This is a genomic window from Vagococcus sp. WN89Y (assembly GCF_052220145.1).
Taxonomy (GTDB): domain Bacteria; phylum Pseudomonadota; class Gammaproteobacteria; order Enterobacterales; family Enterobacteriaceae; genus Kosakonia.
The window spans coordinates 57,672-173,014 of sequence record NZ_JBQPOM010000014.1; the positions used below are offsets into that span (position 1 = coordinate 57,672).

Sequence of the window (115,343 nt, forward strand, 5' to 3'; positions counted from 1 at the left end):
AGCCACCACACTTGCTGAACTGCCGCACGATCGCCTGGTTGGCGTCGTTGTCCGTGACGGGGCTGCGAACTCGCATGCCGCTATTATGGTGCGGGCGTTGGGTATCCCAACCGTGATGGGCGCGGATATTCAGCCTTCTTTACTGCAACGACACACGCTGGTAGTGGATGGTTATCGCGGTGAATTACTGATCGATCCTGAGCCGGTACTGCTGCATGAGTATCAGCGCCTTATTACCCAGGAAAATGAATTAAGCCGCCTGGCCGAAGATGATGTGAATCTTCCCGCGCTGCTTAAAAGCGGCGAGCGGATAAAAGTCATGCTCAATGCCGGGCTCAGCCCGCAGCATGAAGAGACGCTGGGTAGCCGGATTGATGGCATTGGGCTTTATCGCACCGAGATCCCTTTTATGCTGCAAAGCGGCTTCCCTTCAGAAGAGGAGCAGGTGGCGCAGTATCAGGGCATGCTGCAAATGTTTAACGATAAGCCGGTGACGCTGCGTACGCTGGATATCGGCGCTGACAAACAGCTGCCTTATATGCCTATCAGCGAAGAGAACCCTTGTCTTGGCTGGCGCGGAATCCGAATCACGCTCGACCAGCCGGAGATTTTCCTCGTGCAGGTGCGGGCGATGCTGCGCGCAAATGCGGCGACCGGGAATTTAAGCATTTTGCTGCCGATGGTGACGAGCATAGATGAGGTGGATGAAGCCCGGCGGTTGATTGAGCGTGCCGGGTGTGAAGTTGAAGAGATGATTGGTTACGCCATTCCAAAGCCGCGTATCGGCGTGATGCTGGAAGTGCCTTCCATGGTGTTTATGCTTTCGCATCTGGCGAGCCGGGTAGATTTTATCTCGATTGGCACCAATGACTTAACGCAGTATATCCTCGCGGTGGATCGCAACAATACCCGGGTGGCGACCATGTATGACAGCCTGCATCCGGCGGTTCTGCGTGCGCTTTCTATGGTGATTACCGAAGGGGAGCGCTTAGGGTTAGATGTTCGCCTGTGTGGCGAGATGGCGGGTGATCCGATGTGCGTTGCGGTGCTGGTGGGGCTGGGCTACGGCCATCTTTCAATGAACGGGCGTTCCGTGGCACGTATTAAGTACCTGCTGCGCCGTATCGATTTAGAAGAAGCGCGAGTGCTGGCTGCTCGCGTGCTGGAAGCCCAACTGGCGACGGAAGTACGCCATCAAATTGCGGCATTTATGGAGCGGCGTGGGCTGGGCGGTTTGATTCGCGGCGGGCTTTAATTCTGCCTGTCGTCGAGCGGCCTTTGTTGCAGCGCTAATACTGCGTGGGTGCCGGTGCTACCGGCGAGCGCGTTTTTACTGCGCGGCTAGCTGCAATAATTTCATGCTGTAAGGCGGGTACGCCAGAGCGTTATGCAGACGCTGGCGCAAAGTTAAGGTGATACATATCTTTTACAACTTCCCGACAGTCCACGGGTTTGCCTTGTGCTATCATTCGCAGCTTTGGAGCGACCGCTGGTTGGGGCTGCGTACATGCACCGCTGTCCACTTTCAGCGGAATAACAACACGTTATGGTGACAGATGAATAGTGGCTATCTGCATTTCCCGGAGTTCGATCCGGTAATCTTTTCCATTGGGCCGGTTTCCCTCCACTGGTATGGTTTGATGTACCTGGTGGGCTTTATTTTTGCGATGTGGCTCGCTACTCGCCGGGCAAATCGACCCAATAGCGGCTGGACGAAGAACGAAGTAGAGAATCTGCTTTATGCTGGTTTCCTCGGCGTGTTTCTCGGCGGGCGTCTCGGTTACGTTCTGTTTTATAACTTTCCGCTCTTTCTGGCCGACCCGCTCTATCTGTTCCGCGTATGGGACGGCGGCATGTCCTTCCACGGCGGTTTGATTGGCGTTATCGTGGTGATGATTATTTTCGCCAAACGTACCAGGCGCAGCTTTTTCCAGGTGTCTGATTTTATTGCGCCGCTTATCCCGTTTGGTCTGGGCGCTGGCCGTCTGGGCAACTTTATTAATGGTGAGTTATGGGGGCGCGTTGATCCCTCTTTCCCGTTTGCTATGTTGTTCCCCGGTTCGCGCGCAGAAGATGCCGCGCTGCTGCCTGCACACCCTGAGTGGCAGTCTGTTTTTGATACCTACGGCGTACTGCCGCGCCATATGTCTCAGCTTTATGAGATGGCGCAGGAAGGCGTCGTGCTGTTTATTATTCTCAATCTTTTTATCCGCAAACCCCGTCCGACCGGTTCGGTCTCTGGCTTGTTCCTGATTGGCTACGGCGCGTTTCGCATTATCGTCGAGTTTTTCCGCCAGCCTGACGCGCAGTTTACCGGCGAGTGGGTGCAATACATCAGCATGGGCCAGATTCTCTCCATCCCGATGATTGTCGCGGGCGTTATCATGATGATTTGGGCCTACCGTCATCGTTCGCAGCAACCCGTTTCCTGAGGAACCATGAAACAGTATTTAGAATTGATGCAAAAGGTGCTGACTGAAGGCACCCCGAAAAACGACCGCACCGGGACAGGCACGCTGTCTATTTTTGGCCATCAGATGCGCTTTAACCTGCAGGAAGGTTTCCCGCTGGTGACGACCAAGCGCTGCCATTTGCGTTCAATTATTCATGAGCTGCTTTGGTTCCTCCAGGGCGATACCAATATTGCTTATTTGCATGAAAACAACGTCACCATCTGGGACGAATGGGCCGATGAGCAGGGCAATCTCGGCCCGGTTTATGGCAAACAGTGGCGCGCATGGCCCACGCCGGATGGCCGCCATATCGACCAGATTGCCAACGTCATCCAGCAGCTAAAAAACGATCCGGACTCCCGCCGCATCATTGTTTCGGCGTGGAACGTTGGCGAGCTGGATAAAATGGCACTGGCCCCCTGCCATGCGTTCTTCCAGTTCTATGTTGCGGATGGCAAACTTTCCTGCCAGCTTTACCAGCGCTCCTGCGACGTATTCCTCGGCCTGCCGTTTAATATTGCCAGTTATGCTTTGTTGGTTCATATGGTGGCGCAGCAGTGCGACCTGGAGCCGGGCGATTTTGTCTGGACCGGTGGCGACACGCATCTTTACAGCAACCACCTGGAACAGACCCGGCTACAACTGAGCCGGGAGCCTCGCGCATTGCCGAAACTGGTTATCAAACGTAAGCCCGCGTCGCTGTTCGATTACCGTTTCGAAGATTTCGAAATTGAAGGCTACGACCCTCATCCGGGCATCAAAGCACCGGTTGCAATCTGACCGCAGGCAGCATCTCACAACCGGTGTGGTAACGCGCCGGTTTTTTTTGCCTTTTCCCCCGTTTTTCGGCACAGCTTCCACTCATTTTGCAAGCGACTGCAACAACCCTTATTTCTTCCGTAACGTCTCGTAAAAACTGTTTTCCATGCTCGCCTGGCGGGTTTCGCATCGGCAAACTACCGCCATGAAAAAAGAAGCGGGATTCACCTTGATTGAGACAGTTATCGCGCTGGTGCTGGTCTTAGCATTAAGCGGCGCGGGAGTCTCTGGATGGCAACGATGGCAGGCGCAGCAGCAGTTGTGGCAGACCGCGCTACAGGTACGCCAGTTTCTGGAGCGGTTGCGCGACGATGCAAACTGGCATAACCATTCGCAAATGGTTTATTCCGCCCAGGACGGCAAGCTGTGGTGCCTGCTTCACGTTCCGGCACATAACTGTGCGACGAAAGAGCCATTTATATTCAGACCGGAATGGCCTGATACAGAGCTTGTTGAGGTTACAGCATCGCTGGGTTTTTATGGTCTGCGAAACACCGCATGGCCCGGACATATCATCGTGCGTAATGTTGCCGGAGAGTGGAAAATCGTCGTGTCTGCGTGGGGAAGGATTCGGATGTGCCCAAATGGAGTCGGAAGGTCATGTTGAACAGGCAAGAGGGGTTCAGCTTGCTGGAGGTGCTGATAGCCATGGCTGTAGGCAGCGTGTTACTGCTTGCTTCTGCGCGCTTTCTGCCAGCTCTTCAGCAATCTGTAATGCGGCATACGCGTATGCAGGTAGTAGAAGATGAGCTATGGCTACGAGCATGGACCGTGGCAAAACATCTGCAACGCGCCGGGTTTTGTAACGGAAATTGCAGCGGTCAGCCGTTGGTTATCGGTCAGTCCGGGGAGTGTGTCATTGTGCAATGGGATGCAAACAGTAACGGGCGCTGGGAACCCTCTGATCATAGCGAATCAGAGCAAACCGGTTTTCGGCTGAATAACGGTGCGCTGGAAACGCAGCGCGGCGCTTCTGGCTGCGCCACGCGCGGGTGGGAAAAAATAACCGATCCTGCGCAAATACGTATTGAACAGTTTACTGTGGAGATGCAGCGGGTGCCGTCTTTCGCGCCAACGCTCACAGTTTCTCTTACTGCCCGCACTCCTGGTGATAAAAGAAAGGCGATTACCGCAGCACTGAGCGTGACAGGATATAACTTATGAGTCGCCAGCAGGGTATATCATCGCTGGCAATGGTTTTGCTCTTATTGGTTCTGGGAAGTTTGCTGCTAAGTGGCCTGAATCAGCAGCTCAATAGCCATATCTGGCGCGTAAATCAGGAAAGTCAGGCCATACAACGCATGGCGGAGATTCACTCGGCAATGGCGTGGGGGCTACATCGGTCATGGTTGCCCTCACCCGACAGGCAGTGTGCACAGCATGAAGTGCAGAAGTGGCGGGTTTGCCTGCGTATTTTTGCCAACGGCAGCGTGGTATTAATTGTTGGTATCAATAAGGCACAGCTTTGGCGGCTGGGGCGGACAGCAGGGGAGAAGATCCGTTTTTCGCCTCATGGCTGGAGCGATTTTTGCCCGTTGAAGGAGCCTGCGCTATGCCAGTTCCCATAAATAAACAGCGTGGTTTTAGTTTGACTGAGGTGCTGCTGGCAATGGTGCTGATGGTGATGGTGACCACTGCGCTTGGCGGTTATCATCGGGCGCTGGCCACAGGGTTTGCTACTGCCAGCCAGTGGCGTCAGCTATGGCGAGTTGCCTGGCAGCAGGCACAGAAAGAGGCGCCTGCCTTGCCGCCTGGCTGGCAGGTTCGCCGGGGGCAGACAATGGTCGAAGGATGTGTCAGCATCAGCGTTAGCGTTATCTCGCCAGTGGGCAGGCAGGGGCAAATGACGCGTTTATTTTGCCCGAACAGTCAGTAGTCAGGAGCATATATGTTAAGGGTTTATCACTCCAACCGTCTGGACGTGCTGGAGGCGTTAATGGAGTACATTGTTGAGCACAATCCGCTCAACGATCCCTTCGAGCCGGAAGTCATCATGGCGCAGAGCACGGGGATGGCGCAATGGCTGCAAATGACGCTGGCACAAAAATTTGGCATCGCTGCCAATATCACTTTTCCACTGCCTGCGAGCTTTATCTGGGAGATGTTCGTCACCGTACTGGATGATATTCCCAAAGAAAGCGCTTTTAACAAACAAAGCATGAGCTGGAAGCTGATGGCGCTGTTGCCAGAAATGCTGGCGCGCGAAGAGTTCACCATGCTGCGTCATTACCTGAACGATGACGATGATAAACGCAAGCTTTTCCAGCTCGCCTCCCGGGTCGCCGATCTTTACGATCAGTATCTGGTTTATCGCCCAGAATGGCTGACCCTCTGGGAAGCAGAACAAATGGTTGACGGGCTGGACGACGCGCAGCGCTGGCAAGCACCATTGTGGCGCGCGCTGGTGGCGCATACGCAAGCGCTGGGCCAGCCACACTGGCATCGTGCGAATCTGTATCAGCGATTTATTCATACTCTCGAATCAGCTCAGGAATGCCCGGAAGGTTTACCGTCGCGGGTCTTTATCTGTGGCATTTCCGCGCTGCCACCCATTTACTTGCAGGCGCTGCAGGCGCTGGGCAAACATATTGACGTTCACCTCCTGTTTACCAACCCCTGTCGCTACTATTGGGGTGACATAAAAGACCCTGCATTCCTGGCAAGGCTGGTCACTCGCCAGCGTCGGCATCATCGTGAAGCGCGTCTTTTGCCTTTGTTTCGTGATACGCAAACCGCGCAGGGGCTATTTAATGATGATGGCGAACAGGAGATAGGCAATCCGTTACTGGCTTCCTGGGGCAAACTGGGGCGCGACAATATTTTCCTGCTGGCGGGTATGGAACGTTATGAGGAGCTGGACGCCTTCGTAGATGTTACACCTGGTTTGCTTTTGCAAAATTTAAAGTATGACATCCTTGAATTGCAAAACGCGTCGGTTGCAGGCGTAACGGCAGAAGAATTTGCCCGCAGCGATAAAAAACGGCGGCTTGATCCTGACGATCGCAGCGTTACGATACATATTTGCCATAGCCCTCAGCGCGAGGTGGAGGTGTTACACGATCGCCTGTTGGCTATGCTGGAGGACGATCCTGAACTGACGCCGCGCGATATCGTTGTGATGGTGGCAGATATCGACAGTTACAGCCCCTATATTCAGGCGGTTTTTGGTAGCGCCAGCGGTAAGCGCTATCTGCCTTATGCTATTTCCGACAGGCGCGCGCGCCAGGCCCACCCTGCATTACAGGCATTTCTTAGCCTTTTGGCCCTGCCGGACAGCCGCTTTGTTTCAGAAGATGTCCTTGCCCTGCTGGATGTGCCGGTACTGGCCGCGCGTTTTAACATCACTGAAGAGGGGCTGCGCTACCTGCGACTGTGGGTTAATGAGTCGGGCATTCGTTGGGGCATGGACGACGACAACGTACGTGAACTGGAGCTACCGCCGACGGGTCAGCACACCTGGCAATTTGGCCTGACGCGTATGCTGCTTGGCTATGCAATGGAAAGTCGGCAGGGCGAGTGGCAATCTATTCTTCCTTATGATGAATCGAGTGGGTTAATCGCTGAACTGGTTGGGCATCTGGCTTCACTGCTGATGCAGCTAAATATCTGGCGTAAAGGGCTTTCCCAGGCTCGCCCGCTTGAAGAGTGGCTACCGGTTTGCCGCGACATGCTCAATGACTTCTTCCTGCCTGATCCTGATACCGAGGCTGCGCTGGCACTTATTGAGCAACAATGGCAGGCAATTATTGCCCAAGGGTTGGGCGCAGATTACGGCGAGGCAGTACCGCTTTCGCTGCTGCGTGACGAGCTGGCCGCGCGCCTTGATCAGGAACGCATCAGCCAGCGCTTCCTGGCAGGGCCGGTTAACATTTGCACCCTGATGCCGATGCGTTCTATTCCTTTCAAGGTTGTCTGTTTGCTGGGTATGAATGATGGTGTGTATCCACGAACCTTACCGCCGCTGGGTTTTGACTTGATGAGCCAGAAGCCTCAGCGCGGCGATCGCAGCCGTCGCGATGATGACCGCTATCTGTTTCTTGAAGCGTTAATCTCAGCCCAGCAGCAGCTCTACATCAGTTATATCGGCCGCTCAATTCAGGATAATAAAGAGCGCTTTCCGTCTGTATTAGTGCAGGAACTGGTTGATTATATTGGTCAAAGCCATTACTTGCCGGGAGACGAGGCGCTCAACTGCGACGAAAGCGAGCAGCGTGTGAAAGCGCACATCACGCATTTACATACCCGTATGCCGTTTGATCCGGCAAATTACACACCTGATGAATGGCAGAGTTACGCCCGCGACTGGCTGCCAGCGGCAAGCCAGCAGGGAGAAATGCACGCGGCGTTTATTCAGACGCTGGCACCTCTGCCTGTGAGCACGCTGGAATTCGATCAGCTTCTGCGTTTCTGGGCGCATCCGGTGCGCGCCTTTTTCCAGATGCGCCTGCAGGTTAATTTCCGCTTGGAAGAGAGCGAGATCCCGGATGCAGAGCCCTTTATTCTCGAAGGGTTAAGCCGCTATCAGTTGAATCAGGAACTGTTAAATACGCTGATTGAAGAGCAGGATGCAGACAAACTCTTTCGCCGCTACCGGGCGTCGGGAGCGCTGCCGTACGGCGCATTCGGTGACATCATCTGGGAGACGCAGTGCCAGGAAATGCAAGCGCTGGCCAGCCGTGTGGCCAGGTATCGTCAGTCTGCTGACAGCATGGAAATCGACCTGCACTGTGCTGATGTGCATTTGACAGGATGGCTCCCCCGCGTGCAGGAAAACGGTCTGTTGCGCTGGCGCCCGTCGCTATTAAGTGTTTCACAAGGCTTGCAACTTTGGCTGGAGCATCTTGTCTACTGTGCCAGCGGTGGAACCGGTGAAAGCCTTCTCATTGTACGCAATGATAAAGCATGGCGCTTTCCGGCACTGGCGCGTGAACAGGCGATGGAGTATCTCACCTTAATGATAGAGGGATACCGTGAAGGAATGGCTAAGCCGCTTTTACTGTTGCCCGAAAGCGGTGGTGCCTGGATAAAAGTCTGTTACGACGCCAAAAATGATGCCATGGTAAAGGACGAAGAGACGTTACAAAAAGCGCAGAGCAAATTTTTGCAGGCGTATGAAGGTAACATGGTTATGCGCGGCGAAGGCGATGATGTCTGGTATCAGCGCTTATGGCGTACCCTTGATCCGGACTATTACGCAGAAATTACTCAGCAGGCGCAACGTTTCTTATTGCCGCTATATCGACATCATCAGCCCGATTGATTGTATAAAAATTGCGCGCAACAAACGCTTTGATTAACATGCGCGACAATCACGGACTGATATAACAAACGCGTTGGCTACGCCAGCGTAGATTTTATCCTGCCCTATCTGGTATCACCGGAATGCGGCGGGAACTGTTAATGATGAGGTTCGTGAATGCCTTGCAGCACCTGGTTAAAAGCTTTCGTTCTGTTTTTTGCCCTTTGGGCGCCGCTAAGTCAGGCAGACAATGGCTGGCAGCCCGTTAAGGAAACAATCCGCAAGAGTGATAAAGATACGCGCCAGTATCAGGCTGTACGTCTGGATAACGGTATGGTCGTGCTGCTGGTTTCCGATCCGCAGGCGGTAAAATCCCTCTCGGCGCTGGTCGTTCCGGTGGGTTCGCTGGAAGATCCTGACTCTCACCCGGGTCTGGCTCACTATCTTGAGCATATGACTCTGATGGGATCGAAAAAATATCCGCAGCCGGATAGCCTTGCTGAGTTCCTCAAAATGCACGGCGGTAGCCACAATGCCAGTACCGCGCCTTATCGTACGGCCTACTATCTGGAGGTCGAAAACTCTGCGCTTGAGGGGGCCGTCGACCGTCTGGCGGACGCGATTGCTGCCCCCATGCTGGATAAAAAGTACGTTGATCGTGAACGTAACGCGGTTAATGCTGAGCTGACAATGGCGCGAACCCGTGACGGGATGCGTATGGCGCAGGTCAGCGCGGAAACCATCAACCCGGCGCACCCGGCCGCGCGTTTTTCAGGGGGGAACCTCGAAACGCTGAGCGACAAACCAGGCCATCCTGTTTATGACGCGCTGCTGGCGTTTCGGGAACAATACTACTCTGCCAATTTGATGAAAGCGGTGATTTACAGCAATCGCCCGCTGGCGGAGCTGGCCAAAGTCGCAGTGGAGACCTACGGTCGGGTACCGAATAAAGACAAAGAGAAGCCCGCCATCACCGAGCCTGTCGTTACCTATAAGCAAAAAGGCGTTATCATTCATTATGTCCCGGCGGTGCCGCGTAAAGTCCTGCGCGTTGAGTTTCGTATTGATAACAACACCGATGCCTTTCGCAGCAAAACGGATGAACTCATTACTTATCTGATTGGTAATCGTAGCCCCGGCACACTCTCCGACTGGCTGCAAAACCAGGGGCTGGTTGAAAGCATCCGTGGTGATTCCGATCCGGTAGTTAACGGTAACAGCGGCGTGCTGGCTATTTCAGCCACGCTTACCGATAAAGGCCTGGCCAACCGTGATCAGGTTGTTGCTGCTATTTTTAGCTACCTGCAACTGCTGCGCGAAAAAGGAATTGATAAGCGCTATTTTGATGAACTGGCGCATATCCTCGACCTTGATTTTCGCTATCCATCCATCACGCGTGACATGGATTATGTTGAGTGGCTGGCGGATACCATGATCCGCGTCCCGGTCGCGCATACGCTGGACTCGGTAAACATCGCCGATCGGTTCGATGCCGGGGCGGTGCAGGCGCGCCTTAACGAAATGACGCCGCAGAATGCCCGTATCTGGTATATCAGTCCCGATGAGCCGCATAACAAAACGGCTTATTTTGTGGATGCGCCGTACCAGGTCAATAAAATTACCCCGCAAACACTTACCGACTGGCAGAAACGTGCGGGCGCAATTGCGTTAAAATTACCGGAACTGAACCCCTATATTCCTGATGATTTCACGCTGATAAAACCCGAAAAGAAATACACTCATCCGGAGCTTATTCTTGATGAACCGGCCCTGCGCGTGGTGTATATGCCCAGCCGCTATTTTGCCAGTGAGCCAAAGGCGGATGTCAGCGTGGTGCTGCGTAACCCGCAGGCAATGAGCAGCGCAAAAAACCAGGTGATGTTTGCACTTAATGATTATCTGGCGGGGCTGGCGCTCGATCAGCTCAGCAATCAGGCGGCGGTGGGCGGCATCAGCTTCTCCACGAATGCCAACAACGGGTTGATGCTTAATGCTTACGGCTACACTCAGCGCTTAGCGCAACTCTTTACGGCGCTGCTGGATGGCTATTTCAGCTATTCGGCAACCGAAGAGCAGCTGGCGCAGGCGAAATCCTGGTATAGTCAAATGCTTGATTCAGCAGAGAAAGGCAAAGCTTTCGAGCAGGCTATTATGCCAGTTGAAATGCTCTCGAGCGTACCTTATTTCGAGCGCAAAGCGCGCCGTGCCCTGCTGGCATCCATTACCTTGCAGGATATACAAAACTACCGTGAGGCGTTAAAAAACAATTCCCGCCCGGAGTTCCTGGTTGTGGGTAACCTGAGCGAGCAGCAGGCAACTGCGCTGGCGCGAGACGTGCAAAAACAACTGGGTACCCACGGCGAGGCATGGAGTCGCAATAAAGAGGTGCAGGTTAATAAGCAGCAAAACGTCAGCTTTGAAAAAGCGGGCCACAGTACAGACTCTGCCCTGGCCGCCGTGTTCGTACCAACCGGCTTTGATGAGTACAGCAGTTCGGCTTACAGCGCGATGCTGGGGCAGATTATCCAGCCCTGGTTCTACAATCAGCTGCGTACCGAAGAGCAACTGGGTTACGCGGTCTTCGCCTTTCCGATAAATGTGGGTCGCCAGTGGGGACTGGGCTTTTTACTACAAAGCAACGAAAAGCAGCCTGCTTATCTGTGGGAGCGCTATCAAGCCTTCTTCCCGACAGCGGAGGCAAAGTTGCGGGCAATGAAACCGGAGGAGTTTGCTCAAATCCAGCAGGGTGTCATTGCGCAACTGGAACAGGCGCCGCAAACCATAGGCGAAGAGGCGGGCAAAATCATCAAAGATTTTGACAGAGGTAATATGCGCTTTGATTCGCGTGCTAAAGTAGTGGCCCGAATAAAACAGCTGACGCCGCAAAATCTTGCTGACTTCTTCCATCAGGCGGTGGTTAAGCCACAAGGTATGGCGGTTTTGTCGCAGATCTCCGGTAGCCAGAGCGGAAAGGCAGAATATGCCCAACCGCCAGGCTGGAAGGTCTGGGACAATGTCAGCGTTTTGCAGCAATCTTTACCTTTGATGAGCGAGAAAGATGAGTGAAACAACCGCTGAGCCCCTTGATCCTTTGCGCTTACCGCTTACCGGCGAGCGTCTGATTGAAGCTTCTGCGGGCACAGGAAAAACCTTCACCATCGCCGCATTATACCTGCGGCTGTTATTAGGACTGGGCGGCAATGCCGCCTTTCCACGACCTCTGAGCGTTGAAGAGCTGCTGGTGGTGACCTTCACTGAGGCCGCAACCGAAGAGCTGCGCGGTCGTATCCGCAGCAATATTCATGAACTGCGGATCGCTTGCCTGCGCGAAACCACGGATAACCCTCTCTACGCGCAACTGCTGACTGAAATCGACGACAAACAACAGGCGGCGCACTGGCTGCTGCTGGCAGAAAGGCAGATGGATGAAGCAGCAATATTCACCATTCACGGCTTTTGCCAGCGGATGCTAAGCCTTAATGCGTTTGAATCCGGCATGCTATTTGAGCTGCAACTGGTGGAAGACGAATCATTGCTGCGCTACCAGGCCTGCGCGGACTTCTGGCGTCGCCACTGTTATCCCTTATCGCGGGATATCGCTCAGGTCATCCACGAAGAGTGGAAAGGGCCGCAGGATTTACTGAAATCGATCGACAGGTATTTACAAGGCGAAGCACCGCAAATTAAATCCCCGCCGCCCGCCGGTGAAACGCTGGCCTCGCGGCACCAGCATATCGTTACCCAAATCGATGCCCTAAAACGCCAGTGGAACGAGTCGGTTGATGAACTGGAACCGCTGCTGGAAAGTTCCGGCATCGACAGGCGTAAATTCAACCGCTCCAATCAGGCCAAATATATCGAAAGAGTCAGCGCCTGGGCGCAGGAAGAAACCCGCAGCTATAAGCTACCGGAGGCGCTGGAAAAATTCGCCCAGACCTTCCTTGCAGAACGCACAAAAGCCGGTGGCGAGGTGCCTGCTCATCCGCTTTTTGCCGCAGTTGAGGCGCTGCTGGCACAATCGCTCTCGCTTAAAGACTTAATTCTGACCACGGCGATGCGGGAGATTCGTGAGGCTGTCGCAAAAGAGAAACGGCGTCGCGGTGAGCTGGGCTTTGACGATATGCTCAGCAGGCTGGACGATGCGCTAGCCAGCGCCAATGGTGAGGCGTTGGCTAGCGCCATTCGCACCCGTTTTCCGGTTGCGATGATCGATGAATTTCAGGATACCGATCCGCAGCAATACCGTATCTTTAGCCGAATCTGGCTGGGGCAACCTGCGTGCGGCTTGCTGCTTATTGGCGACCCGAAGCAGGCAATTTATGCTTTTCGCGGGGCGGATATTTTTACCTATATGAAAGCGCGCGGCGAAGTAAGCGCGCGCTATACGCTGGATACCAACTGGCGTTCAGCGCCGGGCATGGTTGCCAGCGTGAACCGGCTTTTCTCCCGCATGGACGATGCTTTTATCTTTCGGCAGATCCCTTTTCTGCCGGTGAAATCGGCACCCAAAAACAGCGGCTTATGCTTTGAGTTACGCGGTGCAATCCAGCCTGCCATGAAGCTGTGGTTGATGGAGGATGACGGCGTTGGCGTGGGCGACTATCAGAGCTTTATGGCCCAATTGTGCGCGACACAAATCCGCGACTGGCTCAGCGCCGGTCAGCGGGGCGATGCCATGTTGTATGAGGGAGAAAAGGCAAGGCCGGTCAAAGCCTCAGACATTACCGTGCTGGTGCGCAGTCGCCACGAAGCATCATTGATTCGGGACGCGCTGACATTACTCAATATTCCTTCTGTTTATCTTTCCAACCGCGACAGCGTTTTTGAAACGCCGGAAGCGCAGGAGTTGCTATGGCTGTTGCAAGCGGTGCTGGCGCCGGAGCGGGAAAGTACGCTGCGCAGTGCGCTGGCAACATCAATGTTAGGGCTGACCGCGCGGGACATTGAAGCGCTTAACCAGGATGAGCTGGCGTGGGATGCGGTAGTGGACGAGTTTTCCCACTACCATGAGCTCTGGCAAAAACGCGGCGTGATGACCATGTTGCGGGCGCTGATGAGCGCACGCCAGGTGGCTGAAAACCTGCTGGCGACGCCCGGCGGCGAGCGGCGCTTAACGGATATACTGCACCTCAGCGAGCTATTGCAATCCGCCGGAACGCAACTGGAGAGTGAGTACGCGCTCACTCGCTGGCTGGCGCAGCATATCGCCGAGCCTAATACCAACGCATCCAGCGAGCAATTGAGGCTGGAGAGCGATAAACACCTGGTGCAAATCGTTACTATCCATAAATCGAAAGGCCTTGAATATCCCCTGGTCTGGCTGCCGTTTATCGCCAACTTCCGTGCCCAGGATCAGGGGTTTTATCACGATCGCACTTCTTATGCCGCCGTGCTCGATTTAAGCCATGCCGATGAGAGTATCGCGCTGGCGGAGGCCGAGCGCCTGGCGGAAGACCTGCGCTTGCTCTATGTCGCTTTAACGCGCTCGGTGTGGCATTGCAGCCTGGGTATTGCTCCGCTGTTTCGTCGTCGTGGCGAAAAGACCGGACCGTCTGATTTTCATCACAGCGCGCTGGGGCGGCTTATTCAGCAGGGCGAAGCGCTGGACGCCGCCGGGCTGCAACACGCTTTACAGCAGTTATGTAATGACGATATCGTTTTTTGCCCGGCACCGGCTCCGACAGCCGAACCCTGGCAAATGCCACAGGAACCGATGCCAGCGCTCAGCGCGCGCGAAGTCATGCGGCGGGTTGCGGATGACTGGCGTGTCACCAGTTATTCCGGGCTTTCACAGCGGGCTTCCGGTCTGGCGCAGGATCTGCTGCCGCGACTGGATATCGATGCAGCCGGGGAGCGCGCCGTGCAATCTGAGCCGGTACTGACGCCGCATCAGTTCCCGCGCGGCGCGTCGCCAGGGACGTTTTTACATAGCCTGTTCGAAGGGCTGGATTTTACACGCCCCATCGACCCGCAGTGGGTCACGGAACAATTGCTCGCCAATGGCTTTGAAGAGTACTGGCAGCCGGTGCTGAGCGAGTGGCTGGATACCGTGCTGCACGCTCCGCTGGCGCACGCTGAGGTTTCACTGAGTCAGTTGACCGACAAGCAAAAACAGGTCGAGATGGAGTTCTATCTTCCCATCAGCGCCACGTTGAACGCAGGCGAGCTGGATGCGCTGGTTCGCCGCTATGACCCGCTCTCTGCGGGCTGCCCGCCGCTCGATTTTCGCGAGGTGCGCGGCATGCTAAAAGGTTTTATCGACCTGGTTTTTCGCCATAACGGGCGCTATTACCTGCTGGATTACAAATCGAACTGGCTGGGTGAAAACGCGCAGGATTACACGCAAGAAGCCATGGCGCTGGCGATGCAATCGCACCGTTACGATCTGCAATACCAGCTTTATACTCTCGCGCTGCACCGTTATTTGCGCCACCGCATCCCTGATTACGATTATGACAAGCATTTCGGCGGGGTGATTTATCTTTTCCTGCGCGGTGTTCAGGCGCAAAATCCGCAGCAAGGTATTTTTAGCACGCGGCCCGATGCCGCGCTGATTACGCAAATGGATGCATTATTTGCTGGCGTTGCCCGGGAGGTGACACCTTGACGATGCCAACGCTATTGCAGCAGGCGGCTGAACAGCGGTTGCTGCGCCCGCTCGACGTACAGTTTGCTCTGACCGTCGCTTCAGAGAGCGAACCGGCGGTAATGCTGGCTGCGGCGCTGTTAAGCCATGATGCCGGAGAAGGCCACGTCTGCCTGCCGCTGGCGCGCTTAACGCCTGAGGTATGGTCAGAGAATTCGCCACTTTTTACGCAGTTGTTTGAGTTAGCGGGTGACGCTGTGGACTGGGCGCAAACGCTGCTCGCCTCGCCTGCCGTCAGCGATGGCAGCTCGCCCGCGCCGATTATCCTGCAAGACTCGCGCCTCTATCTGAACCGGATGTGGTGGAACGAGCGGCAAATCGCTGAATTCTTTGTGCGCCAGGAACCGCCAGAGGTGGATGAAGAGAAACTGAGCCATGCGCTGGAGACGCTGTTTCCGGCAAGCGGCGAGGTGAACTGGCAAAAAGTGGCCGCTGCCGTGGCGCTCACCCGGCGGATTTCGGTCATTTCCGGCGGGCCGGGAACCGGTAAAACGACCACGGTGGCAAAATTGCTCGCGGCGCTGGTGAGCATGGCGCAGGGGAAACGATGTCGCATCAGGCTTGCGGCACCCACCGGGAAAGCCGCTGCGCGCCTGACGGAATCGTTGGGTAATGCGCTGCGCCAGCTGCCGTTAACCGATGAGCAAAAAGCGCAGCTTCCCGACGAAGCCAGTACCCTGCATCGTCTGCTTGGCGCGCAACCGGGTAGCCAGCGCCTGCGCCACCATGCGGGCAACCCGCTGCATCTCGACGTGCTGGTAGTCGATGAAGCGTCGATGATTGACTTGCCGATGATGTCGCGTCTTATCGATGCGTTGCCGCCCCATTGCAAAGTGATTTTCCTTGGCGATCGCGATCAGCTTGCGTCGGTTGAGGCAGGGGCTGTGCTTGGCGATATCTGCGCCTGGGTGAATGCCGGTTATTCCGTGGAGCGGGCGGCGCAGCTAAGCCGCCTGACCGGCTCAACTGTGCCTGTTGGTGATGCAAGCGCTGCCTGCGCGCTGCGCGATAGCTTGTGTCTGCTGCAAAAAAGCTATCGCTTCGGTAGCGATTCGGGCATCGGCCAGCTGGCGGCGGCGGTCAACCGGGGCGATAAGCGCGCGACGCATGCGGTATTTAGCCAGGGCTTTAGCGATATCGCACGCATAGCGGTACGCAGCGCTGAAGAGTACCAGTCAATGATTGACGATGCGCTTTCTGGCTACGGACATTATCTCAAGCTGGTGCAGCGTAACGCCGCGCCGGAAGAGATAATCGCCGCCTTTGGCGAATATCAGTTGCTGTGTGCGCTGCGTGAAGGGCCATTTGGCGTAAGTGGGTTAAATGAGCGGCTGGAGCAGGCGCTGCTGCGCGCCGGGCGAATTACTCGTTTGTCGCACTCACGCTGGTATCACGGTCGTCCGGTGATGATTTCCCGTAATGATTCCGCGCTGGGGTTATTCAACGGAGATATTGGTATCGCGCTCGACAGGGGCGAGGGGATGCGCGTCTGGTTTCCGCTGCCGGATGGGCAGATAAAATCCTTCCAGCCAAGCCGCCTGCCCGAACACGATACGGCATGGGCGATGACCGTACATAAATCTCAGGGCTCGGAGTTTGATCATGCCGCGCTGATCCTGCCGCGCCAGGTCGTACCGGTAGTGACGCGCGAGCTGGTTTATACCGCCATTACTCGCGCCCGTAAACGTCTCTCTCTTTATGCCGATGACCGGGTGCTGGAGCGGGCGATCGCGACCCGCACTGAGCGGCGCAGCGGGCTGGATGCGCTGTTCAGATCGCTAAGCTAAGCAGCCTGCCTGTGCGAGAGTCGTTACGCCGCAGCGAAACACTTTCTGCCTGCACAGGGGCGCGCTGTGCAGGCAGGGTAAGCAGGTCGGCGGGTGGCAATCGCCGCTAATGCGGGAGAATACCCCACATTTGCGGCGTAGTTCGCTATGGGAGAGGGTCAGTTCAGTTCTGCCATCAGCACCTTTGAGCGGCGCTGGTAGTTGTACATCTGTTTTTTGCTTTCCGGCAGCAGGTCGATATCGACCGGGGTAAAACCGCGCTCCTGGAACCAGTGGATGCTGCGGGTGGTGAGCACAAACAGTTTGCTTAGCCCCATCTGCTTTGCCTGGGCGGCGATACGCTCCAGTAGCACCTCGCCGCGCGAAGAGCTACGGTAATCGGGATGCACCGCCACGCAGGCCATCTCGCCTATCTTCTCTTCCGGGAACGGGTAGAGCGCGGCGCAGGCGATGGTCAGGTTATCGCGCTGGATAACGGTAAACTTATCAATCTCCATCTCCAGCTGTTCACGGGAGCGGCGCACCAGAATCCCTTGCTGCTCCAATGGGCTGATCAGCTCAAGAATGCCGCCAATATCATTAATGGTTGCCCGGCGGATCTGCTCATAGCTCTCCATTACAATCTGAGTACCGATGCCGTCGCGGGAGAAAAGCTCCTGCAACAGCGAGCCATCTTCCTGGTAGCTGATCAAATGGCTGCGGCGTACCCCGCTGCGGCAGGCTTTCACCGCACCGCGCAGAAAACGCACCGTGCCTGAGTGGTAATCGCCACGGCTTTCCAGCTCTTCAACGCGGGCCTGCGCTTCGTTCGGGAAAAGCTCTGAAACGATTTCTCCCTCGTCGTTCATCACCCCTTGCGTGGAGCAAAAGCCAATCATCTTTTCTGCTTTCAGTTTAATTGCCAACTGGGTGGCAATCTCTTCTGAGGTGAGGTTGAAACTCTCACCGGTTACCGATACCGCGACCGGCCCCATCAACACAATCGCGCCGCTGTCGAGTTGACGGTGGATGGCCTCTTCATCAATACGGCGAATACGCCCGCTGTGGCAATAATCGATACCGTCGTCCACACCCAACGGCTGCGCGATAATAAAGTTACCGCTGACGACATTAATATGCGCGCCTTGTAGTGGCGTATTGTTCAGACTCATGGATAAACGCGCGGTGATATCCAGTTGCAGCATTCCGGCCGCCTGCTTAACCAGTTCGAGGGTTTTGGCATCGGTAACGCGCGTATGTTTGTGGTAAACCGGCGCGTGCTGGTGTTCTGCAAGATTGGCGTCGATTTGCGGACGCGCGCCATAGACCAGCACCAGCCGAATGCCGAGGCTATGCAACAGGCCGATGTCGTTGACAATACTGGAAAAGTTCTCATGCTCAATGGCCTCACCACCCAGCATAATGACGAACGTCTTTCCCCGATGGGCATTGATATAGGGGACAGAGTGGCGGAATCCCTGTACCAGTTCGGTTTTACGCTCCTTGACCACGGCTTACCCTCATTGCATGTTTATTCGTAAATTGTGTATTTTTATTCTAATGCGCGTCAGGGTGCAAGCGTAAATTTCGCCATCAGCAAATAAATTCTCTTTCACTAAGACAGGCTTCAGACACATGTTTACCCTTTAATAGATGACAGTTTATGCATCATTCGTTAAAGTTTTCGGTCAATTCTGGTTTTTTATTTTTTAGTTTATTTGCTCGGGAGAAGCATGTCGGGAAGTCAATCAGCGCTAAGCCGCCGCAAGTTATTAAAAGGGGCGGGGGCCATGTGGTTATTAAGCGTGAGCCATATTGGCCTGGCAGCCGTAAGCCAGGTAGTGGCAGTTCGCGTCTGGCCAGCGTCCAGCTATACGCGCGTGACGGTAGAATCTAACCGGGTCATTAAATATAAGCAGTTCGCGTTGAGTAACCCCGAGCGGGTGGTCGTTGATCTTGAAGGCGTGCATCTGAACTCGGTGTTAAAAGGCGTGGGCATGCAGATTCGCCCCGACGATCCCTATATTAAATCTGCCCGCGTGGGGCAGTTTGACCCGCAAACCGTGCGCATGGTCTTTGAGCTGAAGCAGAATGTCGCACCGCAAGTCTTTGCGCTGGCGCCGGTCGCTGGTTTTAAAGAGCGCCTGGTGATGGATCTCTATCCGGTCAATGCGCAGGATGTGCAGGACCCGCTGCTGGCGCTGCTTGAGGAGTACAATAAGGGCGATCTGGATAAGCAGGTGCCGCCCGCGCAAAGCGGCCCGCAGCCGGGGAAAGCCGGGCGCGACAGGCCAATCGTTATCATGCTTGATCCAGGCCACGGCGGGGAAGATTCCGGGGCGGTGGGCAAATACCGCACGCGCGAGAAAGATGTGGTGCTGCAAATCGCGCGCCGTCTGCGTGCCCTTATTGAAAAAGAGGGCAATATGAAAGCGTATATGACGCGCAACGAAGACGTGTTTATTCCGTTGAAGGTGCGTGTCGCGAAAGCGCAAAAGCAGCGCGCCGACCTGTTTGTTTCTATCCACGCAGATGCTTTTACCAGTCGCCAGCCGAGCGGGTCATCCGTGTTTGCGCTATCGACAAAAGGGGCGACCAGTACGGCGGCAAAATACCTGGCGGATACGCAAAACGCCGCCGACTTAATTGGCGGCGTGAGTAAGAGCGGCGACCGCTATCTGGATCACACCCTGTTCGATATGGTGCAGTCGCTGACCATCAACGACAGCCTGAAGTTTGGTAAAGCGGTGCTCAACCGGTTAGGGCAGGTCAATAATCTGCATAAAAACCAGGTCGAGCAGGCAGGCTTCGCGGTGCTGAAAGCCCCGGATATTCCGTCGATTCTGGTGGAGACGGCTTTTATCAGTAATATCGAAGAAGAGCGTAAGCTTAAGACGGCGAAGTTCCAGCAGGAAATTGCTGAGTCTATTCTGGCGGGGATTAAAGCCTACTTTGCCGATGGGGCGACGCTGGCGAGAAGAGGGTAACAGGATGGCGCAGTAATGCGCCATTTTCATCAATTCACGGACGGCAGAAACAAAAAAACACCCGTCAGGGTGTTCATTGTGTTGGTTGCGGGGGCCGGATTTGAACCGACGACCTTCGGGTTATGAGCCCGACGAGCTACCAGGCTGCTCCACCCCGCGTCCGTCTGTTTACACTTCCATCATGTAAACACTTTTCCACATTGTAATTGGTTGCGGGGGCCGGATTTGAACCGACGACCTTCGGGTTATGAGCCCGACGAGCTACCAGGCTGCTCCACCCCGCGTCCGTGGATGCGCACTATACTCTGCACGTTCTGTGATGCAACCTTTTTTTTGCCCTAATACCTAAAAAGCGAGGATTCTGTGTAAAAACAATACAATTGGTTTATTTTTTAGGCGTAATTTGCGTCAGGATGTGTGGATGCATTTAATTAGCGGGTAGGGTTTGTTATCTTCACTGCGCGGTGGATTAATCAGAAGACGAGAGATAATGAAAGGACGTTGGGCGAAGTATGTATTCACTGGCGCGATGGTTGCAATCCTCGCTGCCTGTTCCTCAAAACCGACCGATCGCGGTCAGCAATATAAAGACGGAAAATTTTCCCAGCCTTTTTCCCTGGTCAACCAACCCGACGCCATCGGCGCGCCAATAAACGCGGGTGATTTCTCCGAGCAGGTCAGCCAAATTCGCAGCGCCTCTCCGCGCCTTTATAGCAGCCAGAGCAATATCTACAGCGCCATTCAGGACTGGCTACGCAGCGGCGGCGATACCCGCACCCTGCGCCAGTTCGGTATAGATGCCTGGCAGATGGAAGGGGCCGACAACTACGGCAACGTGCAGTTTACCGGCTACTACACGCCGGTGGTGCAGGCTCGCCATACCCGGCAGGGCGAGTTTCAGTATCCTATCTACCGTATGCCGCCAAAACGTGGCCGCCTGCCAACACGTGCGCAGATCTACGCTGGCGCGCTTAGCGAGAACTATGTGCTGGCTTACAGCAACTCGCTGATGGACAACTTTATTATGGATGTGCAGGGCAGCGGCTATATCGACTTTGGCGATGGCAGCCCGCTGAACTTTTTCAGCTATGCCGGAAAGAACGGCCATCCTTATCGCAGCATCGGCAAGGTGTTAATCGACCGTGGCGAAGTGAAGCGGGAAGATATGTCGATGCAGGCTATTCGCGAGTGGGGAGAGAAGCACAGCGAAGCGGAAGTCCGCGCGTTGCTTGAGGAAAACCCCTCGTTCGTCTTTTTTAAACCTCAGTCCTGGGCACCCGTGAAGGGCGCCAGCGCCGTACCGCTGATTGGCCGCGCTTCGGTGGCCTCCGATCGCACGATTATCCCGCCGGGTACGACACTTCTGGCTGAAGTGCCGATGCTGGACAATAACGGAAAATTCAATGGCCAGTATGAGCTGCGCCTGATGGTGGCGCTGGACGTTGGCGGTGCGATTAAAGGCCAGCACTTTGATATTTACCAGGGTATTGGCCCGGAAGCCGGGCATCGCGCCGGATGGTTCAACCATTATGGTCGTGTATGGGTGCTGAAACCTGCGCCCGGCGCAGGTATCGCTGGCGGCGTGTTCAGCGGCGGAGTGTGATACACTCAGGCCCTCTTTCGGGTACGAGAGAGGGTGTCCCGTTTTATCTTGAGGTTCTTTATGTCTGTAGTGATCAGCGATGCCTGGCGCCAGCGTTTTGGCGGTACGGCGCGTTTGTATGGTGAAAAAGCGCTGCAATGCTTTGCCGGGGCGCATATCTGCGTGGTCGGTATTGGCGGCGTTGGCTCCTGGGCGGCAGAAGCGCTGGCGCGTACCGGGATCGGCACGATTACGTTGATTGATATGGATGATGTGTGCGTGACCAACACTAACCGGCAGATCCATGCCCTGCGTGATAACGTCGGTCTGGCGAAAGCAGAAGTGATGGCTGAGCGTATCCGGCAGATAAACCCTGAGTGCCGGGTGATTGTTATCGACGACTTTGTCACGCCTGACAATGTCGCGCAACTGATGAACCAGGGATACAGCTATGTTATTGATGCCATTGATAGCGTGCGACCGAAAGCCGCGCTGATTGCCTGGTGTCGCCGTAACAAGATCCCGCTCGTCACCACCGGTGGCGCTGGCGGGCAGATCGATCCCACGCAAATTCAGGTCAGCGACTTAGCGAAAACAATCCAGGATCCGCTGGCGGCGAAATTGCGCGAGCGCCTGAAAAGCGACTTTGGCGTAGTGAAGAACAGTAAAGGCAAGCTCGGCGTGGACTGTGTGTTTTCTACCGAAGCGCTGGTTTACCCGCAGGCGGACGGTTCGGTATGTGCGATGAAAAGCACAGCTGAAGGGCCAAAAAGGATGGACTGCGCCGCCGGGTTTGGCGCGGCAACGATGGTGACCGCAACGTTTGGTTTCGTCGCGGTCTCTCATGCGCTGAAAAAGCTGATGGCCAAAGCGCAGCGTCAGGCCAGCGCCTGACGAGCCGTCTCCTGCACGGCGGCGCTCAGCGCCGCCAGCCCCTGCGTGCGTGAAGCGCTCAATTGCGCGCGCAAACCTAACTCATCAAAGAGTGTAAGCGGGTCGCGACTCAGCAACTCCTCCGGGCGTTTCCCTTCCACTGCCGTAAGCAATACGGCCAGCAGCCCGCGCACAATCCTGCCTTCGCTGTCGCCAAAAAAGTGCAGACTCCCGTCGGCTGAACGTGTTGAGCCGAGCCAGACCCGGTTTTCACAGCCGGGGATCTCGTGCGCCTGCGCTTTCAGCTCTTCTGTCGCCGCAGGCAGCTGTTTACCCAGCATAATCAGCTGGCGATATTTATCTTCCCACTGCGTGAGTGCGCCAAACGTCTGGCGCAGCGATGCTTCGGTTATCACGGTGCCGAACGGATGCCCGGCGAAAGTTGGGCTTGTCATTATTCCACCAGTATTTCCAGCGCGCGGTCCACAGCGTTGACCAGCGCATCCACATCATGCTGAGTATTATAAGGCGCAAATGAGGCGCGCAGCGTCCCTTGTACGCCAAGTGCCGCCAGCAGCGGCTGCGCGCAGTGTTGACCGGCGCGCAGGGCGATGCCGTAACCTGCCAGCAGGGTGACCATATCGCTGTGATGAACGCCAGCAAAATCAAAGGCCAGCAGGCTGGAGTCCTGGCAGCGGAACGAGCGAAAGCCAGGGCGCTGCGACAGCTTCTCTTCTGCCAGCGTCGCCAGCCCCCGGCTGTAACTTTCTGCCTGGGCGATATCCAGCGTATCCAGCCATTCCAGCGCCGCGCTCAGGCCAATCACCCCGGCGACGTTTGGCGTACCGGCTTCGAGTTTGTAGGGCGCGGGCTGCGTTTCAAAACCGTCAAAAGTGACTTCCGTTATCATCTTGCCGCCGCCGAGCCAGGGCGACATCGCATTCAGCAGATCCGTTTTGCCATACAGCGCGCCAATACCATTTGGCCCGTAAAGCTTATGGCCGGAAAACGCGTAGAAATCGATATCCAGGCGCTGCACGTCGGCGGGGAAATGCACCACACCTTGCGCGCCATCCACCATCACTACCATGCCTGCCGCATGGGCAATGTCGATGGCCTGTGTAAGATCGGGACAGCCACCGGTGACGTTGGACATCTGCCCCAGCGCCAGAATCCGGCTGCGTGATGTAATCAGCTGCGCTAAACGTGAAATGTCCGGCAGACGGTCAGCCCCCAGCGGCAGCTTCACCACTTTCGCCCCGGTTTGCTGTGCGACCATTAGCCACGGTACCAGGTTAGCATGGTGCTCGGCTTCGCTGACGATGATCTCGTCGCCAGGCTGTAAGCGTGGCCGGGCGTAGCTCTGCGCCACCATATTGATGCCTTCGGTGGTGCCGCGCGTCCAGACAATATTTTTACCTGAAGGCGCATTGAGCAGCGCGGCGACCTGATCGCGTGCTGCTTCGTAGCGGGCGGTAAGCTGCTGGGCCTGGGCAAACTGACTGCGGTGTACATTACCGGCGCTCAGGCTGTAATACTGCCCGGTGGCATCAATTACGGCCTGGGGTTTGAGCGCGGTTGCGGCACTATCCAGATAGACACCGGCGTCAGCGAGGGCCGGAAACTGGGCGCGAAACTGCGCCGGGTTAAATGCGTTCATGGGATTCCTCTTTTTAATACCGCGATCGTCGCGCACTTTTTACGCCGGAGCAAGAACGTTGGTGACCATCGGAATTATCTGTTTGTCCTTGCAGGCTCGCTGAAGGGCGTTATGCTAAATAGTGTAAGTTATTTGTTTTACCCTGTTTTTAAACAAGGTTTACTTAGCATTAATTGCCAGACTAAGGAGAAAAAGATGAAAAAGACTGCCGCAATTATTTCTGCCTGTACATTAGCTTTTGCCCTGAGCGCCTGTTCTGGTCCGAACTATGTATTACATACGAACGACGGACGTTCGATTGTCTCCGACGGGAAACCAAAAACAGACGATCAGACCGGCATGATCAAATATAAAGATGCTAACGGTAACGAGCAGCAGATTAACCGTGCTGACGTAAAAGAGATGGTAGCGCTGGAAGACTAAGTAAAGCGTCCGTTTCAGGTAAAAAAAAGCACCGCTAGCCAGCGGTGCTACATTAATCACTATGGACAGACAGGGTAAATGTACAGGAAGTGAAAAAGGGTAGCGTTGCTACCAGGGTCTGAATAGTAGACCAATTGCAAACACAACAACACAACATCACAACCGTAAGCCAAAAGCCCCTTCAGAACACGCATTCCAAAAAAGCTTCTCGTTCCGGCTCAGGAAGTGCCGCCACTATAGGTATTTGCTGGTAGAAGCTCAACGGACAATTTATAATGGCTCAGATAAAAAAAACTAATAGGTTACACGTTGTATCCTGATTGTTAAATTGCCATTAAATCTAAGCCTGATAACCATGTCCAAGCGATTACCACCACTTAACGCATTACGTGTTTTTGATGCAGCGGCGCGCCATTTGAGTTTCACTCGCGCAGCCGATGAGCTTTTTGTGACGCAGGCCGCAGTCAGCCATCAAATCAAGTCTCTTGAGGATTTCCTGGGGTTAAAACTCTTCCGCCGACGCAACCGTTCCCTGCTGCTTACCGAAGAGGGGCAGAGCTATTTTCAGGATATCAAAGAGATATTTTCCCAGCTTAACGAAGCAACGCGTAAGCTACAGGCGCGCAGTGCAAAAGGTGCGCTAACTGTTAGTTTATTGCCCAGTTTTGCGATTCAGTGGCTGGTGCCAAGACTCTCAAGCTTTAACTCAGCTTATCCGGGAATCGATGTCCGTATACAAGCTGTTGACCGTGAAGAAGATAAGCTGGCGGACGATGTTGACGTGGCGATTTTTTACGGTCGCGGCAACTGGCCGGGTCTGCGCGTAGAAAAACTCTACGCAGAATATCTCCTTCCGGTCTGCTCTCCGCTGCTGCTGACGGGTGATAAACCCTTAAAGAAACCAGAAGATCTTACGCAGCACACTTTATTGCACGACGCATCTCGCCGCGACTGGCAAACTTATACCCGGCAATTGGGTCTTAATCTTAACGTCCAGCAGGGGCCGATTTTTAGCCACAGTTCCATGGTGCTACAAGCGGCCATTCACGGGCAGGGCATTGCGTTGGCTAACAATGTGATGGCGCAGTCCGAAATCGAGGCGGGCAGGCTGGTATGTCCGTTCAATGATGTTCTGGTCAGTAAAAATGCGTTTTATCTGGTTTGTCATGACAGTCAGGCAGAACTGGGTAAAATAGCCGCCTTTCGTCAGTGGATCCTGGCAAAAGCGGCAAGCGAACAGGAAAAGTTTCGTTTCCGTTACGAACAATGAACAATAATTCGCGTGCACAGAGCGCGCATGACTTTAGGGTAATCACATGACCAGCCGTTTTATGCTGATTTTTGCCGCGGTGAGCGGTTTTGTGTTTGTTGCGCTGGGTGCGTTCGGCGCGCATGTTTTAAGCAAATCTATGGGTGCTGTCGAGATGGGCTGGATCCAGACCGGTCTCGAATACCAGGCATTTCACACGCTGGCGGTGCTGGGGCTCGCCGTCGCCATGCAGCGCCGCGTGAGCATCTGGTTTTACTGGAGCAGTGTTTTTCTGGCGCTGGGCACCGTGTTATTTAGCGGCAGCCTTTATTGTCTGGCGCTCTCTCACTTACGTCTGTGGGCGTTTGTTACGCCGGTCGGTGGAGCGTGTTTTTTAATCGGCTGGGCATTGATGTTTGTAGGTGCAATTCGTCTGAAACGTAAGGGCGTTGTTCATGAATAAAGTGGTATTGCTGTGCCGCCCGGGTTTTGAGAAAGAGTGCGCAGCGGAAATTACCGACAAAGCCGGACGCCGGGAGGTGTTTGGTTTCGCGCGGGTGAAAGATAACGCCGGCTATGTGATTTTTGAGTGTTATCAGGCTGATGACGCAGACAAACTGCTGCGCGAGCTGCCGTTTAGCTCGCTGATTTTCGCGCGCCAGTGGTTTGTCGTCGGGGAATTGCTGCGCGACCTGCCGCCTGAGGATCGCATCACGCCGATAGCGGGCATGTTGCAGGGCGTGGTGGATAAAGGCGGTGATTTGCGCGTGGAAGTGGCCGACACCAACGAAAGCAAAGAGCTGATGAAGTTCTGCCGTAAGTTCACGGTTCCGCTGCGTTCTGCGCTGCGTGAAGCGGGCGTACTGGCCCGCCACGACTCGCCAACGCGCCCGGTGGTGCATGTCTTCTTTATTGCCCCCGGCTGCTGCTACACCGGCTATTCATACCCCGCCAATAATTCACCCTTCTATATGGGTATTCCGCGACTCAAGTTTCCGGCCGACGCGCCGAGCCGCTCGACGCTGAAACTCGAAGAGGCGTTTCACGTTTTTATTCCGGCGGATGAGTGGGATGAGCGCCTTGCTAACGGTATGTACGCTGTGGATCTTGGCGCATGCCCCGGCGGCTGGACGTATCAGCTGGTGAAACGCAACATGTGGGTGTTTTCCGTTGATAACGGCCCGATGGCGCAAAGCCTGATGGATACCGGCCAGGTGACGTGGCTGCGGGAAGACGGGTTCCGATATAAGCCAACGCGCAACAACATCTCGTGGATGGTGTGCGATATGGTTGAGAAGCCCGCCAAAGTTGCTGCGCTGATGGCCCAGTGGCTGACCAACGGCTGGTGCCGGGAAACCATTTTTAACCTCAAGTTACCGATGAAAAAGCGTTACGAAGAGGTGTCGAACAATCTGGCTTATATTCAGGAGCAACTGGACGCCCACGGTATCAATGCGCAGATTCAGGCTCGCCAGCTCTATCACGATCGTGAAGAGGTGACGGTGCACGTTCGCCGCATGTGGGCCGCCGTCGGCGGGCGGCGGGACGAGCGCTAACGATACAGCGTGAGGACAAAACCCTCACGCGTTAGCTTTCGCCAGCTCTTTGGTTAACGGCAGCAGGATGCGCATCACGTCGCGGCTGCGGTGCTCAATGCGCCCCGGCAGGGCTTCATCGAGATGCTGCTGGTTATCCAGCCTGGCATCATGGTGGCTGACGCCTTCGGGGAAGGCTTTCGACTTTGCCCGTTGCTGGCGACCATCTTTTTTACCGAGTGTCCAGTTTGTCGCTTCTATCGACAGCACCGGAATCCCCGCGTTATCAAACACTTCTGCATCGTTACAGCAGCCAGTACCTTTCGGATAAGCCGGGTTTAGCCCCGGATTGCTGGATGCCGTGATCCCGCGCGAGTGGGCGATGGCCAGAGCACGGTCGCGCGTCAATTTACGTACTGTCGCCGGGGTGTTTTTGCCGCTGTTAAAATAGAGCCTGTCGCCGACGATAAGGTTGTTCAGGTTGATAACCAACAGCGTATTCTTCTTCTCCTGCTCGCTCATTCGCGCCAGAAAACTCGCCGCGCCGAGCTTGCCTTCTTCCTCACCGCTGGTCGCCACAAAGCGGATACTGTACTGCGTCGGCACATCTTTTAACGCCTGCGCCAGTTCAAGCATCACGCCAAGCCCGGAGGCATTGTCATCGATGCCCTGCAACGTCAGCCCGCCGAGATTATGGTTGATATCCGCATCGCTTTGCGGCGCGTAGGTATCCAGGTGCGCCATAATAATTATCTGTTGCGCCATCGTGCCGCTATGGGCAGCAATCACTGAGCTGCCGGTCACGTTTTGCCAGTTTTGCTGGTTATCTTTTGACGTAAAGCGATAGCGGGTTTTGAATTTACGGATATCGCTCTCATAACCCATCCCGGCAAACTGCTGCTGTAAATAATCCGCTGCCAGCATTTCTGCCGGCGTGCCGATCATTCTTCCTGGAAAGAGGGTGGCGATTTGGCGCGCCTGCTCGCTGGCAAGCTCTCCCGGCTGGGCATGACGGGCATGCGCCGGAAGGATAAAGCACACACCAATCGCCAGGACGGCGGTACGGTGGCGCAATACGGAAAACATAGAGAGTCCTTTATGCTGCAATATTTTTGGCTCACTAAGTATGAAACTGTGACGGGCATTGCACAATTTCATTTCCTCTTAACCATGCGAAATTCCTCACGTTAAGCACTTTTTGATCTTAGCTTTGCACAAGCGTTATTACTTTGCGGAACTAGTCATTCCAATTCGTAATTTCATTCGTTCTAAACCGCCCCCTATAGTCCCTTTATTGCTGGTTTTGAGTGAGTTGTCGCGTTGTGGATTATCTGCCGTTATTTGCAGCTGTAAAAAATCGTCCGGTGCTGGTGATCGGCGGTGGAGAGATTGCGCTGCGCAAAATTATGTTTTTGCGCCGGGCCGGGGCGGATGTGCAGGTCGTGGCGGAACAGCCCGACCCCGCGTTAATTGCGCTTTTTGACCAGCAGGCAGCCCGTTGGGTTGCGAAAATCTTTGACGAATCACAGCTGGATAAGGTGTTTCTGGTTATTGCCGCGACAGACGACAGCGCGTTGAACCGACGGGTGTTTGATGCGGCCAATGCGCGCCATCGGCTGGTGAATGTGGTGGACAATCAGCCGCTGTGCTCCTTTATTTTCCCGTCCATTGTCGATCGCTCGCCGCTGCTGGTGGCTATCTCGTCAGGCGGTAACGCGCCGGTGCTGGCGCGACTGCTGCGTGAAAAAATCGAAGCGCTGCTGCCGGGGAATCTGGGCCGAATGGCTGAGGTTGCCGGGCGCTGGCGCGAGCGAATCAAAGCTTTTCGCCACACAACTGATGCCCGCCGTCGTTTCTGGGAGAGCGCTTTTCGCGGGCGTTTTGCCAGCCTGATGGCCGCCGGTGACGAACCCGCAGCCGAGCGGGCGCTGCAGGCAGAGCTGACCAGTCCTGGCAGTAGCGGCGGGGAGATAATCCTTGTCGGTGCCGGGCCGGGAGATGCGGGGCTGCTGACCCTGCGCGGGTTACAGGTCATCCAGCAGGCCGATATTATTTTTTACGATCATCTGGTCAGTGACGAGGTGCTGGAACTGGCCCGCCGTGACGCCGAGAAAGTGTGCGTCGGGAAACGCGCGAGCGCACATGCGGTTGCGCAGCACGACACTAACCGCATGCTGGTGGAAGCCGCGCGCGCCGGTAAGACCGTGGTGCGGCTCAAAGGCGGCGACCCGTTTATTTTTGGTCGGGGCGGCGAGGAGTTACAGGCCGCTGCCGCCGCAGGCGTGCCATTCCAGGTGGTGCCAGGCGTGACGGCGGCATCTGGCGCGACGGCCTATGCAGGTATTCCGCTGACGCACAGAGATTACGCGCAAAGTGTGACCTTTGTTACTGGTCATTACAAAGCCGATAGCGCGCCCTTTGACTGGGCGCAGCTCGCGCAAAGCCGCCAGACGCTGGCTATCTATATGGGCACGATGAAAGCGGCGGAGATAAGCAAACAGTTACTGGCGCACGGTCGCGGCAAAACCACGCCGGTTGCGGTGATTTCCCGCGGTACGCGCGCGGATCAACAGGTCGCGACCGGCACATTAGAACAACTTGAGGACCTGGCGAAAGCTGCCCCGATGCCTGCGCTGTTAGTGGTGGGCGAAGTGGTCGGGCTTCATCGCGAACTCGCCTGGTTCCGGCACATGACAGCAGCGCAAGCATTCTCTGCGTCTGTGATTAATCTGGCTTAAGGAAAGGTTATGGATCAAAAACGACTCACTCACCTGCGGCAACTGGAAGCAGAAAGCATCCATATCATCCGCGAAGTGGCGGCTGAATTTGCCAACCCGGTGATGATGTACTCCATCGGCAAAGACTCCAGCGTGATGCTTCATCTGGCGCGCAAAGCGTTTTACCCCGGCACGCTGCCGTTCCCGCTGCTGCACGTCGATACCGGCTGGAAATTCCGTGAGATGTATGAATTCCGTGACCGTACCGCCAAAGCTTACGGCTGTGAATTGCTGGTGCATCGCAACCCGGAAGGCGTGGCGATGGGCATCAACCCATTTGTTCATGGCAGTGCCAAACACACCGATATTATGAAAACCGAAGGGTTAAAGCAGGCGCTGAACAAATACGGTTTCGACGCAGCTTTCGGCGGCGCGCGCCGTGATGAAGAAAAATCCCGCGCGAAGGAGCGAATTTACTCCTTCCGCGATCGTTTTCACCGCTGGGACCCGAAAAACCAGCGCCCGGAGCTGTGGCACAACTACAACGGGCAGATTAACAAAGGCGAAAGCATCCGCGTCTTCCCGCTCTCCAACTGGACCGAGCTGGATATCTGGCAATATATCTATCTGGAAAATATCGAAATTGTTCCGCTCTATCTGGCAGCGGAGCGCCCGGTGCTGGAGCGCGACGGCATGCTGATGATGATTGACGATGATCGTATCGATCTGCAGCCTGGCGAAGTGATTGAGAAACGAATGGTGCGTTTCAGAACCCTGGGCTGCTGGCCGCTGACCGGGGCGGTGGAATCTACCGCTCGTACCCTGCCGGAGATAATCGAAGAGATGCTGGTCTCCACCACCAGCGAACGTCAGGGCCGCGTGATTGACCGCGACCAGGCCGGCTCAATGGAGCTGAAAAAACGTCAGGGATATTTCTAAGGAGCTGCCATGAACACGACTATTGCTCAACAAATTGCTGATGAAGGCGGCGTCGAAGCCTACCTGCACGCCCAGCAACACAAAAGCCTGCTGCGCTTTCTGACCTGCGGCAGCGTCGATGACGGGAAAAGTACGCTGATTGGCCGCTTGCTGCACGATACCCGGCAAATCTATGAAGATCAGCTCTCTACGCTGCATAATGACAGCAAACGTCACGGTACGCAGGGCGAAAAACTTGACCTGGCGCTGCTGGTGGATGGCCTACAGGCGGAGCGCGAACAGGGCATTACCATTGACGTGGCCTATCGTTACTTCTCTACTGAAAAACGTAAATTTATCATCGCCGACACGCCGGGGCACGAGCAGTACACGCGCAATATGGCAACGGGCGCTTCGACCTGCGAGCTGGCTATTTTGCTGATTGATGCGCGCAAAGGCGTGCTGGATCAGACCCGTCGCCACAGCTTTATCTCGACCCTGCTTGGCATCAAGCACCTGGTAGTGGCGGTCAATAAAATGGATCTGGTGGACTATAGCGAACAGGCGTTTAACACTATTCGCGAGGATTACTTGACCTTTGCCGCCCAGCTGCCGGGCAATCTCGACATCCGCTTTGTGCCGCTGTCGGCGCTGGAAGGGGATAATGTTGCCAGCCAGAGTGCGAAGATGGCGTGGTACAGCGGCCCGACGCTGCTGGAGATGCTGGAAACCGTGGAGATCCAGCGCGTGGTGGACAGCCAGCCGATGCGTTTTCCGGTGCAGTACGTCAACCGCCCGAACCTCGATTTCCGTGGTTTTTCCGGCACGCTGGCTTCCGGTGTGGTGAAAGTCGGTCAGCGGGTTAAAGTGTTACCCTCCGGCGTGGAGTCAAGCGTTGCGCGTATCGTGACGTTTGACGGCGATTTACCTGAAGCGGCGGCAGGAGAGGCGATTACGCTGGTGCTGAAAGATGAAATCGATATCAGCCGTGGCGATTTGCTGCTGGATGCGCAGGACGCGTTGCCCGCCGTACAGAGCGCGTCCCTCGACGTGGTGTGGATGGCCGAGCAGCCGCTCCAGCCGGGCCAGAGCTTCGATATCAAAGTGGCGGGTAAGAAAACCCGTGCGCGCATTGATGCAATTCAGTATCAGGTTGATATCAATAACCTGACCCAGCGCCAGGTGGAAAACCTGCCGCTGAACGGTATCGGGCTGGTCGATTTGACCTTTGACGAGCCGTTGACGCTGGATGCTTACCAGCAAAACCCGGTCACCGGCGGCGTTATCTTTATCGATCGCCTGAGCAATGTCACCGTGGGCGCCGGAATGGTGCGTGAAGTGCATGTGCGCGAACCCGGCGAGCGCGCAGCCTTTAGCGACTTTGAACTGGAACTCAATCAGCTGATTCGCAAGCATTTCCCTCACTGGGGCGCGCGCGACCTGCTGGGAGGCAACTGATGGCCGAACATGACGAGAACATCGTCTGGCATGCGCACCCGGTAACCGCCGGGCAGCGCGAGCAGCTCCACGGGCACCGGGGCGTGGTGCTGTGGTTTACCGGCCTGTCGGGTTCCGGTAAATCGACGGTGGCCGGTGCGCTGGAAGAGGCGCTGCACCGGCTTGGCGTGAGCACCTATTTGCTTGATGGCGACAACGTGCGCCACGGTTTGTGCAGCGATCTCGGTTTTAGCGATGCGGATCGCAAAGAGAATATCCGCCGCGTAGGCGAGGTCGCCAGACTGATGGTGGAAGCCGGGCTGGTGGTGCTGACAGCCTTTATTTCACCGCACCGTGCGGAGCGGCAGATGGTGCGGGAGCGTCTTGGCGAAGGGCGTTTTATCGAAGTGTATGTTGATACGCCGCTGGCGGTTTGCGAAGCGCGTGACCCGAAGGGGTTATACAAAAAAGCGCGAGCAGGCGCGTTGCCTAATTTCACGGGAATCGATGCGGTATACGAAGCGCCGGAATCCGCAGACCTTCATCTTGATGGTGAACAATTGGTAACAAATTTGGTGAGCCAATTATTAGATCTCCTCCGACGGGACGATATTATCAGATCCTGAGACGGTACTGGCGATACTCGTCATCTTTTGCTTGCTAAAAGGTTACGCGTATCACCCCTTTGCCGGTCGTTCAGGTAACAGGATCAGATATGCGTAACAGTCAGAACATCACCATCTCCCGGCCGGAGTCCCTCACGACAACGACCGCCGACGAAACCACATGGTCTCTCCCCGGGGCCGTCGTGGGTTTCGTGGCATGGTTGCTGGCGCTGGCCATCCCCTTTATGGTTTACGGCTCTAATACGCTGTTTGTCTTCCTTTATACCTGGCCCTTTTTTCTCGCGCTGATGCCTGTCTCCGTGGTGGTCGGCATCGCGCTGCATTCACTGCTTGGCGGTAAATTCCTTTATACTTGCATTGCCACCTTGCTGGTGGTCGCGGCGATGTTTGGCGTGCTGTTTCTTTGGCTGATGGGCTGATCCATTGGTCTAAAAGCGTAACGTCCATTAAGACAATGTGTCACTTTATGGCAAGCATTTGTGATAAAATCCGCCGCTTGCACGGTATCACCCTGCCATCTGTGGAGTCTGACGAAAAGTTGTGGGATGATGATGCCGTTTTTCAGGGGGCAGGATGGGTAAACTAACGCTGCTATTGCTGGCTTTACTGGTCTGGCTACAGTACTCGCTGTGGTTCGGTAAAAATGGCCTGCATGATTATGGCCGCGTCAGCGAAGATGTGGCAGCTCAACAGGCAACGAATGCCAAACTAAAAGCGCGCAACGATCAGCTCTTTGCCGAAATTGATGACCTCAATGGCGGTCAGGAGGCGATTGAGGAACGCGCACGCAACGAATTAAGCATGACAAAGCCGGGCGAAACCTTCTATCGTCTGGTGCCGGATGCGTCGAAACGCGCGCCGGGAACAACGCAAAATACACAATCAAGACCCTGATATTTTCAGTTGCAGGCACGGCTAACGACGCTCGCCCCTGCAACGCGAAGTATTGCGGGTCATTAAACACTCCCGGGTTTACGACATGGCAGCAATAAGTCCGGACGTATGTGCCGTTGTGCCGGCCGCCGGTTTTGGCCGCCGCATGCAGACGGAATGTCCTAAGCAGTATCTCTCCATTGGTAATAAAACCATTCTTGAGCATGCGGTTGCCGCACTGCTCGTTAACCCGTGCGTTGGCCGGGTTATCATCGCCGTCAGCGAGGGCGATAAGCGCTTCTGGCAGCTTCCTCTTGCAAAGCATCCGCAGATAACCGTGGTCAACGGTGGCGCAGAGCGCGCCGATTCCGTGCTGGCCGGTCTTGAAGCCGCCGCTGGCGCCGGGTGGGTGTTGGTGCACGACGCGGCGCGTCCCTGCCTGCATCAGGACGATCTGAACCGCCTGCTCAGGCTGCGCGAAACCAGTCGTGTGGGCGGTATCCTTGCGACACCCGTGCGCGATACGATGAAGCGCGCCGAGCCGGGGAAAACCGCCATTGCGCATACCGTCGATCGTAACGATTTATGGCACGCGTTAACGCCGCAATTTTTCCCGCAGGAACTTCTTCACCACTGCCTCACGCGTGCGCTGCACCAGGGGGCGACAATCACCGACGAAGCGTCAGCGCTGGAGTTTTGCGGCTACCATCCGGAGCTGGTGCCGGGACGTGCGGATAACATCAAAGTCACCCGGCCGGAAGATTTACGGCTCGCGGAATTTTATCTGACCCATTCAGACCTTCAGGAGAATGCATAATGCGTATTGGACACGGTTTTGACGTACACGCCTTTGGCGGAGAAGGCCCAATCATCATCGGCGGCGTGCGTATTCCTTACGAAAAAGGACTGCTGGCGCACTCTGATGGCGATGTGGCGCTGCATGCGCTGACTGATGCCTTGCTGGGGGCCGCCGCAATGGGGGATATTGGTAAACTGTTCCCGGACACAGATAACGCTTATAAAGGTGCAGACAGCCGCGCGTTGCTGCGCGAAGCCTGGCGGCGTATTCAGGGCAAAGGTTATGCGCTGGGCAATGTGGACGTTACCATTATCGCGCAGGCACCGAAAATGCTGCCGCATATTCCGCAGATGCGTGTTTTTATCGCAGAAGATCTCGGCTGCCATATGGATGATGTCAATGTAAAAGCCACCACCACAGAGAAACTCGGTTTCACCGGGCGCGGCGAGGGCATTGCCTGTGAAGCGGTGGCGTTGCTGATTAAGGCAGGCAAATGATTGATTTTGATAATCTGACCTATTTGCATGGTAAACCGGCCGGTAAAGGCTTGCTAAAAGCGAATCCGGAAGATTTTGTCGTCATTGAAGACTTAGGGTTTACACCGGATGGCGAAGGTGAGCATATTCTGGTACGAATTCTGAAAAATGGCTGCAATACGCGTTTCGTTGCTGACTCTCTGGCAAAATTCCTTAAAATTCATGCCCGTGAAGTGAGCTTTGCCGGGCAAAAAGATAAACATGCGGTGACGGAGCAGTGGTTGTGCGCCCGTGTGCCGGGCAATGCGATGCCGGATCTCAGCGCTTTCGAGCTTGAAGGATGCAAAGTGCTGGAGTATGCCCGCCATAAACGCAAACTGCGCCTCGGCGCTTTGCGCGGGAATAACTTCACCCTCGTGCTGCGCGAAGTAAGCGATCGCGAGGATGTCGACGCGCGTTTGCAGGCCATCGCCGGGCAGGGCGTGCCGAACTATTTTGGCGCGCAGCGTTTCGGCATCGGCGGGAGCAATCTTCTGGGCGCGCTGCGCTGGGCGCAAAGCGGCGCGCCGGTGCGCGATCGTAACAAACGCAGCTTCTGGTTGTCGGCTGCGCGCAGCGCGTTGTTTAATCAGATAGTCAGCGAACGGTTGCAGAAAACAGGCTTTAATCAAGTTGTTGACGGCGATGCGCTACAATTAGCGGGGCGCGGCAGCTGGTTTGTCGCCACGCAAGAAGAGCAGGCGGAACTGCAGACCCGCGTTGATGCAAAAGAATTGATGATTACCTCCGTGCTGCCGGGTAGCGGCGAGTGGGGAACTCAGCGCCAGGCGCTGGCGTTTGAGCAAGATGCCGTGGCGAGTGCGCCAGAGTTACAGGCATTACTGGTGCGGGAAAAAGTCGAAGCGGCACGCCGGGCGATGCTGCTCTACCCGCAGCAGTTGAATTGGAACTGGTGGGATGATGTCACCGTCGAGTTACGTTTCTGGCTACCGGCGGGGAGTTTTGCCACCAGTGTGGTCAGGGAATTAATCAACACATCAGGTGAATATGCGAATATTGCTGAGTAACGATGATGGGGTCCATGCGCCGGGTATCCAGACGCTGGCCAGGGCTCTTCGGGAGTTTGCCGATGTGCAGGTTGTCGCACCCGATCGTAACCGCAGTGGCGCGTCTAATTCACTGACGCTCGAATCTTCGCTCCGCACTTTCACTTTTGACAACGGCGATATTGCCGTGCAGATGGGTACGCCAACAGACTGTGTCTATCTTGGCGTTAATGCCCTGATGCGCCCGCGACCGGATGTTGTCGTCTCCGGGATTAATGCCGGGCCGAATCTTGGGGACGATGTTATCTACTCAGGAACCGTTGCCGCTGCGATGGAGGGCCGCCATCTTGGCTTTCCCGCGCTGGCGGTGTCGCTCAATGGGCATACCCATTACGATACCGCAGCCGCCGTCACCTGCTCTCTTCTGCGCGCGCTCAGCCGCGAACCGCTGCGTACCGGGCGTATCCTGAATATCAACGTGCCCGATCTTCCGCTGTCGGAGATTAAAGGCATCCGCGTCACCCGCTGCGGCAGCCGTCACCCGGCGGATCAGGTCATTCCTCAGCAGGACCCGCGTGGTAATACGCTTTACTGGATTGGCCCGCCCGGAGAGAAATGTGACGCCGGGCCGGATACAGATTTCGCTGCTATTGATGAAGGCTACGTGTCTGTTACTCCGCTGCATGTGGATTTAACCGCTTATAGCGCGCATGATGTCGTGTCGGGCTGGTTAGAAAGCGCCGGAGTGAATACGCAATGGTAAGCAAACGCGTTCAGGATCTCCTTTATCAGCTGCGGGTGCAGGGCATCAAAAATGAACGGGTGCTCGATGCCATGTCGCGGGTGCCGCGCGAGCGATTTATTGATGAGGCGTTTGAACATAAAGCGTGGGAAAACGTCGCGTTGCCTATCGGTCAGGGTCAAACTATCTCTCAGCCTTATATGGTCGCGCGGATGACCGAGCTGCTGGAGCTGACGCCCGCCTCGCGCGTGCTGGAGATAGGCACCGGCTCCGGTTACCAGACGGCTATCCTGGCGCAACTGGTGCAGCACGTCTGTTCCGTTGAAAGAATTAAAGGCTTGCAATGGCAGGCGCGACGCCGCCTTAAGCAACTTGATTTACATAATGTTTCAACTCGGCATGGCGATGGCTGGCAAGGATGGCAGGCACGCGCGCCATTTGATGCCATAATCGTCACCGCAGCGCCGCCGGAAATTCCAGTGGCGCTAATGTCACAATTAGACGAAGGTGGCATTCTTGTTCTGCCCGTAGGTAATGAATATCAGCAGCTAAAGCGTGTTCGCCGACGGGGAAGCGAATTTATTATTGATACCGTGGAAGATGTGCGTTTTGTTCCGTTAATCCGAGGGGAACTGGCCTGAGAAGCAGAGTTTTCCTGGGTTTTTCATTGGATAACAGCGTATGGTGGGCAAATTTGCCGTCACCGGCCACGGGTATTTTAAGTCATTGGTAACAGACATAATTGTTGGGGGATAAATGAGCACGGGAAGCCCGAAGTTCACCGTAAGTCGTATCGCGGCATTGTCACTGGTTTCGCTTTGGCTGGCAGGGTGTTCAAATTCCACTAACCCGCCCGCACCGGTCACCTCCGTTGGCGGTAGCGCCGATTCCGGCGCTGGCACAAATTCCGGTATGCTTATCACACCGCCGCCGAAAATGGGCACCACGTCGCAGCAGCCGACGCAGGTTCAGCCTGTTCAACAGCCTCCCGCCATTCAGCCAACCCAAATGCAGACGCAACCCATGGCGCAGCAGCCCGTTGAAACGGTAAATGGCCGAATTATTTACAATCGTCAGTATGGGAACATTCCGAAAGGCAGTTATTCCGGCGGCAGCACCTACACGGTAAAGCGCGGCGATACGCTGTTCTATATTGCCTGGATAACCGGGAACGATTTCCGTGATCTGGCGCAAAGAAATAACGTCCCCGCCCCGTATAGCCTGAATGTCGGCCAAACGCTACAGGTTGGTAATGCTTCTGGAACGCCGATCACCGGAGGCAATGCAATAACTCAGGCTGATGCAAATGCGCAGGGAATCGTTGCAAAACCTGCACAAAATTCAACCGCGGTGGTTGCTTCAAAACCGACAATTACGTATTCTGAAGATTCAGGTGAACGAAGTGCTAACAAAATGTTGCCAAATAACAAGCCTGCGACAACCGTTACAGCGCCTGTTACAGCTCCTTCTGTAAGTACTACCGAACCGACTGCCAGCAGTACATCAACCAGTGCGCCGATTGCGGCATGGCGCTGGCCGACTGAAGGCAAGATTATCGACAACTTCTCTGCGACCGAAGGTGGCAATAAAGGTGTTGATATCGCAGGCAGCAAAGGACAGGCTATCGTCGCGACCGCAGATGGGCGCGTTGTGTATGCCGGGAATGCGCTGCGCGGTTACGGTAATCTTATCATCATCAAACATAATGATGATTACCTGAGTGCCTACGCCCATAACGACACGATGCTGGTCCGGGAACAACAAGAAGTTAAGGCGGGGCAAAAAATAGCTACCATGGGTAGCACCGGAACCAGTTCTACACGCTTGCATTTTGAAATTCGTTACAAGGGGAAATCCGTAAACCCGCTGCGTTATTTGCCGCAGCGATAAATCGGTGCAAAGTGATTGATTACTCCCCATCCTGAACAGCTGCAGCGAGCGCAGATGCCACTGTAGGGTTCGTTATGAAGAGTAACGGCGCTTTGCCCAGGGATCACGGGTAGGAGCCACCTTATGAGTCAGAATACGCTGAAAGTTCATGATTTAAATGAAGATGCGGAATTTGATGAGAATGGAGTAGAGGCTTTTGACGAAAAAGCCTTAGTTGAAGAGGAACCCAGTGATAACGACCTGGCTGAAGAGGAGCTGTTATCGCAGGGTGCCACCCAGCGTGTTTTAGACGCGACTCAGCTGTACCTTGGGGAGATTGGGTACTCTCCGCTCTTAACGGCAGAAGAAGAAGTTTACTTCGCTCGCCGTGCATTACGTGGTGACATAGCCTCCCGCCGTCGCATGATCGAAAGCAACCTGCGTCTGGTGGTTAAAATTGCCCGCCGTTACAGCAACCGTGGTCTGGCACTTTTAGACCTGATTGAAGAGGGCAACCTGGGGCTGATCCGCGCCGTTGAGAAGTTTGACCCTGAACGTGGGTTCCGTTTCTCAACCTATGCAACCTGGTGGATTCGTCAGACCATCGAACGGGCAATCATGAACCAAACCCGTACGATTCGTCTGCCGATTCACATTGTTAAAGAGCTGAACGTTTATCTGCGTACCGCACGTGAGTTGTCCCATAAACTGGACCACGAGCCAAGCGCTGAAGAGATTGCCGAGCAGCTTGATAAACCCGTTGATGATGTCAGCCGTATGCTGCGTCTCAATGAGCGCATTACCTCAGTAGATACGCCTCTGGGCGGTGATTCTGAAAAAGCGCTGCTGGATATCCTGGCCGATGAGAAAGATAACGGCCCGGAAGACACCACGCAGGACGATGATATGAAACAAAGCATCGTCAAATGGCTGTTCGAACTGAACGCCAAACAGCGTGAAGTGCTGGCGCGTCGTTTCGGCCTGCTGGGCTATGAAGCTGCGACACTTGAAGATGTGGGCCGCGAAATTGGTCTTACTCGTGAACGTGTTCGTCAGATTCAGGTTGAAGGCCTGCGTCGTTTGCGTGAAATCCTGCAAGCGCAAGGGCTGAATATCGAAGCGCTCTTCCGCGAATAAGCATCTATTCAACCCAAAAAGGCCGGTCGCAAGACTGGCCTTTTTCTTTTCTGCCTTACTCCTGAGCCATCATTTTTTTGATTGATGCGGCAAATGCGCTTTGCTCCTCATCGCTCAGCCTGCTTAAAAACGCCTTATCCACATCGCTGGCAAGTGACATCGTGGCGGCCAGCAGCGCTTCGCCTTCTCCGGTCAGAAAGACAAACCGTCGGCGTTTATCCGCCGGATCGTTCTCTCTGCGCACCAGACCACGGCTTTCCATACGGCTCAGCATCTCTGCCAGCGTGGCTTTCGTGGTGACCGCCGCCTGCGTTAGCTCTACCTGCTCAATGCCTGGATGTTCGGCGATGGAGCGGAGCACGGAGTATTGCGGTTTCGTCAGCTCAGGCACCGCTTGCTGCCAGCACGCGGTGTGTTGCTGAAACAGTTTACGCAGCAGGTGAAATGTTTCGTTTCGTAATTCCATGGATGGGCTCCGCATCATAATCCGGCGTTAATCATAGCGGCTTCTGCGCATTTTTTTAACGCCTCTCTTTTTAACCTTTCTTGCTACTAAGTCATTGGCCGATCTTGTCAGCAAGTATTGATGAGGGTAATGTGTTTGCATAATGTTCGTGTACGAACAAATTAAGGTGGCTAATGAAACTGATTGTTGGAATGACCGGTGCGACAGGTGCGCCATTGGCGGTCGCACTGTTGCAGGCATTACAGCAGATGCCGGAGGTAGAAACGCATCTGGTGTGTCGAAATGGGCTAAAACCACTATTGAACTGGAAACGCCCTTTAGCGCGCGTGATGTCGCCGCCCTGGCGGATCATTGCCATAACCCGGCGGATCAAGCAGCGACCATCTCATCCGGATCGTTTTATACCGACGGCATGATCATCATTCCCTGCAGTATGAAAACGCTGGCAGGTATTCGCGCTGGTTATGCAGAAGGGCTGGTGGGGCGTGCTGCCGATGTGGTGCTAAAAGAGGGGCGCAAGCTGGTGCTGGTACCGCGTGAAACGCCGCTGAGCGCCATCCATCTGGAAAACATGCTGGCATTATCGCGCCTGGGCGTCGCCATGGTTCCACCGATGCCTGCGTATTACAACCATCCGCAAACAATTGACGACGTCACGCTACACATTGTTGCTCGCGTGCTGGATCAGTTTGGTCTTTCGCTGCCGCAGGCGAAACGCTGGAGGGGCTTACAGGCGGCACAGAATTATTCACAGGAGAACATATAATGGCTTTTGATGATTTACGCAGTTTTTTACGTGCGCTGGACGACCAGGGACAGCTGTTAAAAATCAGTGAAGAGGTGAATGCCGAGCCGGATTTAGCCGCAGCGGCCAATGCGACGGGCCGCATTGGCGAAGGCGCACCGGCGCTGTGGTTCGATAATATTCGCGGCTTTGTTGATGCCCGCGTCGCTCTGAACACCATCGGGTCCTGGCAGAACCACGCAATTGCGCTGGGATTGCCGCCCAACATGCCGGTTAAACAGCAAATTGACGAATATATTCGCCGCTGGGAGCAATTTCCGGTCGCGCCGGAACGTCGTGATAATCCACCCTGGGCGGAAAACAGCGTGGAAGGTGAAGAGATCAATCTGTTTGATATCTTGCCACTGTTTCGCCTCAACGATGGCGACGGCGGTTTTTACCTTGATAAAGCCTGTGTCGTTTCCCGCGATCCGCTCGATCCCGAACACTTCGGCAAACAGAATGTCGGTATTTATCGCATGGAAGTCAAAGGCAAGCGCAAACTTGGCCTGCAACCGGTGCCGATGCACGACATTGCGCTGCATCTGCATAAAGCGGAAGAGCGCGGCGAGGATTTGCCTGTTGCCATCACGCTCGGCAACGATCCGATCATTACTCTGATGGGTGCAACGCCGCTGAAATATGATCAGTCTGAATATGAAATGGCCGGGGCGTTGCGTGAAAGCCCCTATCCGATAGCAACGGCGCCGCTGACCGGTTTCGATGTGCCGTGGGGATCGGAGGTCATCCTGGAAGGGGTGATTGAGGGACGTAAGCGCGAGATTGAAGGGCCGTTCGGTGAGTTCACCGGTCACTATTCTGGCGGGCGCAACATGACGGTCGTGCGTATCGATAAAATCTCTTACCGCACTCAACCGATTTTTGAATCGCTCTATCTCGGCATGCCGTGGACCGAAATTGACTATCTGATGGGTCCGGCGACCTGCGTGCCGCTGTATCAGCAGCTGAAAGCTGAGTTCCCGGAAGTGCAGGCGGTTAACGCCATGTATACCCACGGCCTGCTGGCGATTATTTCTACCAAAAAACGCTACGGCGGCTTTGCCCGCGCCGTGGGGCTACGCGCCATGACCACCCCGCACGGCCTGGGTTACGTGAAGATGGTGATTATGGTTGATGAAGATGTCGATCCGTTCAACTTGCCGCAGGTGATGTGGGCGCTCTCGTCGAAAGTGAACTCGGCGGGCGATCTGGTGCAGTTGCCGAATATGTCGGTGCTGGAGCTGGATCCTGGTTCAAGCCCGGCAGGGATAACGGACAAGTTAATTATTGACGCCACAACCCCGGTCGCGCCGGATAACCGTGGTCACTATAGCCAACCCGTACAGGATCTGCCAGAAACCAAACTCTGGGTAGAAAAACTGACCGCTATGCTGGCCAATCAAAAAGGAGAAAAATAATGATATGCCCACGTTGTGCCGATGAGCAAATTGAAGTGATGGCGAAGTCCCCGGTAAAAGACGTCTGGACCGTGTTCCAATGCCAGCACTGTTTATACACCTGGCGGGACACTGAACCTCTGCGCCGTACTCACCGCGACCATTACCCTGAAGCGTTTCGTATGACGCAGGAAGATATTGATAACGCACCGCAGGTACCGACTATTCCGCCGCTACTGGCGAAGTAATTCCCTGCCGTGCGCCCTTTTTACCGAAGGGTTTTCGCTCTCCCTGGCTGGGGAGAGCGTCAGTTACACCAGGCTTTTCAGCCGGTAAATCCACTCCAGCGCCTGACGCGGCGTCAGTGTGTCCGGGTCGAGGCTCTCCAGCGCTTCTACCGCCGGGCTGGTTTCTTCCGCCTGCGCCAGCAGCGACATCTGCGTGCCGTCAATCTGCGTAGAAGCGGCACCCGGCGACAAGCTTTCCAGCTCACGCAGTTTATTGCGCGCGCGCTTGATAACCTCTTTTGGCACGCCCGCAAGCGCAGCGACCGCCAGGCCGTAACTCTTACTGGCTGCGCCATCTTGTACGCTGTGCATAAAGGCAATCGTGTCGCCGTGTTCCAGCGCATCCAGATGCACATTGGCGACGCCTTCCATTTTCTCCGGCAACTGCGTTAGCTCAAAGTAATGGGTAGCAAACAGCGTCAACGCCTTGATTTTGTTCGCCAGATTCTCTGCGCAAGCCCATGCCAGCGAAAGCCCGTCATAGGTTGAGGTGCCGCGCCCAATTTCGTCCATCAGCACCAGGCTATTTTGCGTGGCATTATGCAGGATGTTGGCGGTTTCGGTCATTTCAACCATAAAGGTTGAACGCCCGCTTGCCAGATCGTCTGCCGCGCCGACACGGGTAAAGATGCGATCGATTGGCCCAATCTCCACGCTCTGCGCCGGAACATAACTGCCAATATAGGCCAGCAAGGCAATCAGCGCGGTCTGGCGCATATAGGTACTTTTACCCCCCATATTCGGCCCGGTAATGATTAACATCCGTCGCTGGGGTGATAATTGCAGAGGGTTGGCTATAAAGGGGTCGTTAAGAACCTGCTCAACCACCGGATGGCGGCCTTCAGTAATGTGAATGCCTGGCTTGTCGCTAAAGGTTGGACAGCAGTAATTGAGCGTATCCGCCCGCTCCGCCAGGTTAACCAGCACATCCAGCTCGGCCAGGGCCGTTGCGCTCTGCTGCAAATCGGCAAGATGCGGCATCAGCAGATCAAACAGCTCTTCATAAAGCTGTTTTTCCAGTGCCAGCGCTTTTCCTTTAGAAGTCAGTACTTTATCTTCGTACTCTTTCAGTTCAGGAATAATATAGCGTTCGGCGTTTTTCAGCGTCTGGCGGCGGACGTAGTTAATGGGTGCCAGATGGCTCTGGCCACGGCTGATTTGGATGTAATAACCGTGCACGGCGTTATAGCCGACTTTCAGAGTATCGAGGCCAAGTCGTTCACGCTCGCGTATTTCCAGCCGGTCGAGATAGTCCGTCGCGCCATCCGCCAGCCCGCGCCACTCGTCCAGTTCAGCGTTATAGCCAGGGGCAATGACGCCGCCATCGCGCACCAATACCGGCGGCGCATCGATAATCGCCCGCTCCAGCAGCTCGCGAAGCTCGGTGAACTCACCCATTTTTTCGCGCAGTGCCTGCACCGGCGCGCTATCAACATCAGCCAGTAACGCGCGTAATTCAGGAAGTTGCTGGAAAGCGTGCCGCATACGCGCGAGGTCGCGTGGACGCGCAGTACGCAGCGCCAGGCGCGCAATAATTCGCTCCAGATCGCCCACCTGGCGCAGCACCGGCTGCAGTTCAGCGGTGCGTTCCTGCAAAGCGCTGATGGTTTGTTGACGCTCGATTAAAATTTTCGTGTCGCGCACCGGCATATGCAGCCAGCGTTTTAGCATGCGGCTACCCATTGGCGTGACCGTGCGATCAAGCACTGACGCCAGCGTGTTCTCTATGCCCCCGGCGAGGTTCTGGGTGATTTCCAGGTTACGACGGGTGGCGGCATCCATAATGATGGTGTCTTGCTGACGTTCCATCGTAATCGAGCGGATATGGGGAAGGGCAGTGCGCTGGGTGTCTTTCACATACTGTAGCAGGCAGCCGGCCGCGCACAGGCCACGCGGCGCATTTTCCACGCCGAAGCCTGTCAGGTCGCGCGTGCCGAATTGCAGATTTAACTGCTGGCGCGCGGTATCAATCTCAAACTCCCAAAGCGGGCGGCGGCGCAGGCCACGGCGGCCTTCGATAAGGGAGGTTTCTGCAAAATCTTCGGCATAGAGCAGCTCTGCGGGATTGGTGCGCTGAAGCTCAGCCGCCATGGTGTCTCTGTCGGCAGGCTCGCTAAGGCGAAAACGCCCGGAGCTGATATCAAGCGTGGCATAGCCAAAGCCTTTGCTGTCTTGCCAAATTGCAGCCAGCAGGTTGTCCTGGCGCTCCTGGAGTAATGCTTCATCGCTGATGGTACCCGGCGTGACGATACGCACAACTTTACGCTCAACCGGGCCTTTGCTGGTTGCCGGATCGCCAATTTGCTCGCAGATAGCCACGGACTCGCCCAGGCTCACCAGCTTCGCCAGATAGTTTTCTACCGCATGATGAGGAACGCCCGCCATCGGGATCGGCTCGCCAGCCGACGCGCCGCGTTTAGTGAGCGAGATATCCATCAGTTGGGATGCACGTTTCGCATCGTCGTAGAACAGCTCATAAAAATCACCCATACGATAGAACAGTAAAATGTCCGGATGCTGGGCTTTCAGCTTCAGGTACTGCTGCATCATTGGGGTATGCGCGTCGAAGTTGTCGATAGTACTCATCAGTTTGTGATGTCCATTTTTAAATTTAATCAGCTAATGATTTTTGTTGTTTTGATTGATTATCATGTTGCTTTACCGGGCCCATAAAAACGCAGTTTTATGAGTTTGTAGCTAGCATAATAACGGAGTCTGCAAGTCAGGAAAACTGTGGGAGGGGCGCGGTTGTGTTTAGTAACATAAATAAGGCAAAAATTAAATTGTGCGTGACATAAATCGTCTGTTTTCTGCTCCGGTCAGGTTTGTCATCGCGTTGTTATGAATCACAAAGCGCTGTCCTGCGTCAGGGGTAATGCATCCCTGGTTGATGCGATACCAACAACGTCGTGGGAATATTTGTTCCAGAAGAAGCAGATTGGGGATGTTGTCATGGGAGAAATAAAAATTCGCATAAACCGCACCAATTTTACCCAGCATTAATGATTTTTCTTCCAGTCCATTCAAATTTAATTCACTGGTATCAAAATGTGTACCATATCTGTCAGGATCAATCATGGCATTGCCAAAAATACCGTGGCAGAGTGAAAGGTGAGTATTCGCCGGGCGATTCTGCTGTGTATCATGGTAGTGTGCAATATCTGCATGAATAATGTCTTTAATTTCTGCATTATTATTGTTCATCTCTTTTTGCATTGCAATACGCGACATATAAATGCCCGTTGCGCCGTGGCACCAGGCATTGAAATCGTTACCGGTATTATAGGTTGATATATCATTCCATCCTGAATTGATGCGAAATGCGTTCTCGTAGCGCAGGGCTTTTATAATGACTTTACCAATTTCTTTATCATGGAAAATAGTATTGGCAAGAGTTAATGCATATACAATCCCTGCATTCCCATGGGAAAAACCGGTCCAGCCTCGTCCCCAGGTTACACGGTTTTCTGCATGATGATTTGCGCAGGTCAGTATTTTGTTTGTTAAAATTTTAATCGTCAGCTCCGTTTTTCTGCATGGGTAAACAGCATGCATTCTGCAACTGACTATCAAAATACCTGCAATGCCCGCGAGAATATCACAATTGACGTTGCGTTGGTTTATCACTGTGCGAGTTATATTAAAAAGACGGCTGAAGAAAACATCGCTGTCAATAATTCCTGGTGCGTGCCTGATTAACAAATATTCGTTATATAGCATACTTCCCTTACTGGAATCAAAACAGCCAAAGTATCCTCCTGGATCTGTATCGGGGATGATTTTATACAGTTTTTTTAGTTTGTCTTCTTTAGCCGTTGTCGGTTCGGAAATTAAATCACATATTTGTAAAAAGAGTGCGCCACCGAGTCCATTATATACATCGCCTCGCATGACGATTAGCGCTCGTGAGTCACTCATTTTTCGTTTTAAATTAAGATAAATGTCTTTTTTATTGCAGCGGCATGACCTGGTTGCGATAAAATTAACTAATGAGTTGAGTTCCGGTTGCTTTAGAGGGGCAGCATTGGTCTGCGGAAATAATGTCTTCAGTGAAATAGCGATTAACGTTTTTTGCAGTACCGTCTCGTCCTGACTGGTCGCTCTGTAGTTTTTTGCTAAGAACTCTTTACGTTGCAGAAAGCCCTCAGCAACGTTAATTTTTGTGCCATCTATGGAATGACATTTTTCATTTAATAAATCGACATAAAAAACAGATGTTTTGCCATCAATTAACGATAAATACTCAGAACGAATAACATCGATGGGTATATCTTTATGATACAGGGCGCAGGCGATATAAATATTACGCAGAAGCGGAACGGATGGCCAGGCCGGATGCTTTGAGATGGTTAATATATCGCCATAGATTTTGGTGGCTCGGAAAAGTATTCTACCTTTTAACTTGCTAACTTTTGCCAGGCTGCGCTGTATTGATTTTCTTTCTCTTAACAAGGAGACCATTTTTTCATAGCCATGCACTATCGCGTCAATGATTTTATCATTTAATTCATTATTGTTATACGCAGGTGTATTATATCCCCCTCCTAATTTGAAAGGGTAAATTTTAAGGTACACTTTTCCCTCTTCGTTCATTTCCGGGCTTATTTTATTAATCATTGTGTTTTTGGTGCCAATACCGCAAATAAGTAAATCGAGAGCAGCACCCTGCAATGTAGGAATAATTAATGTATTCAGTACTGAGTCGAAGACAAATTCAGGATGTATTGAAATAGTAAAAACACATTCCAGATCAATAAACCAGGGTTTGCCTTTAGAGTGAATTATATTTTCATAGTGAAAATCGGTGCCGTTTAAGCAATAGAATAATGCTAAAGACATACCAATTTGTTTATAATAACCAAGCACTTCTTCCTGTGTTTCAGTACTGCTAAATTCGATGCACGCGTGCCAGCTGTAATCGCCCATGTTGATACACTCAGGAATGCCTGGCGTATCGTCTCCAGTGCTGTCATATAAGTCGGATAAAATTTCAGTTATCAGAGTCTCATTATCCGCGTTCCGCGGTTTGTAGATTAAGGCATCGTTGATAAAGTTAACTTTGATGATACTTTTTCCGATTTGATGAAAATCCCCCAAAAAGAGATCAAGTGAAATAACAGAGAAGTGGATGATATGAAATCGATCCTGCAATGCGCTTTGGTCTTTTTTAATCTAAGCAGAGCGTCGTTTATAACTTTCAGTGTATGTATTTCATGTATTTCTATAGTTTTTGTTAATATAGGATAGATTTTAAACATCTCTTCCCAATTCTCAATTCTGTATTCTTCGGACTGGTTTAATCTTGAGCGAAATAAACAGAGCTGTTTTACTACGTCTGATAGTGCACTAACACTTTGTTGAGCGAGGTTTCTCGTTAACGTGTTACGATCCGAAAGTATTGCTTCATGTTGGCGAGTAATGCTTTCTATTTTTTCATTAAAATATAAAAAGAGTTTCTCACACAGTGCGGGATAAATATTTTGAGTAATGGGGATATGTTTGAGTGAAGATGCAATGTTTTTTATGATCCCTTCAGGTAACGTATCATTATATTGGGCTAGAATAGAAGCATTTTCAGCCGCTAAATTTATTATGCCAGGAACGATGTAGCCGAGTTCTTCAAGGATTTGTTCAGCATTGGGGTATTGCATTTAATAATGCGTTGAATGTTCTCTCTATACCAAACATATGTTAATTTTCCTGTCAATTATAGTATTCACAATCAGATATTTTCCCCGGTAAGCAGTAATAGAAAGAATTATGCTTGCTTTGGATGAGCCAGGTTTACCCTGGCTCGTGTTTGGCCCGTTCTCTGTGTATAAAAGAATAAGATGCGCTCCTACAGACACAAATATATTGATGCTTTACGTAAAGAATTGCTACAAGTGATAAGCAAGAATTAAGCTTATAGAGTTAATGCGTTAATAACAAAGTTAGTAAAGATTGGTGCAACTTTGTACACTATTGCCACAGAGATATTCACTGCAAAGAAAATTATTCCCGGCAGCGCGCTGTGCAACATTTTCCATTGCATCTTCAATATCGCCAAATTCGTTAATACAACGCTGATAAAAAGCTTCTTGCTCAGTGAGTTTAGTGGACAGATTATCCATTTTGAATCCCCTCTTTTCGATGATTTTTACACTCTTAAGAAGAAGTCAGCAGATATGACAACAACCTCTGTTAAAAAATTAAGTGTATTACTAAGATTTTACAAGTGCCGTTAAATCTACAGAACGCTCTTAAAATTTTAAATTAAATAAAGAGTTAGTTATCAATAAATATTTAGGTTGTTAATTTTTAATAGTATTATTTTGAAATGAAAAGAAAATTTACATTATTTTGTTTTTCAGAGGGTTATAAATAATATTATTGTATTTTGAAAGCTTACATTGTTGATGCTTATCAATGGGTGTGCTGCCGGAATTTTCTGAATAAACCCGATGATAGCCAAAAAAAATGATCTGATATGTTTCTGGTATTTATATTTATGAGGCATTGTGATGTTTTATATAAAGTTGTGAATTTATGATTGCCGATTATTCTGGATAGGAAGAGTGAGACTGCATGACGAATCTTAAAACAGCCATCATTTCTTGTGTTTTGCCTCAGGTATTCTATTATTTGTTGTACTTGATTTTCAGGAAATTAATTCATTTCAGCGGGGTTGTCTTGTCTACGTAACTTAATGAATGTACTGATTTATTAAGATCATTTTCTAAAACATATTTAAATATATGCTATCGTTAAGGCCACAACGCTTTATGTTCGCAAAAATTATATTGCGCTATCATCATTTGTGCATAAAAAAGGTGTGAATCTATATATATTTCATCGTTTTCGGTGAGGTATTAATATTCTATTACCTGAACAGAGGTGTATATGAACAATGCTAGCCAAACCACTTTCGTTAGCTCTGAATTATTCCCGGCTGCTGGTACAATAGTTGATAGCCATTTACTGGATAGTGTTAAAACGCAAAAATCGGCCTCGCAAGAAGTTATTTTCCCAGATGCTGCGCTGGCAAGCAAAGTATGCGCTGCGTTAAATATTCCGGAGGGTGATCCTATTACTCAGGATGAACTGGAAGCGCTCATTTCACTCACTGCCACTTCTGCCGGGATAACCGATATTTCGGGTCTGGAGTATGCGACTAATGCCGTACAATTAGAGCTGTCTGTCAATCAAATCCAGGATCTTACCCCTTTAGGTGGTCTACAAGATTTATATTATCTTGGTTTGAGCAATAATGATATTTCCGATCTCTCACCTATCGAAAATCTTCCGGCGCTTACCACATTGGCTGTCAATTACAATAATATTACTGATATTTCACCGGTTAATACTATTACGAGCCTGCAAACACTTGGTGCTGATGGTAATAATATTTCCGATATCTCATCGCTAAGCGGGCTTGTAAATATGAGCCAGTTCAGCTTTGTTGATAACAATATTTCAGATATCTCTGTGGTTGAGAATTATCCCAATCTAAGAGGTGTATATTTTAGTAATAATCCGCTTTCCAGTATCGAACCTCTGTGTGACAGAACTACTTTGCAAGTTGCTGTGCTGAATAATATTGGCATCAGCGATTTTTCAGTTCTCACCGATCGTGAAGCCCTGGGGCGTGTCGAAATATCCAATAATAATGTAACAGATATTTCTTTTATCAAAAAATCGAAAGATTTTGTGGTAACATTTATGGCAGAATCAGATAATATTACTGATTTGACTCCATTGAAGGATGCTGCTCACTTAAAAATATTGTCACTTTATAACAATCCCGACCTGAAGGATATTTCCCCAATAGATAATGCTCCTGTACTGGCTGACTTTGGCTTCCCAAATACTAGTGTTACGGATTTAACTCATGTAAATAAAAATATTTTTGGGCTGTATATTGCCCACGATAAAATTGACGACTTTAGCCCGATCTCGAATATTACTTATTTACAAATGTTCAATGCCGTCGACACGGGCATGAAAGATGTGAGCTTTCTTAAAGATCTCACCTTGCTTAATTATGCCATGCTTGATGACAACCAAATCACGGATTTACGCAGTTTGTCAGATAAATACTATCTGCAATTTTCTGTAGATGATCAGGTAATCACCCTGGATGATACAACACTCGGGCAGTCGACCAGCCTGTCGTTATTCAATCGTGAGGGTAATGTTCCGCCAATAACCTGGTATACACCGGGAAGTTATGATCCGGATACTGAAACTGTGACCTGGGATAATCCGGGCTTGAATGCTTTAGCATGGAGCGAAACCGACGAGCGAAGCTATATATTCGCCGGGACTTTGACGCAATATGTAAGCAATTAATGCCAGTGACTTTCTGATATAAAATAACGGGTGATTGTGAGTTGTGATTGGTTTAACCAATGATATTTGAATGTACTTATGGATTATATAGCGGCGTAACTCCCGCCGCTATATTAAATTATGGATTAGATATCCTGAAAATTACCCAACTGATATCCGCGTTCTGCAATTGCATATTTCAGCGAGGGGGAAGTCAGTACTGCAAGTTCAGTTAAGCGTGGATAGCAATAAGCGCTTTGACGCAGGGTATTGTCGACAAAGGCCGGATGGCACATTACCTCCACTGAAGACTCGCCTCTCGCCTCAGATGCATCCAGCACCTGTAAAAAGCAGGTTTCTGAAACGTCCTCGCCGTAAAACTCGCTACTGAACCCCTGCGTGCTGCGTACAGGCAGCTCAAAATCCGCATCGTTAAACACGCTTTTTCTGTCAAAGCGTACCGGCAATCCCCTGCGTGCGGCAAAGTGCGCTACGATAGGGAAGATCTGCGGGATCATATGAATATGATGATGGCTGTCGATATGCGTGGGCTCCCGGCCAAATAGCGTGATAAAACGTTGGTACTGACACTCCAGCTCGTGGGTGATTTCATCCAGTGGAAGAATGTCTTCATCCGCCATATGCCAGATCCATTTACCGAGTTGCCCCTGGCGGGTGAGGCCAGGCATTAGCGACAGCGGTTTACCCAGCGTCAGCACGAAATGCATGCCGATTGCCAGTTTTGGTAGCTCCAGGCTTAACTGCACAGCGTGGTCAATCGCCTCTCCATTGACCAGCGCTGTTGTTGAGGTGACCACTCCGTGGCGATAACTGTCAATAATGCCGTAGTTTTGCCCTTTGCTCAGGCCAAAGTCATCGGCATTTACAATTAATAAGCGTTCCATAGCTTTCCCCTGTTGGTGTTATTCGCCCTTAAGTTGGGCAATGCATTGTGCGAAATTTGGCAACCATTTTTCATGGGCAAGGATCATCTCATGTGCCAGTTTTTCAGCATCGCGATCTGAGTGCACCAAAGGACTGAGGTTTAGCGCCAGCAGCACATCATTTAACTTACCGCTCAGCGCCGCATTACTGGCCGCTATTTCGAAGCCTTTTATTGTATAAATAAGCCCCAGTACCTTTTCGTCAAAATGCCTGATACGTGGGTGCGGAATTGCGCCATTGCGCCCTAATATGCAGGTCATTTCTACCGCCCAATCCGCAGGAATATTATCTACATGCCCGTGGTGCGGGATATTAACGTAGTGCTCGCTCTGCTTATCGTTATAGATAGCATTGATAACTTCGCAAGCCGCATCGGAGTAATACGCTCCTCCGCGCTGTTCCAGTTCCTTTGGTTTTACCTTAAGCTGCGGATCTTTATACAGTTCAAAAAGTTGTTTTTCGATCTGCTGTACCACCTGCGCACGCGCGCCGCCTTTATAGTATTCCCCCATCTCTATTGCCAGCATCTCTTTTTGTTTAAAGTAGTAGAGCAAATAAGAACAGGGAAGCAGGTTCAGCGAGCGAATTAAACCTTCGCTGAAGGGCAGGTCAAAAATATTTTTTACCGTCGACGCTTTTAATTTCCCGCTGGCAACGCCATCGAGTAATTCCGCAAAGCGTGACTGACCATTTACCAGCACGTCTTTTATAAAGACCATATGGTTAAGCCCAAAGAGATCGATTGACAGTGCATCGCTCTCATCAAGATTCAGCACGTCGCGGATAAACATTTTCATGCCAACCGGAATATTGCATACGCCGATAAATTTTTTAAAGTTTGTGTGACGATATACGGCTTCGGTTACCATTCCGGCAGGGTTCGTGAAGTTGATAACCCACGCATCTGGACAAAGTTCTTCGACATCTTTCAGGATGTCGAAAATCACCGGAATGGTGCGTAACCCTTTAAATAACCCCCCAGCGCCATTTGTTTCCTGACCAAGATAACCCAGGCTTAAGGGAATACGCTCATCCAGCTCGCGTGCTTTGAGTTGGCCTACGCGCAGCTGCGTAGTAACAAAGTCTGCGTCTTTGAGCGCCTCACGGCGGTTCAGCGTTTTATACAGCTTGAGCGGGACGCCTGCGTTATCTACCATCCGTTGGCAGAGGTCGAAAATAATATCCAGTTTCTCTTTTCCGTCTTCCACATCCACCAGCCATAATTCCGTTACCGGCAGTTCGTGATAGCGTTTGATAAACCCTTCGAGTAATTCTGGGGTATAGCTGCTACCACCACCAATAGTGACGACTTTTAATTTCTGGCTCATAACTTTCTTCCTTCTGTGTATGCCTGATTGATGTCAGGGAATAGCGCCACGGGACTGGCGCTATGTTGCAGGCAGACAAGTAAATTTATCGAATTGCGTAAGTAAATTACTGATTAAATTCAGTGAGTCTTTTACGATAACTATTAGGCGTAAAAGAGGTCATCTTTTTAAACGTTTTGATAAACAAACTGGGGCTACTATACCCTGACTCCCAGGCGATATCGGTAACGGAATAGTTGGTCATTTCCAGCTGTTTTTTCGCAAAGTTGATGCGGATCTCATTAATTATCTGCATCGGCGTTTTGCTGTAATAACGCTGTGTTGAGCGTGTCAGGTACTCTTGCGATTTACCTGATAACCGCACCATATTTTCCAGTGCGTTCTCGGCAAACTGTGTTTTATTATGCATCGCCTCGACAGTGGTTTTTAACCACTGTGGCGTATCATCGATAACCTGTTCTTCGCGGTGATGGCGTAACCGATTAATGATGTAGAACGTTACCACTTCAATAAATTCATCCAGTCCGCTTTCGCGAAAATTAAGCGAGGCAATAACCGTTTCTACATAGGTCATAAAAGCACTGTTAGCCCGATAGGCCTGCGAAGCAACAAAATAGCAGGGTAAGAGCGCCAGATAGTGCTGTTCAAAAAAACGTTTACTGATACCGACATTCAGTATGCGGGTCGCGCCAAATTCATAAAAACTTTGATGATGCGAGCCTAACGGAATAAATACAAAATCCCCTCGCTCCAGCAGCACCCGCTTACCATTGATCTCCTGGTAATAGCGACCGGTTAAAACCAGCGTAAATTCATAATAGTCGTGCTGATGAAGCCCGCTGGCGCTTTCGGTTTTGTTGTAGATAAACACATGGAAGTTTTTGCCGTTAAAAAGCTGTTGCTCTCGCACAGTAGTTATTTCCAGGGTGTCAATCGTAAGCTGCATCATCTCTTCCTTAAGCTTTCAGTTTTTCGTGAAGCTCAATTAACTCAGTAATTAACTCTCGCGCCAGCATCGACGTCATCAGATGATCCTGAGCATGCACCAGAACCAGACTGACTTTCATTGCGCCTTCTCCCTGATCGTCTTCAATCAGCTTCGTCTGCACGCGATGCGCTTCATTTAATGCCTGGCGCGATTGAACCATCATTTTTTTAGCCGCTTCAAAATCGCCTTGCTTGGCCTGTTTTAGGGCGGCGTAGGCCAGGCTGCGCGCCTGCCCGGAGTTGATGATAAGCCCCATCACCACTTCTTCTAACGCGTCTGTTGCCGTTGGTGTATCAATAATATTATCGAGTTCAAACATAGCATTACCTCTCACTTCACCCGGCATCGGCAGCGCCTGCCGGGTTTACATTAAAACTTCAACGCATTCGCGATATCTTCTTCGCTCTCTTCCTGCTCAATCGTGTTTTGTGCTTTGTTCGCTATCACCACGAAGGGCAGGTAGATAAGGGTTGCCACGCCAAGGTTGAACAGAGCGACCAGCAGGGCGGCAACGCTACCGTTGGTATTAAAAAAAGCGCCCAGCCCGGTTGGCATCGTCCACGGCGCGATATTCGTTATCGGTGGAATAATGCCGGAGTAGTAGGCCAGCAAAGTGATACCGGCAAGAACCGGCTGCACCAGGATAAACGGGATAAACATGACCGGGTTCATGATAATCGGCAGGCCGAACAGGATAGGTTCGTTAATCTGGAAAATACCGGAAGGGAGCGCAAGCTTTGCCACCTGACGGTAATCGGCGCGGCGCGAAGCAATAAAGATAGCAATGATAAGGCCAAGTGTCGCCCCGCTGCCACCGAGGAAAATATAAGAGTCCAGCATCGGTTTTGCCCAGACGTGGAAACTTTTTCCGGCTGCCAGCGCCGCATCCACGGAGCCGAACTGCTGGTAGGTAGCGATATTTTCCAGTGCCCAGGGAGTCATAATACCGCTATCCAGTGCGGTCAGCGCCAGCGAGCCATGAATACCAAAGAACCACAGCAGGGGCACAAAAAGGACATAAGCCCAGCCAACCACACTGCCCAGCGATGCCAGCGGGGTAGAAATGGTATCCATAATAATTTGATGGAAATTGGTACCATATATCGTCAGCGTCCAGCCAATTACCCCCATAATGGAAAGAATAATAAAGCCAGGAATTAATGCAGAAAATGAGCGGGAAACAGAAGTCGGTACGCTATCCGGTAATTTAATAACCCAGTTGCGGCGCACAATAAACGTAAACATTTCTGCGACCACCAGTCCAATAATAATCCCGGAGATAATATTCGCCCCGCCTAACCAGTTTGCGCCTACCGCATAGGCCTCACCAACACTGTAAGGCGTCACAGTCATAAATGCGGCAACGGAGAGTAACCCGGCGGCCAGCGCATCGACTTTACGCTCTTCGGCCAGCGCCATACCAATAAAGAAGGGGGCCATTAACGACATAATACCTAATGTGCCGTTATAGACGCTGCCGCCAATACCTTTCAGGCTATTTAATGTTTCGATGGTTGACGCATCAAGCCGGACACCTAAGGAATAAAAAAAAGAGCCTTCACCAAAACTTAAGAAAACATTATTGATTAATACAAACATTGCCCCGGCGAGGGTTAATGGCATCAGCCGAATAAAACCGTTTTTGATGGCATTAACATGTGGCTGCTTGCCTATTTTAACAGCAAAAGGCAGAAGTATTTTTTCAAGTGAAGCAATAGCATTACTCATAGCAAAACACCTCTCAATACCGCAATAATATATTGCGGCGAAAGTGTATGAAATTATTCTTTGACGGGAGTAATTAGTTAGCAGCGGCTTTTTTGATTGCTGCAACCGCAGACTTAAGCACACCTAAACCATCGACTTTGCCGTAAAGCATGGAGTCAATAACTTCGACAGGTTTATCCGGTAACAGGCGTTGAATTTCCGCCTGCATATAGGCAATTTGCGGGCCGAGTAAAACGACATCTGCCTGCGGGCCTTTTTCTGCGGCCAGCGTTTCAGGAAATGCTTCAATAATGACCGGTACTTCATATTTTTCTGCCTGCGCGCGCATCTTCGAAACCAGTAAAGATGTGGACATACCCGCAGAGCAGAACAGATAAATGTGTTTCTTTTCCATCGCAGCAACCCTCATATACGATTATTTGTCATCCAGACTTTTCACAAGCGGGAGCCAGCAGTGGGGCATTTCTCACTTGCATAACCGAATTTCTTTTTTAAGCGGCAAAAAGAAGTATATGGCATTGCACTTAGGGATGGTATTTCGTTGGCCAACAAAATTGTCTCTGGTTGACCTTGCGCCATGCCCCCCTTCACATTTCGGGTAATTAGAGAACGGGGCATCGCCTTGTCGAAAATTGTTATCAGGAGCACAAATAAGCCGTGGCTGTCTCATGTTGTATGATGATGCCATTCACGCGGGTAATGTGCCGGGGCAAAACGCAGGGTCAGCAAAATCAATACGACAACGCAAACCGCGTGAAAAGCCCAGTCCAGCACGTAGTCACCGCTCAGACTACGCAATAAACCCGAAAGGTACGGTGCGAGGCCTGCAACAATAAACCCCACACCCTGCATAAATGCGACCAGCCGCCGGGCAATCGCCGGGTGGGGCGCATGATCGAGCGCCAGCACCAGACACAGCGGAAATGCGCCGCCCAGGCCAATACCACAGACGCTGGCCCACAAGACCGGCATTCCCATCGGCAGCCAGATAAAACCGCAAAAACCCACCAGTTGTAGCAACAGCGCAAACAGCAACAACATGCGCCTGTCCTGATGGCGTGCAAACATAGGCAGCAGCAACGCGCCCAGCGTTTGCCCGAGCGTTAATAACGCAAGCAGGCTGCCGCTGTACTGAGCGCTGGTACCAAGCTGCACATAATAAGGCGGCAACCAGGCGATCAGGCTGGCATAGCCCCCGTTAATCAGACCGAAGTAGAGTCCCAGAATCCAGGCGCGGGGGCTGAAATGCAGGCCGGGCAGGAGTGTTTTAGCCGGTTCGTGAGCAGGTGGCGCAAGGGATTTGCTCTGCGGCCACCAACCGATAAGCGCGACGATTGCCGGTAGCGCCCACCATGCAAGCGCGTGATACCAGACCGCGCTGTGCTCAGCAATCCATGGCGTCAGCGCGGCGCCCAGGCCGCCGCCGCCCATCAGTGCGGCTGACCAAAGCCCCATCACTTGCGGCATCCGCCGGTCAAAAAGACGCCTTATCACGGCGGGCATCACGGCCTGGATTATCCCGATACCGATGCCGCCAATCAGAGCGCTGGTCAGCAGGACGGTACTTTGTGGCACTATTTCCCGCAGCATGGCTCCCGCAGCAATCATTAATAAACTCAGCGCGACGCTGTTGCGCTCGCTAAAAAGCGTGTCTATCCGGCCCCCGGCTAGCGCCATTATCCCCATGGCGATAACCGGCAGCGCGGTGAGCATTGACGCGACGGTAAAGCTCATGCCGCTGAGCTGGCGCAACGGCGCAAGCAACGGGCCGATGGAGGTTAACAGCGGGCGCATATTAAGGCCGATGACGACCAGCACCAGCAGCATCGTCTGTTTTTGTTTGCTCATGACTGGTGTTGCGACCACTGAATATAGAGCGGCTTCCCTTCAGCCTGGGGGCGATGGTGGATGGCTAATGACTGTTGCGCCAGCGGTTTTTGGAGCTGGTGATAAATCGCGGCGGTGGAAAGGCCGTAAGGTTCTCCGTCCTCATTGCTGTTAGCGAAATAGACGGCTTGTACGCCGGTGAGATACATGGCGCTCAGGCACATCGGGCACGGTTGCCCGCTGGCATAGACCACACATTCTCGCAGCGAGGCGTTACCAAAGCGTTCTGCGATATCGCGTATCGCGTTCAGTTCAGCATGGGCAGTCGGGTCGCCGTCGGTATGCAGGGTGTTGACGGCCTCGGCGATTATCACATCGCCACGCACTACCACGGCCCCAAACGGGCGTCCGCCGTGTTCAACATTTTTTGCCGCAAGGGTAATTGCGCGCTGCAGGTACTTGTCATGGTCAGTCATTTTTTTCCTGTACATGTCAAAAAAGGGCGTGGTACCGCCACGTAAAGTGTTACTGACAGGGTAAACGCAACGTTTTATAAGTTAAAATAATCGTTTATGATAGAGTCTATAGTTATTACTTATGAGTTAAGCCATGCTTCTGCGTCATCTCACTTACTTTCTGGCCGTTGCGCAGCATCGCAGTTTTACGCGCGCTGCCGCCGCGCTGTTTGTCTCTCAACCGGCATTATCTCAACAGATAAAGCAGCTTGAAGAGAGCCTGGGGGCGCAGCTTTTTGATCGCAACGGGCGCTCCATCCAGTTAACCGACGCCGGGGAGGTCTGGTTACGCTATGTGCAACAAGTGATGCAGAAGCTGGAAGAGGGAAAACGCGCGCTCCATGATGTGGAAGATTTAAGCCGGGGTTCGCTGCGTGTGGCGGTGACGCCAACCTTTAGCGCCTGGTTTATCGGCCCGGTGCTGGCGGCGTTCTGGCAGCGCTATCCCGCCATCCGACTGACGATCAGTGAAATGTCACAAGAGCGGATAGAGGAGCAGTTGCTTGAAGGGGAGCAGGATGTCGGGATTGCATTTGAAGAGAGGCATTCGCCGGAGATCGTGATGCAACCCTTACTCAACGAGACGCTCGCGCTGGTGGTCAGCCGCCAGCATCCGCTGGCTGCAAGTTCCGGCGCGGCGCTTGCGAGCCTGAATGATGCGTTGCTGGTTTTGCTCAGCACAGATTTCGCAACGCGTGGGCAAATCGACCGCGCCTGCGCAGAAAAGGGGCTGCACGCACGGGTGGTGATGGAGGCAAATTCCATCACTGCAGTACTGGAAGTGATTCGCCGTACTCCGCTCGCGACCCTGTTACCGGCGGCGATTGCGGCAAGCCATGACTCTCTGCGGGCGATTTCACTTCACCCGCCGCTGCTGGAGAGAACGGCGGTACTGATGCAGCGCAAAGATGCCTGGCAGAGCAGCGCCGCGCGTGCTTTCAAAACGTTAACGCTTGCGGTAGCCGAGGATCTCAAAAAAAGTAGCCAATAGAGAGCTGCCAGCGCCGATCGGCCTGCGCCAGTACGCGCGAATGAGTGCTTAACCGAAAGACTTTTTGCCACTGTAACGCCAGGTCAACCGGCCCGATATGATGGCGCACTTCAGCAAACCCCAGGTTTTGACCGCGCTGCATATCTCGCTGCCAGATAATGTTCAGATCGTAGCGGTCGAAAATATCTGCCCAGTAAGCCTGTAACAACGCCGCACGCCGGGGAGCCACCCACTCAGTCACCACGGGCGTGGTATTTTGCCCGCCGCCAGACCCGGCGGCGGCAGAAAGATAAGCCAGCGCCCGGCTATTATCGGCAAGGCCGTTGTAATGCCCCTCCAGGCGTAAAGAGAGCTGGTTTTCACCCGTCCAGGTGACACCTGCCGCTGTGCGATTGCGCCAGCGCACCTGCCACTGTTGCCGGGGCAGTGCTTCTTGCCAGGCGAGCGGCTGCCGCCCACCTGCCCACTCGGCGTAGACCAGAACCTGGCGCGACAAAACCCTTGAAAAGTTGGCGCCAAACTGTGGCGAACGCTGCTCTTCCTGAAGCAATAACAGCTGTGGATTAAGGTTTTCCGCAAGACGATAGCTGCCGGAAAGCAGCAGGCGGTTGCGCGGGTTGCTTGCTCCCCAGTCAAGGCTGGTGCTGCTGGTGGCGGGTTTGCTGCTGATTTTGGGCGACCAGATTGCGCTAAGCGCGGCCCGATCCCAGAAGCGTTGCACCCGGATCATGGCGTTACCGAGCCGGTTACTGCGCAGCATTTCCGGGTCGGCGGAGGACGCCGAGCGCACCGTGCCGCGACCGAGAAAATCCGTCGGGTTATAACCCAGCGCCACGCCGTAGCGGGTATTGATACGCCCTGCATCGAAAAGAGTTTGCGGCGTTAGCCTGTAGCTCAGCCAGGCTTCACGCAGCGTGTTAAGGCTATCGCTTTGCTTCAGATCCTGGCTAAAATGGCCGTCCACGCGGTCGGAAAAACCGGCGCGCCATTGCCGGTTAAGCGAAGCCTCCCAGCGTAAATCCAGCGATGCGCGCTGTGTATTGCCAGCCGTGTCTCCGGCAGTGGCGGCGGCTTCCGCCAGTAACCAGAGGTTTTTTTCCGCGTTGGTGGTGAAATCGGTGCTGTCAGCCAGCTCGAAAGCAGCAAAAGGGATCTCGCTGTCGGCGTAAGCGCTGGCCGCTATCGCCAGTAGCAGGAAGCAGCAAAACCTGGGAACGCGCATTGCTTACTCCTCGCGAAAATGGGGCAGAAAGTCACGCTGCAACCAGGCTTGCGGTACGTCGTACCAGGCAAAATCCTGGTAGTGCAATATGGTTACCAGTTGTGAATTTACCGCATCAATAATGACCGACTCGGTCGGGCGCTCGCCGCCCAGCGCTTGCTGATAGCGCCGGTACCAGGTCGTTTTCAGCAGGCTTCCGTTGAGGGCATAAAACTCCGCCTTGCGGCTTTTGAAGTCTGTCTTATCCACCCATAGCTCCATCGATGGGTAGGCGGCGTCCGGGTTTTGCGCCGTCAAATGCAAGCGATAGCAATCGCGCAGTTGCCGCTCTCCGTCCTGTATCTGCTCCTCGCCAACCAACGTTGCCCGGTAGTCCAGCGCCCAGTTTGAGGTTACTACGTCGCCATTGGCTGCCTGACCGAGCAGGCGCTGCTGCGGTGAGATTGGCACGCTGGCGCGGCTGGCGGGATCGTAGAGCCACAGATCGCGACCGCTTTTTAGCGTTAGTTTCCCGGCGTCGCGTTGTGGGTTGATAAAGCGCAGCAGGCTGCGAAACTGGCCGCCATTAGGATCGGCGCGGGAGTAAAGCATAAGCTGGGTGGATTCATGCTGTTTACCGTTTTTATAACTGATAAGCGTGGTCAGCAGGCTAAATGAGCGGCCCGGATTGCGTACCGCGTCGCTGCGTTGCAAAATCTCCTGAGCATTGGGCGTGGCCCCTGCCGGGGCGCAGGCCAGTACTATCAGCCAGGCCAGCAGCCGTGCCGGATGAATAATTCGCATGGATAAATCTTCCGTGTTGATGGTGCCAGAGAGATCAGATGTGGCGCAGCGCCTGGACGATATAAACATTGGCCGCGCGCCGCGCTGGCCACCAGGAGGAGAGCGCCGTCGCCAGCAGCAAAACGCCCACCACGCTGCCCGTCATCGCCCACTCTCCCCAGACGCTGATGCGAATCGGGATCGGTTCTATTACGCCGGGAGGCTGCCAGGATAGTCCGGATCGATTGATTACCCAGGCCAGCACCAGCGAGACACTCACGCCAAGCAGCGGGCCGATCGCCCCCAGCAGCGCGCCTTCATAAAGAAACAGGCGCTGGATATCGCGCCGCTTCAGCCCCACCGCGCGTAACGTCCCAATTTCAACCGTGCGCTCCAGCACCGCCATACTCATGGTATTTCCGACCGTAAACAGGGCGATGCAGAGGATTAAGGCGAGCAGGAAGTTAAAGATTTTGCCGAACATCGCCAGGATCTGTTGGTAGAGCGGCTGCAACTCGCTGAAGTCGTACACCGTCAGTGCATACTCCGCCAGCTCGCTGGCAAACAGCTGCTGTAGCCGCGCCCGCGCCGCATCCAGCTGGGTGGTGCTGTGCAGTTGCAGAATAATGGCCGTCACGCCCGGCGTCTCGCGGCCGAATAACAGCTGCTGTGCCTGGCGCAAATGGATAGCGACCATGCTGTCATCCAGCTCGCGGGCAGGCTGCGGCTGAACCCCTGCTACCTGCACGCGCACGATATTCGGCGCGCCGTCGCTTGTCGCGGCAAGCAGCTCAATGGTGTCGTCTTTGCCCTGTGGCTGTTGGGCATGCACCCTTTGTGAAAGCTGTAAAATATCGTCCGGCAAGCCAGCAGCACCCTCTTGCGGGGTCGGTGCGCCACAGGGTTGGTTTTTGACAAAATCGCACAATTGCAACAGCCGCGCCAGGCCACGCCCTGTCAGTGCCGCATCTGGCAGGGTGCCATCAAGAGATTTGCGCCTTTGAAGCGTGTTGCCAAGCTGGTATTCATCCCACTGATTAAGCTGTTTTTGCCCCTGTTCTTCACTGCCGTAAATAAGCGCAGGCCGCGATGTTCCCACCGCGTAGTGGCCGGCGATTCCGGTCAGCAGCAGCACCGGCGTACTGACCACCACCATCGGCTTCAGTACAGGGTCGCTGGCGATGACGTCCATCACTTTTTGATAGTCGCGAATGCTGTACTGCGCCGGGTTGCCGGTGCCTTGCAGGAGATAGTCGCGGTGCTGGATTTGCAAATGTCCGCTGTCACGGATAAAGGTTGTTTGCAGGCTGTATTCAATAGAGCGGTTATAGCCGCCAAACAGCAGAATGCCAACGGCACCGACCACGATAGCGCACAGGGTGGAGAGCGTGCGACGGCGGTTGCGCAGTAGGTTACGCTGCGCATGTTGCAGAGTCTTTAACATTTGCATCGGTTAGCCTGCATTCGCCGAGGTGATGCTGCCGTCATGCATCACATAGTGATCGTCAGCCGCAGCGATAACCTGCGCGTCGTGGGAAGAGAAGATGACGGTGATCGCCTGCTCCTGCTGCAACTTGCGCAACAGGTGCAAAATGGATTTTCCGGTTTTGCTGTCCAGATTGGCGGTTGGTTCATCGGCCAGAACCAGCGAAGGGCGGTGAATAAGCGCCCTGGCGATGGCAACCCGTTGGCGCTGCCCGCCGGAGAGCTGCGCTGGTAATGAGTTGGATTTATCCGCAAGCCCAACGTTTTCCAGCATTTCGCTGACGGCTCGCCTGCGTTGAGCTGCGCTGCAGCGCTGTAAAATGAGCGGAACCTCGACATTTTCCCGGGCGGTTAATACCGGGATCAGGTTGAAGTTCTGAAAGATAAAGCCCAGATGGCGCGCGCGAAATTCGCTACACCGATCGTCGCTCAGACGCCCTGGCTCCTTACCGGCAATGAGCAAACGCCCGCTGTCGGGATTATCAATCCCACCAATTAAATTGAGTAAGGTGCTTTTTCCGCTACCCGACTGACCGGATAATACGGTAAACCGCTGCGGTGCGATATTAATCGAGACATCTTTAAGCGCATTAACACGCACCTGGCCCAGTAAATAACTTTTACTGACGCCCTGCATTTCTACTGCCCACATTTTCTCTAATCCTGAGTATAACGAGAACGCTCCGGCCGGTTATCCGTAGCGGCCAAATATGAATGATAAATTGCAGATTTAAATTAAAAGGCGAACCTTTATAACCATAAATAATATATGGTCGCTCATTATGCTATAAAAAAATGCAGGCTGCACTAGCGGGGGAGATAATTAAGAATATTTATTGGCAGGCAGATAAACAAAAAAAAGCGGAAGACCATAATGAAAGGGCCTTTCGCCTGAATAACGGGTTAATTTAGTGTTTCCAGACGCTGGAAAAAACGCTGGAAGATCCTGTCGATTTTTTTCCGGTGCAGGAACCGGAATAGCGAGGAAATGGGCAAGAACTCTGATTCGCCGATGTTATCAATGACCATCAGATAGCCCTCATCGGGCGCCGTTTTGCGATACAGAATATTATATTCCTTCAGCGTCATCGTCGAAATGCCGCTTTTAATTAGCGAATGACGTAACTCTTTGAGTTTAAGCTGAAGTTCATGGCCCGTTATTTCATTGCGCTGAATATAATATTCAAGACTTTTCGATACCTGGCCGTCGTAGTCCCTCACCAGATCAAAAATATGGCCGTGACCCCGGTCTGTTTTTATCTTCCCGTAGTAATTAGGCACAGCCTGGCAGGCCTGAATCTGGCTGGACTTCCTGCGATAGTAGGACGTCTCGCGTTTGACTTCTTTTATGCCGCCGTCGTCCGGGTTATAAAGCACCTTTATACATTTATCGTTATCGTGTGGATGGTTATAACACTGACGATGCCGTCCGCTGCCAATTTTGTTTTTTAGTATCAGCATTGCGCTCCTCCTGAACCATTAATTATGGCGTGGGGAACTTAAACATTCACTAAACGAATGAATGGCTGAAATGATAAGCGGAGGGGTAACTCGTTGTACTTAAGGCGTGTTTTACTTAAAGCAGAAGTGAATGAAAGTGATGCTGCGGCGAGTGTATAAGAATTTTCACTCCTGCATTTTTTGCAGATAAATTTGCCCGCCTCGGCTGATTTCCCGCCACGCTTTGTTGAATACAAAAATGCCTGGCGCAAGCTGGCGGCGAAGTTTCTTCAGGACACGTTGTTGCTCTTTCACAGAAAGTCCTTGCGTTTCAGTGGCATACTTATTGAGCAGCACAATAAGCTGGGCATAAAGGTAATTAAGATTTTTACCCATGCAGCACTCTTCTCTTATTTCTTTTAGCTCTGCTTTGAACGCAGTGATTATTTCCCGGGAAGGATTTATAGCCATTGTCGCCACGATTTCCGTTGTTATGATTTTGAGAAACGACCAGAGTAAATACAAACTAACAATTATAATTAACAATTTGAGCTAAAAACAAGCTGGCGAATAAATTACGCTAAGCGAAAAGTACAACATAAACGAAGCGCTATTAATTCTTCACAAATATTATCTTTACAATAAATAGAGAGCTAACGATGCCTCATCGCGCGGCCATAACTGCCAGAGATAGCCTGAAGCCGGCCAAAGCGACGCACAAAAATTATAAAAACAAGACATAAGTTATAAAATCAATCACCTGAGCCTGTTTTTTAAAGAATAGACACACGCCTGCCACAGGAATTTCGATTTTGAAGCGTCAGAAACCCGACATAATGCGGGTTCCACGCGGGAGGGATGGTGTTTTTATTGCTGCCTGGAAAATATCCCCACACCTATTTTCACCGCCTGCTGCAAGCACGCTTGTGCAGAGCCAAAATCCGGCAGCATCAGGACAGTATTGCTCAGTACCGGTGCGCCGCAATAATCGAAAATCCCGTGTGAAAGTTGCGTGTTCCATGACGCTTCATAACCGTGCTTTTTGAATGTTTTCATGTCCGAGCCTCCCAGCCCCACCAGATGCACCGGCAGACGGCCAAGCTTCTTTATTACCTTGCCATTCGCGTTGTCCTCATAAGCCCAGCCATTCGTGAAGACACGATCGATCCAGCCTTTAAGCAGGCCGGGCATAGACCACCAATAAACAGGAAACACCAGCACCAAAGCATCGGCTTTATCGAGTCGTTTCTGTTCTGCGGCAACATCTTCCGGCACCGGCGCGGTCTGTAAAAAGGCCGCCATATCGTCAGCATTAAACACAGGATTAAAGCCTTCTTGTGACAGCATGGCGATTTCAGCGCTGTTTTGCGCATTCTCCTCATAAATGCCCTGGGCAACCGCCTTCGCCAGACTGGACGTCAGTGAATTTTCTAAAGGATGTGAAACCACGATAAGTGCGTGCATGCTGAACCTCCTCGTTTGCCATCGGGCATTAACAGAAATAACCTACTAATAGTAACTTACAGTTGGTATATGACCCTGTCAAGGCGAGGATGCTTACCTTTGAAACACGCACGTAGAGGGTGCACCGACGGGGCGATAAGATGTATTATTGATACAATTTATTATTCAGGGAGGCATTATGGCGGGTTCACGTATCCGGCGGGAAAAACTGACCATTCATAAAATGATTGCGCTGTATCAACGCGCCTGCCCTGAGGCGGTGAAAGAGCCGGAGCATTACGACGCGTTATACGACTACGCGCAAAAACGGCTGGATAAATGCGTTTTCGGTGAAGAGAAACCGGCCTGTAAGCAGTGCCCGGTGCACTGTTACCAGCCGGCGAGACGCGAAGAGATGAAGCAAATTATGCGCTGGGCAGGGCCACGCATGCTGTGGCGACACCCGATTTTAACGGTGCGCCATTTGATTGATGATAAACGCGCGGTGCCGGAGCTTGCGGAAAAATATCGCCCGAAACATAAATCTCCGCAATAGCGCAGCCGCGCTGTTATCGCTTAACAGAACGCGTCTTTATCAATACCCAGCCGTTTCATCCTTGAGAGCAGCGTCGTGCGTTTAAGACCAAGCCTTTGCGCCGCACCCTTCGGCCCGGCAACGACACCGTTGGTTTCACGCAGCACGCGGATAATCAGTTGCGCTTCATCTTCCCCGTCGCGTGCTACCTCCGCGGTTTGCGGCGGAGGCGGCACGCTTATCTCCGGCAGCGAGAGTTGCAGCACGTTGCCGCGCGTTAGCAGCACCGCCCGTTCGACCACATTTTCCAGCTCGCGCACGTTGCCCGGCCACGGCATGGCGCTCAGCACCCGTAACGTTTCTGCCGGAATACTGTCGATATTGCGCCCCATTTTGCGCGCTATCTTAAAGGTGAAGGCTTTTACCAGCAGCGGGATATCTTCCGGGCGCTCGCGCAGCGGCGGCAGGTGGATAGGAAACACGTTCAGCCGGTAATAAAGATCGCTGCGAAACTCACGATCGGCGACCATTTTTTGCAGATCGCGGTTGGTGGCAGCGATAAGCCGCACATCGGTACGGATCAATTTATTGCTGCCGAGGCGCTCGAACTCCTGCTCCTGTAAGACCCGCAGCAATTTAGGCTGCAATTCCAGCGGCATATCACCCACTTCATCGAGAAAAAGGGTGCTTTTATCCGCCAGTTCAAAGCGGCCAATGCGCTGTGCGCTGGCGCCGGTAAACGCGCCGCGCTCGTGACCAAAAAGATCGCTTTCCAGAAGACCCGCGGGCATCGCCGCGCAGTTCATCTTCACCATCCGGTGGGTGTTGCGGTTGCTGAGATTATGAATAGCCCTGGCGATAAGCTCTTTTCCGGTGCCGGTTTCACCCAACAGCAGCACCGTGCTGTCGCTTTTGGCGACCATCTCTACCTGTTTCAGCACGCTGGACATCGCCTTACTGCGCCCGATTATCTCGCCAAACTCGCTATCCACATTGTTTAGCTGCTCGGTAAGCGCCAGGTTTTCATCCACCAGCCGCTCTTTCAGACGATGGATTTCCTGATACGCCAGCGCGTTATCAACAGCAATAGCGATACGCTCCGCAATCTGGCGCAGCAGTTTCAGGTTCGCCGGGGTAAAGACCTCTTTCTGGCACTGGGCCAGCTTTAGCACGCCGAGCAGTTTTTTACCTGAAAGCAGCGGCAGCAGGCACAAGGTCTGGATCTGGTTGCCCCAGTTATTGAACAGCATCCGCTCATAGGGCGCGAGTTTGTCGCTCTCATGCACCTTGAGCAGCAGCATCTCTTTGCTTGCGAACACGCGCTCGCTCAGGCTTCCGGCTTCGTCGGCTTCCTGTGTCTCATGAATAGGCCGGGTTTCATCCTGGTAGTGCGTCGAGTAAAGGGTCAGCTTCCCCTTACGGTTGCCGCGCAGCACCAGGCTTATTGCGTCAATACCGAAGTAGTAATGGATCTCTTTGGCGACTTCGCTGACCAGCTCGTCCATATGTAGCCGGGAGAGCACGGCGTTAGTAATGGCCACCAGGATGCGAAAGTCGTTGCGCTCCTGGCACAGGGCGGCGTAGTCAGTGGCGGGTTTTTCCCGGCTCTGCAATTGTTCCATCACTACCGCGACAATTTGCGCAAGCGTATGCAGGCGTTCAACCTCCTGCTCACTCCAGGGCCGCTCGTCACGGCGGGTAAATTCGCAGCCGCCGAAAATCGTCTCTTCTACTCTTAGCGCCAGCAAAGCGTAATGGGGGCTTAGCGTGTCGTGGCTGTCCGCATGCCAGGGAACGATAGCCACGTTATCAGCCAGTGCCGCCTGCCGCGCCATGCAGGTGAGTGTTTCACTCAGCGCCGTCGTGTCCGGCTGCAGTAATAATGTACGCGTAATATCGAACAACCCTTGTTGCCCGAGGGAATACATCGGTGTATACGACATTTTGCTCAATCCAGGAACACACCCGCAGGTGTCAAAAAAATCAGCAGATCCGGGGTAACGGCTCCGCATGAGGTAAATCCAACAGGCGAGTGACGCCATAAATCCCTGTAAGCCGTACACCTTTGCGTTCGACTACTTCACCGATGATTGCCGCATCTTTTCCCAGAGGATGGGCGTGCAGTTGCGCCAGCGCCTGCTCTGCGGCCTCGCGCTGGACGGCAATCACCAGTTTGCCTTCATTGGCAAAGTTTAGCGCGTCCAGTCCCAACAATTCACAAACACCGCGTACTGCCGGGGAGACGGGAAGCGCTTTTTCATTCAGTTCAATACCAAAACCACAGGCGGCGGCAAACTCATGCACCACCGCATTGACGCCGCCGCGCGTGGCATCACGCAGCGCTTTCACGCCGGGCAAATCACGAAGCGTCGCAATCAGCGGGGTCAACACCGCGCAATCGCTTTGCAGCTCGCCATCAAGACCCAGACCTTCGCGCAGGTTAAGCACCGTCGCGCCATGATCGCCAAGTGTCCCGCTCACCAGCAGCACATCGCCGGGGGTCAGGGTACTTGCCGCCCAGTGAATATGCCGGGGGATCGCGCCGATACCTGAAGTGTTAATAAACAGTTTGTCCGCCGCACCGCGCTGCACCACTTTGGTGTCACCGGTGACTATCGCAATACCCGCGCTTCGCGCCGTCGCCGCCATGCTTTCGACCACCGCTTGCAATGTTGCCAGCGGTAAGCCCTCTTCGAGGATAAAACCACAGGAGAGATAGCGCGGTAGGGCGCCGCTCACGGCGATATCGTTCGCCGTGCCGCACACGGCCAGCTTGCCGATATCCCCGCCGGGGAAAAACAGCGGGTCGATAACATAGCTGTCGGTGGAAAACGCCAGCCGGTCGCCCGCCGCACTCAGCGCGGCCAGATCGAGCCTGGCCTGGTCTTCTTGTTCAGCCAGCCACGGGTTGGCAAACGCCTGCATAAAGAGCTGGTTGATTAATTGCTGCATTGCCTGGCCGCCGCTGCCGTGGGCCAGTTGGATTTCGTTCATGCTTGATACTCCTGGGCGCGATATTGATACCAGGCCGCGCAAGCGCCCTCAGAGGAAACCATCAGCGCGCCGAATGCGCTTTGCGGGTTGCAGGTGTTGCCAAACAGCGGGCACTGGTGCGGTTTACATCTGCCGGTTAACACTTCGCCGCAGCGGGCGTGGGGTGAGTCATAAACCTGCTGTATGGTTGGTTTAAAGTGTGCCTCGGCATCAAAGCGTTGATAATCGGCGCGCAGGTGGACGCCGGACTGCTCTATCATCCCAAGCCCGCGCCATTCGCTGTTACCGTGCACGGCAAACACCTCATTAATGGCTTGCTGAGCAAGGCGGTTGCCTTCATCCGGCACCACGCGGCGGTACTGATTTTCCACCCGGCTTTCGGCGGCGATTTTCTGCTCCACCAGCATCACCACGCCCTGTAACAGATCCAGCGGTTCGAACCCGGCAACCACCAGCGGGCGCTGAAACTCGTCGGTGATAAACGAATAGGCTTCGGTGCCAATCACCATACTGACATGCCCCGGTGCGAGAAACGCGTCGATGCCGTTATCCGGCTGTTCGAGCAGGCTACGCAGCGTCGGCAGGATGGTGATGTGCTGGCAAAAGAACCAGAAATTATCGACGTTGCGCGCTTTCGCCTGTTTAAGCGTAATGGCAGTCGCCGGCATGGTGGTTTCAAACCCCAGGCCGAAAAAGACCACTTTGCGCTGGGGATGCTGTTGCGCCAGCGCCAGCGCGTCCATCGGCGAATAGACGATGCGCACATCAGCGCCGCGCGTTTTCGCCTGCAGCAGCGAGCCGTTTTTGCCCGGCACGCGTATTGCGTCGCCAAAGGTGCAAAAAATCACCTCCGGGTGGCTGGCAATCTCTACACAGGTATCGATGCGCCCCATCGGTAAAACGCAGACCGGGCAGCCGGGGCCATGAATAAACTCAATGTTTTCCGGCAGTAGTTGATCAAGACCAAACTTGAAAATGGCATGGGTATGGCCGCCGCACACCTCCATAATGCGCAGCGGGCGCGCGGGCGTATAAGCCAGCTTTGCTGCCCGTTCGCGTAAATGGGCAATTAGTTGCATCACCTGTTCCGGGGCGCGGTATTCATCAACAAAACGCATTACTTCTCCTCACCAAACAGCAACGCGCCGACATCCGGTTCGACATCAAACATATTTTGCAGCGCGGCCAGTGTATCTCTGGCTTCTGCTTCATTAATCACGCTCATCGCGAAGCCGACATGCACCAGCACCCATTGACCGAGGCGTGGCTGGCCGTGCTCATCGCAGCCGCCAACCAGCGTCAGATCAACATCGCGCTGGATGCCGCAGACGTCCACTTTTGCCTGCACGCCATCAATGGCGCAGATTTGCCCCGGCACGCCTATGCACATCGCTGCGCCTCCAGCCACGCCAGCCAGGCGTCCATCCCCTCGCCGCGCGTGGCGGAAACCAGCAGGATCTCAATACCGGGATTGACCTGGCGGGCGTAAGCGAGACAGCGCTCGACATCAAAATCGAGGTACGGCAGCAGATCCACTTTATTGAGCAGCATCAGCGAGGCCGCCGCGAACATGTGCGGGTATTTCAGCGGTTTGTCTTCCCCTTCGGTGACCGAGAGCACCGCTACTTTATGGCGCTCGCCAAGATCAAAACTGGCCGGGCACACCAGGTTGCCGACGTTTTCAATAAACAGGATTCCGTTATCCGCCAGCGGCAGGCGCGGGGCGGCGTCGGCAATCATTTGCGCATCCAGATGGCAGCCTTTGCCGGTATTGACCTGAATGGCCGGTGTGCCGGTAGCGCGAATTCGCGCGGCATCGTTTACCGTTTGCTGATCGCCTTCGATAACGGCACAGGGTACGCGCGTTTTCAGGCGCTCAAGCGTTTGGGTCAGCAGGGTGGTTTTACCGGAACCGGGGCTGGAGACCAGGTTGAGCACCAGTTGCCGGTGAGCGGCGAAACGGGCGCGGTTACGGGCGGCGATTTGGTTGTTTTTATCCAGCACGTCAATCTCGACTTCCAGCATCCGCCGCTGGCTCATGCCCGGCGCATGGGTTCCGGCCGCGCCGTGACCGTAATGCAGATCGCCATTTTCCAGCTGGGTTGGGTTAAAGGCAGCGGTTTTGACGCCGGTGATTTTCAGCGCCGGGCGGTCAGGCGGGGCGAACGGCGCGCTGCGAAACGCAGAGTGCGGGTTACGTTCGTCGCCTTCTATATAAAGGTTTCCGTCCTGACAACCACATGTCGTACACATTATTTACTCCTCAATTTCCAGTCGCTGAATTTGCATACCGTCGTCGGCGACGATATGCAGCTGGTCGCTTTGGCATTGTGGGCAGCGGCGCACCCGCAGGCTTAATAACGTTACATACTGCTGGCAGGAAGGGCACCAGCACTCCGCCTGCTGCTGTTCGACATGCAGTGTACAACCTTCCGCCAGGCTGCCACGGCACACCAGATCAAAACAAAACGTTAAAGCGTCAATTTCTATGCATGAAAATGCGCCAATATGTAACCACACACCGGTAACCCGCCGCGCACCGCTTGCCACGGCCTGCTGCTCTATCAATTCCAGCGCTCGCTGGCACAGGGTAATTTCGTGCATAACTCCTCCTTGCTGCCCTGTAATGCAATAACAATGCCAGCGTTAAAAAAGTCATTTCGCCGGTGTCGATGCCATCGACACGTCACGTCGATACCGCAAGCCTTTTTATAAATGTCATTATTAATCAACACATTAAAATTTGGCATGGATGATGCTTAAGCGAAAACGTTTTTATTGATGGATTAGCTGACATGACGATTTGGGAAATTAGCGAAAAGGCAGACTACATTGCCGGGCATCATCAGCAGCTGCGCGAGGCGTGGCGACAGTACTGCAACACCCTGACTCAAGGAATAACGCTCTCGAAAGCGCGGCTGCACCATGCCATCGGCAGTGCGCCGGAGCAGCAGCTCTGCTTTGAGTTATTTGAACACTTTACCCTCTCTATCACCCTCGCCGGGGGCTTTAACGGCCACGTCATTGAATACGCAATTGCCAACAAAGACGGGAGCGAGAAGTGCCTGGTTGCAAAAGCGCGTCTGGATTGCGACGGCACAATCGATGGCGTTATCAGCAACCGCGATCGCGAAGCCGTGCTTGAGCACTATCTGAGCAAAATTGCCGACGTGTATAGCAATCTCTATGCCGCGCTAAAAACGGCCTCCCCGGTGACGCTCAGGGCGCTGGTAACGGCGAAACTCGCCTAAGTTCGGGTGTCGACGCGTGTCGAAAGTGACACACGGAGTGACACATTCGTCATTAATGACCGCCCGATAATCGGGTACATCACCGGAGGAATAGCTGGTGAACCGTTTTGTAATTGCCGACGCGTCGCTGTGTATCGGTTGCCATACCTGCGAAGCGGCCTGCGCCGAAACGCATCGCGCGTATGGCCTGCAGGCGATGCCGCGCCTGCACGTTTCGCGCAGCGAAACTGAATCCGCGCCGCAACAGTGTCATCACTGTGAAGATGCGCCTTGTGCGGGCGTCTGCCCGGTGAATGCTATCAACCGTATCGACGGCGCGGTGCAGCTCAACGAAAGCCTGTGCGTAAGCTGCAAGCTGTGCGCCATTGCCTGCCCGTTCGGCGCTATTGAATTTTCCGGCAGCCGCCCGCTGGATATTCCGGCCAATGTGAACTCGCCGAAAGCGCCTGCCGCGCCGCCTGCGCCTGCGCGCGTCAGCACACTGCTTGACTGGGTGCCCGGCATACGCGCCATCGCGGTGAAGTGCGATCTTTGCCACTTCGATGAACAAGGGCCTGCCTGTGTCCGCCTGTGCCCGACCCATGCGCTGCATCTGGTCAATAACCGCGACCTGGCCCGCGCCAGCCGCCGTAAACGTGAGCTGACGCTTAATACCGACTATGGCGATTTGTCGCTGTTACAGCAAACCCGGAGTGTGAAATGACTCTTCTCTCATTGCTTGCGGGCGCGGTGACCGTGCTGGTTTGTGCCGCCGCGCTGGCTTATCTGTTTACGCCGCATAAAGTGCTGAGCGGCTGGCTGGCCGGTCTTGGCGGCGCGGCAGGCTGCGTCATGGTGGCGCTTTGCGGCGTGCTGGCGCTCCTTCGCGCCGAAAGCATCGCTGGTATGTTCCCGCTGATTCGCTATGGGCTACTCATCACGCCGCTGAGCGCGGTATGGCTCATAACGCTCGGCATCTGCGGCGGGTTTATCTGCCTCTATAACATCCACTGGCACCGCCATGAAGCGGTCAACGCTAACGGTCTTCTGATTAATCTGCTGCTGGCCGCTGCCGTGTGCGCCGTGTGCGCGGCGAATTTTGGCGCGCTGGTGGTGATGATTGAAATCATGGCGCTTTGCGCGGTGTTTCTTACCGGCTGCGGCGAGTCCGGCAAGCTGTGGTTTGCGATGGGGCGCGTGGGTACGCTGCTTCTGGTGATTGCCTGCTGGCTGGCGTGGCAGCGTTATCACACGCTGGATTTTATTGCGCTGAATGCCCACACCCCAGGGAGCGATATCTGGCTGCTCGGCGTGTGCGGCTTTGGTTTGCTGGCGGGGATTATCCCGCTTCATGCCTGGGTGGCGCAGGCGCATGCTAACGCGCCAGCACCTGCGGCGGCGCTCTTCTCGGCGCTGGTGATGAAAGTGGGGCTGTTTGGCATTCTCAGCTTGTCATTGCTCGGTGGGCAACCGCCGCTGTGGTGGGGGGGGCTGCTGCTGGTGTTTGGCTGCTTTACCGCGTTTGTCGGTGGGCTGTATGCGTTGATGGAGCACAACATTCAGCGGCTGCTGGCTTATCACACACTGGAAAACATAGGCATCATCTTGCTTGGGCTGGGCGCGGGTATCTGCGGGCTTGCGCTGCGCCAGCCGGTGCTGATGGCGCTGGGGCTGACCGGCGGGCTGTACCATCTGTTTAACCATAGTCTGTTTAAAAGCACGCTATTTCTCGGCGCGGGCGCGCTCTGGTTTGGCACCGGTTTTCGCGATATCGAAAAGCTCGGCGGCATGGGGAAAACGATGCCGGTTATCTCGCTGGCCATGTTGGTGGGGCTGATGGCGATGGCTGCGCTGCCGCCGCTTAACGGTTTTGCCGGTGAGTGGGTTATCTATCAATCCTTCTTTCGTTTAAGCGCCAGCGGTACGTTCGTGCTGCAATTGCTGGGGCCGCTGTTGGCGGTCGGCCTGGCGGTGACCGGAGCGCTGGCAGTGATGTGCATGGCGAAAGTCTATGGCGTCACCTTCCTCGGCGCACCGCGATCCACGCAGGCGCAACAGCCGCGCGCTGTCCCCTGGTTGATGACCGGCAGCGTTGCCGCGCTGGCCCTGTGCTGTGTGGCGGGCGGCGTGGCGTCGCCCTGGCTGATGCCGCTGCTGTTTGCCGCCGTCCCTTTGCCGCTGCACACCGCCAGCACCGTTGTATCACCGCCGATGATAGCGCTGCTGCTGATTGCCACGCCGCTGCTCCCGCTACTGATGTTGTTGCTGTTTAAAGGGGATCGCCTGCCAGCGCGCCGTCGCGGCAGCGCCTGGGTGTGTGGTTACGGTCATGAAGAGGCGATGGTTATCACCGCACACGGCTTTGCGATGCCGGTCAAGGCTGCGTTTGCTCCGCTGCTGAAGATGCGTAAGTGGCTGGAGCCGCAGCTGCGTATTCCTGGCTTACAGGCGCAGGCCGCGCCGGTGTTATTCCGGCGGCTGGCGCTGATTGAGCTGGCGGTGCTGGTGGTGGTAGTGATTTCGCGAGGAGCCTGAGATGACGCTTGTTTATGCACTTTTACAGGCGCTGGTGCTGTTCGCCATTGCGCCGTTCTTTTCTGGCGTCAGCCGCGTGGCGCGCGCCCGCTTGCACAACCGCCGTGGGCCGGGCGTGCTGCAAGAGTACCGCGACCTGTTCAAATTATTAGGGCGGCAAAGTATTGCCCCTGCGGCCTCTGGCTGGGTGTTTCGCCTGACACCGTTGCTGATGACGGGCGTGATGCTGACCATCGCGACAGCGCTGCCGGTCGTGACGCTCTCGTCGCCGCTGCCGCTGCTCGGCGATCTCATCACCCTTATTTATCTCTTTGCTGTTGCGCGTTTCTTTTTTGCCCTCGCCGGGCTGGATACCGGCAGCCCTTTTACCGGGCTGGGTGCCAGCCGCGAAGCGATGCTTGGCGTGCTGGTCGAGCCGATATTGCTGCTCGGTTTGTGGGTCGCAGCCCTGGTCGCCGGTTCCACGCACATCAGCAACATCACCCGCTGTGTTTATCACTGGCCGCTGCATGACTCCATTCCGCTGTTTCTCGCCCTGTGCGCCTGCGCATTCGCCACGTTTATTGAAATGGGCAAGCTGCCTTTCGATCTGGCGGAAGCTGAGCAGGAGTTACAGGAAGGGCCGCTCTCGGAGTACAGCGGTAGCGGTTTTGCCCTGCTGAAATGGAGCATCAGCTTAAAACAGCTGGTGGTGCTGCAACTGTTCCTCGGCGTCTTTATTCCCTGGGGGCAGATAAGTGATATGAGCGAGAAAGGGCTGTTGATAGCCGCAGTTATTGCGCTGGCGAAACTGTTTATCGGCGTGCTGGTGATTGCGCTTTTTGAGAACAGCATGGCGCGCCTGCGTTTTACCGCCACCTCGCGTATCACCTGGGCCGGGTTCGGCGTCGCCTTTTTAGCGTTCGTCTCCTTGCTGGCGACGTATTAAGAGAGTTTATGCATGTCTGAAGAAAAAGTAGGTCAACATTATCTTACCGCGCTGCACGAAAGATTTCCCGGCGTGGTGCTGGATGCGGCGTGGCAGACGAAAGACCAACTGACCGTAACCATCAAAATCAATTACCTGCCGGAAGTGGTGGAGTATCTCTACTACCAGCAGGGCGGCTGGCTGTCGGTGCTGTTTGGTAATGATGAGCGCAAACTCAACGGTCATTTCGCCGTCTACTATGTGCTGTCGATGGAGAGCGGCACGAAATGCTGGATAACCGTGCGCGTAGAGGTGGATGCGCTCAAACCTGAATACCCCTCGGTGACGCCACGCGTGCCTGCGGCGGTGTGGGGCGAGCGTGAAGTGCGCGATATGTACGGTCTGGTGCCGGTGGGGCTGCCGGACGAGCGCCGCCTGGTGCTGCCCGATGACTGGCCTGACGAACTGTGGCCGCTGCGTAAAGACAGCATGGATTATCGCCAGCGCCCCGCGCCAACCACCGATGCGGAAACCTATGAATTTATCAACGAACTGGGTGATAAGAAGAACAATGTCGTGCCGATTGGCCCGCTGCACGTCACCTCTGACGAGCCGGGGCATTTCCGCCTGTTTGTCGATGGCGAGAACATCGTCGATGCCGACTATCGCATGTTTTACGTCCACCGTGGCATGGAGAAGCTGGCGGAAACCCGCATGGGTTATAACGAAGTGACTTTCTTGTCAGACAGGGTGTGCGGTATTTGCGGCTTCGCCCACAGCACGGCGTATACCACCTCCGTTGAGAATGCGATGGGCATTGTGGTGCCGGAGCGTGCGCAGATGATCCGCGCCATTTTACTGGAAGTGGAACGCCTGCACTCCAACCTGCTGAACCTGGGGCTTGCCTGCCACTTTGTCGGCTTCGACTCTGGCTTTATGCAGTTTTTCCGCGTGCGTGAAACCTCCATGAAAATGGCCGAGATCCTCACCGGTGCGCGTAAAACTTATGGTCTGAACCTGATTGGCGGCATTCGCCGCGACATGCTGAAAGAGGATATGGTGCAGACCCGCCAGCTGGCGCAGCAAATGCGTCGCGACGTGATGGAGCTTGTCGAGATGCTGATGAGCACGCCAAACATTGAACAGCGCACCGTGGGCATCGGTCGCCTCGACCCGCAAATCGCCCGTGATTTCAGCAATGTCGGCCCGATGGTGCGCGCCAGCGGCCACGCCCGCGACACCCGCGCCGATCACCCTTTTGTCGGCTATGGCATGCTGCCCATGACCGTGCATACCGAGCAGGGCTGCGATGTGATTTCGCGCCTGAAAGTGCGCATCAACGAAGTGCTTACCGCGCTGAATATGATTGATTACGGCCTGGATAATCTCCCCGGCGGCCCGCTGCTGGTGGAGGGGTTTACCTATATTCCGCACCGTTTTGCGCTTGGTTTTGCCGAAGCGCCCAGAGGCGATGACATCCACTGGAGCATGACCGGCGACAACCAGAAGCTCTACCGCTGGCGCTGCCGGGCGGCGACCTACGCTAACTGGCCGACGCTGCGCTATATGCTGCGCGGTAACACCGTATCGGATGCGCCGCTGATTATCGGCAGCCTCGACCCGTGCTACTCCTGCACCGATCGCATGACGGTGGTGGATGTGCGCAAGAAGAAAAGCAAGGTCGTGGCGTACAAAGAGCTTGAGCGTTACGGGGTAGAGCGTAAGAACTCGCCGCTGAAATAGGGCTTTCCCCGCGTGGGGAAGACATGGAGCAACAATGTTTACCTTTATCAAAAAAGTTATCAAAACAGGCAATGCTACCGTCGCGTATCCGCTGTCGCCGATGCCGGTCGATAAAAACTTCCGCGGCAAACCGCAGCATAATCCGCAGCAATGTATCGGCTGTGCGGCATGCGTTAATGCGTGCCCGTCGAACGCCCTGACGGTGGAAACCGACCTTGCGAGCGGGGAGCTTGCCTGGCAATTCAATCTGGGGCGCTGCATTTTTTGCGCGCGCTGTGAAGAGGTCTGCCCGACGGCGGCTATTACGCTTTCGCAGGAGTATGAACTGGCGGTCTGGCGCAAGGAGGACTTTTTGCAACAGTCGCGCTTTGAACTGTGCCAGTGCCGGGAGTGCCAGCGGCCTTTCGCGGTGCAAAAAGAGATAGATTACGCCATCGCGCTGCTGGCGCATAACGGCGACACCCGCGCGGAGCAGCGCCGCGCCAGTTTTGAAACCTGCCCGGCGTGCAAACGGCGCAAATGTCTGGTGCCCACCGACAGTATCGATTTGACCCGCCATATGAAGGAGGCCAGCTAATGAACGCGTTTATAGGCCCGCGCGACGGTGACGGGATCCCGGTTCCGCTGACGGTGGAGGAATCCATCGCCAGCATGAAAGCCTCGCTGTTGAAAAAAATCAAACGATCGGCTTATGTCTACCGTGTTGATTGCGGTGGTTGCAATGGCTGTGAAATCGAGATTTTCGCCACGCTTTCGCCGCTTTTCGACGCAGAACGTTTTGGTATCAAGGTGGTTCCTTCCCCGCGCCATGCGGATATCTTACTGTTTACCGGTGCGGTCACCCGCGCGATGCGCTCGCCTGCGCTGCGCGCCTGGCAATCCGCGCCCGATCCCAAAATTTGTATCTCGTACGGCGCGTGCGGCAATAGCGGTGGTATCTTTCACGATCTCTATTGCGTGTGGGGCGGTACCGATAAAATCGTTCCGGTGGATGTTTATATCCCAGGCTGCCCGCCGACGCCTGCTGCCACGCTGTATGGTTTTGCGATGGCGCTCGGGCTGCTGGAGCAAAAAATCCACGCCCGTCTGCCGGGCGAGCAGGACGACCTGCCTGCGGATATTTTACACCCGGCGATGGTGCAGCCGCTGCGCGTCAAAGTGGATCGCACCGCGCGCCGCCTGGCAGGCTATCGCTACGGTCGCCAGATTGCTGACAACTATTTGCAAAAACGCAGCGCGGGCGAGCACGAGGTGATGCGCTGGCTGGCCGAGGAGAACGATCCGCGCCTGAGCGAGATAGTCAGCCATTTGAATCAGGTGGTACAGGAGGCAAAAGTCTGATGAGTGAATCGGTGGTTTTCAGCCAGCTGCGGCGCAAGTTTATTGACGAGAACGATACCGCGCCTGCTCAGGCACAGCAGGTGGTTTATTACAGCCTCGCCATCGGCCATCACCTGGGGATTATTGACTGCCTGGAAACCGCGCTGAGCTGCCCGTGGCAGGACTACCTTGCCTGGATAGCAACGCTCCCGGAAGGCAGCGAGGCGCGGCGCAAGATGGAAGGCGTGCCGCGCTACGGAGAAATTGTTATCGACCATAGCCATCTGGCGCTGCTGGCGAATGCCTTTAACCGCGCGCAGGCGCAGCAAACCGCGCAACAGCAGGCGTGGAGCGCCACGCTGCTTTCGCTGCTGCATGATATCTACCAGGAAAGCGCCATCTATCTGATGGTAAGGAGACTTCGTGACTGATGTGTTGTTGTGCGTGGGGAACAGCATGATGGGGGATGATGGCGCAGGCCCACTGCTGGCAGAGATGTGCGCGGCGAAAATGCCGGGCCGCTGGCTGGTGATTGACGGCGGCAGCGCGCCGGAGAATGACGTCGTGGCGATTCGTGAGCTGCGCCCCGCGCGGTTACTCATCGTCGATGCCACCGATATGGGGCTGGCGCCTGGCGAGGTGCGGGTGATTGACCCGGATGATATCGCCGAGCTTTTTTTAATGACCACGCATAATATGCCGCTGAATTATCTTATCGATCAGATTAAAGAGGATGTCGGGGAGGTGATTTTTCTCGGCATCCAGCCGGATATCGTCGGCTTTTACTACCCGATGACCGAAGCGGTAAAAAGCGCGGTCGGGCGCGTGTATCAGTGCCTGGATAACTGGCAGGGCGACGGCGGGTTCGGCAGGCTCTAAGCGATGCGCCGGAGAACCGGCGCACCCTTTAGCGGCGGCGTTTTTCTGCGTACATCACTTTGCCGCTGTCTTCCAGCATGGCGTGCAGGGAGTCATACTTTTCGCCGCCGTTTTCGATAACACCGTGCGAATAGTTAATGGGAAACTGCTTGTCAGGCGGCTGCTCAAGGGTATCCATTTGGGTTTGCAAAAAAAACAAAAACGCATCCACGCCGCTGGTCGGTGTCTCTTCCAGCAAAACCGCAAACTCACCGCCGCCCAGACGCCCGGCGAGATCCCACTTATTCAGCCCTTTCGTCAGAAAACCGGCAAAGGTTTTCACTACCCGATCGCCTTCCTCTTTACCCAGCAATTCATTGATGGATTTCAGGTTATCGATGCTGAAATAAAGCAGGCTGAACTTTTTTTGCTTCTCTTTTAACCAGGAAAATCGTTTTTCTCCCGAACGGTAAAATCCGCGATTATTAGGCATGCCGGTCAGTTTATCGGTCATCGCCAGGCTGAGGATAAAAAATTCATCTTCGACAATGGCGGCAAAATCGAGCAGGGTATTAATTTCGGCAGAGGAGAAGGGGCGAGGGTAGGTATCAATAATACAAATGGTTCCGGCTATAAAACCGTCCGGCAACCTCACCGGGCAACCGGCGTAAAAACGCACCCACGGCTCGCCGGTGACAAACGGGTTATCCGCAAAGCGTGGATCGGCAAGGGTATCTTTAACGATAAACACCCCCTCTTCGAGGATAGCGTGCGCGCAAAATGACAAATTACGCGGCGACTCCTGCGCATCAAGGCCATTACGGGAGAGCAGCCACTGCCGGTCATGATCGAGCAAACTGATAACGGCGATAGGAACATCAAATGTGGTCTTCGCCATGCGGGTTAATCGGTCGAAACGTTCATCATCCTTTTTATCCAGCAAATCCATCATATACAGTGAACGCAGCCGTTCGTTTTCGTTTACTGGCATGGCCGGAAATATCATATACAACCTCACTGGCAGTCTTCTTCTTTAGTGTAGCCAGTTCCCGGTGAATACGCGCCCTGATTCCGTTATATATCCGCAGGTTGCCAGCGGGGATTGTGACGCGGTTCCAATACTTCTACACTCTGTTTACTTATCACACAGGAGAATGTTCATGTCTCAACCCGCACTTACTTATCGTCTTGGCGACAGGCTGGTTGGTCGTCTGGGGTATGGCGCTATGCAGCTGGCAGGGCCGGGGGTTTTCGGACCACCGGCGGATGAAGCGAAAGCGTTACAGGTGTTACGGGAAGTTGTTGCCGCTGGGGTGCGTCATATTGATACCAGTGATTTTTATGGCCCGCATGTCACCAATAAATTGATTAAGCAGGCGCTTTATCCTTACCCGGATGATTTATGCATCGTGACCAAGGTCGGGGCGCGTCGTGACGATAAAGCCAACTGGCTGCCCGCGTTCAGTGAAGAAGAGCTGACTCGCGCGGTAGAAGATAACCTGCGCAACCTCGGTCTGGATGTGCTGGAGGTCGTCAATCTGCGCGCAATGTTCGATGCGCATGCACCGGCAGAGGGTTCGCTGGAAGCGCCGCTGGAGGTCTTGCTTAAGCTGAAGGAACGCGGGCTGATTCGCCACATCGGTTTGAGTCATGTGACGCCGAAGCAGGTTGCCGACGCGCAAAAAATGACCCCGATTGTTTGCGTGCAGAATCTCTATAACCTGGCGAACCGTCAGGACGATGCGATGATTGATGAGCTGAATAAACAGGGCATCGCCTTTGTGCCGTTCTTCCCGCTCGGCGGGTTTACGCCGTTGCAGTCGGGTGAACTCAATGACGTGGCGCAGGCGTTGGGCGCAACACCGATGCAGGTTGCGCTGGCATGGCTTTTACAGCGCTCGCCGAATATTTTGCTGATCCCCGGTACCTCTTCGCCCCAGCATCTGCACGAAAACCTGGCCAGCGCTGACATCACGTTACCGGCCGATGCGCTGGCGAAATTAAATGCGATAGGCAAGGCGTAACGTTACGCGTGCGGCGCGGTCGATTCCCGGCAGACTAATTCCCCCTGAAAGGTGCGCGGTGCTTGAGGTTGCGCCGCCAGCGCGCTATCCACCGCGTGGTGGATCATTTCATCAATGGGGACATGCACGGTGGTCAGCGATGGGTTGTAATATTTGCCGATCACCGAATCATCAAACCCGGCCAGCGACACCTCTTGCGGAATGCGCAGCCCTGCTTCATGCAGGGCTTTCGCTACGCCAATCGCCATATCATCGTTGGCGGCCAGCACGCAGGTAAACGCAACGTTGCGGGCCAAAAGCGCGCGCCCGGCGTCATAGCCGCTGTCGGTGCTCCAGCTACCCTGCACCACCAGCTCCGCCTGCGGCTCAATGCCCGCCTGGCGCAGGGCAGCGTAATAGCCGCGCAAACGGCTTTCGCCGGTCGGGGAGCCGCCTGCTCCGGCAACAAAAGCAATCCGCCGGTGCCCCAGCCCCAGAAGATAGTTCATCATCATGGCGCTGCTTTGTTGATGATCGATAAACACCGACTGGTTGCGGTGGCGGTTTAAGGCGCGGTTGATAACCACGATCGGCGTCTCGTTTTGCGAAATCAACGCGTCCAGCTCGTCCACGGTCAGGTATTTGGGGTAAATCAAAATCGCTTCACAGCGCAGCGACAGCAGCAGATGGATGGCATCGCGCTCATCCTGCGCGCTGTGTTTGCCATCGGCAAGCACCAGCTGGCGGCGGTGGCTCTCGCTTTGCGTGGCGGCCTGGTAAATCATGCTGGAGAAAAACGGGCCGTTATACAGCCCGTTCGTGATAACCAGACCTATTGAGTTGGTCTTTTTATTGGCAAGATTGCGCGCCAGCTGGTTTGGCCGATAGCCGGTTTGCTCGATGGCCTGAAAAATACGCTCTTTAACCTCTTCGCGGACAAAGACCTTACCGTTTAGCGCGCGCGATACTGTCGCTTTGGAGACCCCAGCAAGCTTTGCGACATCCAGTATCGTTACCATTCATTGACCTCGTTTATTATGCCGGTTGCGCCCCCGGATTCAGCGACATCAGCGGCATACCGGGCGTGACGGTGCCCTGCGACTGGTGGCGGGTCAGCGTAAATTCATCGCTATTAACCACCAGCACTGGGGTCGTCAGGTTGTAGCCTGCCTGCTCAATGCGCGCTTTATCAAACTCCAGAAGCGGCGTACCTGCGCGCACTCTGTCGCCCTCTTTCACCAGCGGCGTGAAAAATTTCCCCTGCAAATTGACCGTATTCAACCCTACGTGAATCAGCAGTTCTGCGCCATTATCACATACCAGACCGATAGCGTGGTGAGAGTCTATCAATGTTGCGACCTGCGCATCACACGGGGCCACCACTTTGCCTTCGTGCGGGATAATCGCAATACCGTCGCCAAGCACTTTGCCCGCGAAGGCGTCGTCGGCAACGCTCTGGAGCGCAATCACTTCGCCTTTGATTGGGCTTAGCATTTGCAAGGTGCCGACGCGAAGCGGCGCGTGCGCTTGTGGCTTCTCCTCTACAGGATCGTCAAAACCGACAAATTGCACCATCAGCACGGTCAGGACTATCGTCGTACCGGCTCCGGCCAGCTCCCCAATAAAGGACATGGGCGCATCAGGGCTGATGGCATTCATCAGCGTAAACATCCCCGGCAGCGCGGCGTAAGCATAATAAAGGCTGCCGAACAGACTGGCGACCACGGCACCAACGGCACCGCCGATACAGCCGCAGATAAAGGGTTTTTTAAAGCGCAGCGTGACGCCGTAAATGGCCGGTTCGGTGATACCGAAGATGGCCGTCACGCCTGCAGACAAAGAGGTGGTTTTAAGCTGTTTGTTGCGGCTTTTGATAAATACGCCGAACACGGCGGCCATTTGACCCATCACCGCCATGGTTTGATACGCCTGGAAGGAGTCATACCCCTGAGTGTCGAAGTTGGCCATGATCACCGGCGTAATTCCCCAGTGCACGCCAAAAATGACGAAGACTTGCCAGAAGCCGCCGATCACTGCCGCAGCCAGCGCCGGTGCGGCGTGGAACAGCGCGTTATAGCCATCGGCGACGCTCAGCGCTGCCCGACTGGTAATCGGGCCAATCACAATCAGGGTGAGGGGAACAATCACCACAAAGCAGACGAGTGGCGTAAACAACGGGCTAACCACTTCCGGCAGCAGCTTCTCGACGCGGCGCTCAAGCCAGGAGAGCGCCCAGACGAGGAATAACGGCGGCAGCACCGATGAGGTATAAACGGTTTCAGCCAGCGGGAAGAAGAGGAATTTGACCTCCTCGCCGGTGGCGATTTTGCCCGCCAGCGCCGTCCACTCCGGGTTTATCAGCGCGCAGCAGCACAGCACGGCGATAAACGGGTTGCATTTAAAATGGCGCGCGGCGGTGATAGCGATAAACACCGGCAGGAAGGCAAACGGCGTCCACGACATAAAATTCAGCACCGCAAAAGTACCGGTGTTTTTGAGCTCCGCATCGGCAAGCCCCAGCAGAATCAACAGGCCCTGCAAAATCCCGGCGGCGGCGAGGATATAAACAATGGGCGCAAAAACGGCAGACATGGTGGCGATAACCGCATCCAGCCAGCGGGTTTTCGCCTGCTGCGCCGCGCCGTCTTTCTCTTTAACCAGCCCGGAAAACGCGGCGAAGACATCGGCGACATGCGTGCCGATCACCACCTGAAATTGACCGCCGCTTTCCACCACGGCAATCACCCCCGGCAGGTTCTGGATAGTGGCCTTTGCCGTGGCGGGCGTTTCATTGAGTACCAGGCGCAGGCGCGTGGCACAGCGGGAGAAGTTACTGATGTTTTCTTCGCCTCCGACTTCGCGGAGGATGTCACTCGCTAACTTATTGTAATCCCTGATGGCTGCCATTTCTTTTACCCTTTTATCTGTGTGACTGAGCAAGAATTTCGCCTTGAAACCGGTTTCATGCTATCCTGGTGAGATAGCCGTGCAACCGGTTTCAGGGAAATTTGCGAGGGGAATCACGCCCCTAATTTTGGCGGGGTAGCATCGCGACTATCACCTGGCGGGGAAAATTGCCCGCGAGCAAAAGGGCTGGCAGCGCCGGGTTATTCAGGGTTTTTGGCGTGGCTGATAAGCGGTGAAGTCCGGTAAAAGTACCAACGTGTGTCGTATCGGCTGGCATCACACCTTGATAAATGAGTGGCCACCGGCTGGCGGCCACCCAGGAAGGGATGTATCAGAGGGTGCCTGTACCGCCATCAGAGCACCAGACCTGCCCGGAGGTAAAGCTGCTTTCTGTAGACGCCATGGTGACATACAGCGGCGCAATCTCCACCGGCTGACCGGGGCGACCCAGCGGGGCGCTGGCACCAAACTGCTGCACTTTTTCCTGCGGCTGCCCGCCGCTGGATTGCAGAGGCGTCCAGTAGGGGCCGGGTGCTATTGCGTTGACGCGGATACCCTGCTCGCTGAGCTGTTGGGCCAGGGATTTGGTGAACGCCACGATGGCCGCTTTGGTCTGGGCATAATCAAGCAGGATAGGGCTTGGTTGATACGCCTGCACCGAGCTGGTATTGATGATGCTGGCGCCGCGCGGCAGGTGTTCAACCGCCGCTCGCGTTATCCAGAACATGGCGTAGACGTTGGTTTTAAACGTCGCATCAAAATCTTCTGTCGTCAGCGTGCGGATAGATTCATTAAACTGCTGGCGTCCGGCGTTATTGACCAGGATATCCAGCCCGCCCAATTGGCTGACTGCGTCTTTTACCAGCTTTTCACAGAACTCCTCAGAGCGGATATCGCCGGGGATGGCGATGGCTTTACGACCTTCGGCTTCAATAAGTTTGATAACTTCTGCCGCGTCAGGCTCTTCTTCCGGCAAATAGTTAATCGCAACATCCGCGCCTTCGCGGGCATAAGCAATGGCGACGGCCCGGCCAATACCGGAATCCCCGCCGGTAATTAGCGCTTTGCGACCGGCAAGGCGACCAGAGCCGAGATAGCTGGTTTCACCATGATCCGGCGGCGGCACCATTTTGCTGGCAAGGCCTGGCGGCTGCTGAGGTTGTTTTTCAAAAGGAGGGGTGGGATAAACCGGTGCTAAAGTGTTTTTCGGTCTTTGCTCAGGCATATTTGCTCCTTTAGATGTTGTCAGACACGTGTTTAAGCCTGGCATAGATGTGAGCGTTGTCACGTTCTACTGCTGCAAAATTGTGCAAACAGACGCGTTACTGCGAGCAGCGCTGGCGCGGAATAAGTCAGTTAACGATAGACCGGCGTGAGGGGAATAATGCCCAGGATTGATTATTGATATCATCGCTGGTGCTAATATTTATAATATATTATTTACTTAACATATAAGTGCGATAATATGCCAGGGAAAATCACTCACCAGCCTCACTCTTATTTGCCGGGTGTCTATGCAAATAACGCTTTATCAATAAATAAACAGCCTTTAAAAAATGCGCTTACTGGCCAGATTATTCACGTCAAACAAACCCATGCTGATTTTCGCGTGCTTAAAAAAGAGCTTTCTCTTTTCCGCGCGGTAAAAGAAAACCCAATGCTGGCAAGCATTGCTAACATTGGTGCGCAAACCAGCCAGACGGCCCGGTTGCACGCGCTTGGCATGGCGGTTACCGTGGTGAGTAATATGGGTGACAGTGGTGTAGCCAAAGAAAAAGCGGATATTCTTTGTGATAAAAATCCGCGCAATCCGTCTGCGGATATTTATTTTGACGGTGCCATAAATAAGCGTGGCCAGGATTTTATTCAAGGTTTTGTTAATAACGAAACACCGCTTGATTCGACTATTTATGCCACGGGGCTGAAAATGGGTACGGAGGTAAAACAATTAGATCCGTTTATGGCGCAGCGCTTTGATGCACTCTGGCGTATTCGTCTTAATCAAATCAGCCAGGCTCCCGACAAAGAATAATTGCAGTTTATCAGGCAGGGCAGTTGCGTAACTGCCCTGCCTGCGCGCGTTAATCCAGATCCGCGCCGTTGCTGGCAATCACTTTTTTATACCACCAGAACGATTTTTTACGCGTGCGCGCCAGGGTGCCGTTGCCGTAGTCATCACGATCGACATAGACAAAACCGTAGCGTTTGCTCATTTCCCCGGTGGAAGCCGCCACCAGATCGATACAACCCCAGGTGGTATAGCCCATGACCGGGATGCCGTCGGCAATCGCGTCGCCCATGGCGCGGATGTGCTCGCGTAAATAACTGATGCGGTAATCGTCTTCTATCTCGCCCGCCGTGTTGAATTCATCTTTCGCACCGAGACCGTTTTCCACTAAAAACAGCGGCTTCTGATAACGGTCATACATCATATTCATGGTGATGCGCAGACCCAGCGGATCGATGCCCCAGCCCCATTCACTGACGCTGATATGCGGGTTACGCAGGGATTTCACGATATTGGCGGCGCTGGTGTTCTGCGCATTCATGTCGGCAGAAGCGCAGCGCGAGGCGTAATAACTGAACGAGACAAAATCCACGGTATTTTTGAGGATCGCGTCGTCACCCGCTTCTTTAACAATCGTGATGCCTTTTTCGCGAAAAACGCGTGCGGAGTAAGCCGGGTAAGCCCCGCGCGCCTGCACATCAATAAAGAACAGATTTTCGCGATCTTTTTCCAGCGCGGCCCACACATCCTCCGGTTTGCAGGAGTACGGATAGAAATTACCGCCCGCCAGCATACAACCGACCTGGTTTTGCGGGTTCACCTCATGGGCAATTTTTGTCGCCAGCGCGCTGGCAATCAGCTCATGGTGCGCCGCCTGGTATTTCACCTGTTCCTGGTTTTCCCCCTCTTCAAACACCAGCCCCGCCCCGGAAAACGGGCTGTGCAGCATGATATTGATTTCATTGAACGTCAGCCAGTATTTCACCAGCCCGTCGAAGGCTTCAAAACAGGTGTGCGCATAGCGGGTAAAAAATTCCACCATCTTGCGGTTACGCCAGGAACCATATTCCGTTACCAGATGCATTGGCACGTCGAAGTGGCACAGCGTCACCAGCGGTTCGATATTGTACTTTTTGCACTCGGCAAACACCGCGCGATAAAACGCGATGCCTTCCGGGTTTGGCGTCAGCTCATCACCTTTCGGGTAGAGGCGGCTCCAGGCAATTGAGGTGCGAAATACCGTAAAGCCCATCTCTGCCATTAGCGCGATATCTTCTTTATAGCGGTGATAAAAATCTATCGCTTCGTGGCTTGGGTAATACTCGTCATCGCGCAGGGCAAAGCGTTTTTCCTGCCCCAGTTTTACCGGCAGGCGGTTCACGCCGTGCGGGATCATATCGACGGTGGTCAGCCCTTTGCCGCCTTCCAGATATCCCCCTTCCGACTGGTTAGCGGCAAGCGCGCCGCCCCATAAAAATCCTTGCGGAAATACTGACATGCATTACCTCGTTATTTTCAGACTCGTACTTCTTTAACAGTGACCGGTTGCGCTGCCGACGCGCTTGCTTTCTCGACCGGAATATCTTCAAAACCCAGCAGCAGCGTCAACACAAACGACAGCACCACGGCCAGTGCCATCACGCCGAACACCCAGACAATCGACATCGGGTTCGCCGGGTCGAAAAACTGCACGCTGGTAAATAGCCCAGGTGCTGCCATTGAGTGGCTGGCCAACCCGGCGATACCGGCAACCGCGCCGCAGATAAACCCGCTAATCAGGCTGGCGATAAGCGGGCGTTTCAGGCGCACCGCCACCCCGTACAGCGCCGGTTCCGAGATCCCGGCGAGGATCGCCGAGGCAGCGGCGGCCATCGCTGTCTGGCGCAACTCCGGGTTTTTCGTTTTCCAGGCGACGGCGAGCGACGAGCCGCCGAGCGACAAATTGGCACCGATTTCCGACGGCATCACCATCCCTTCTTTACCGGTTTCAGCAATGGTCTGGATAATGGTCGGCGTAAAGACGCGGTGCATGCCGGTCATCACCAGAAGCGGCCACAACGCGCCCATAATGGCAACCGAAAGCCAGCCGAGATAGCCGTGAATGGTGTACACCAGCGCTGAAATACCGCTACCGATCCAGATGCCGAGCGGCCCAATCAACACTATCGCCAGCGGCGCGGCAATCAGAACTATTAGCATCGGTTTTAAGAAGTTTTTCGTTACCGCAGGCGTAATGCGATCGACCCAGCGCTCGATATACGACAGGCACCAGGTCATCACCAGCGCCGGGATCACCGTGTAGGTGTACTTCACGGCGGTCACCGGTACCAGCGCAAACTCAACGTGTTCACCCTGCGCGGCTTTCGCCATCAACTCGATAAAACTTGGGTGCACCAGCACGCCTGCGATAGCTATTGCCAGCGACATGTTGGTCTTAAATTTTACGGCAGCAGAAGCGGCAACCATCAGCGGCAGGAAGAAGAAGGCACCATCGCCGATGACCGTCAAAATGGTCAGGGTTGATGAGCCTTTGGGCAGCGCGCCGGACATCTCCAGCACCATCGCCAGCAGTTTGACCATCGAACCGCCGATAATCGCCGGGATCAGCGGTGACATGGTACCGATGAGCGCGTCAAGAATGCCTGCGCCAATGCGGCGTAACGTCAGTTTTTGCGGCGCTTGTTCGGCGGGAGGCTGCATATCCTGCGGCAGCAGGCGGGTGACTTCACGAAATGCCTGCGACACGGTGTTACCGATAATCACCTGGCACTGGTTGTCGTTGCGCACCACGCCCATCACGCCACTGATGGTTTTCAACGTCGGGCTATCAATTTGCGATTCATCTTTCACCACAAAGCGCAGGCGCGTCATGCAGTGCGTCACGGCAGCGATATTGTCAGCGCCGCCAAGCGCGTCCACGACAGCGTGGGCCAGCGCAGCATAATTTTTTGCCATCGAAATTATTATCCTGTCTTATCAGTAAGATACATTTTCACAGCTGCGCCCTGGCGACTATGAAACACAAAATAGGTAACCGGTTCCACAAAATCATGATGAGTTTCTTCGAATGAAACAAGATCTAAAATTAACCAATGTTTTAAAGCGTGATAAAGATCACCAGAGAAGGCAAAAGTTAACTATTCGAATAAACGCAACGGCTGAAGTACACTTTATATGAATATTTTTTCAGGGGTGGGCAGATGGCAACAATGCTGGAAGTGGCAAAGCGGGCAGGGGTGTCGAAAGCGACAGTCTCCCGCGTGCTGACGGGCAAAGGTTATGTGAGCGAAGAGACCAAAGATCGCGTCTTTCAGGCCATTACAGAAAGTGGTTACCGTCCAAACCTGCTGGCGCGCAGCCTGGCGTCCAGTAAAACCCAGACTCTGGGACTGGTGGTGACCAACACCCTCTACCACGGTGTCTATTTTAGCGAGCTGCTGGCGCACGCGGCGCGAATGACCGAAGACAAAGGGCGGCAGTTATTATTAGCCGATGGTAAACACAGCGCGGAACAAGAACGCGAAGCGATTCAATATTTGCTCGATCTGCGTTGCGATGCGTTAATTATTTATCCACGCTTTTTAAGCGTCGATGAAATGGATGAAATTATTGAAAAGCATCCACAGCCGATTATTGTGCTGAACCGTCGTTTACGTAAAAACAGTAGCCACTGTGTATTTTCCGATCAAAAATCCACCAGCTTTCAGGCGGTGTCGCAATTAATTGCCCGTGGTCATCGGGATATTGCTTTTATTACCGGCTCTCTGGATTCGCCAACGGGTGTCGAACGCCTGGCGGGCTATAAAGATGCGCTGACGCAGCACGGCATTGCGCTGCGCAGTAATTTGATTGTCGAAGGAAAATGGACACCGATAAGCGGATCCTTAGGCGTGCAGGAGTTATTATCACGCAAGGTGTCGTTTAGCGCGTTAGTCGCCAGTAATGATGACATGGCCATTGGCGCAATTAAGCAACTGCACGCCAGCAAAATAGCGGTGCCGCAGCAGGTCTCTATTATTGGCTTCGACGATATTCCGATGGCGCCTTTTACCGTACCGGCATTATCCAGCATCAGAATTCCGGTAACTGAAATGATTAAAGAGACCATCAACCGCTTAATTTTTATGCTCGACGGCGGCGAGTTTAAATATCAACAGACCTTTGCTGGCGAATTAATTTCCCGCGAATCGCTCATTGACGGTCCTTACCGTTAATCTCGACAGCTGTCATCGACACTTCTGCCGATGACAGCATCTCTTTATTTATTTCTCATTAATTTTCAATCAATTAAATTTTGGCACGTTTTGTGAATACTTCAGCAGGATAAACCTTTGCTGGAGGAGTTTATGAACCGATTTATGATGGCTGATGCCACAAAATGTATTGGCTGTCGCACCTGTGAGGTCGCCTGCGTGGTGTCCCATCAGGAAGATCAGGACTGCGCGGCGCTGACGCCCCAGGCTTTTCTGCCCCGTATCCATGTCATCAAAGGTGTCAATGTGTCGACGGCAGCCATCTGCCGTCAATGCGAAGACGCCCCCTGCGCTAACGTCTGCCCGAATAATGCTATCAGCCGCGACAAAGGCTTTGTGCATGTTTCACAGGAGCGCTGCATTGGGTGTAAAACCTGCGTCGTGGCGTGCCCCTACGGCGCGATGGAAGTGGTGGTGCGCCCGGTTATTCGCCACAGCGGTATGGGGCTGAGCGTACGGGCGGAAAAGGCCGAAGCGAACAAGTGCGACCTGTGCTATCACCGCGAAACCGGCCCGGCCTGTATGGAGGTTTGCCCGACGAAAGCGCTGGTGTGCGTCGACAGGGATTTGCTTGAACAGATGAATGTCGAGAAACGGCGGCGCGCAGCGCTGGACAGTTCTTTGTCATTGAGATTCTAATCCATCCCAATTTCACTTTTAACAGGTCTGTTACTGATGAAAAAAATAACGAGTGTTTGCCCTTATTGCGGCGCGGGCTGCAAACTGAAACTGGTGGTCGATAACGGTAAAATCATCCGCGCGGAAGCGGCCGACGGCCAGACTAACCAGAACGAATTATGCCTGAAAGGCTACTACGGTTGGGACTTTCTCAATGATACCAAACTCCTGACGCCGCGCCTGACCCAGCCGATGATCCGCTATGAGAAAGGCGGCAAACTTACCCCGGTCTCCTGGGAAGAAGCGATTCGTTATACCGCAAAACGGCTTAGCGAAATCAAACAGCAATTTGGCCCGCGCGCCATTATGACCACCGGTTCGTCACGCGGTACGGGCAACGAAACCAACTATGTGATGCAGAAATTTGCCCGCGGCGTGCTGCATACCAATAACGTCGACTGCTGCGCGCGCGTCTGCCACGGCCCCTCGGTTGCCGGGTTGCAGGAGACCCTCGGCAACGGCGCGATGAGCAACTCCATCAACGATATCGAAAACTCCAGCTGCCTGTTGGTGTTCGGTTACAACTGTGCCGACTCGCATCCTATTGTTGCCAGAAGAGTGATAAAAGCGCGGCAAAAAGGTGCCAAAATTATCGTCTGCGATCCCCGGCGGATCGAAACCGCGCGCATCGCCGATCAGCATCTGCAACTGAATAATGGCTGCAATATGGCGCTGGTGAATGCGTTTGGCTATGTGCTGCTGGAAGAGGAGCTTTATGACAAGGATTATGTCGCACGCAACACCAGCGGGCTGGACGCCTACCGGGAAACGGTCAAAGATTATGCGCCCGAAGCGGTAGAGCATATCACCGGCGTGCCCGCAAGCCAGGTGCGCCAGGCGATGCGCACGTTTGCCGCCGCGCCATCGGCCACCATTATGTGGGGGATGGGCGTGACACAATTCGGCCAGGCGGTGGATGTCGTCAAAGGTCTTTCAAGTCTTGTTTTATTAACCGGTAATCTCGGGCGTGAGAACGTGGGCGTTGGCCCGGTGCGCGGGCAGAACAATGTGCAGGGTGCCTGTGATATGGGCGTTATCCCCAACCAGTTTCCTGGCTATCAGAATGTGACGGATGCAAAGGTGCGGGAAAAATTCGCCCGCGCGTGGGGCATCGACGCCGCGTTGATGGATGACAAAGTTGGCGTGCGCATCACCGAAGTCCCGCACCTGGCGCTGGAAGGCAAAGTGAAGGCTTACTACATCATGGGTGAAGATCCGTTGCAGACCGAAGCGGATCTGGGCCTGGTACGTAAAGGTTTTGCCGCGCTTGATTTTATTGTGGTGCAGGACATCTTTATGACCAAAACCGCCGAGCAGGCGGATGTGCTGCTGCCCGCCACGTCGTGGGGCGAGCACGGCGGTGTCTTTACCTGTGCCGATCGCGGCTTTCAGCGTTTTGAAAAAGCCATCGAGCCGCAGTACAACGTCAAGCGCGACTGGGAAATCATCAGCCTGATTGCCCGCGAGATGGGCTACCCAATGCAGTACGACAACAACCAGCAAATCTGGGATGAGCTGCGCGAGCTGTGCCCGCTGTTCTACGGCGTGACATACGAAAAAATGGGCGATATGGGCCATGTTCAGTGGCCATGCCCGACGCTGGAACACCCCGGCACGCCGTATCTCTATCAGAACAGCCGGTTCGATACGCCGGACGGCAAAGGCCATCTGTTTGCCGCTCCCTGGCGAGCGCCTGCGGAGCTGACCGATGCGCAATACCCGCTGATACTCAGCACGGTGCGCGAGGTCGGGCACTACTCCTGTCGCTCAATGACCGGCAACTGTGCGGCGCTCCAGACGCTCGCCGATGAGCCGGGCTTTGTGCAGATCCACCCGGCGGATGCCGAAGCGCTTGGCGTGCAGGACCGACAGCTTGTCTGGGTGGAGTCGCGTCGCGGCAAAGTCATTACGCGTGCTGATGTGAACGCCCGCATTAATAAAGGCAGCGTCTATATGACCTACCAGTGGTGGATCGGTGCCTGTAATGAGCTGACGCAGGATAACCTCGACCCGATATCAAAAACCCCGGAAACCAAATATTGCGCGGTTCGGCTGAGTGCGATCAACGATCAGGCGTGGGCGGAGGCGTACACTCAGACCACGTATCAACAGATGAAGAGTCGTTTGCGTGACGCAGCCATGCAATAACAGCAACGGTGTTAGCCTGCGCGTGTGCGGGAAGGTGCAAGGGGTGGGATTCCGCCCCTTTGTCTGGCAACTGGCGCAGCAACTTCGCCGCAAAGGTGACGTATGTAATGATGGCCAGGGTGTGGAGATCCGCCTGCTGGGTGATGCGCAGGATTTTTTGCACCGTCTTCGCGCCCAGTGCCCGCCGCTGGCGCGTATCGACAGCATCACCGCGACGCCTTTTAGCTGGCACAGCCCGCCGCAAACGTTCACCATCCGCCACAGCGCGGGCGGGGCAATGAATACGCAAATTGTCCCCGATGCGGCAACCTGCCCGGCGTGCCTTGCGGAGATGAACACGCCCGGCGAGCGTCGCTACCGCTACCCCTTCATTAATTGTACCCATTGCGGGCCGCGCTTCACCATTATCAACGCCATGCCCTATGACCGCCCCTTTACCGTGATGGCCGCGTTCCCGCTCTGCCCGGACTGCGAGGCCGAGTACCGCAACCCTTATGACCGGCGCTTCCACGCCCAGCCGGTGGCCTGCCCGGTATGCGGCCCACAGCTTGCATGGCGCAAGGATACGCAACAAGCCGCCGGGGAAGAGGCGTTGCAGGCGGCGATTGCGCTGCTAAAAGAGGGGGGCATCGTCGCGGTAAAAGGCATCGGTGGGTTTCACCTTGCCTGCGATGCGGGGAACGCGGCGGCGGTGCAACGGCTTCGGTCGCGCAAACATCGCCCGGCAAAACCGCTGGCGGTGATGCTCCCAGGCACGGCGGGTTTGAGTGAGAAAGCGCAACGGTTATTAAGCTCGCCTGCCGCGCCCATTGTGCTGGTGGGCAAGTCGCGCGTACATGGTCTGTGCGAGGCCATAGCACCAGGGCTGGACGAAGTCGGCGTGATGCTGCCCGCCAACCCGCTCCAGCATCTGCTGGCACAGGCGCTGCAACGCCCGCTGGTGATGACCTCCGGCAATCTCAGCGGTAAGCCGCCCGCCATCACCAATGCGCAGGCAACCGCCGAACTGGCGGAAATTGCCGACGGTTTTTTGCTGCATAACCGTGACATTGTGCAGCGAATGGACGACTCAGTTGTGCGCGAAGATGGCGAGATGCTGCGCCGCTCGCGCGGGTATGTCCCGGATGCGCTGGCGCTCCCGCCGGGGTTTGCGGATATCCCGGCGCTGCTGTGCCTCGGCGCGGAGCTGAAAAACACCTTTTGCCTGCTGCGGGGTAACAGCGCGGTGCCGGGGGCGCATTTTGGCGATTTAAGCGATGAGGGCGTGGAAAACCAGTGGCGCCAGGCGCTGGGCCTGATGCAGTCCATCTATGATTTTACCCCGCAGTACGTGGTCGTTGATGCTCACCCTGGCTATTGCACAAATCAGTGGGCGCAGCGTTACGGTTTACCGGTACAAACGGTGCTGCACCATCATGCTCACGCCGTGGCATGCCTGGGCGAGCACGGATGGCCGCTGGCGGGCGGCGATGTGATAGCCGTTGTGCTTGACGGGATCGGTATGGGCGAGGGCGGCGCGTTATGGGGCGGCGAATGCCTGCGGGTGAATTACCGCGAGTGCGAGCATCTTGGCGGGCTCCCGGCGGTGGCGCTGCCTGGCGGCGATCTGGCGGCCCGGCAGCCGTGGCGCAATTTGCTCGCGCAGATGCTGGCGTTTGTGCCGGACTGGCAGCACTCTGCACAAACCGCCACGCTTTTGCAGCAGACCCCGCTTTTACAGCAGACTACGCTTTTACAGCAGAACTATGCCGTGCTGGCGCGCGCCATAGAGCGTGGTATTAATTCACCGCTGGCCTCCTCTTGCGGGCGTTTATTTGACGCGGTGGCCTGCGCGCTGGGGTGCGCGCCGCTGCAACAAAGTTATGAGGGCGAAGCCGCCTGTTGGCTGGAGGCGCTTGCCGCGAGCAGCCAGGGCGTCACTCACCCGGTTACGCTGCCCGTGTGTGGGCGCACACTTGATCTGGCGACGTTCTGGCAGCAGTGGCTCGGCTGGCAGGCCAGCCCGGCGCAGCGTGCGTGGGCGTTTCATGATGCGCTCGCCGCCGGTTTTGCCGCGCTGGCGCGCGAGCACGCCCAGAAACAGGGCATCACAACGCTGGTTTTCAGCGGCGGCGTGCTGCATAACCGCTTGCTAAAACAGCGCCTGCGCGTGCATTTGCCAGACTTCAGGCTGTTATTTCCTCAGCAGCTACCGGCAGGGGATGGCGCCATTGCGTTTGGTCAGGGGCTGGTCGCCGCTGCGCGGCTAATACGCTAGCGCTTCCGGCAGGGTAAAAGGTGCCTGCTCAGCACAAAATCGCGCAGTTTTCCCTCGCGCCTGGTGGTGGTGCATACCGGAGGTAAAGCCAGGATGTTGTGTATTTTATAAGCAATGACATTCACTGGATTTTTTGTTTCTTCGTGACTTCCTTGTCGCCAGCCAGATGCTTTACCATACTTGCACCTGGCTGAATTCGTTTATTTGGATGTCCCATGTTGAAGCGTTGTTACGCAGCGTTATTGCCTGCGTTTGTTATGCTCTGTGCCTGTAGCAGTAAACCCCCGCATGCGCAAACCTCACAGACCGTATCGCCCGCACCTTCCGGCGGCTTTCTGCTCGAACCGCAGCACAATGTGTTGATGACCAGCGGAGACTTCGCCAACAACCCGGCAGCGGAACGATTTATCGACGAAATGGTGAGTAAGCACGGCTTCGATCGCCAGCAACTGCATGAAATCCTCTCCCAGGCTAAGCGTCTGGATTATGTATTACGCCTGATGGATAGGCAGGCACCCACCACGGCGGCTCCCCCCGGGCCAAACGGCGCCTGGCTGCGCTACCGTAAGCAATTTATCACCCCGGATAATGTGCAAAATGGCGTCGGGTTCTGGAATCAATATGAAGATGCGCTCAATCGCGCATGGTTAGTTTATGGCGTACCGCCGGAAATCATTGTCGGTATTATCGGTGTGGAAACGCGCTGGGGCCGGATCATGGGGAAAACCCGTATTCTTGACGCGCTGGCGACGCTGGCGTTCAACTACCCGCGTCGCGCACAGTACTTTGCCGGTGAGCTGGAAACTTTCTTGCTAATGGCGCGTGATGAGCGCGACGACCCGCTCGAGTTGAAAGGCTCCTTCGCTGGCGCGATGGGGTACGGCCAGTTTATGCCGTCTTCCTATAAAGAGTTCGCTGTGGATTTCAACGGCGATGGGCACATTAACTTGTGGGACCCGGTAGACGCGATTGGCAGCGTGGCGAACTATTTCAAACAGCATGGTTGGGTGAAAGGCGATCTGGTGGCGGTACCGGCCAACGGCCAGGCCGCCGGGATGGCCAACGGTTTTAAAACCAATTACAGCATCGGCCAACTGGCGGCGGCGGGCCTGACGCCACAGCAGCCGTTGGGCAATCATCAACAGGCCAGCCTGTTGCGCCTTGATATCGGTACCGGGTACGAGTACTGGTACGGTTTGCCTAATTTTTACACCATCACCCGCTACAACCACAGCACCCATTACGCAATGGCTGTCTGGCAGCTTGGTCAGGCTGTTTCGCTGGCGCGTATTCGCTAAGCATTCCCCTCCTGCGGGAGGGGGCAACATCGCGCTCTTTGCTCGCCTGGCTCATGGTTTTACTCATGACGTTGAAAATACCCTGTGCCGGGCGCATATCGACTCAACCGGTGTTCTCGCTTTTTTTTCGGAAGCTGCCTCGTAAATTCCTTATTCCGTCTCCCTCTTTTTGTGGAAAGTGTTATCTTTTGCGACACGGTTTTGGGGGGAGCTACCATGACAGATAATGAATTAATGCAGCTGAGTGAGCGCATCGGGCGTGCGCTAAAAGCCCAGGGCGCGACGCTAACGACTGCGGAGTCCTGCACCGGCGGTTGGGTCTCAAAGGTCATCACTGATGTTGCCGGCAGTTCTGCCTGGTTTGAGCGCGCCTTTGTGACATACAGCAATGAAGCGAAAGCGCAGATGATAGGCGTCAAGCCCGCCACGCTTGAGGCGCACGGCGCAGTCAGTGAACCGGTGGTGGTCGAAATGGCTATCGGCGCGCTGAAAGCCGCGCGTGCGGACTACGCTATCTCTATTAGCGGTATTGCCGGGCCGGATGGCGGCAGCGAGGAGAAACCTGTCGGCACAGTCTGGTTCGGTTTTGCCTGCGCCAATGGGCAGGGTATCACGCAGCGCGAGTGTTTTACCGGTTCGCGTGACGAGGTGCGTCGGCAGGCAACGAGCCGGGCATTGCAAATCTTGTGGCAACATTTTCTACAAAATACTTGATACTGTATGACCATACAGTATAATTGCCTCAACAGAATATAAATCAGTCGGAGCGCAACGCGCTTCACTCTGCATGACAGGAGTAATAATGGCTATCGACGAAAACAAACAAAAGGCGCTTGCGGCCGCACTGGGTCAGATCGAAAAGCAATTCGGTAAAGGCTCCATCATGCGTCTGGGTGAAGACCGCTCCATGGACGTGGAAACTATCTCTACCGGTTCGCTTTCTCTGGATATCGCCCTGGGCGCAGGCGGTCTGCCGATGGGCCGTATCGTCGAAATCTACGGGCCGGAGTCCTCCGGTAAAACGACGCTGACCCTGCAGGTTATTGCCGCCGCGCAGCGCGAAGGCAAAACCTGTGCGTTTATCGATGCGGAACACGCATTGGACCCAATCTATGCCCGCAAGCTGGGTGTTGATATCGACAATCTGCTCTGTTCCCAGCCGGACACCGGTGAGCAGGCGCTGGAAATCTGTGATGCGCTGGCGCGCTCCGGTGCGGTTGACGTACTGGTTGTTGACTCCGTGGCTGCTCTGACGCCAAAAGCGGAAATCGAAGGCGAAATCGGTGACTCTCACATGGGCCTCGCGGCACGTATGATGAGCCAGGCGATGCGTAAACTGGCGGGCAACCTGAAGCAGTCCAACACGCTGCTTATCTTTATCAACCAGATTCGTATGAAGATTGGCGTGATGTTCGGTAACCCGGAAACCACCACCGGTGGTAACGCGCTGAAATTCTATGCCTCCGTGCGCCTTGATATCCGCCGTATCGGTGCGGTGAAAGAGGGTGATAACGTGGTTGGTAGCGAGACCCGCGTAAAAGTGGTGAAAAACAAAATCGCTGCGCCGTTCAAACAAGCTGAATTCCAGATTCTCTACGGTGAAGGTATCAACTTCTATGGTGAGCTGGTTGACCTTGGCGTAAAAGAGAAGCTTATTGAAAAAGCGGGCGCCTGGTATAGCTACAACGGCGACAAAATTGGCCAGGGTAAAGCGAATGCAACATCCTGGATGAAAGAAAACCCGGCTGCGGCGAAAGAGATCGAGAAAAAACTGCGTGAAATTCTGCTCAGTAACCAGAATTCCGCAGCTGAGTTCACGGTCGATGACGGCGGCGAAGGCGTCGAAGAAACCAAAGAAGATTTCTGATAATCTGAACAATGACCAAGGGCTGCTGATGCAGCCCTTTTGCGTTTTTACCGCCACAGGATTTTGCCATGACTGAAAATTCTGCCCGCCGCTCTGCGCTTCCTCGCCTGCGCGATCGTGCGATGCGTATTCTGGCGATGCGTGACCATAGCGAGCAGGAGCTGCGCCGCAAGCTGGTTGCGCTGGTGCCGGGAAAGAACGGAATGGAAAAGCTTGATATTACGGATGAAGAGCTTGAGCAAGTAATAAGCTGGTGTCTGGAGCATCATTTTCTCGACGACGCGCGCTTTGTTCGCCAGTTTATTGCCAGCCGTGCGCGAAAAGGGTATGGCCCGGCGCGTATCCGCCAGGAGTTAAACCAGAAAGGAATTGAGCGGCAAGTGAGCGAAAACGCAATGCGCGAGTGCGATATCGACTGGAGCGCTAATGCCCGTGAGCAGGCTCTGCGCAAATATGGGGAGCCGTTGCCGACAGAATTTACGGCGAAGGTAAAAGTGCAGCGTTTTTTGCTGTATCGGGGGTATTTGCAGGAAGATATTCAGGAAATATGGCGAAATTTTGCCGACTAAGCGCTTAGGGATTTTACTTCGCACTAAAGAAAACTTATCTTATTCCCACTTTTTCCAGTAGCAGGTGAGTTTGCCATGTAATGGCGGCGGCCTGTTACCACATTTCGTTAGCTTGATTTCAGGATAATTATGAGCAAGAGCACCGCTGAGATCCGTCAGGCGTTTCTCGATTTTTTCCATAGCAAGGGACATCAGGTAGTTGCCAGCAGCTCCCTGGTGCCGAATAACGACCCGACTCTGCTGTTTACCAACGCCGGGATGAATCAGTTCAAGGATGTGTTCCTTGGGCTCGACAAGCGTAATTATTCCCGCGCGACGACCGCACAACGCTGCGTGCGTGCCGGTGGTAAACACAATGATCTGGAAAACGTCGGTTACACCGCGCGCCATCACACATTTTTTGAAATGCTGGGCAACTTCAGCTTCGGCGATTACTTCAAACATGATGCTATCCAGTATGCATGGGAACTGCTGACCGGCGAAAACTGGTTCAATCTGCCAAAAGAGCGTCTGTGGGTGACGGTGTACGAAACGGACGACGAAGCCTACGAAATTTGGGAAAAAGAAGTTGGCATCCCGCGCGAGCGAATCATCCGTATTGGTGATAATAAAGGCGCTCCGTACGCCTCTGACAACTTCTGGCAAATGGGTGATACCGGCCCCTGCGGCCCATGTACAGAGATTTTCTACGACCACGGCGATCATATCTGGGGTGGGCCTCCGGGGAGCGCAGAAGAAGACGGCGACCGTTATATCGAAATCTGGAACATCGTCTTCATGCAGTTTAACCGCCAGGCTGATGGCACCATGGAACCGCTGCCAAAACCGTCGGTGGATACCGGCATGGGCCTGGAGCGCGTCGCGGCAGTTCTTCAGCACGTGAACTCTAACTATGAAATCGATCTGTTCGTTAAGCTGATTGAAGCGGTGGCGAAAGTGACCGGCGCTACGGATTTAAGCAATAAATCCCTGCGCGTCATCGCCGACCATATTCGCTCCTGTGCCTTCCTGATAGCGGATGGCGTTATCCCATCGAATGAAAACCGTGGTTATGTGCTACGTCGTATCATTCGTCGCGCTATTCGCCACGGCAATATGTTGGGCGCAAAAGAGACGTTCTTCTATAAACTGGTTGGCCCGCTGATTGATGTAATGGGTTCAGCAGGGGAAGACCTGAAACGCCAGCAGGCGCAGGTTGAGCAGGTGCTGAAAACCGAAGAAGAGCAGTTTGCCCGCACGCTGGAGCGTGGTCTGGCGCTGCTTGATGAAGAGCTGGCAAAACTGCAGGGCGATACGCTGGACGGTGAAACAGCGTTCCGTTTGTATGACACCTATGGTTTCCCGGTGGATCTCACCGCTGATGTTTGCCGTGAGCGCAACATTAAAGTGGACGAAGCTGGCTTTGAAGCCGCAATGGAAGAGCAGCGCCGCCGTGCGCGTGAGTCCAGCGGTTTTGGCGCTGACTATAACGCGATGATCCGCGTGGATAGCGCATCTGAATTTAAAGGCTACGATCATCTGGAACTGAACGGTAAAGTTACCGCGCTGTTTGTTGATGGTAAGCCGGTTGAGGCGATCGCCGCAGGTCAGGAAGCGGTCGTCGTGCTTGACGAAACTCCGTTCTATGCAGAGTCCGGCGGTCAGGTTGGCGATAAAGGCGAGCTGAAAGGCAACGGCTTTACGTTCTGTGTCGACGATACGCAAAAATATGGCCAGGCGATTGGTCATCTCGGCAAACTCACCGCCGGTTCACTGAAAGTAGGCGATGGCGTCAAAGCTGAAGTCGACGAAGCGCGTCGCGCGCGCATCCGCCTGAACCACTCGGCAACGCATCTGATGCACGCTGCGCTGCGCGAAGTGCTGGGAACACATGTTGCTCAAAAAGGTTCTTTGGTGAATGATAAAGCGTTGCGCTTTGACTTCTCCCATTTTGAAGCCATGAAACCGGCTGAAATCCGTGCTGTCGAAGATCTGGTGAACGCGCAAATTCGCCGTAACCTGCCTGTCGAAACGAACATCATGGATCTGGAGGCGGCGAAAGCGAAGGGCGCCATGGCGCTGTTTGGCGAGAAATATGATGAGCGCGTGCGGGTACTAAGCATGGGCGATTTCTCCACCGAGCTGTGCGGCGGTACGCATGCTTCCCGCACCGGCGATATCGGCCTGTTCCGCATCGTGTCGGAGTCAGGTACAGCGGCAGGTGTGCGTCGTATTGAAGCAGTCACCGGCGAAGGTGCCATTGCGAGCCTGCATGCGCAGAGCGACCAATTACACGATATCGCGCAACTGTTAAAAGGCGATAGCCAGAATCTCGGCGACAAGGTACGCGCTGTCATTGAGCGTACGCGTCAGCTGGAAAAAGAGTTGCAACAACTAAAAGCGCAGGCGGCGGCGCAAGAAAGCGCGAGCCTGTCCGGCAAAGCTATCGATCTCAACGGCGTGAAACTGCTGGTGAGTGAGCTGGCTGGTGTCGAACCAAAAATGTTGCGTACTATGGTAGACGACCTGAAGAACCAACTCGGTACTTCGGTCATTGTTCTTGCTACTGTAGTGGAAGGGAAGGTTTCTCTGATTGCGGGCGTTTCTAAGGATGTGACCGATCGCGTGAAAGCAGGGGAATTGATTGGTATGGTTGCCCAGCAAGTTGGCGGCAAAGGTGGCGGGCGCCCGGATATGGCGCAAGCTGGCGGCACCGATGCGTCCGCGTTACCTGCAGCACTCGCGAGTGTTCAGGGCTGGGTAAGCGCTAAATTGTCATAATTACAAAGCGAAAGCAGACGCCATAACCTTGCAGTTATGGCGTTGTTGCCTCTACGCTATTGATAACAGAAAGTCAGGTTGAAGTTTTGTATATCGGCTAAACTTAAGTTTAACAGAATGTAATGCCGTGACTGCTTACACTTTAGGTGTTTGTCATCGCTTACTTTTTGGCGTTATATGATGGATAATGCCGGGATACAGAGAGACCCGACTCTTTTCAATTTTCAAGGAGCAAAGAATGCTGATTCTGACTCGTCGAGTTGGTGAAACCCTCATGATTGGGGATGAGGTCACTGTGACTGTATTAGGGGTTAAGGGTAACCAGGTACGTATTGGTGTTAACGCTCCTAAAGAAGTATCTGTTCACCGTGAAGAGATCTACCAGCGTATCCAGGCTGAAAAATCACAGCAGTCCAACTACTGATGCTATTATCGCGTCTCGCTGCACCCCGGCGAGACGCAACATGCCTTCCTCATTGTCTGCACGTTCCGTCTCTTCATATCAATTTTTCCCTATCGGCTCGCTATTCCTATTGCGCGCGGCGGAAGAATTTCTGCTGATAAAACATCCTTTTTGACCTTTTTACAGGCTAATTGTCTGCGAAGTGTGCAATCGATTCAGGGGCTGGAAAAAGTGTTTGACTTATAAGTCCCAGAAAGTAATATGTGCGCCACGCAGCGACGATGAGCTTAAACAAGTTCTTCGAAGCACTCGTAAGAGGCGTGTGGTGAGGTGGCCGAGAGGCTGAAGGCGCTCCCCTGCTAAGGGAGTATGCGGTCAAAAGCTGCATCCGGGGTTCGAATCCCCGCCTCACCGCCATTTTGCATCCGTAGCTCAGCTGGATAGAGTACTCGGCTACGAACCGAGCGGTCGGAGGTTCGAATCCTCCCGGATGCACCATATTCAGCAAAATAGCGCTAAGCGTTGTTTTGCCGTCAAAGCAGTACCCTGATGCATCCGTAGCTCAGCTGGATAGAGTACTCGGCTACGAACCGAGCGGTCGGAGGTTCGAATCCTCCCGGATGCACCATATTCTGCGAGATTACACCAGTCAGTGTTTTCTCAGGGCTTGCGACCTTACCGCACCATCAAATTCTGCAAAATAACGCTATCCGTTGTTTTGCCGTCAAAGCAGCACCCTGATGCATCCGTAGCTCAGCTGGATAGAGTACTCGGCTACGAACCGAGCGGTCGGAGGTTCGAATCCTCCCGGATGCACCATATTCAGCAAAATAGCGCTAAGCGTTGTTTTGCCGTCAAAGCAGTACCCTGATGCATCCGTAGCTCAGCTGGATAGAGTACTCGGCTACGAACCGAGCGGTCGGAGGTTCGAATCCTCCCGGATGCACCATATTTCGCGAGATAACATCAAAGAATGCTTTCTCAGATTTGGTGGCTTTACAGCAGGTACCCGGGGAAATAACGTTGCTTTAGCAATGGCCCGCAGGGCGAGGCGACGCCGAGCCATCCTTCCCGATGCACCTTATCCCGCACATCAATAATTAAACCTTTCTTTCACGCGTTCTGCGCCTATTTATTCACCTTCTTTATATGCTTGCTTTCCCGGCAAAAATTTTCCGCAGTAAATTTTTTAAAACGCTCATTCCTTGTGCTTGTCATTCGCTGGCAGCGACAAAAATCCTTGTTTACGCTAAAGTAACCTCCTGATATCTGGTTTGTGAGAACACGATGTACGAACGTTACGCGGGTCTGATTTTTGATATGGATGGCACCATCCTGGATACTGAGCCGGCTCACCGAAAAGCCTGGCGAGAAGTCCTGGGGCGATACGGTTTGCGCTTTGACGAGCCGTCAATGGTGCGTCTGAATGGCTCACCGACCTGGCGCATCGCCCAGTGGGTCATTGAAATGAATGAAGCGGATTTAGACGCATACCAGCTGGCGCAGGAAAAGACCGAAGCAGTGAGAGCAATTTTGCTGGATAGCGTGCGCCCTTTGCCGCTTATCGACGTGGTTAAAGAGTGGCACGGTCGACGCCCGATGGCCGTCGGCACGGGTAGCGTAAGCAGCCTTGCTGAAGCGCTGCTGGCGCACCTCGGCCTGCGCCACTATTTTCACTCGGTTGTCGCTGCCGATCACGTACAAAACCATAAACCCGCACCCGATACGTTCCTGCTTTGCGCGCAACAAATGGGCGTTGAGCCAGCACAGTGCGTGGTGTTTGAAGATGCAGATTTTGGTATCCAGGCCGCGCATTCTGCCGGTATGGACGTTGTCGACGTACGCTTATTGTGAGTGACGCGCTGCCGCTTGCAACATTGTTTGCCAGCAGTTTTCTCAGCGCTACGCTTTTGCCGGGCAACTCTGAAGTGACGCTGGTTGCTATGTTGCTCTCAGGCGTCAGCCAGCCCTGGCTGCTTATCGTAATAGCAACAATGGGTAATAGCCTTGGAGGCCTGACTAACGTTATCCTTGGGCGTTTCTTTCCACGGCGTGAAATGACTTCACGTGGGCAGGAAAAAGCAGCGCGCTGGCTCCGGCGTTACGGTGCGGCGGCGCTGTTATTGAGCTGGATGCCTGTTATAGGCGATTTGTTGTGTCTGCTGGCAGGCTGGATGCGCCTCTCATGGGGGCCAGTAGTGGCTTTTTTATGCCTTGGTAAAGCGTTGCGCTATGTGATTCTCGCTCTCGCAACGCTACAAGGTATGACGTGGTGGCACTAATTGGATTGAGTGAGTGACCTTTAATCGTCAACCATTACAATTATGCTTAATAAAATGATTATTACAGGCGGGAGGTCAATTTGATCCCGGACGTATCACAGGCTTTGTCCTGGCTGGAAAAACACCCTCAGGTTCTTAAAGGAATCCAACGCGGGCTTGAGCGCGAAACCCTGCGCGTTAACGCAGACGGTTCGCTGGCAACCACCGGCCATGCGGCAGAGCTTGGTTCTGCATTAACCCATAAATGGATCACCACAGATTTCGCGGAAGCATTGCTGGAGTTTATCACTCCGGTCGATGACGATATCGATCATATGCTGACGCTGCTGCGCGATATCCACCGTTACGCTGCGCGTAAAATAGGCGACGAGCGTATGTGGCCGTTAAGCATGCCGTGCTATATCGAACAAGGGCAGAATATTGAACTGGCGCAATACGGCACCTCCAATATTGGCCGCCTGAAGACGCTTTATCGCGAGGGGCTGAAAAATCGCTACGGCGCGCTGATGCAGACCATTTCCGGCGTGCATTATAACTTCTCTCTGCCGATGGCGTTCTGGCAGGCGAAATCGGGCAGCACGGACAAAGAATCTGTGTCGGAAGGCTATTTCCGCCTGATCCGTAATTACTATCGCTTTGGTTGGGTGATCCCTTACCTGTTCGGCGCATCTCCGGCGATCTGCTCATCATTCCTGCAAGGGAAACCGACAAATTTACCTTTTGAGAAAACATCAAAGGGTATGTACTACCTGCCTTACGCAACGTCTCTGCGCTTAAGTGATTTGGGGTATACGAACAAATCGCAAAGCAATCTCGGCATCACCTTCAATAACCTGCACGATTATGTCGTTGCCCTGAAGCGCGCGATTAAAACGCCTTCGGAGGAGTACGCAAAAATCGGATTGCAGAAAGAGGGCAAATATCTGCAAATTAACACCAATATTTTGCAGATTGAGAACGAATTGTACGCCCCTATCCGTCCGAAGCGCGTGACCCGCAGCGGTGAAACCCCGTCGGATGCGTTGCTGCGCGGCGGCATCGAGTATATCGAAGTCCGTTCGCTGGACATCAACCCGTTCACGGCCATCGGTGTGGACGAGCAACAGGTGCGTTTCCTCGATCTGTTTATGGTCTGGTGCGTGCTGGCCGATGCGCCGGAAATGAGCAGCGATGAGTTATTATGTACCCGCACCAACTGGAATCGCGTGATTCTGGAAGGGCGTAAACCGGGTCTGACTCTTGGGATAGGGTGTGAAGAAGCGCAGTTCCCGCTGGCGAAAGTCGGCAAAGATCTGTTTAGCGATCTGAAACGGGTAGCGCAAACGCTTGATGGCGTGTACGGTGGCAATGAGTACGAAAATGTCTGCGAACGGCTGGTTGCCAGCTTTGACGATCCGGAACTGACTTTCTCGGCGCGTATTCTGCGAACCATGATCGATGAGGGAATTGGCGGTACAGGTAAAGCACTGGCCGATCAATATCGCTCAGAGCTGCGTGAAGAGCCGCTGGAGATCCTGACGGAAGCGGACTTTATTGCGGAATGCAACGCATCGCTGGCACGCCAGAAAGAAGTGGAAGCCGGAGATACGGAATCATTCGAGGCGCTGCTTGCGCGGCATGCCTGACGCAAAAGAAAAAGGCCACATCGCTGTGGCCAAAAATTACATCTCTGAATATCAGGGATGATGATAACAAATGCGCGTCTTTCATATATTCAGACTCGCATCGGGAAAAAGAGTTCATTTTATTTTTAAAAATAATCACTGGCGGAGGTGACTAAATGCCATTATTGGATAGCTTCACTGTCGATCATACACGTATGGAAGCGCCTGCGGTGCGTGTTGCCAAGACCATGAACACACCGCACGGGGATACCATCACCGTATTCGATTTGCGTTTCTGCGCGCCGAATAAAGAAGTGATGCCGGAAAAAGGTATTCACACCCTTGAGCATCTGTTTGCAGGGTTTATGCGCGATCACCTCAACGGGAACGGTGTTGAGATTATTGATATCTCACCGATGGGTTGCCGTACAGGTTTCTATATGAGCCTGATTGGTACGCCGGATGAGCAACGCGTAGCCGCGGCGTGGAAAGCGGCGATGGCGGACGTACTGAAGGTTAAAGATCAGAACCAGATCCCCGAGCTGAACGTTTACCAGTGCGGAACGTACCAGATGCATTCACTGGAAGAAGCGCAGGAAATCGCGCGTCACATCATCGAAAAAGATGTCCGCGTCAACAGCAATGAAGAGCTGGCCCTGCCGAAAGAAAAACTGCAAGAACTGCACATCTAGCGCAAAACGCCCTCTCCCCTGGAGAGGGCGTTTTCTCAGTGAGCACCACCGCCACCGCCTGCACCAAACGGCGGTTTCGCGAACCACACCAGTCCGAGCAGTATCAGGAACACCCCTGCCGAAAACCAGAAGATTTCGTTAGCCGAAATAATCAGCCCCTGATTGGTTATCTGCTGGGCTATCCAGCCGGAAGCCTGTTGCTGCGACATCCCCATCCCTTCCAGCTGGTTATAAACCTCCAGTGCATTAGGATTATAAGGATTGACTGACTCGGTCAGCTGCGCATGATGCAATGACTCCCGGTTAGTCCACAGCGTGGTCGTGATGGATGTACCGATAGAGCCAGCCAGCGTTCGGGCAAAGTTCGACAAGCTGGACGCCGCGGCCAGGCGCTCCGGCGGCAGTCCGGACAGGGTGATGGTTGTCAGCGGCATAAAGAAACACGCCACCGCGAAGCCCTGAATAAACTGCGGCCACGCCGATGCAGCAAAATCCATCCCCGGTTCGAAGGTGTAGGCTCGCCAGTAGAAACACACCGCATACATAATAAAGCTGAATGTCACCAGGCGGCGCATATCCAGTTTATGGGCGAAACGACCAATCACCGGCGACAGCAGCACCGGAATCAACCCAACGGGTGCCGAAGCCAGCCCTGCCCAGGTTGCGGTATATCCATAGACCTCCTGCAACAGCTGCGGCAGCAGAACAATTGCACCGAAGTAGAGCATATAGGCGAGGCTGATACACAAGCAGCCAATGGTAAAGTTGCGCGATTTAAACAGCGACAAATCGACAATGGGATTATCGTCGGTCAACTCCCAGACAATCAGGAAACTGATAGTGATGACTGCAACAATGGTCAGCACAATGATTTCCGTCGAGTTGAACCAGTCCAGCTCTTTACCCTGGTCGAGCATCACTTGCAGACTACCAATACCCACGACCAGCAGCGCCAGACCAACACCATCAATGCGCCGCTGTTCCGTGCGGGTCTCACGGCCGCGCAAGCTTTGCAGCGTCATCAGAACAACAACAATACCGATAGGTACGTTGATAAAGAAGATCCAGCCCCAGTGATAATTATCGCTAATATAACCACCCAGGATTGGCCCGCAAATGGGTGCCACAATCACCGTCATGGACCACAACGCGAGCGCGATGGAGCGTTTTGCAGGCGGATAGTTACTCAACAGCAGGCTTTGCGAGAGCGGGATCAGCGGCCCGGCAACAATCCCCTGGATCACGCGGAAAAAGATAAGCATGCTCAGGCTGTTAGACATGCCACACGCCCAGGAGGCAATGGCAAACGCAATTGTCGACCAGACAAAAAGTCTCACTTCGCCCACGCGTTTCGCCAGCCAGCCGGTTATCGGAATAGAAATCGCGTTCGCCACCCCAAACGAGGTGATAACCCAGGTTCCCTGGCTTAAAGACGAGCCAAGGTTCCCGGCGATAGTCGGGATAGCCACGTTGGCGATGGTGGAGTCCAGCACCTGCATGAAGGTCGCGAGCGAAAGCGCAATGGTCATAATGACCAGTTGCGCGCCTTCCAGCGGTTTCTGTTGCATTGCACGCACCTCAGATTACCCGGCGTTGGCTTTTACGATTTCATCGATAAGCGTATTGACCGGCTCAAGATTAATCTCCCGGGCGTTGCTTTCATACGCCGGGTTGGTGCGTACCTGGCTTGCCAGCACCTGGCCTTCACGGTCGGAAGTATCCACTTTCACCAGCGTGGAAAGACCAATGCGTAACGGGTGTTCGGCAAGTAGTTTGGCATCCAGCTCGATACGTACCGGCAGGCGCTGAACCACTTTGATCCAGTTACCGGTTGCGTTCTGCGCAGGCAGCAGCGAGAAGGCGCTACCGGTACCCATATCCAGGCCGACCACTTTACCGTGGTACTCCACATCATCGCCGTAAATATCGCTGATTACCGTTGCCGGCTGGCCGATGCGCATATGCGCAAGCTGCGTCTCTTTGAAGTTAGCATCCACCCACAAATTTGAGGCGGGAACGACCGCCATCAACGCGGTGCTGGGAGTGATTTGTGCGCCAGGCTGAACGGCGCGACGTGAGACATAGCCGGTTATCGGGCTGACAATTTTGGTTCGTTGCAGCGCCAGCCAGCTATTACGCACTTCTGTGGCGGCTTGCTGCACCGCTGGCTGCTCTTCCAGGCGGGTATTGAGGATCATCGCCTGGTTAGCATTGTATTGCTGCATCGCCACATCCAGTTCGGCCTGCGCGCTGGTTACCGCGTCGCGTGCGTGTTGCAGTTCTTCGCGGCCAATCAAATTCGCGCTGCCGAGCGGTACGCGGCGATTAAAGTCGCTTTGTGCCTGGGCAAGGGCGGTTTTTTTCAGCTCGATGCTTGCCTGCAATTGCTTGCTGTTGATCATCAGCTGGCGGGTTTGTCGTATGCTGGACGCCAGCTGTGTCTTCGTTTTTTCGAACGCCTGTTGCGCGTCGGTCGTATCCAGCGTGACCAGCACATCTCCCTGTTTAACGAAATCGGTGTTATCGGCCCAGACTTTCGTCACGCTACCGGAGACCTGCGCCATAATTTGCACCTGGTTTCCTGCCACGTAGGCGTCATCCGTTTCTTCAACATGACGCAGAACCAAAAACCAATAAATTCCATATGCCACGGCAATAACAATAAAGAGCAAGGTCAGCAGAAGAAGGGCGCGTTTACGTTTGCCTTTCTTGTTGACCGGTTGCTGCGGGGTTTGGCCCTGCGCATTTGCGCTCATGTTTTTCTCCACGATCTTATTATTTGATCCGGCGCAGCCGGTTTGTTTGCCAGAAAGGCCAGCACGGTGAGGTGCGGGCCTTTCGTTATTTATCCTGGATTTTCGGGCAGCTTGTCGCGTTAGCGCAGTGCCTCGAGAACGACGCCATCTTCGTCCATCTGGTCGAGACGCGACAGGAGTTTACGAGTGATGTGCTCCAGCTGCTCTTTCTCGCTGATGCTGAGCGATGACCACAGTTGATGCAGACAGTTATGCTGAGGCGGCAGAACCTGGCGCAGGAAATCGTGACCTTTGTCAGTCAGTTGCAGGTGCAGGCAGCGACGATCGTTATCACTCTCGCGGCGCTCGATCCAACCGCGTTTTTCCAGTTCATCGGCGATACGCGTCGCGTTGGTACGGGACGATCCCAGGGCGCTGCTCAGCTCAGAAGGCTGAATGCTATGGTTTTCCTGAGATTCCAGCGTAATCAATGCCATAAACAACGTTTCGTTAATACCCTGAGCTTTCAGCATCTTGTTGCGGTTTTCCAGCAGCTTCCCCTGCATATGCATACACAGGCGGGTTAACAAAATCTCCTGAAACGGAAAATCTTCATAGCGGCTGGCGCGAAACTTGAGCATCTGCTCGATGGGCGTAAACGAACTATCCATTTGGGTATGACCTCATTAATTGCAGTCGATATAATAACGACAGTGACAAATAAAGTAAATGTATTCATTCTTATAATAAATTTACTTTATCTATGCATCTGCCAGCAGTTTCCAGGCGATCCCGTAGGCGAGCGCACTCAGTAACGTGGGAAAAATAATGCTGCGCGTTTTCCAGAAGCTCAGGCCCAGCACCGCAAAGCCGATAAGCGTGGGCAGCAAGCGACGGCTGTCATGAATGATTTCCGGTACGCAAGAAACCACTAATAACGCGCAGATAGAAGCAATGCCGATGGTATCCAGCAGCACGCCGGTTGCGCCGTGCTTGCCCGGGCGCGACTGCCCGACACGAATGCGCAACGGAAGGTAGCGAAACAGGAAATTAACGCAGCCAACCAATATCCCAAGAAACAGAACGTCATGACTCATCAGGCGCTCCCTGATAAAACGCCTGCACCAGCGCCGTCAGGCAACCGGCAACAATACCTGCAAGGATCGCCGCAGGAATAGAAAACAGCGTGACGCCCGCCAGTGCGCCCAGCAGGGCGGCGGTCACGCTTAATGACTGGCGGCGCTGGAACGACGCCAGAAGAAAACTCATAAATAGCGCGGGTAGCATAAAGCCAAGTGCTGACTCGACAGTTGGATAACCCTCCAGCAGACCGTAGCCGGAAAATGCGCCCAGCACGGTGCCTGCCACCCAGGAAAGCCACGAGCAAAAAGCGATGCCGAGCATCCAGTTTTCGCTCCAGCGGCGATTATCACGCACCAGTTTGGCCGTCGCAGCGGCAAACACTTCATCGGTCAGGCCAAAGGCCCAGAGTGCGGTTTTTGGGTTTTTTAGCGGGTGTAAAATACGGCTACGCAGCGACGGGCCATAGAGCACGTGGCGCACGTCCATCGCCATAACGGTAAGCGCCGCGACCCACAGGGCACTGCCAGCGGCTAAAAGCGTGGTGATAACAAACTGGCTTGCGCCTGCGTAGATAATGCAGGAGAAAAATACGCTCTCAAGCGGCGTAAAACCAAGCTTCGTGGCATTCATGCCGAAGGCAAACGCCACGGGGACGTAACTTAATACGATGGGAAGACTGTCTTTGATTCCTTCCGCGAGCGTGGCCGTTAACGTGCTGTCGGCCCCTACCTTTATCGCTGAGCTATCCATAAAGTTTGTTATATATCACCAACGTTAATATAACCGGGATAAACAAGTCCCTTAACCTTAACAGACTAACGGTCTGCTTAACACCCCGGTTTTCCTGTTAGCGCGGCAAATGTGGGTACTTGCTTACATTGCGCGCTCCTGACGGTGAAAACCTCGCCACCATACCAGCAGATTAAGCAACGCCAGCAGGCTACCTGCCGCACAAACGCCCGCCCAGCCCGCATGCTGCCACGCTGAGGCTGAAATCAACGATCCTGCTGCACCGCCAATAAAGTAGCTGGTCATATAACCAGCCGTCAGGTGGTTACGCGCATCCGGTTTGAGCTGATAGATAACCGTCTGGTTGGTGATATGCACCGCCTGCACGGTTAAGTCGAGTACGATGATACCGATCACCAATGCTAATACGGAGCTGTGACCAAACCAGATGGCAAACCACGAGAGCAGCAATAATAGCAAACCGCCGGTCGTTGTGAGATGAGACTTGCCTTTATCTGCCAGACTACCCGCCTGGCGTGCGCCCAGTGCGCCAGCGGCACCGACCAGGCCAAAGAGGCCTATCACCGCATCGGAAAAGTTAAACGGCGGCGAGGCCAGTAAAAAGGCCATCGATGTCCACAGGATGCTGAAGTTAGCAAAACTCAGGCAGCCGAGCAGTGCGCGGGTGCGAAGTTGCTTATCACTGGCAAACAGGCGGAACACGGAAGCCAGCAACTGAGGGTATTTGAGATGTGTCTCTGATTTTACTTTCGGCAACCTGCGCCACAGCGCCAGCGCCATCAAAACCATCAATACGCTAGCTACCCAGTAGACGGTGCGCCAGCCGCCAATACCGGCGAGCAGCCCGGCGACCGTACGTGCCAGCAAAATTCCCAGCAACAGTCCACTCATAATGGTGCCCACTACTTTACCGCGTTTATCGGGGGACGCAAGCGTTGCGGCCAGCGGCACCAGCACCTGCGCAACCACGGAGAACAACCCGGTGAGGGCGGTGCCGAAAATCATCAGTCCCGGCGACTGGCTACTGGCGGTGATGAGCATACCTCCTGCGGCAAGTAGCGTCATCGATACAATAAGTCCTCGCCGTTCGAACATATCCCCCAGCGGCACCAGAAACAGCAACCCGGCGGCGTAACCAAGCTGGGCGGCGGTGACAATAAAACCGGCCTGGCCTGGCGTGAGGGAAAACGCATGCGCGATAGTATCAAGCAAGGGTTGCGCATAGTAGTTACTGGCAACCGCAAGGCCAGTGGCGACCGACATTAGCGCAATCAGCGCCGGGCTAAGAGAGTGGTTTGGGCTGGACATGCAGGTTAAGCCTGGTTGTTAAAAAGAAGTCATCATAGCGAACAAGGCCAACAGATGTGGAAAATTCCGTGTCGGTAAGTGCGATCGGCGCTGCAGGGTGGGCAAGAAGGGAAAATTCCTCTCACCCTGCCAGGGTGAGAGGAGAGGGCAGGTTACTTCTGGGCGGCAAGCGCTTCTTTCACCCAGCCGTCAAACTGCTGCTGGTGCGCTTTGATCCAGCCATCCACATGGCCTTGAATATCTGCTTCGGATGATTTGCCCGCATGCATCATCGCGTTTTGTGCGTTGATATCCCCCAGCGGCAGTTTCATCACTGAAAACAGCTTCGCCGCAGCCGGGTTTTTCTCGGCCCATGCTTTATTGGCAACAATATGCATGGTGTTTACCGGGAAGCCATAGTTCATACCGTTGGGCAATTTAGTATCGATATCTTTCTGCTCGCCAGGCATGGAAGAGAACGGCACCTGTAACCAGACGACATCGCGGCCCGGTTTCATTACATCGCTCACCCAGTACGGCGTCCAGGTGTAATAGAGCACCGGTTTGCCCTCTTTAAAGCGGGTGATGGTGTCGGCCATCATTGCTGAGTAGTTGCCGTGGCTGACGGTCACGGTGTCTTTCAGGCCATAAGCCTCGTACTGGTGATTAATCACCGCTTCACAACCCCAGCCCGGCGAGCAGCCCATCAGGTCGGCTTTCCCGTCGCCGTTGCCATCAAAGAGTTTGGCGATTTTCGGATCTTTTAGCTGTTCGATATTGGTGATGTGATATTTTTCTGCAGTTTTTTTATCGATCAGATAACCCTGCGCTGCACCGGTGACAAAAACGCCTTCACGGTAGAATTTTTTATCACCGCCCGCCGCGACATACATGTCGTCATGCAGCGGCTGCCAGTTGACGGCGGTAAAGGTCACATCGCCCGCAGCAAGCGATGTGTAACCTACGTTGTAATCCACTTCGCTCGGTTTATTGACGGTGTAACCGAGCTTTTCCAGCGCGCGGCTAACCAGCAGAGTCTGGAAAGCTTCTTCTGAGATGGTGCTCTGGAAAGGCTGTACGGTGATGCCTTTGCCGGGCAGGTCGGCAGCCCAGGTAGAGGTAGAGACAAGGGTGGCAAACGCTGTGGCGAAAAGTACGCTATGTCGCATCGTTGTTCCTTATTGTGTGGTGGGACACTGTAGCGCCCGGCGGCGCGATGCTACCGGGCAACAGATTATTTAGTGAATGGACGGGTCAGCAGACCCAGCGGGCCGGTTTGATACCAGCGGCGATTGCCCCGGCTGCGGGCGTCGCGACCGACAGCCTGCGTCAGGCGGTCGAGGATAATCGCGAGAATCACAATCCCTACGCCGCCGACGGTGGCAAGACCCATATCGAGGCGGCCTATTCCGCGCAGTACCATCTGGCCAAGCCCACCAACGGCAATCATCGAGGCGATTACTACCATGGAGAGGGCAAGCATCAGTGTCTGGTTAATTCCCGCCATAATGGTCGGCATGGCCAGCGGTAACTGTACTTTAAACAACATCTGGCGCGGACTGGCGCCAAATGAGCGCGACGCTTCAATCAAATCTGCCGGGACCTGGTTAATCCCAAGGATGGTCAGGCGAACGACCGGCGGCAGGGCGAAGATAATGGTCACCACCACACCCGGCACGTTACCGATACCAAACAGCATGACGATCGGTACCAGATACACAAACGCGGGCGTTGTCTGCATCGCATCCAGCAGGGGGCGGATAATTTTTGCTGCCCGCTGACTGCGCGCCAGCCAGATACCTAACGGCAGGCCGATCACCACACAGAACAGCAGCGCGGTCAGCACC

Annotated in this window: 105 protein-coding genes, 7 tRNA genes and 1 pseudogene (2 of these 113 cut by a window edge); 67 read left to right on the forward strand and 46 right to left on the reverse strand. The window is 54.2% G+C overall.

Features of this window, described 5'->3' with window-relative positions; translation table 11 throughout:
* The 11 genes from ptsP to recD form a co-directional block, all read left to right on the forward strand.
* Positions 1–1,255 carry the 3' portion of a phosphoenolpyruvate--protein phosphotransferase gene (ptsP, locus tag ACTU3N_RS04255; protein ID WP_443084894.1) on the forward strand. 992 nt of this gene lie to the left of the window's left edge, so 1,255 of the gene's 2,247 nt are visible here — the last part of the coding sequence; its start codon lies beyond the left edge, outside the window; the stop codon is at positions 1,253–1,255.
* A gap of 301 nt (positions 1,256–1,556) precedes the next feature.
* Positions 1,557–2,432, forward strand: coding sequence for a prolipoprotein diacylglyceryl transferase (lgt, locus tag ACTU3N_RS04260; protein WP_443084895.1), 876 nt, complete (start codon positions 1,557–1,559; stop codon positions 2,430–2,432).
* A gap of 6 nt (positions 2,433–2,438) precedes the next feature.
* Positions 2,439–3,233: a thymidylate synthase gene (thyA, locus tag ACTU3N_RS04265; protein ID WP_443084896.1), complete on the forward strand. Its 795-nt coding sequence runs from the start codon at positions 2,439–2,441 to the stop codon at positions 3,231–3,233.
* Positions 3,234–3,417: 184 nt separating this feature from the next.
* On the forward strand, positions 3,418–3,879 hold the full coding sequence (locus ACTU3N_RS04270) for a prepilin peptidase-dependent protein (RefSeq protein ID WP_443084897.1): 462 nt from the start codon (positions 3,418–3,420) through the stop codon (positions 3,877–3,879).
* On the forward strand, positions 3,873–4,436 hold the full coding sequence (locus tag ACTU3N_RS04275) for a prepilin peptidase-dependent protein (RefSeq protein ID WP_443084898.1): 564 nt from the start codon (positions 3,873–3,875) through the stop codon (positions 4,434–4,436). Before ACTU3N_RS04270 ends, ACTU3N_RS04275 begins: the two co-directional genes overlap by 7 nt.
* Positions 4,433–4,840 (forward strand): DUF2509 family protein, encoded by a 408-nt coding sequence (locus ACTU3N_RS04280; RefSeq protein WP_443084899.1) that lies wholly within the window; start codon positions 4,433–4,435, stop codon positions 4,838–4,840. The genes ACTU3N_RS04275 and ACTU3N_RS04280 overlap by 4 nt, the downstream gene beginning before the upstream one ends.
* The gene (locus ACTU3N_RS04285) at positions 4,825–5,148 is read left to right on the forward strand and encodes a prepilin-type N-terminal cleavage/methylation domain-containing protein (RefSeq protein WP_443084900.1); all 324 of its coding nucleotides are present in this window, start codon (positions 4,825–4,827) and stop codon (positions 5,146–5,148) included. Before ACTU3N_RS04280 ends, ACTU3N_RS04285 begins: the two co-directional genes overlap by 16 nt.
* A gap of 12 nt (positions 5,149–5,160) precedes the next feature.
* Entirely contained in the window at positions 5,161–8,532 is a 3,372-nt protein-coding gene (gene recC, locus ACTU3N_RS04290) for an exodeoxyribonuclease V subunit gamma (RefSeq protein WP_443084901.1), read from the forward strand.
* 156 nt (positions 8,533–8,688) lie between these two features.
* Complete coding sequence (ptrA, locus tag ACTU3N_RS04295; RefSeq protein ID WP_443084902.1) at positions 8,689–11,577, forward strand: pitrilysin; 2,889 nt, start codon at positions 8,689–8,691, stop codon at positions 11,575–11,577.
* Entirely contained in the window at positions 11,570–15,118 is a 3,549-nt protein-coding gene (recB, locus tag ACTU3N_RS04300; RefSeq protein ID WP_443084903.1) for an exodeoxyribonuclease V subunit beta, read from the forward strand. The genes ptrA and recB overlap by 8 nt, the downstream gene beginning before the upstream one ends.
* A 2-nt stretch (positions 15,119–15,120) precedes the next feature.
* On the forward strand, positions 15,121–16,944 hold the full coding sequence (gene recD, locus ACTU3N_RS04305; RefSeq protein WP_443084904.1) for an exodeoxyribonuclease V subunit alpha: 1,824 nt from the start codon (positions 15,121–15,123) through the stop codon (positions 16,942–16,944).
* A 158-nt stretch (positions 16,945–17,102) separates the two neighbouring features.
* On the opposite strand, the gene argA is transcribed toward recD, so the two are convergent.
* Positions 17,103–18,434 (reverse strand): amino-acid N-acetyltransferase, encoded by a 1,332-nt coding sequence (gene argA, locus ACTU3N_RS04310; RefSeq protein ID WP_443084905.1) that lies wholly within the window; start codon positions 18,432–18,434, stop codon positions 17,103–17,105.
* A 222-nt stretch (positions 18,435–18,656) separates the two neighbouring features.
* Between argA and amiC the strand changes: the two genes are divergently transcribed.
* A complete protein-coding gene (amiC, locus tag ACTU3N_RS04315; RefSeq protein ID WP_443084906.1) occupies positions 18,657–19,910 on the forward strand; it encodes an N-acetylmuramoyl-L-alanine amidase AmiC in 1,254 nt (417 codons plus the stop codon).
* Between the two features lie 82 nt (positions 19,911–19,992).
* Here the strand turns inward: amiC and ACTU3N_RS04320 are convergent.
* Both ACTU3N_RS04320 and ACTU3N_RS04325 read right to left on the reverse strand, forming a co-directional pair.
* Positions 19,993–20,069: transfer RNA gene (locus tag ACTU3N_RS04320), tRNA-Met, on the reverse strand.
* Positions 20,070–20,117: 48 nt separating this feature from the next.
* Positions 20,118–20,194, reverse strand: a tRNA-Met gene (locus ACTU3N_RS04325).
* A 206-nt stretch (positions 20,195–20,400) separates the two neighbouring features.
* Here ACTU3N_RS04325 and mltA point away from each other — a divergent pair.
* Together mltA and tcdA are read left to right on the forward strand one after the other, a co-directional pair.
* The gene (mltA, locus tag ACTU3N_RS04330) at positions 20,401–21,513 is read left to right on the forward strand and encodes a murein transglycosylase A (protein ID WP_443084907.1); all 1,113 of its coding nucleotides are present in this window, start codon (positions 20,401–20,403) and stop codon (positions 21,511–21,513) included.
* Positions 21,514–21,573: 60 nt separating this feature from the next.
* On the forward strand, positions 21,574–22,386 hold the full coding sequence (gene tcdA, locus ACTU3N_RS04335) for a tRNA cyclic N6-threonylcarbamoyladenosine(37) synthase TcdA (protein ID WP_443084908.1): 813 nt from the start codon (positions 21,574–21,576) through the stop codon (positions 22,384–22,386).
* Here tcdA and csdE read toward each other — a convergent pair.
* Together csdE and csdA are read right to left on the reverse strand one after the other, a co-directional pair.
* Complete coding sequence (gene csdE / locus ACTU3N_RS04340) at positions 22,371–22,820, reverse strand: cysteine desulfurase sulfur acceptor subunit CsdE (protein ID WP_443084909.1); 450 nt, start codon at positions 22,818–22,820, stop codon at positions 22,371–22,373. The two genes, tcdA and csdE, sit on opposite strands and share 16 nt — an antisense overlap.
* Positions 22,820–24,025: a cysteine desulfurase CsdA gene (gene csdA / locus ACTU3N_RS04345; protein ID WP_443084910.1), complete on the reverse strand. Its 1,206-nt coding sequence runs from the start codon at positions 24,023–24,025 to the stop codon at positions 22,820–22,822. The genes csdE and csdA overlap by 1 nt, the downstream gene beginning before the upstream one ends.
* Positions 24,026–24,220: 195 nt before the next feature.
* On the opposite strand from csdA, the gene ACTU3N_RS04350 reads away from it, so the two are divergent.
* The 4 genes from ACTU3N_RS04350 to rlmM all read left to right on the forward strand — a co-directional run bounded on the left by ACTU3N_RS04350 (position 24,221) and on the right by rlmM (position 27,253).
* Positions 24,221–24,448 carry a YgdI/YgdR family lipoprotein gene (locus ACTU3N_RS04350; protein WP_443084911.1) on the forward strand — a complete coding sequence of 76 codons (228 nt, stop codon included), beginning with the start codon at positions 24,221–24,223 and terminating at the stop codon, positions 24,446–24,448.
* Between the two features lie 355 nt (positions 24,449–24,803).
* Complete coding sequence (gene gcvA / locus ACTU3N_RS04355; protein ID WP_443084912.1) at positions 24,804–25,718, forward strand: glycine cleavage system transcriptional regulator GcvA; 915 nt, start codon at positions 24,804–24,806, stop codon at positions 25,716–25,718.
* 46 nt (positions 25,719–25,764) lie between these two features.
* A complete protein-coding gene (locus tag ACTU3N_RS04360) occupies positions 25,765–26,160 on the forward strand; it encodes a DUF423 domain-containing protein (protein WP_443084913.1) in 396 nt (131 codons plus the stop codon).
* On the forward strand, positions 26,153–27,253 hold the full coding sequence (gene rlmM / locus ACTU3N_RS04365) for a 23S rRNA (cytidine(2498)-2'-O)-methyltransferase RlmM (protein ID WP_443084914.1): 1,101 nt from the start codon (positions 26,153–26,155) through the stop codon (positions 27,251–27,253). Before ACTU3N_RS04360 ends, rlmM begins: the two co-directional genes overlap by 8 nt.
* A 24-nt stretch (positions 27,254–27,277) precedes the next feature.
* Here the strand turns inward: rlmM and ACTU3N_RS04370 are convergent, their stop codons facing one another.
* Positions 27,278–28,318, reverse strand: coding sequence for an aminopeptidase (locus ACTU3N_RS04370; protein WP_443084915.1), 1,041 nt, complete (start codon positions 28,316–28,318; stop codon positions 27,278–27,280).
* A gap of 221 nt (positions 28,319–28,539) precedes the next feature.
* Here ACTU3N_RS04370 and cysG point away from each other — a divergent pair, with 221 nt between their 5' ends.
* From cysG to rpoS, 13 genes are all read left to right on the forward strand, one after another.
* Positions 28,540–29,970, forward strand: a complete 1,431-nt coding sequence (gene cysG, locus ACTU3N_RS04375) for a siroheme synthase CysG (RefSeq protein ID WP_443084916.1) — start codon at positions 28,540–28,542, stop codon at positions 29,968–29,970.
* A 9-nt stretch (positions 29,971–29,979) separates the two neighbouring features.
* Positions 29,980–30,888 (forward strand): sulfate adenylyltransferase subunit CysD, encoded by a 909-nt coding sequence (cysD, locus tag ACTU3N_RS04380; RefSeq protein WP_443084917.1) that lies wholly within the window; start codon positions 29,980–29,982, stop codon positions 30,886–30,888.
* A 9-nt stretch (positions 30,889–30,897) separates the two neighbouring features.
* Positions 30,898–32,325, forward strand: a complete 1,428-nt coding sequence (gene cysN, locus ACTU3N_RS04385) for a sulfate adenylyltransferase subunit CysN (RefSeq protein ID WP_443084918.1) — start codon at positions 30,898–30,900, stop codon at positions 32,323–32,325.
* The gene (cysC, locus tag ACTU3N_RS04390) at positions 32,325–32,930 is read left to right on the forward strand and encodes an adenylyl-sulfate kinase (RefSeq protein ID WP_443084919.1); all 606 of its coding nucleotides are present in this window, start codon (positions 32,325–32,327) and stop codon (positions 32,928–32,930) included. Before cysN ends, cysC begins: the two co-directional genes overlap by 1 nt.
* Before the next feature lie 89 nt (positions 32,931–33,019).
* Positions 33,020–33,349, forward strand: coding sequence for a DUF3561 family protein (locus ACTU3N_RS04395; protein WP_443084920.1), 330 nt, complete (start codon positions 33,020–33,022; stop codon positions 33,347–33,349).
* Between the two features lie 154 nt (positions 33,350–33,503).
* The gene (gene ftsB, locus ACTU3N_RS04400) at positions 33,504–33,824 is read left to right on the forward strand and encodes a cell division protein FtsB (RefSeq protein ID WP_443084921.1); all 321 of its coding nucleotides are present in this window, start codon (positions 33,504–33,506) and stop codon (positions 33,822–33,824) included.
* Positions 33,825–33,909: 85 nt separating this feature from the next.
* Positions 33,910–34,620: a 2-C-methyl-D-erythritol 4-phosphate cytidylyltransferase gene (gene ispD, locus ACTU3N_RS04405; RefSeq protein WP_443084922.1), complete on the forward strand. Its 711-nt coding sequence runs from the start codon at positions 33,910–33,912 to the stop codon at positions 34,618–34,620.
* On the forward strand, positions 34,617–35,099 hold the full coding sequence (ispF, locus tag ACTU3N_RS04410) for a 2-C-methyl-D-erythritol 2,4-cyclodiphosphate synthase (RefSeq protein WP_443085100.1): 483 nt from the start codon (positions 34,617–34,619) through the stop codon (positions 35,097–35,099). Before ispD ends, ispF begins: the two co-directional genes overlap by 4 nt.
* Positions 35,096–36,145: a tRNA pseudouridine(13) synthase TruD gene (gene truD / locus ACTU3N_RS04415; protein WP_443084923.1), complete on the forward strand. Its 1,050-nt coding sequence runs from the start codon at positions 35,096–35,098 to the stop codon at positions 36,143–36,145. The genes ispF and truD overlap by 4 nt, the downstream gene beginning before the upstream one ends.
* Positions 36,126–36,887, forward strand: coding sequence for a 5'/3'-nucleotidase SurE (gene surE, locus ACTU3N_RS04420; RefSeq protein WP_443084924.1), 762 nt, complete (start codon positions 36,126–36,128; stop codon positions 36,885–36,887). The genes truD and surE overlap by 20 nt, the downstream gene beginning before the upstream one ends.
* Positions 36,881–37,507: a protein-L-isoaspartate(D-aspartate) O-methyltransferase gene (locus tag ACTU3N_RS04425; protein ID WP_443084925.1), complete on the forward strand. Its 627-nt coding sequence runs from the start codon at positions 36,881–36,883 to the stop codon at positions 37,505–37,507. The genes surE and ACTU3N_RS04425 overlap by 7 nt, the downstream gene beginning before the upstream one ends.
* A 115-nt stretch (positions 37,508–37,622) precedes the next feature.
* Positions 37,623–38,756, forward strand: coding sequence for a murein hydrolase activator NlpD (gene nlpD, locus ACTU3N_RS04430; RefSeq protein WP_443084926.1), 1,134 nt, complete (start codon positions 37,623–37,625; stop codon positions 38,754–38,756).
* A gap of 123 nt (positions 38,757–38,879) precedes the next feature.
* Positions 38,880–39,872: an RNA polymerase sigma factor RpoS gene (rpoS, locus tag ACTU3N_RS04435; protein WP_443084927.1), complete on the forward strand. Its 993-nt coding sequence runs from the start codon at positions 38,880–38,882 to the stop codon at positions 39,870–39,872.
* Between the two features lie 55 nt (positions 39,873–39,927).
* Here rpoS and ACTU3N_RS04440 read toward each other — a convergent pair whose 3' ends face one another.
* Positions 39,928–40,338, reverse strand: a complete 411-nt coding sequence (locus tag ACTU3N_RS04440; protein WP_443084928.1) for a MarR family winged helix-turn-helix transcriptional regulator — start codon at positions 40,336–40,338, stop codon at positions 39,928–39,930.
* 173 nt (positions 40,339–40,511) lie between these two features.
* Between ACTU3N_RS04440 and ACTU3N_RS04445 the strand changes: the two are divergent.
* From ACTU3N_RS04445 to ACTU3N_RS04455, 3 genes and pseudogenes are all read left to right on the forward strand, one after another.
* Positions 40,512–41,104: pseudogene (locus ACTU3N_RS04445) on the forward strand (non-oxidative hydroxyarylic acid decarboxylases subunit B).
* A complete protein-coding gene (locus tag ACTU3N_RS04450; protein ID WP_443084929.1) occupies positions 41,104–42,540 on the forward strand; it encodes a non-oxidative hydroxyarylic acid decarboxylases subunit C in 1,437 nt (478 codons plus the stop codon). Before ACTU3N_RS04445 ends, ACTU3N_RS04450 begins: the two are co-directional and overlap by 1 nt.
* A complete protein-coding gene (locus tag ACTU3N_RS04455) occupies positions 42,540–42,767 on the forward strand; it encodes a non-oxidative hydroxyarylic acid decarboxylases subunit D (protein ID WP_443084930.1) in 228 nt (75 codons plus the stop codon). The genes ACTU3N_RS04450 and ACTU3N_RS04455 overlap by 1 nt, the downstream gene beginning before the upstream one ends.
* A gap of 63 nt (positions 42,768–42,830) precedes the next feature.
* Here the strand turns inward: ACTU3N_RS04455 and mutS are convergent, their stop codons facing one another.
* The 4 genes from mutS to ACTU3N_RS04475 form a co-directional block, all read right to left on the reverse strand.
* The gene (gene mutS, locus ACTU3N_RS04460) at positions 42,831–45,392 is read right to left on the reverse strand and encodes a DNA mismatch repair protein MutS (RefSeq protein ID WP_443084931.1); all 2,562 of its coding nucleotides are present in this window, start codon (positions 45,390–45,392) and stop codon (positions 42,831–42,833) included.
* A 192-nt stretch (positions 45,393–45,584) separates the two neighbouring features.
* A complete protein-coding gene (locus tag ACTU3N_RS04465; protein ID WP_443084933.1) occupies positions 45,585–47,957 on the reverse strand; it encodes a DUF4135 domain-containing protein in 2,373 nt (790 codons plus the stop codon).
* Positions 47,840–48,457 carry a hypothetical protein gene (locus ACTU3N_RS04470; protein WP_443084934.1) on the reverse strand — a complete coding sequence of 206 codons (618 nt, stop codon included), beginning with the start codon at positions 48,455–48,457 and terminating at the stop codon, positions 47,840–47,842. The genes ACTU3N_RS04465 and ACTU3N_RS04470 overlap by 118 nt, the downstream gene beginning before the upstream one ends.
* Positions 48,458–48,739: 282 nt before the next feature.
* Entirely contained in the window at positions 48,740–48,919 is a 180-nt protein-coding gene (locus ACTU3N_RS04475; protein ID WP_443084935.1) for a hypothetical protein, read from the reverse strand.
* A gap of 769 nt (positions 48,920–49,688) precedes the next feature.
* Here ACTU3N_RS04475 and ACTU3N_RS04480 point away from each other — a divergent pair.
* Positions 49,689–51,137: a leucine-rich repeat domain-containing protein gene (locus ACTU3N_RS04480; RefSeq protein WP_443084936.1), complete on the forward strand. Its 1,449-nt coding sequence runs from the start codon at positions 49,689–49,691 to the stop codon at positions 51,135–51,137.
* 125 nt (positions 51,138–51,262) lie between these two features.
* Here ACTU3N_RS04480 and chbG read toward each other — a convergent pair whose 3' ends face one another.
* The 8 genes from chbG to ACTU3N_RS04520 all read right to left on the reverse strand — a co-directional run bounded on the left by chbG (position 51,263) and on the right by ACTU3N_RS04520 (position 58,408).
* Positions 51,263–52,021, reverse strand: coding sequence for a chitin disaccharide deacetylase (gene chbG, locus ACTU3N_RS04485; RefSeq protein ID WP_443084937.1), 759 nt, complete (start codon positions 52,019–52,021; stop codon positions 51,263–51,265).
* 18 nt (positions 52,022–52,039) lie between these two features.
* A complete protein-coding gene (locus ACTU3N_RS04490; RefSeq protein ID WP_443084938.1) occupies positions 52,040–53,389 on the reverse strand; it encodes a 6-phospho-beta-glucosidase in 1,350 nt (449 codons plus the stop codon).
* 106 nt (positions 53,390–53,495) lie between these two features.
* Positions 53,496–54,338 (reverse strand): transcriptional regulator ChbR, encoded by an 843-nt coding sequence (chbR, locus tag ACTU3N_RS04495; protein WP_443084939.1) that lies wholly within the window; start codon positions 54,336–54,338, stop codon positions 53,496–53,498.
* Positions 54,339–54,345: 7 nt separating this feature from the next.
* Positions 54,346–54,696, reverse strand: coding sequence for a PTS N,N'-diacetylchitobiose transporter subunit IIA (gene chbA / locus ACTU3N_RS04500; protein ID WP_443084940.1), 351 nt, complete (start codon positions 54,694–54,696; stop codon positions 54,346–54,348).
* Positions 54,697–54,746: 50 nt separating this feature from the next.
* Positions 54,747–56,105, reverse strand: a complete 1,359-nt coding sequence (gene chbC / locus ACTU3N_RS04505; RefSeq protein WP_443084941.1) for a PTS N,N'-diacetylchitobiose transporter subunit IIC — start codon at positions 56,103–56,105, stop codon at positions 54,747–54,749.
* A gap of 73 nt (positions 56,106–56,178) precedes the next feature.
* Positions 56,179–56,499 (reverse strand): PTS sugar transporter subunit IIB, encoded by a 321-nt coding sequence (locus ACTU3N_RS04510; protein WP_443084942.1) that lies wholly within the window; start codon positions 56,497–56,499, stop codon positions 56,179–56,181.
* Positions 56,500–56,771: 272 nt separating this feature from the next.
* On the reverse strand, positions 56,772–57,953 hold the full coding sequence (locus ACTU3N_RS04515) for a cyanate transporter (RefSeq protein ID WP_443084943.1): 1,182 nt from the start codon (positions 57,951–57,953) through the stop codon (positions 56,772–56,774).
* Complete coding sequence (locus tag ACTU3N_RS04520) at positions 57,950–58,408, reverse strand: nucleoside deaminase (protein WP_443084944.1); 459 nt, start codon at positions 58,406–58,408, stop codon at positions 57,950–57,952. The genes ACTU3N_RS04515 and ACTU3N_RS04520 overlap by 4 nt, the downstream gene beginning before the upstream one ends.
* 133 nt (positions 58,409–58,541) lie before the next feature.
* Here ACTU3N_RS04520 and cynR point away from each other — a divergent pair, with 133 nt between their 5' ends.
* On the forward strand, positions 58,542–59,438 hold the full coding sequence (gene cynR / locus ACTU3N_RS04525; RefSeq protein WP_443084945.1) for a transcriptional regulator CynR: 897 nt from the start codon (positions 58,542–58,544) through the stop codon (positions 59,436–59,438).
* Here the strand turns inward: cynR and ACTU3N_RS04530 are convergent.
* From ACTU3N_RS04530 to ACTU3N_RS04560, 7 genes are all read right to left on the reverse strand, one after another.
* Positions 59,419–60,660 (reverse strand): hypothetical protein, encoded by a 1,242-nt coding sequence (locus tag ACTU3N_RS04530; protein ID WP_443084946.1) that lies wholly within the window; start codon positions 60,658–60,660, stop codon positions 59,419–59,421. The two genes, cynR and ACTU3N_RS04530, sit on opposite strands and share 20 nt — an antisense overlap.
* 3 nt (positions 60,661–60,663) lie before the next feature.
* A complete protein-coding gene (locus ACTU3N_RS04535) occupies positions 60,664–61,443 on the reverse strand; it encodes an outer membrane lipoprotein-sorting protein (RefSeq protein ID WP_443084947.1) in 780 nt (259 codons plus the stop codon).
* Between the two features lie 34 nt (positions 61,444–61,477).
* The gene (locus ACTU3N_RS04540) at positions 61,478–62,872 is read right to left on the reverse strand and encodes an ABC transporter permease (RefSeq protein WP_443084948.1); all 1,395 of its coding nucleotides are present in this window, start codon (positions 62,870–62,872) and stop codon (positions 61,478–61,480) included.
* A 3-nt stretch (positions 62,873–62,875) separates the two neighbouring features.
* On the reverse strand, positions 62,876–63,559 hold the full coding sequence (locus ACTU3N_RS04545; protein WP_443084949.1) for an ABC transporter ATP-binding protein: 684 nt from the start codon (positions 63,557–63,559) through the stop codon (positions 62,876–62,878).
* A 251-nt stretch (positions 63,560–63,810) separates the two neighbouring features.
* The gene (locus tag ACTU3N_RS04550) at positions 63,811–64,368 is read right to left on the reverse strand and encodes a YrbL family protein (protein WP_443084950.1); all 558 of its coding nucleotides are present in this window, start codon (positions 64,366–64,368) and stop codon (positions 63,811–63,813) included.
* Between the two features lie 165 nt (positions 64,369–64,533).
* Positions 64,534–64,743, reverse strand: coding sequence for a hypothetical protein (locus ACTU3N_RS04555; RefSeq protein ID WP_443084951.1), 210 nt, complete (start codon positions 64,741–64,743; stop codon positions 64,534–64,536).
* A 471-nt stretch (positions 64,744–65,214) separates the two neighbouring features.
* On the reverse strand, positions 65,215–65,811 hold the full coding sequence (locus ACTU3N_RS04560) for an NAD(P)H-dependent oxidoreductase (RefSeq protein WP_443084952.1): 597 nt from the start codon (positions 65,809–65,811) through the stop codon (positions 65,215–65,217).
* Positions 65,812–65,989: 178 nt separating this feature from the next.
* On the opposite strand from ACTU3N_RS04560, the gene ACTU3N_RS04565 reads away from it, so the two are divergent.
* Positions 65,990–66,346 (forward strand): nitrous oxide-stimulated promoter family protein, encoded by a 357-nt coding sequence (locus tag ACTU3N_RS04565; protein WP_443084953.1) that lies wholly within the window; start codon positions 65,990–65,992, stop codon positions 66,344–66,346.
* A 20-nt stretch (positions 66,347–66,366) separates the two neighbouring features.
* Here ACTU3N_RS04565 and flhA read toward each other — a convergent pair whose 3' ends face one another.
* From flhA to hypA, 6 genes are read right to left on the reverse strand one after another with little or no spacing between them, the layout of a single operon-like run.
* Positions 66,367–68,268, reverse strand: a complete 1,902-nt coding sequence (flhA, locus tag ACTU3N_RS04570) for a formate hydrogenlyase transcriptional activator FlhA (protein WP_443084954.1) — start codon at positions 68,266–68,268, stop codon at positions 66,367–66,369.
* 40 nt (positions 68,269–68,308) lie between these two features.
* Positions 68,309–69,319, reverse strand: coding sequence for a hydrogenase expression/formation protein HypE (gene hypE, locus ACTU3N_RS04575; protein WP_443084955.1), 1,011 nt, complete (start codon positions 69,317–69,319; stop codon positions 68,309–68,311).
* On the reverse strand, positions 69,316–70,437 hold the full coding sequence (gene hypD / locus ACTU3N_RS04580; RefSeq protein WP_443084956.1) for a hydrogenase formation protein HypD: 1,122 nt from the start codon (positions 70,435–70,437) through the stop codon (positions 69,316–69,318). The genes hypE and hypD overlap by 4 nt, the downstream gene beginning before the upstream one ends.
* Positions 70,437–70,709 carry a HypC/HybG/HupF family hydrogenase formation chaperone gene (locus tag ACTU3N_RS04585; protein ID WP_443084957.1) on the reverse strand — a complete coding sequence of 91 codons (273 nt, stop codon included), beginning with the start codon at positions 70,707–70,709 and terminating at the stop codon, positions 70,437–70,439. Before ACTU3N_RS04585 ends, hypD begins: the two co-directional genes overlap by 1 nt.
* On the reverse strand, positions 70,700–71,572 hold the full coding sequence (hypB, locus tag ACTU3N_RS04590) for a hydrogenase nickel incorporation protein HypB (protein ID WP_443084958.1): 873 nt from the start codon (positions 71,570–71,572) through the stop codon (positions 70,700–70,702). Before hypB ends, ACTU3N_RS04585 begins: the two co-directional genes overlap by 10 nt.
* 3 nt (positions 71,573–71,575) lie before the next feature.
* On the reverse strand, positions 71,576–71,923 hold the full coding sequence (gene hypA / locus ACTU3N_RS04595) for a hydrogenase maturation nickel metallochaperone HypA (RefSeq protein ID WP_443084959.1): 348 nt from the start codon (positions 71,921–71,923) through the stop codon (positions 71,576–71,578).
* Positions 71,924–72,114: 191 nt separating this feature from the next.
* Between hypA and hycA the strand changes: the two genes are divergently transcribed.
* From hycA to hycI, 9 genes are all read left to right on the forward strand, one after another.
* Positions 72,115–72,570: a formate hydrogenlyase regulator HycA gene (hycA, locus tag ACTU3N_RS04600; protein ID WP_443084960.1), complete on the forward strand. Its 456-nt coding sequence runs from the start codon at positions 72,115–72,117 to the stop codon at positions 72,568–72,570.
* Between the two features lie 97 nt (positions 72,571–72,667).
* The gene (locus ACTU3N_RS04605; RefSeq protein WP_443084961.1) at positions 72,668–73,273 is read left to right on the forward strand and encodes a 4Fe-4S dicluster domain-containing protein; all 606 of its coding nucleotides are present in this window, start codon (positions 72,668–72,670) and stop codon (positions 73,271–73,273) included.
* A complete protein-coding gene (gene hycC / locus ACTU3N_RS04610; RefSeq protein WP_443084962.1) occupies positions 73,270–75,084 on the forward strand; it encodes a formate hydrogenlyase subunit 3 in 1,815 nt (604 codons plus the stop codon). Before ACTU3N_RS04605 ends, hycC begins: the two co-directional genes overlap by 4 nt.
* A gap of 1 nt (position 75,085) precedes the next feature.
* Complete coding sequence (locus ACTU3N_RS04615) at positions 75,086–76,012, forward strand: respiratory chain complex I subunit 1 family protein (RefSeq protein ID WP_443084963.1); 927 nt, start codon at positions 75,086–75,088, stop codon at positions 76,010–76,012.
* Between the two features lie 12 nt (positions 76,013–76,024).
* The gene (locus tag ACTU3N_RS04620) at positions 76,025–77,734 is read left to right on the forward strand and encodes a hydrogenase large subunit (protein ID WP_443084964.1); all 1,710 of its coding nucleotides are present in this window, start codon (positions 76,025–76,027) and stop codon (positions 77,732–77,734) included.
* Positions 77,735–77,768: 34 nt separating this feature from the next.
* Complete coding sequence (locus ACTU3N_RS04625) at positions 77,769–78,311, forward strand: formate hydrogenlyase complex iron-sulfur subunit (protein ID WP_443084965.1); 543 nt, start codon at positions 77,769–77,771, stop codon at positions 78,309–78,311.
* Entirely contained in the window at positions 78,311–79,075 is a 765-nt protein-coding gene (locus tag ACTU3N_RS04630) for an NADH-quinone oxidoreductase subunit B family protein (protein WP_443084966.1), read from the forward strand. The genes ACTU3N_RS04625 and ACTU3N_RS04630 overlap by 1 nt, the downstream gene beginning before the upstream one ends.
* On the forward strand, positions 79,075–79,485 hold the full coding sequence (locus tag ACTU3N_RS04635) for a formate hydrogenlyase maturation HycH family protein (protein WP_443084967.1): 411 nt from the start codon (positions 79,075–79,077) through the stop codon (positions 79,483–79,485). The genes ACTU3N_RS04630 and ACTU3N_RS04635 overlap by 1 nt, the downstream gene beginning before the upstream one ends.
* Positions 79,478–79,933 (forward strand): hydrogenase maturation peptidase HycI, encoded by a 456-nt coding sequence (gene hycI / locus ACTU3N_RS04640; protein WP_443084968.1) that lies wholly within the window; start codon positions 79,478–79,480, stop codon positions 79,931–79,933. The genes ACTU3N_RS04635 and hycI overlap by 8 nt, the downstream gene beginning before the upstream one ends.
* 28 nt (positions 79,934–79,961) lie before the next feature.
* Here hycI and ACTU3N_RS04645 read toward each other — a convergent pair whose 3' ends face one another.
* Positions 79,962–80,903, reverse strand: a complete 942-nt coding sequence (locus tag ACTU3N_RS04645) for a sensor domain-containing diguanylate cyclase (RefSeq protein WP_443084969.1) — start codon at positions 80,901–80,903, stop codon at positions 79,962–79,964.
* Between the two features lie 169 nt (positions 80,904–81,072).
* On the opposite strand from ACTU3N_RS04645, the gene ACTU3N_RS04650 reads away from it, so the two are divergent.
* Positions 81,073–81,936 (forward strand): aldo/keto reductase family oxidoreductase, encoded by an 864-nt coding sequence (locus tag ACTU3N_RS04650; RefSeq protein ID WP_443084970.1) that lies wholly within the window; start codon positions 81,073–81,075, stop codon positions 81,934–81,936.
* A gap of 2 nt (positions 81,937–81,938) precedes the next feature.
* Here ACTU3N_RS04650 and ACTU3N_RS04655 read toward each other — a convergent pair whose 3' ends face one another.
* The 3 genes from ACTU3N_RS04655 to ACTU3N_RS04665 all read right to left on the reverse strand — a co-directional run bounded on the left by ACTU3N_RS04655 (position 81,939) and on the right by ACTU3N_RS04665 (position 86,047).
* Positions 81,939–82,934 (reverse strand): LacI family DNA-binding transcriptional regulator, encoded by a 996-nt coding sequence (locus ACTU3N_RS04655; protein WP_443084971.1) that lies wholly within the window; start codon positions 82,932–82,934, stop codon positions 81,939–81,941.
* A gap of 16 nt (positions 82,935–82,950) precedes the next feature.
* Complete coding sequence (locus tag ACTU3N_RS04660) at positions 82,951–84,822, reverse strand: beta-glucoside-specific PTS transporter subunit IIABC (protein WP_443084972.1); 1,872 nt, start codon at positions 84,820–84,822, stop codon at positions 82,951–82,953.
* A 331-nt stretch (positions 84,823–85,153) separates the two neighbouring features.
* A complete protein-coding gene (locus ACTU3N_RS04665; RefSeq protein ID WP_443084973.1) occupies positions 85,154–86,047 on the reverse strand; it encodes an SDR family oxidoreductase in 894 nt (297 codons plus the stop codon).
* A 384-nt stretch (positions 86,048–86,431) separates the two neighbouring features.
* Between ACTU3N_RS04665 and ACTU3N_RS04670 the strand changes: the two genes are divergently transcribed.
* Entirely contained in the window at positions 86,432–86,854 is a 423-nt protein-coding gene (locus tag ACTU3N_RS04670; RefSeq protein WP_443084974.1) for a hypothetical protein, read from the forward strand.
* A gap of 49 nt (positions 86,855–86,903) precedes the next feature.
* Here the strand turns inward: ACTU3N_RS04670 and ACTU3N_RS04675 are convergent, their stop codons facing one another.
* Entirely contained in the window at positions 86,904–88,328 is a 1,425-nt protein-coding gene (locus ACTU3N_RS04675) for a 6-phospho-beta-glucosidase (RefSeq protein WP_443084975.1), read from the reverse strand.
* A gap of 17 nt (positions 88,329–88,345) precedes the next feature.
* Positions 88,346–89,785: a PTS cellobiose/arbutin/salicin transporter subunit IIBC gene (gene ascF, locus ACTU3N_RS04680; RefSeq protein WP_443084976.1), complete on the reverse strand. Its 1,440-nt coding sequence runs from the start codon at positions 89,783–89,785 to the stop codon at positions 88,346–88,348.
* A 245-nt stretch (positions 89,786–90,030) separates the two neighbouring features.
* Between ascF and ACTU3N_RS04685 the strand changes: the two genes are divergently transcribed.
* The 19 genes from ACTU3N_RS04685 (at position 90,031) to luxS (ending at position 107,641) form a co-directional block, all read left to right on the forward strand.
* Positions 90,031–91,044 carry a LacI family DNA-binding transcriptional regulator gene (locus ACTU3N_RS04685; RefSeq protein ID WP_443084977.1) on the forward strand — a complete coding sequence of 338 codons (1,014 nt, stop codon included), beginning with the start codon at positions 90,031–90,033 and terminating at the stop codon, positions 91,042–91,044.
* 132 nt (positions 91,045–91,176) lie between these two features.
* Positions 91,177–91,722, forward strand: coding sequence for an electron transport protein HydN (hydN, locus tag ACTU3N_RS04690; protein WP_443084978.1), 546 nt, complete (start codon positions 91,177–91,179; stop codon positions 91,720–91,722).
* Between the two features lie 36 nt (positions 91,723–91,758).
* On the forward strand, positions 91,759–93,909 hold the full coding sequence (gene fdhF, locus ACTU3N_RS04695; RefSeq protein WP_443084979.1) for a formate dehydrogenase subunit alpha: 2,151 nt from the start codon (positions 91,759–91,761) through the stop codon (positions 93,907–93,909).
* The gene (hypF, locus tag ACTU3N_RS04700) at positions 93,890–96,166 is read left to right on the forward strand and encodes a carbamoyltransferase HypF (RefSeq protein WP_443084980.1); all 2,277 of its coding nucleotides are present in this window, start codon (positions 93,890–93,892) and stop codon (positions 96,164–96,166) included. The genes fdhF and hypF overlap by 20 nt, the downstream gene beginning before the upstream one ends.
* A 215-nt stretch (positions 96,167–96,381) precedes the next feature.
* Complete coding sequence (gene mltB / locus ACTU3N_RS04705) at positions 96,382–97,464, forward strand: lytic murein transglycosylase B (RefSeq protein WP_443084981.1); 1,083 nt, start codon at positions 96,382–96,384, stop codon at positions 97,462–97,464.
* Positions 97,465–97,680: 216 nt separating this feature from the next.
* Positions 97,681–98,178, forward strand: coding sequence for a nicotinamide-nucleotide amidase (gene pncC, locus ACTU3N_RS04710; RefSeq protein ID WP_443084982.1), 498 nt, complete (start codon positions 97,681–97,683; stop codon positions 98,176–98,178).
* 94 nt (positions 98,179–98,272) lie between these two features.
* Positions 98,273–99,331: a recombinase RecA gene (gene recA / locus ACTU3N_RS04715; RefSeq protein WP_443085101.1), complete on the forward strand. Its 1,059-nt coding sequence runs from the start codon at positions 98,273–98,275 to the stop codon at positions 99,329–99,331.
* Between the two features lie 68 nt (positions 99,332–99,399).
* Entirely contained in the window at positions 99,400–99,900 is a 501-nt protein-coding gene (recX, locus tag ACTU3N_RS04720; RefSeq protein ID WP_443084983.1) for a recombination regulator RecX, read from the forward strand.
* A 129-nt stretch (positions 99,901–100,029) separates the two neighbouring features.
* Complete coding sequence (gene alaS / locus ACTU3N_RS04725; protein ID WP_443084984.1) at positions 100,030–102,660, forward strand: alanine--tRNA ligase; 2,631 nt, start codon at positions 100,030–100,032, stop codon at positions 102,658–102,660.
* A 238-nt stretch (positions 102,661–102,898) separates the two neighbouring features.
* Positions 102,899–103,084, forward strand: coding sequence for a carbon storage regulator CsrA (gene csrA, locus ACTU3N_RS04730; RefSeq protein WP_007370562.1), 186 nt, complete (start codon positions 102,899–102,901; stop codon positions 103,082–103,084).
* Between the two features lie 303 nt (positions 103,085–103,387).
* Positions 103,388–103,480: transfer RNA gene (locus ACTU3N_RS04735), tRNA-Ser, on the forward strand.
* A gap of 4 nt (positions 103,481–103,484) precedes the next feature.
* Positions 103,485–103,561 (forward strand) — tRNA-Arg (locus ACTU3N_RS04740).
* 53 nt (positions 103,562–103,614) lie between these two features.
* Positions 103,615–103,691: transfer RNA gene (locus tag ACTU3N_RS04745), tRNA-Arg, on the forward strand.
* A gap of 114 nt (positions 103,692–103,805) precedes the next feature.
* Positions 103,806–103,882, forward strand: a tRNA-Arg gene (locus tag ACTU3N_RS04750).
* Between the two features lie 53 nt (positions 103,883–103,935).
* Positions 103,936–104,012, forward strand: a tRNA-Arg gene (locus tag ACTU3N_RS04755).
* Between the two features lie 338 nt (positions 104,013–104,350).
* Positions 104,351–104,917, forward strand: a complete 567-nt coding sequence (yqaB, locus tag ACTU3N_RS04760; protein WP_443084985.1) for a fructose-1-phosphate/6-phosphogluconate phosphatase — start codon at positions 104,351–104,353, stop codon at positions 104,915–104,917.
* On the forward strand, positions 104,914–105,345 hold the full coding sequence (locus ACTU3N_RS04765) for a YqaA family protein (RefSeq protein WP_443084986.1): 432 nt from the start codon (positions 104,914–104,916) through the stop codon (positions 105,343–105,345). The genes yqaB and ACTU3N_RS04765 overlap by 4 nt, the downstream gene beginning before the upstream one ends.
* Positions 105,346–105,425: 80 nt before the next feature.
* Positions 105,426–106,970, forward strand: coding sequence for a glutamate--cysteine ligase (gene gshA, locus ACTU3N_RS04770; RefSeq protein WP_443084987.1), 1,545 nt, complete (start codon positions 105,426–105,428; stop codon positions 106,968–106,970).
* A gap of 155 nt (positions 106,971–107,125) precedes the next feature.
* The gene (gene luxS, locus ACTU3N_RS04775; protein ID WP_443084988.1) at positions 107,126–107,641 is read left to right on the forward strand and encodes an S-ribosylhomocysteine lyase; all 516 of its coding nucleotides are present in this window, start codon (positions 107,126–107,128) and stop codon (positions 107,639–107,641) included.
* A 35-nt stretch (positions 107,642–107,676) separates the two neighbouring features.
* On the opposite strand, the gene emrB is transcribed toward luxS, so the two are convergent.
* The 8 genes from emrB to proW all read right to left on the reverse strand — a co-directional run.
* Complete coding sequence (gene emrB, locus ACTU3N_RS04780) at positions 107,677–109,209, reverse strand: multidrug efflux MFS transporter permease subunit EmrB (protein ID WP_443084989.1); 1,533 nt, start codon at positions 109,207–109,209, stop codon at positions 107,677–107,679.
* Positions 109,210–109,224: 15 nt separating this feature from the next.
* Positions 109,225–110,397 carry a multidrug efflux MFS transporter periplasmic adaptor subunit EmrA gene (emrA, locus tag ACTU3N_RS04785; protein WP_443084990.1) on the reverse strand — a complete coding sequence of 391 codons (1,173 nt, stop codon included), beginning with the start codon at positions 110,395–110,397 and terminating at the stop codon, positions 109,225–109,227.
* A gap of 119 nt (positions 110,398–110,516) precedes the next feature.
* The gene (gene mprA / locus ACTU3N_RS04790) at positions 110,517–111,047 is read right to left on the reverse strand and encodes a transcriptional repressor MprA (protein WP_443084991.1); all 531 of its coding nucleotides are present in this window, start codon (positions 111,045–111,047) and stop codon (positions 110,517–110,519) included.
* A gap of 90 nt (positions 111,048–111,137) precedes the next feature.
* A complete protein-coding gene (ygaH, locus tag ACTU3N_RS04795; protein ID WP_443084992.1) occupies positions 111,138–111,473 on the reverse strand; it encodes an L-valine transporter subunit YgaH in 336 nt (111 codons plus the stop codon).
* Positions 111,463–112,209: an AzlC family ABC transporter permease gene (locus tag ACTU3N_RS04800; RefSeq protein WP_443084993.1), complete on the reverse strand. Its 747-nt coding sequence runs from the start codon at positions 112,207–112,209 to the stop codon at positions 111,463–111,465. Before ACTU3N_RS04800 ends, ygaH begins: the two co-directional genes overlap by 11 nt.
* Before the next feature lie 123 nt (positions 112,210–112,332).
* Positions 112,333–113,517 (reverse strand): MFS transporter, encoded by a 1,185-nt coding sequence (locus ACTU3N_RS04805; protein WP_443084994.1) that lies wholly within the window; start codon positions 113,515–113,517, stop codon positions 112,333–112,335.
* Positions 113,518–113,669: 152 nt separating this feature from the next.
* Entirely contained in the window at positions 113,670–114,665 is a 996-nt protein-coding gene (gene proX, locus ACTU3N_RS04810) for a glycine betaine/L-proline ABC transporter substrate-binding protein ProX (RefSeq protein ID WP_443084995.1), read from the reverse strand.
* A gap of 65 nt (positions 114,666–114,730) precedes the next feature.
* On the reverse strand, positions 114,731–115,343 hold the 3' portion of the coding sequence (proW, locus tag ACTU3N_RS04815) for a glycine betaine/L-proline ABC transporter permease ProW (protein ID WP_443084996.1). It continues 455 nt past the right edge of the window; 613 of the gene's 1,068 nt are visible here — the last part of the coding sequence; its start codon lies off the right edge, out of view — the gene reads right to left on this strand; the stop codon is at positions 114,731–114,733.

Coding starts and splice junctions, on each gene's coding strand:
- surE (WP_443084924.1), top strand. CDS start 36,126: ATGCGAATATTGCTGAGTAACGATGATGGGGTCCATGCGCCGGGTATC.
- mltA (WP_443084907.1), top strand. CDS start 20,401: ATGAAAGGACGTTGGGCGAAGTATGTATTCACTGGCGCGATGGTTGCA.
- hypA (WP_443084959.1), bottom strand. CDS start 71,923: ATGCACGAAATTACCCTGTGCCAGCGAGCGCTGGAATTGATAGAGCAG.
- ACTU3N_RS04685 (WP_443084977.1), top strand. CDS start 90,031: ATGGCAACAATGCTGGAAGTGGCAAAGCGGGCAGGGGTGTCGAAAGCG.
- mprA (WP_443084991.1), bottom strand. CDS start 111,047: ATGGATAGTTCGTTTACGCCCATCGAGCAGATGCTCAAGTTTCGCGCC.
- recB (WP_443084903.1), top strand. CDS start 11,570: ATGAGTGAAACAACCGCTGAGCCCCTTGATCCTTTGCGCTTACCGCTT.
- ACTU3N_RS04665 (WP_443084973.1), bottom strand. CDS start 86,047: ATGCCTGAGCAAAGACCGAAAAACACTTTAGCACCGGTTTATCCCACC.
- ptrA (WP_443084902.1), top strand. CDS start 8,689: ATGCCTTGCAGCACCTGGTTAAAAGCTTTCGTTCTGTTTTTTGCCCTT.
- nlpD (WP_443084926.1), top strand. CDS start 37,623: ATGAGCACGGGAAGCCCGAAGTTCACCGTAAGTCGTATCGCGGCATTG.
- mutS (WP_443084931.1), bottom strand. CDS start 45,392: ATGAGTACTATCGACAACTTCGACGCGCATACCCCAATGATGCAGCAG.
- ACTU3N_RS04470 (WP_443084934.1), bottom strand. CDS start 48,457: ATGCAATACCCCAATGCTGAACAAATCCTTGAAGAACTCGGCTACATC.
- ascF (WP_443084976.1), bottom strand. CDS start 89,785: ATGGCAAAAAATTATGCTGCGCTGGCCCACGCTGTCGTGGACGCGCTT.
- ACTU3N_RS04555 (WP_443084951.1), bottom strand. CDS start 64,743: ATGGGTAAAAATCTTAATTACCTTTATGCCCAGCTTATTGTGCTGCTC.
- flhA (WP_443084954.1), bottom strand. CDS start 68,268: ATGTCGTATACACCGATGTATTCCCTCGGGCAACAAGGGTTGTTCGAT.
- ACTU3N_RS04455 (WP_443084930.1), top strand. CDS start 42,540: ATGATATGCCCACGTTGTGCCGATGAGCAAATTGAAGTGATGGCGAAG.
- ACTU3N_RS04630 (WP_443084966.1), top strand. CDS start 78,311: ATGAACGCGTTTATAGGCCCGCGCGACGGTGACGGGATCCCGGTTCCG.
- hycC (WP_443084962.1), top strand. CDS start 73,270: ATGACTCTTCTCTCATTGCTTGCGGGCGCGGTGACCGTGCTGGTTTGT.
- ACTU3N_RS04645 (WP_443084969.1), bottom strand. CDS start 80,903: ATGCCAGTAAACGAAAACGAACGGCTGCGTTCACTGTATATGATGGAT.
- ACTU3N_RS04520 (WP_443084944.1), bottom strand. CDS start 58,408: ATGACTGACCATGACAAGTACCTGCAGCGCGCAATTACCCTTGCGGCA.
- chbG (WP_443084937.1), bottom strand. CDS start 52,021: ATGGAACGCTTATTAATTGTAAATGCCGATGACTTTGGCCTGAGCAAA.
- ACTU3N_RS04540 (WP_443084948.1), bottom strand. CDS start 62,872: ATGCAAATGTTAAAGACTCTGCAACATGCGCAGCGTAACCTACTGCGC.
- recD (WP_443084904.1), top strand. CDS start 15,121: ATGCCAACGCTATTGCAGCAGGCGGCTGAACAGCGGTTGCTGCGCCCG.
- tcdA (WP_443084908.1), top strand. CDS start 21,574: ATGTCTGTAGTGATCAGCGATGCCTGGCGCCAGCGTTTTGGCGGTACG.
- ACTU3N_RS04805 (WP_443084994.1), bottom strand. CDS start 113,517: ATGTCCAGCCCAAACCACTCTCTTAGCCCGGCGCTGATTGCGCTAATG.
- ACTU3N_RS04560 (WP_443084952.1), bottom strand. CDS start 65,811: ATGCACGCACTTATCGTGGTTTCACATCCTTTAGAAAATTCACTGACG.
- ACTU3N_RS04270 (WP_443084897.1), top strand. CDS start 3,418: ATGAAAAAAGAAGCGGGATTCACCTTGATTGAGACAGTTATCGCGCTG.
- yqaB (WP_443084985.1), top strand. CDS start 104,351: ATGTACGAACGTTACGCGGGTCTGATTTTTGATATGGATGGCACCATC.
- csrA (WP_007370562.1), top strand. CDS start 102,899: ATGCTGATTCTGACTCGTCGAGTTGGTGAAACCCTCATGATTGGGGAT.
- ygaH (WP_443084992.1), bottom strand. CDS start 111,473: ATGAGTCATGACGTTCTGTTTCTTGGGATATTGGTTGGCTGCGTTAAT.
- ACTU3N_RS04475 (WP_443084935.1), bottom strand. CDS start 48,919: ATGGATAATCTGTCCACTAAACTCACTGAGCAAGAAGCTTTTTATCAG.
- lgt (WP_443084895.1), top strand. CDS start 1,557: ATGAATAGTGGCTATCTGCATTTCCCGGAGTTCGATCCGGTAATCTTT.
- alaS (WP_443084984.1), top strand. CDS start 100,030: ATGAGCAAGAGCACCGCTGAGATCCGTCAGGCGTTTCTCGATTTTTTC.
- ACTU3N_RS04285 (WP_443084900.1), top strand. CDS start 4,825: ATGCCAGTTCCCATAAATAAACAGCGTGGTTTTAGTTTGACTGAGGTG.
- ACTU3N_RS04650 (WP_443084970.1), top strand. CDS start 81,073: ATGTCTCAACCCGCACTTACTTATCGTCTTGGCGACAGGCTGGTTGGT.
- csdA (WP_443084910.1), bottom strand. CDS start 24,025: ATGAACGCATTTAACCCGGCGCAGTTTCGCGCCCAGTTTCCGGCCCTC.
- hycA (WP_443084960.1), top strand. CDS start 72,115: ATGACGATTTGGGAAATTAGCGAAAAGGCAGACTACATTGCCGGGCAT.
- ACTU3N_RS04615 (WP_443084963.1), top strand. CDS start 75,086: ATGACGCTTGTTTATGCACTTTTACAGGCGCTGGTGCTGTTCGCCATT.
- truD (WP_443084923.1), top strand. CDS start 35,096: ATGATTGATTTTGATAATCTGACCTATTTGCATGGTAAACCGGCCGGT.
- ftsB (WP_443084921.1), top strand. CDS start 33,504: ATGGGTAAACTAACGCTGCTATTGCTGGCTTTACTGGTCTGGCTACAG.
- mltB (WP_443084981.1), top strand. CDS start 96,382: ATGTTGAAGCGTTGTTACGCAGCGTTATTGCCTGCGTTTGTTATGCTC.
- ACTU3N_RS04490 (WP_443084938.1), bottom strand. CDS start 53,389: ATGAGCCAGAAATTAAAAGTCGTCACTATTGGTGGTGGTAGCAGCTAT.
- ACTU3N_RS04425 (WP_443084925.1), top strand. CDS start 36,881: ATGGTAAGCAAACGCGTTCAGGATCTCCTTTATCAGCTGCGGGTGCAG.
- cysN (WP_443084918.1), top strand. CDS start 30,898: ATGAACACGACTATTGCTCAACAAATTGCTGATGAAGGCGGCGTCGAA.
- ACTU3N_RS04800 (WP_443084993.1), bottom strand. CDS start 112,209: ATGGATAGCTCAGCGATAAAGGTAGGGGCCGACAGCACGTTAACGGCC.
- proX (WP_443084995.1), bottom strand. CDS start 114,665: ATGCGACATAGCGTACTTTTCGCCACAGCGTTTGCCACCCTTGTCTCT.
- ACTU3N_RS04350 (WP_443084911.1), top strand. CDS start 24,221: ATGAAAAAGACTGCCGCAATTATTTCTGCCTGTACATTAGCTTTTGCC.
- hypE (WP_443084955.1), bottom strand. CDS start 69,319: ATGAACGAAATCCAACTGGCCCACGGCAGCGGCGGCCAGGCAATGCAG.
- hydN (WP_443084978.1), top strand. CDS start 91,177: ATGAACCGATTTATGATGGCTGATGCCACAAAATGTATTGGCTGTCGC.
- ACTU3N_RS04565 (WP_443084953.1), top strand. CDS start 65,990: ATGGCGGGTTCACGTATCCGGCGGGAAAAACTGACCATTCATAAAATG.
- ACTU3N_RS04395 (WP_443084920.1), top strand. CDS start 33,020: ATGCGTAACAGTCAGAACATCACCATCTCCCGGCCGGAGTCCCTCACG.
- recX (WP_443084983.1), top strand. CDS start 99,400: ATGACTGAAAATTCTGCCCGCCGCTCTGCGCTTCCTCGCCTGCGCGAT.
- ACTU3N_RS04480 (WP_443084936.1), top strand. CDS start 49,689: ATGAACAATGCTAGCCAAACCACTTTCGTTAGCTCTGAATTATTCCCG.
- ACTU3N_RS04535 (WP_443084947.1), bottom strand. CDS start 61,443: ATGCGAATTATTCATCCGGCACGGCTGCTGGCCTGGCTGATAGTACTG.
- chbR (WP_443084939.1), bottom strand. CDS start 54,338: ATGATGCAGCTTACGATTGACACCCTGGAAATAACTACTGTGCGAGAG.
- ACTU3N_RS04280 (WP_443084899.1), top strand. CDS start 4,433: ATGAGTCGCCAGCAGGGTATATCATCGCTGGCAATGGTTTTGCTCTTA.
- ACTU3N_RS04660 (WP_443084972.1), bottom strand. CDS start 84,822: ATGGCAGCCATCAGGGATTACAATAAGTTAGCGAGTGACATCCTCCGC.
- amiC (WP_443084906.1), top strand. CDS start 18,657: ATGTCGGGAAGTCAATCAGCGCTAAGCCGCCGCAAGTTATTAAAAGGG.
- ispD (WP_443084922.1), top strand. CDS start 33,910: ATGGCAGCAATAAGTCCGGACGTATGTGCCGTTGTGCCGGCCGCCGGT.
- thyA (WP_443084896.1), top strand. CDS start 2,439: ATGAAACAGTATTTAGAATTGATGCAAAAGGTGCTGACTGAAGGCACC.
- ACTU3N_RS04585 (WP_443084957.1), bottom strand. CDS start 70,709: ATGTGCATAGGCGTGCCGGGGCAAATCTGCGCCATTGATGGCGTGCAG.
- ACTU3N_RS04510 (WP_443084942.1), bottom strand. CDS start 56,499: ATGGAAAAGAAACACATTTATCTGTTCTGCTCTGCGGGTATGTCCACA.
- ACTU3N_RS04450 (WP_443084929.1), top strand. CDS start 41,104: ATGGCTTTTGATGATTTACGCAGTTTTTTACGTGCGCTGGACGACCAG.
- hypB (WP_443084958.1), bottom strand. CDS start 71,572: ATGTGTACGACATGTGGTTGTCAGGACGGAAACCTTTATATAGAAGGC.
- cynR (WP_443084945.1), top strand. CDS start 58,542: ATGCTTCTGCGTCATCTCACTTACTTTCTGGCCGTTGCGCAGCATCGC.
- emrB (WP_443084989.1), bottom strand. CDS start 109,209: ATGCAACAGAAACCGCTGGAAGGCGCGCAACTGGTCATTATGACCATT.
- recC (WP_443084901.1), top strand. CDS start 5,161: ATGTTAAGGGTTTATCACTCCAACCGTCTGGACGTGCTGGAGGCGTTA.
- chbC (WP_443084941.1), bottom strand. CDS start 56,105: ATGAGTAATGCTATTGCTTCACTTGAAAAAATACTTCTGCCTTTTGCT.
- hypD (WP_443084956.1), bottom strand. CDS start 70,437: ATGCGTTTTGTTGATGAATACCGCGCCCCGGAACAGGTGATGCAACTA.
- ACTU3N_RS04625 (WP_443084965.1), top strand. CDS start 77,769: ATGTTTACCTTTATCAAAAAAGTTATCAAAACAGGCAATGCTACCGTC.
- pncC (WP_443084982.1), top strand. CDS start 97,681: ATGACAGATAATGAATTAATGCAGCTGAGTGAGCGCATCGGGCGTGCG.
- ACTU3N_RS04440 (WP_443084928.1), bottom strand. CDS start 40,338: ATGGAATTACGAAACGAAACATTTCACCTGCTGCGTAAACTGTTTCAG.
- ACTU3N_RS04360 (WP_443084913.1), top strand. CDS start 25,765: ATGACCAGCCGTTTTATGCTGATTTTTGCCGCGGTGAGCGGTTTTGTG.
- ACTU3N_RS04515 (WP_443084943.1), bottom strand. CDS start 57,953: ATGAGCAAACAAAAACAGACGATGCTGCTGGTGCTGGTCGTCATCGGC.
- ACTU3N_RS04620 (WP_443084964.1), top strand. CDS start 76,025: ATGTCTGAAGAAAAAGTAGGTCAACATTATCTTACCGCGCTGCACGAA.
- ACTU3N_RS04655 (WP_443084971.1), bottom strand. CDS start 82,934: ATGGTAACGATACTGGATGTCGCAAAGCTTGCTGGGGTCTCCAAAGCG.
- chbA (WP_443084940.1), bottom strand. CDS start 54,696: ATGTTTGAACTCGATAATATTATTGATACACCAACGGCAACAGACGCG.
- emrA (WP_443084990.1), bottom strand. CDS start 110,397: ATGAGCGCAAATGCGCAGGGCCAAACCCCGCAGCAACCGGTCAACAAG.
- ACTU3N_RS04545 (WP_443084949.1), bottom strand. CDS start 63,559: ATGTGGGCAGTAGAAATGCAGGGCGTCAGTAAAAGTTATTTACTGGGC.
- ACTU3N_RS04530 (WP_443084946.1), bottom strand. CDS start 60,660: ATGCGCGTTCCCAGGTTTTGCTGCTTCCTGCTACTGGCGATAGCGGCC.
- luxS (WP_443084988.1), top strand. CDS start 107,126: ATGCCATTATTGGATAGCTTCACTGTCGATCATACACGTATGGAAGCG.
- ACTU3N_RS04550 (WP_443084950.1), bottom strand. CDS start 64,368: ATGCTGATACTAAAAAACAAAATTGGCAGCGGACGGCATCGTCAGTGT.
- rpoS (WP_443084927.1), top strand. CDS start 38,880: ATGAGTCAGAATACGCTGAAAGTTCATGATTTAAATGAAGATGCGGAA.
- ACTU3N_RS04275 (WP_443084898.1), top strand. CDS start 3,873: ATGTTGAACAGGCAAGAGGGGTTCAGCTTGCTGGAGGTGCTGATAGCC.
- ACTU3N_RS04675 (WP_443084975.1), bottom strand. CDS start 88,328: ATGTCAGTATTTCCGCAAGGATTTTTATGGGGCGGCGCGCTTGCCGCT.
- fdhF (WP_443084979.1), top strand. CDS start 91,759: ATGAAAAAAATAACGAGTGTTTGCCCTTATTGCGGCGCGGGCTGCAAA.
- rlmM (WP_443084914.1), top strand. CDS start 26,153: ATGAATAAAGTGGTATTGCTGTGCCGCCCGGGTTTTGAGAAAGAGTGC.
- cysD (WP_443084917.1), top strand. CDS start 29,980: ATGGATCAAAAACGACTCACTCACCTGCGGCAACTGGAAGCAGAAAGC.
- csdE (WP_443084909.1), bottom strand. CDS start 22,820: ATGACAAGCCCAACTTTCGCCGGGCATCCGTTCGGCACCGTGATAACC.
- ACTU3N_RS04370 (WP_443084915.1), bottom strand. CDS start 28,318: ATGTTTTCCGTATTGCGCCACCGTACCGCCGTCCTGGCGATTGGTGTG.
- ACTU3N_RS04635 (WP_443084967.1), top strand. CDS start 79,075: ATGAGTGAATCGGTGGTTTTCAGCCAGCTGCGGCGCAAGTTTATTGAC.
- cysC (WP_443084919.1), top strand. CDS start 32,325: ATGGCCGAACATGACGAGAACATCGTCTGGCATGCGCACCCGGTAACC.
- gcvA (WP_443084912.1), top strand. CDS start 24,804: ATGTCCAAGCGATTACCACCACTTAACGCATTACGTGTTTTTGATGCA.